Raw genomic sequence first — 112,470 nt, forward strand, 5'->3', positions numbered from 1 at the left:
TCGCGGCGGCGACGCGGCGGTGGCGACGGTTGACGGACGCTATCTGCAGCTGGCCTTGCAGGACGTCAGCGACCGCATCCTGGTGTTTCTGCAGGTGGGAGACCACTGGCTGGGGCCGCGCCGTTACGGCGAAGGGACGATGCCCGCGCGCGGGCAGGTGGAGGAAATCCGCCACTCCAGCCGCTATCCGTTCACCGTGCGCTCAAGCTATGACGTGCCGGTGTGGTACCGGCATCTTTGGTCGCATCATGCGCCGCTGACCGTGATCCTGCTGCTGTTGGGCCTGTCGGCCGGCGCGACGCTGTACTGGCTGCTGGGCCGCCCCGCCTCCTTCACCGACGAATTGCGGCGGGCGCTGGCCAACGACGAGTTCGAAGGCTATCTGCAGCCCATCGTGAAGCCCGGCCTGCCGGACTGGCGCGGCGCCGAGGTGCTGATGCGCTGGCGGCATCCGCGCGAGGGGCTGATCCGGCCCGACCTGTTCATCCCGCGCGCCGAAGAGAGCGGGCTGATCGTCGAGATGACGCGGCGGATGATGGACGCCGTGCTGGCCAAGCTGGCCAAGCTGCCGCTGGCGCCGGACTTCCACCTGGGCGTCAACATCAGCCGCGCCCATCTGCAGGAAGGCGGCCTGTACGATGACTGCCGTCGCTGGGCTGGCCTGCTGGCCGAAAGCGGCGCGGTGCTGACGCTGGAGCTGACCGAGCGCGAAATGGTGGCGATCACGCCCGAGGTGGAGGCGCTGTTCCGCCGCCTGGACGCGCTGGGCGTCCGGGTGGCGCTGGATGATTTCGGCACCGGCCACTCCAGCCTGGTGTATTTGCAGCAGCTGACGGTGGGCGGCTTGAAGATCGATCAGAGCTTCGTCGCCGGCATCGGCAGCGACGGCCTGTCCGGACATATCGTCGACAGCGTGGCCGAACTGGCGGCCAAGCTGGGCCTGGCGACGGTGGCCGAGGGGGTGGAGACCGCCGAGCAGTTCGACTACCTCAGCCGCCTGGGCGTGAACTGGCTGCAAGGCTTCTACATCGCCCGGCCGATGCCGCTGGACGAGTTTGTCCGCCGCGTTCGCCAGGGCGGCACCTGGCAGCGCTGAGCGGCGTTGCGGCCGGCATGCCGCATGGGTAGACTGGCCGACTCCGCGCCGGTTGTCGGCGCGCTTTTCCACGCAGAAGCCATGAACGCGAAAACCATAGGCATTGCCGGCGTCACCGTGCCCGGCGCCGTAGACTGCCTGTCCAAGATCCACCGCCTGTGCGCGGACCGCTTTCCCCATCACCATCATCCGCGCTTCGCGCTGGACCAGCCGGATTTCGGCGTGGTGCACCAGGCCCAGGATGACGACCGTTGGGATCTGGTCGCAGATTCCATCGTCGGCTCGCTCACGCGGCTGGCCGGCGCCGGCGCGGAACTGGCGGTGATCCCGGCCAACACCGTGCATTTGGCAGTGGACGACATCCGCGCCCGTTCGCCCATTCCATTGATCAGCATCCTCGACGTTGTGGCCGACGCCTGCGCGGCGCGGGGCCTGAAACGGGTGGCGATACTGGGCACCCGCTGGACCATGGCGCGCCGCCTGTACCAGGCGCCGCTGGCCGCGCGCGGCATCGAGGAGGTGATTCCCGACGAAGCCCAGCAGGCGGCGATCCAGCGCGCCATCTTCGAAGAGCTGGTGCCCACCGGCCGCGCCAGCGCAGCCACGCTGGCGGCGCTGCTGGAAGTGGTGGCTGCGATGAAGGCGCTGGGCTGCGACGGCGTGGCGCTTGCCTGCACCGAGCTGCCGCTGGTGTTGAACGACGCCAACTGCGGCGTGCCGGCGATCGACACCACCCTGGTCCTGGCCGAGGCCGCGTTGGCGGCCGCCTGCGCGTAGCGCCGCTTAGCTCGCGCCTGCCGCGCGGCGGTATTCGCCCGGCGGCAGGCCGGTCAGCCGCTTGAACGCGCGCTGGAAGGCGACGTCGCTGTCGTAGCCGACTCGCGCCGCCACTTCCGCCAGGGGAAGCCGGCTTTCCCGCAGCAGCGTCCGGGCGCGCTGAATGCGCCAGCCGGTCAGATGATTCAGCGGCGTATCGCCCACTCGGGCGCGGAAATGGCGGGCGAAGGCCGAGCGCGACATGCCGGCGCGCGCCGCCATGCTCTCCAGCGTCCACGGCGCGGCCAGGTCGGAGTGGACGGCCTGCAATAGCGGCGACAGCCGGCGGTCGGCCAGCGCCCCCAGCCAGCCGTCGCCTTGGCCGGAAAGGCAGTGGATGCGCAGCGCCTCGATCAGCAGCACGTCCACCAGTTTCTGCACCACCAGCCGCGAACCCAGCGCCGGGGCGGCGTTCTCGCGCGCGATCATCTCCAGCGCCGCCCGCAGCAGCCGCGCCCGCTCCGCGTCCAGCCGAAGGTGCAGCACCGGCGGCAGCAGGTCCATCAAGGGCGCGCCGGCGGCGGCGTTGAACACGAAGCGGCCGGAAACGATGCCGGTCTCCTCGCCGTCGCCGCCGAAGCGGATCACGCCGTCGCAGCGGCCGGCGAACACCGTCTCGCATGGCGGCGCCTCCCGGCCGGCCTCGTCCATCAGGCGGAAGCGCTGGCCGCCGCTGACGATGAACAGGTCGCCGGCCGCCAGCGGCAGCGGCTGATCCAGGCCCGCGCCGTCAAGCAGGCAGCGGCCGTGGGCGACGATGCCGAAGCGCGCCGACACCTGGTGGGCGAAGTCTATGCCCCACGGCGCGCGCGCTTCCAGCCGCGCGTACAGCGCGCTCTCCACCCGCATCGCGGCGAAGATGTCTTCCAGCAGGTCCATGGTGAAATCCGGTACGAAAGGTGAAAAAACGGGTACGGCCAATCATTCATCATCCCGGCGCGGCGCGGCAAGATGTCCCGGTGATTTTTATCCAAGGATATCCCGATGCAAGGCTACCGTTTTTCCCGTTTCGGCTCGCTGGACCACCTGGCGCGCCATGACGAGCCGATGCCGACGCCCGGCCGCGGCGAAGCGCTGGTGCGGGTGCGCGCCAGTTCGTTGAACTACCGCGACCTGGCGCTGTTGAGCGGCCAGTATCCGATGAGCTGGCGCGATGGGCTGGTTCCCCTGTCCGACGGCGCGGGCGAGATCGTCGCGCTGGGCGAGGGCTGCAACCGTTTCCAGCCGGGCGACCGGGTGTGCAACACCTTCTTCCCGCAATGGTTCGGCGGCCCCTTTCCGCCGGCGGAGGCGGCGCGCCAGTACGGCAGCAACCAGGATGGCTGGCTGTGCGAATACAAGGTGGTGAGCGAGGAGGCGCTGGTCCGCGTGCCGGATCACCTGGGCTGGGCCGAAGCGGCGACGCTGCCGTGCGCGGCGCTGACCGCCTGGACCGCGTTGACCGGCCCGCAACCGGTCAAGGCCGGCGACACGGTGCTGGTGCAGGGATCGGGCGGCGTGTCGCTGTTCGCCTTGCAGCTGGCCAAGGCGATGGGCGCGCGGGTGATCGCCACCACCTCCGGCGCGGACAAGGCGGCCAGGCTGAAGGCGCTGGGCGCGGACGAGGCGATCGATTACCTCGCCGAGCCGGAGTGGGGCGCGCGGGCGCGCGAGCTGAACGGCGGCTTGGGCGTGGACCTGGTGGTCGAGGTGGGCGGCAAGGGCACGCTGGAGCAGTCGCTGGCGGCGGTGGCGCCGGGCGGCGAGATCGCGGTGATCGGCTTTCTGGCCGACGGCGCGGCGGAGCTGGACTTCATGCGCTACTTCCTCAGCGGGGCCACGCTGCGCCGCATCGCGGTCGGCCACCGCGAGGGCATGGAAGCGATGCTGCGGGCCATCGCCCGGCATCAGTTGCGGCCGGTGGTGGACCGGGTGTTCCCGTTCGGCGACGCGCGCGCGGCCTGGGAGCATTTCCTCGCCCGCCGCCATTTCGGCAAGGTGGCCATCGTCCACTGAGGCCAGCGCGGCCGCAGTTGTGGCGGCCAGACGCCGCCGGCTTCGCAAACAGGCGGAAAGCCCGGGAAATTTGCGGTTCGCATTTGCTATCGGGGGGAAAAATATGTTACTAAAGTAACGTGATTTTCGATTCCGAATAGTTATGAGCCGCTCTCCACGACACGACAAAATCCTGCAGCTGGTTCGCGAAAACGGCTTCATGCCCATCGAAGAGCTGGCCCGCCTGCTTGATGTCACACCGCAGACGATACGGCGCGACATCAACCAGCTGTGCGAGGCCAATCTGCTTCGCCGCTACCACGGCGGCGCCGCACTCGGGAACAGCGTGGAGAACGAGGACTATTTTGCTCGTAAAGGAAAGTTTCAGAGCGAAAAGGCCCATATCGCCGACATGATCGCGCGCAGCATCCCCGATCACGCCTCGCTGTTCATGAGCATAGGCACCACCATCGAGGCGGTGGCGCAGGCGCTGACGGCCACCCACAAGGGGCTGCGCGTCATCACCAACAACATCCACGTCGCCTCCATCATGTCCACCAACCCGGACTTCACCGCGATGATCACCTCCGGCACCGTGCGCGCGTCGGACGGCGGCATCACCGGCGTGGCGACGCTGGACTTCATCAACCAGTTCAAGGTGGACTACGCGATCATCGGCGTGTCCGGCATCGAGACCGACGGCTCGCTGCTGGATTTCGACTACCGCGAGGTGCGCGTCGCCCAGGCGATGATGAACAATGCCCGCCACCGCTACCTGGCCGCCGACCACAGCAAGTTCGGCCGCAACGCGCTGGTGCGCATGGGCCACATCAGCGAGTTCCACACCGTGTTCACCGACGCCACGCCGCCGGAGCCGGTGGCCAAGCTGTTGGAAGAGCACAACGTCAGGCTGGTGTTGTCCGAGGCCTGACAGCCATGAAAAAAGGGCGCCGCGCGGCGCCCTTTTCCTTTGCCGGCGCGGCCGCGCCGGATGCTTTCCTTACATCCTGGCCAGCGCCTGCTTGGCCTTTTGCGCGGCGTCGGTCTTCGGGTACAGCTTGATCAGGCGGCGGTAGGTGTTCTTCGCCTGATCCACCTGGCCCAGGTCGCGCTGGCAGTTGCCGATATTGCGCAGCGCGTCCGGCGCGAAATGGTTGTTCGGGTATTGCTCGACGAAGCGGCGGTGGATGTCGATGGCGGCGTCGTACTGGCGCAGCGCGGTGTGGGCGACGCCCAGCCAGTAGTTGGCCTCGGCCGCTTGCGGCGCCTGCGGGTTCTGCTGGATGAACAGCGACAGCGCGTTGATCGCGTTGGGGAAGTCGCGCGCGCGCAGGAGATTCAGCGCCTTGTCGTAGTCGGGACTGGCCTGGCTGTCGCTGGCGGCGGCTTGCTGGGCGGCGGGCTGCGAGGCGTCGCGCTTGCCGGGCGCGCCTTCCAGATGCGACAGGCGGCCGTCCAGATCATTGTACAGATCGTTCTGGCGCTTTTGGGTGGTTTGCAGATTGTAGTTCAGCACTTCGACGTCGCCGCGCAGCTTGGCGACCTCGGCCTTCAGGGCGTCGACCTGGCTGACCATCTCCAGCAGCTTCTCATTGGACAGCTTGCTTTCCACCGCGCTGATGCGGGTGGACGCCTGCTGGTTCACCTGCGCCAGTTGGCGGCGGGTCTCCTCCAGGTCGCTGGTGCTGGCGCAGCCGTTCAGGATCAACAGCAGGGCGCTACTGATGGCGATGCGTTTCATGGGCGTTCCGATGGATGAAGATTGCCGGACATCATAACGGTTCGGCCGCCGTTTGGCAGCCGCCCGCGGATATCCGGCAGGGCGAGGACGGCGGGCGGCCGGGAAGCCGCCCGCGCCAGGCGCTTACTGGCCCTGGTAGACGATGTCGGCGCGGCGGTTTTCCGCGTAGTCGGCGTCGCTGTGGCCGGTGGCCTTGGGCTTTTCCTTGCCGAAGCTGACGGCTTCCAGCTGGCTTTCCTTCACGCCCAGCACTTCCATCGCGTGCTTGACGCTCTCGGCGCGGCGCTGGCCCAGGGCCAGGTTGTATTCGCGGCTGCCGCGGGCGTCGGTGTTGCCCTGGATGATCACTTTCTTGTCGTGACCCTTCAGGTAATCGGAGTGGTTGGCGACGGTGTTCTTGCCTTCGCCGTCGACGGCGGAGGAGTCGAAGGCGAAGTACACGCTGCGCTTGGCCAGCGGGCTGTTCGGATCATTCAGCGGATCGACCGCTACCTGGCTTTGTTCGCTGCCCGAGCTCACCGGGGCCTGGGTGGTCGGCGCTTGGGTGACCGGAGCGGCCGGGGTTTCGGCCGGCTTGGTGCTGGCGCAGGCGGCGAGCAAAGTGGCGACGGCGGTGGCGAGTGCGAGTTGCTTCAGGTTCATTGTTGGCTCCCATCAAGGATTATTGAACGGACCCCATGCCGGGTCCTGAACATCACCGTTGAGCACGGCCAGTTTCACCTTGCTGCTGCCGTCGGCGGTGGCCGCGTACAGCACGCTCTGTCCGCCGGCGTCGCTGGAATACAGCACCATGCGGCCATTGGGCGCGAAGCTGGGGCGCTCACTGTAACTACCGTCTGACAACTGCCGGCTGTCATTAGTTGCCAGATCTTGCGACATCACACGGAAATTGCCGGCTGAACGGCGAATATAGACCAGGGTCTTGCCGTCCGGCGACAATTTGGGCGAAACATTGTAATTGCCCTCCCAGGTGACGCGCTGCGCGTCGCCGCCGTTCACCGGCACTCGGTAGATCTGCGGGTTGCCGCTGCGGTCGGAGACGAAGTAGACCATGGAGCCGTCCGGGCTGAAGGCCGGCTCGGTGTCGATGCCGCCGTTGTACATCAGGCGGCGCGCGGAGCCGCCGGCGGCGTTGATGATGTAGATCTGCGAGTTGCCGCTGGTGGTCAGCACCACGGCCAGTTTGCTGCCGTCCGGGCTCCAGGCCGGGGCGGAGTTGCTGCCCTTGAAGTTGGCCACCGCGCGGCGCTGGCCGGTGGCCAGATCCTGCACCCATACCACCGGCTTCTGGCTGGCGAAGGAGACATAGGCGATGTAGCGGCCGTCCGGGCTCCAGCTGGGCGAGATGATGGGTTCGGTGGAGCGCAGGATGGTCTGGCTGCGCTGGCCGTCGACGTCGGAAATCTGCAGCGCGAAGTTGCGGCCGGATTTCAGCACGTAGGCGAGGCGGGTGTTGAAGAAGCCCTTCTGGCCGGTGATCGCCTCATAGATCATGTCGGCGATCGCGTGCGCCACCTGGCGGCTGCGGTCCGGCGTCACGGTGAATTCGCCGCCGGTCAGCTGCTTGCGCTGCGACGCGTCCATCAGCCGGAAGCTGATCTTGATCTGGCCGCCGCCGGCGTTTTCCACCTTGCCGATGGCCAGAGACTGCGCGCCGGCGGCCTGCCACAGCGGATAGCGGATGTCGGCAGGCTCGAACGGGACGTTGGCGACGGCCGACGGATCGATCAGGCGGAAGGCGCCGGACAGCGCCAGGTCGTTGCGGATCACCGGCGTCAGGTTGCCCTGGGTCGGTCCCTCGTCCTTGAACGGCAGCACGGAGATGGCGTGGCGGCTGGCGCCGCCGCCTACGATTTCGATGTTCAGTTCGGCGTGGACGCTGCCGGCGGCCAGCATCGCCGCCACCAGCATGCCCCGCAGCAGGGCTTTCAAACTCGGCATGGCTTCCTCAGGGCTTGGTCCCGCCCGCTCAGCGCGGACGGAAGGTCAGGGTAAACGTGCGGTAGCCGTCGTTGAAGTTGGCTCCCGCCGGCAGTTTGGGGAAGGTCTTGGCCTCCCACACCGCGCGTTGCACGGCATCATCATAGGCCGGAACGCCGCTGCTTTTCACCAGTTGCACCGCTTTGACCTCCAGCGTCGGCAGCAGCGTCACCCGCAGCACCGCGGCGGGGTTGCCGTTGATGCCGGGCGGAACCTGCACCAGCGGCGTCACCTTGGCCTTGACCAAGTCTATCCAGCCGGCGTTGACGCCGGAGCCGTTGACCGCGCCGCCGGCCACGCCGTGCTTGCTGCCGGCCTGGTCGGTGCGCGCGTTGGGCTTGCCGCTGGTGCGCGCGCTGTCCAGGCTGGAGAGCAGGTCGTCGGCCTCGTTGTTGTAGGCCTTGGCGGTCTTGTGGCCGGGCTTGGCCGCCGGCGGGGTCTGGGCCTTGGCCTCTTTCTTGTCCGGCGCTTTTTCCGCCGGCTTGGCCTTCTCGGACGGTTTCTTCTCCGGCTCGGCCGGTTTGGGCTCGTGCTTGGGTTTCTTCGGCTCGGGTTCGGCCGCCGGCTTGGGTTCCGGTTTCGGCGTCTCGTGCTTGGGCTTGGGCGCGTCCTTCTTGCCCAGGTTGACCTCGGCCGGCGGCGCTTCGACCACCGGTTTGGGTTCCGGCGCCGGTTGCGGCGCGGGGGCGACCGGCGTGGTCGCGGCCGGCGGAGGCGGCGGCGCGGTGGTCCACAGCTCCAGCGCCAGCGGCGCCGGGCTGGGCGGCGGCGTGGTCTGCAGGCCGCCCCACAGCAACAGGCCGATCACGCCGGCGTGGAACAGCGCCGAGGCGATGAAGGCCCAAGGGCGCGGAGAGGAGGGCGCTTGCGAGCTCATTGCTTGCTGATTTGCTTGACGGTCAGCGCCACGCGCTTGATGCCGGCCTGGTGCAGGCGGTCGGCGATCTTCACCACTTCGGCGTATTTGAGGTTGGCGTCGGCGGAGATGGCCACTGGGCGCTGTCCGGCGCCGGCCAGCGCCTGCAATTGGCTGGCCAGATCGTCCAGCGAGTCGACGCGGGTTTTCTGCTCGCCGTCCACCAGCTCGATCTTGCCGGCGGCGTCCACGGTGACCTCCAGCGGGCGGACATCGATGGCGGGCGCCTCGGAGACGCTGGGCACGTCGATCACGCCCGGCGTGAACATCGGGGCGGTGACCATGAAAATCACCAGCAGCACCAGCATCACGTCGATGTAGGGCACGACGTTCATCTGGTTCATCTGGCGGCGGGGGCGGCGGTTCAGCATGACGGTGACGGGGTAAGCTCGGTCAACAAACGGCCATCATAGCACCGGCGGGGGGGCCGGCGCTGTGGCCAAAACGTTACAGACCATTCGGCGATGGCGAAAGTTCATGCGCGCCGGCTAGCGGCGGGTGCACAGCGTCAGGCCGTCGCCTATCGGCAGCACGCACATGTGGACGCGCGGGTCGGCCTTCAGGCTGGCGTTGAACGCATGCACCAGGTGCACGCCGGCCGGGTCTTCCGGTTTCGGGTCCACCACGCGGCCGGACAGGAAGATGTTGTCGATGGCGATGACGCCGCCGGGGCGCACCAGCTCGAGGCAGGCTTCGTAGTAGTCGCGGTAGGACGGCTTGTCGGCGTCGATGAAGGCGAGATCGAAGCGGCCGGCCTGGCCGTCGTCCAGCAACTCGCGCAAGGTGCTCAGCGCCGGCTGCAGCCGCAGGTCGATGCGGTCGGCGACGCCGGCCTTGGCCCAGTATTCGCGGGCGATGGCGGTGAAGGTTTCGCTGACGTCGCAGGCCACCACCTGGCCGTCTGCCGGCATCGCCAGCGCCACGGTCAGCGCGCTGTAGCCGGTGAACACGCCGATTTCCAGGTAGCGGCGCGCGCCGATCAACCGCGCCAGCCAGCCCATGAACTGGCCCTGGTCCGGCGAGATCTGCATCTTGGCCAAGCGGTGGCCGGCGGTGAATTCGCGCAGTTCGCGCTGCGCCGGATGCTCGACGACGGCGATGTCGAACAGGTAGTCGGAGAGGGCGCTGCTGAGCGCCACCGTGTGGCGGGTCATATTCGGGCTTCCAAAATGACGAAACGCCCGCGAGGGGCGTCGGGAACGATCCAGGCGGCGCTTATTCCGGCTGGTAGACGTAGGCCTTCTGCGGCACGCTGGACTCCTTCCAGCGGCGCTGGTCGTCCAGGTTGAGCTCGCGGTCCCACAGCGTCAGGCGCAGTTCGCGGCGCTCGCTGTCCACTTCCGGGTTCTTGTCCAGGAAGCCGTTGATGAACTGGGTGAATTCGGACTGGTACATCGTACCCTCCATGGTGGCTGATCGGACAATTTTAATCGATTCGCGGCCATGCCGCCACGCCGGCTCAGTCGGTCCCGCCTTCGCCGTACAGCATGCACTCGATGCGCCGATCGGGGACCAGCCACATCAGCGCCACCGCCAGGTACAGCGCGCCGGCCAGCCAGGTCTGGTACCAGGCGAGGCCGATCGCCAGCAGGTAGCACAAGGGCGAGATCTTGCCCTTGATGTCGCCGCCCAGCGCCTCGGACAGCCGGGTGCGGTTGCCGGGCAGGCACAGCAGCGCCTGCTGCATGATCCACCAGGCGATCGCGCACATCAGCAGTACCGAGCCGTACAGCGCCACCGGCAGCGGCGCGTAGTGGTTCTCTCCCATCCAGCCGGTGACGAAGGGAATCAGCGACATCCAGAACAGCAGGTGCAGATTGGCCCACAGCACCCGGCCGTCGACGCGGCGGGCGGCGTGGTAGAAGTGGTGGTGGTTGTTCCAGTAGATGCCCACGTAGACGAAGCTGAGCAGGTAGCTGAGGAACACCGGCAGCAACGGCGCCAGCGATTGCCAGTCGGTGCCGTGCGGCACCTTCAGCTCCAGCACCATGATGGTGATGATGATGGCGATCACGCCGTCGCTGAACGCCTCCAGGCGGTTTTTTTCCATGCGGGTCTCGTGCGGATGGTCCTGACTGGAATGTAGAGCGGCGGGGCGCGTTCGGCAAAGCGCGACGGCATCAGCCCCGCCTGGCGGCGCGGCAGGGCAGGCGGACGCGGGCCTGGTAGCGGTCGCCGCGCCGCTCGGCGGCGAGCGAGGCCTCGGCGTCGTACAGCAGCGCCAGCCGCTCGCGCAGGTTCTCCAGCGCGATGCCGCTGCCGGCGGTCGGCGCGGCGTCGGCCGGCAGCGGATTGTCCAGCGCCAGCTCCAGCAGGCCGCCAGATACGCGGGCGGAGATGACGATCTCCACCTCGCCGGCCACGCGCTCGGCGCCGTGACAGACGGCGTTCTCGGCCAGCGGCTGCAGCAGCAGCGGCGGCAGCTCGGCGTCCGGCGGCGCGTCGATGCGCCAGCTGACCGTCAGCCGCGGCCCCAGCCGTTCGGACTCTATCGCCAGGTACATCTTGGCTAGCTCGATCTCGCGCGCCAGCGTGGACAGCCTCTCCGGCGCGGCCATCTGGGCGCGGAACAGCTCGGCCAGATTTTCCAGCACTGTTTCCGCCTGCTGCGGCCGCGAACGGATCAGCGCGATGGCGGCGTTCAGGCTGTTGAACAGGAAATGGGGGCGGATGCGCGCCTGCAGCGCGGTCAGCCGCGCCTCGGCCAGCGCCGGCGACAGCGCGCGCCGGCGCAGCGCCAGGTAGTGCAGCAGCAGCGGGGCCGCCGCCATCGCCAGCGCCGCGGCGGTCCAGGTCCGCGGCCAGTCGTCCTGCAGCCGCCATTGGCACAAGGCGAAACTGGCGCCGGCGATCAGCGCAACCCAGGCGGCTCCGCGCCGCCGCTGCGACAGCCAGGGGGCGGCCAGCGCCAGCAGCGCCAGCGACAGCAGGCTGCCCGGAATCAGCGCCAGCGCCGATTGCAGCCAGCGCCACAGCGGCTGCTCGGCCGTCAGCGCCAGCAGGCCGTCGGCGCACAGCAGCAGCGCAGGCAGCTGCAGGATGCGCAGCATCACGCCGGGTTGGCGGAAATCCGGCAGCGGCGTCGGAATCGGGCGGGACATGGCGGGTCTCCGGGGGCGATGCTGCGATGATAGCGCGCGGAGGGGGAGCGCGCTCTTGCTGATGCCCCAGGTCCGTGCGGCGGGCGTTCTGAGCGGAGGCGCTTCCGCGTCAGAGGAAGCCGCTGTCGGGAGCTTGTGCAGCCTGCAGCAAGGCGTCGATGACGATGCGCATCCGGGGAGGCATATAGTGGTTTCGCGGCCAGATGACGTGAATGGGCATGTGTTCGCCGGACAACTGGTGCAGCACCGGGATCAATTCCCCGGTTTGCAAATGTTTGCTCGCCAGCCACGTAGGGAGCTGTGCCAAGCCGAGACCGGCCAGCGCGGCGGCCAGAATGGCCTCTCCATCGCCCATTTCGTGGCGGACGGGTATCTGGCAAAGCTCGCCGCCGTCCTCCGCGCTCCTGAGGCGCCAAGCGTGGTTTGGTCCCCGGCGCCAGTCGACCAGGCAATCGTGCCGCTGCAGGTCTTCTTTGGCATGCGGCGTTCCTTTCCGTTCGATATAGGCCGGAGATCCGCAAATCAGCAGATGCTGCTCCCCCAGCCTGCGGGCGACCAGTTCCGCGTGGTCTTCGAGCCGGCCTATCCTCACCGCCAGGTCTATGCCATTGCCGATAAGGTCCACCATGCGTTCGCTGAACGTAATCGATAGATCCAGGCCCTGGTGCCGCGCGGCCAGTTCCAGCAGGACCGGCAGAACATGCCGTCGGCCGAAAGCCGCGGGTAGGTTGATATGGACGCGCCCAGCCGGCTCCGCCTGCCCGATGTTCAGGTAGCCCTCCGCATCCTCCAGAGCGGCGACCGCGCGCAGGCAACTGGTCAGATACACCTCTCCCTGGCTGGTCAAACTCACTCTGCGGGTGGTGCGATGCAGCAGTTTGCTCCCCAAGCGGGCTTCCAGCCGCATGATCTGCTTGCTCAGGGCGGAGCCGGTGACGCCCAGCGCATCAGCGGCGGCAGTGAAGCTGCCGGTCCGGGCGATGGCGATGAATTCCCGAATGCCAAGAAATTGATGCTTATCCATACCACATTACGTCTCTATGGGACTGAATGTTTCAATATTTTCCAACTTAATGAATCTGATGGAATCAATCAAGCTATGGGCACGGCGCAAGAGGCCGGCGGCAGGAGCGGGTTGCCGCGGCGTTTGCATGGGCTCATGTCCCAGAGCGCCGTCTTGGTTCATTTTTCAATCCTCGGAATTTGGAGAAGACATATGGGTACGATGAAATTTCTGCAGGGCAAAATTGCATTCGTGCAGGGCGGGTCGCGCGGCATTGGCGCTGCCATTGTCAGGCGGCTGGCAGATGAAGGGGCCGTGGTGAGCTTCAGCTACGCGTCGGCTGCGGCCAAAGCCGAAGCGCTGGTAGATGGAATCGCCGCGGCAGGGGGTATGGCATACGCCACTCGCGCCGACAGCGCCGACGCCGAGGCGCTACGGCAGGCGCTGCGGCATGCCGCGGGACGTTTTGGCGCGCTCGACATTCTGGTCAACAATGCAGGCATCCTGCCGTGGGGATTCATCGAGGAGCTTTCCCTGGAGACGTTCGACCGCGCCATGGCGGTCAATGTGCGCAGCGCTTTCATCGCCAGCCAGGAGGCTGCGCGCCACATGGGCGATGGCGGCAGGATCATCAACATCGGCAGCGTCAATGCGGATCGCATGCCGGTCGCCGGCGGCTCGGTTTATGCGATGAGCAAGGCTGCGCTGGTCGGTTTGACCAAAGGCATGGCCCGCGATCTGGGCCCGCGCGGCATCACTGTAAACAATGTGCAGCCTGGGCCGGTGGATACGGACATGAATCCGGCGGATGGCGAGTCGGCCGAGCAACTCACGGCGCTGATGGCATTGGACCGCTATGGCCGCGCGGATGAAATCGCGGGTTTGGTCGCCTATCTAGCCGGTCCGGAGGCGGGATACATCACCGGAGCCAGTCTGAGCATAGATGGCGGCTTCTCCGCCTGAGTCCGGATCGGGGGCTGGCATTTTCGGACAGCGCTGACTTCATGTTGGATCGGCTGGCAGACGGCATCGGCCAATGAGCCGATGCTGATCTGGCGCAAACTTGCTCGCGAACGGCGGTTTTCCCCGCTTTACAACCCTGCCGCGCCGGCGCTAGTGTCAGCCTTGAAGAATATCAGACAAATCTAATTTGCATCGCTGCCTGACGGCGAGCGATGGACCAGCTTGTCGAACGGTCGACGCACGGTTCCGCTGGATGGATTTATTGCGCCGCGCAATGCCTTCGGCATGTCCGATTTCCCGGTTGAATCAAGCCTGTCAGACGATATACGGTAGCCAATATATGCCTTGCATAATGCGGCGCAGCATGCATTTAATGATTTCCAAACGATCGTTCCCAACTGCCGCGCACGACCGTTCCCGTTTCTGATTCCACCATCCACTTGCAGGAGATATCCTATATGAATATCGTCATTCCGACCGAGCGGCTGGCCGGCGAGCACCGTGTGGCGGCGACGCCGGACACGGTGAAGAAGCTGGTCGGCGCCGGCCACGCCGTCGTCGTGGAACAGGGCGCCGGCCTGGCGGCCGCGCTGCCCGACGCCGTCTTTGTGGCCGCCGGGGCGACCATCGCCGAGCGGCGGCAGGAGATGCTGGCCGCGGCCGACATCGTGCTGGCGGTGCGCATGCCCGAGGCCGCCGACGTGGCCGCGCTGAAGCCCGGCGCGGTGCTGGTCGGCATGCTGGCGCCGTACCAGAACCCGCTGCTGCCGCAATTGGCGGCGCAGCGGGTGTCGGCTTTCGCGCTGGAGCTGCTGCCGCGCACCACCCGCGCCCAGAGCATGGACGTGCTGTCCAGCCAGAACAACATCGCCGGCTACAAGGCGGTGCTGCTGGCCGGCCAGTTCTACCCCCGCTTCATGCCGATGCTGATGACCGCCGCCGGCACGGTGAAGGCGGCCAAGACGCTGGTGCTGGGCGTCGGCGTCGCCGGCTTGCAGGCCATCGCCACCGCCAAGCGGCTGGGCGCGGTGGTGGAGGCCTACGACGTGCGCCCCGCCACCCGAGAGCAGGTGGAGTCGCTCGGCGCCAAGTTCGTCGAGGTGCCGATGACGGATGAGGAGAAAGCCGCCAGCGGCGGCGTCTACGCCCGCGAGATGTCGGCCGAATTCCTGGCGCGGCAGAACGCGCTGATCGCGCAGCGCGCCGCCGCCGCCGACATCGTCATCTCCACCGCGCTGATTCCCGGCAAGCCGGCGCCGCGCTTGCTGTCCGCCGACGCGGTGGCGGCGATGAAGCCGGGCTCGGTGATCGTCGACCTGGCCGCCGAGGCCGGCGGCAACTGCGAGCTGACCCATCCCGGCGAGGCCTGGCTGACCGGCAACGGCGTGCGGGTGGTGGGCCTGACCAATCTGCCCGCGATGCTGGCGGCCGACGCCTCCAGCCTGTACGCGCGCAATCTTCATACCTTCCTCGGCCTGCTGTTGGGAGAAGGCGGCCTGACGCTGGATCTCGACGACGAGCTGGTCGCCGCCACGCTGGTCACGCACCAGGGCGAGCAGCGCTTCGGCGCCGCCGCCCGTCCGGCCGAGGCCGCCAATCACGACAAGGAGCCGCACCATGGCTGATCCCTTCATCACCAGCTTCACCATCTTCGTGCTGGCGGTGTTCGTCGGCTACCACGTGGTGTGGAACGTCACCCCGGCGCTGCACACGCCGCTGATGGCGGTCACCAACGCCATTTCCGGCATCATCGTCGTCGGCGCCATGCTGCAGGCGGTCGATATCGACGGCCAGGAGATCACCGTCACCTCGGTGTTGGGCGCTGTCGCCATCTTCCTCGCCAGCATCAATATCTTCGGCGGTTTCCTTGTCACCCAGCGCATGCTGGACATGTTCAAGAAGAAAAACAGGGGATGACGATGCAGAATGTTTCGGCTGTTCTTTATCTGGTCGCCGCGGTGCTGTTCATCCTGGCGCTGAAGGGCTTGTCCAGCCCGGCTTCGGCGCGGCGCGGCAATCTGTACGGCATCGTCGGCATGGCGATCGCGGTGCTGACCACGCTGCTGATCATTGACAAGCCAGTGCTGGCGCTGATCGCCGGCGCCATCGCCGCCGGCGCGGTCGTCGGCGCCTGGAAGGCGCGCACGGTGGAGATGACCGGCATGCCGGAGCTGGTGGCGGCGATGCACTCGCTGGTGGGCCTGTCCGCGGTGTTGATCGCGGTGGCGGCCATCTTCCACGGCGGCGTCGAGCACACGCCGGTGCAGAAGGTGGAGCTGTTCATCGGCGCCTTCATCGGCGCGATCACCTTCACCGCCTCGGTGATCGCCTACGGCAAGCTGTCCGGCCGCTTCGGCGCCAAGGCGATCAGCTTCGCCGGCCAGCATCCGCTCAATCTGCTGCTGGCGCTGGCCATGGCCGGTTTCGGCGCGGCCTACTTCTTCACCGGCAGCCAGGCCGCTTTCCTCGCCATGGTGGCGGTGGCCCTGGCCCTGGGCGTGACGCTGATCATCCCGATCGGCGGCGCCGACATGCCGGTGGTGGTATCGATGCTGAACAGCTACTCGGGCTGGGCGGCGGCCGGCATCGGCTTCACGCTGAACAATCCGGTGCTGATCATCGCCGGCGCCTGCGTCGGCTCGTCCGGCGCCATCCTGTCCTACATCATGTGCAAGGCGATGAACCGCTCCATCGTCAGCGTGCTCTTGGGGGGCTTCGGCGCGGAGACCGTAGCCGGTCCGGCCGGCGACGCGGGGCCGGCCAAGTCCTACAAGGCCGGCAGCGCCGAGGACGCCGCCTTCCTGATGGCCAACGCCGACCAGGTGGTGATCGTGCCCGGCTACGGCCTGGCGGTGTCGCGCGCGCAGCACGCCTTGCAGGAATTCGCCGAACTGCTGCACGAGAAGGGCGTCGGCGTGCGCTACGCGATCCACCCGGTGGCGGGGCGGATGCCGGGCCACATGAACGTGCTGCTGGCCGAGGCCGAGGTGCCGTACGAACACGTGCTGGAAATGGAGGAAATCAACGCCGATTTCTCCACCACCGACGTGGTGCTGGTGATCGGCGCCAACGACGTGGTCAACCCGGCGGCGCAAAAGGACAAGCAAAGCCCCATCTATGGCATGCCCATCCTGGAGGCGCACAAGGCGCGCAACGTCATCGTGGTCAAGCGTTCCATGAACGCGGGATACGCGGGGCTGGACAACGAGCTGTTTTACATGGATAAAACCATGATGGTGTTCGGCGATGCCAAGAAAGTGGTGGAAGACCTGCTCAAGAACGCTGTGCACTGAGCGCTCGTCCGCCGTCCCGAACGCCCGCCTATGGCGGGCGTTTTGCCGTCCGCAGTCATGGAAAAGGAAACCCGCATGCCTTCTCTCGGCGCCCTGTTGATCAGCGGCAGCATGATGCTGCCGACTCAAGCCCTGCCCGACCTGCAACACACCGAATGGCGGCTCCAGTCGCCGGCCCAACCGGCGCCGCAGCCTACCCTGAGCATCTCCGACAGCCGCATCAGCGGCTTCGCCGGCTGCAACCGCTTCACGCTGGGCATAGACGAAGACGGCCGCCACCAGGTTTCCACCACCCGCATGGCGTGCGCGCCGGAGGCGATGGCGCGCGAGCAGGCCTTGCTGAAATTGCTGGGCGCGCCGTTCCGCCTGCTGCCGTCTGCCGATGGCCGCTATCTGACGCTGGCGGCCGGCAAGACCGTCTACCGCTTTGCGAAAGCGGACGCCGCCCAGGCGGCGGCCCCGGTTTCGCCGCAGGCGGCGTGGCGGCCGCAGGCTGGCGAGCAATACTGGTACGCGACGCGCGGCGACTGTCCGGACGGCGCCTGCCTGCGCTTGCGCGGCAATGAAGGCGAGCCGTGGCGCGATTACCACGGCGAGATCGCCGGCTTCACGCCCGAAGCCGGCCGCAGCTACTACCTGAAGCTGCAAGGCGAGCCGGAACGCGGCGGCGGCACCGCGCTGCAATTGGTGAAAGTGATCTATCAGGAGACAGTGACGCCGGTTGTCGATTGACGGAACCTGTGAGCTCCTCAGGCGTCATAGTCTGTTTCTTGTTCAGGATATCGCGATGTCTTACCGACTGACCCTGCTGGCGCTCGGCGCCGCCTTGCTGGCCGGCTGCGCCAGCCCCACCGCTCCGGCTCGCCAGGGCCCCGCGCCGGCGATGGAGCAACTGCAAGGCGAGTGGAAGCAGACCGGCGCCGGCGACAAGGGCATCCTGCTGCGCATCGACCAGCAGCGGCTGTTCGCCAAGGCCGGCTGCAACGGCATGTTCGGCCCGGCCGCGATCGACGGCGGCAAGCTGCGCGCCGAGCGCCTGGCGTCGACGCTGATGATGTGCCCGCCGGAGGCGATGCAGCGCGACGCCAAGCTGTCGCGCCAGCTGGAGGCCGGCATGGACGTCAGCCTGGACGGCGAGCGTCTGAAATTGTCCGACGGCAAGGACGCGCTGATCTTCGAACGCCAGCCGCAGGGCGAGATCAAGTTCATCTACGTCGCCGCCGAGCGCAAGGCCTGCACCGGCGTCGCGCCGATGCAGTGCCTGCAGGTGCGCGCGGACAAGTCCAAGCCCTGGGAGCTGCACTACGGCGAGATCGAGGGCTTCCAGCCCGAGCCGGGGGTGGCCTACCGGCTGCGGATCAAGGAAGTGAAGGTGGACAACCCGCCGGCCGACGCGTCTTCCATCCGCTGGATTCTGGATCTGGTGGTTGAGCAGGAAGTGGTGAAGAAGCCCTGATCGGCAACTCACGATCTTTCACATAGGTTTGGGATTGCACTCGCGAGAGACGGAGAACACCACGTATGCGATGTGCCCCCGGTCCCTCCAAGCCTGCCGCCGGGTGGCAGGCCCGAGGTCTTAAGCGGCTGCCTGTTCGAGCCCCCCGATGTTAGCGCGGGGCGAGTTCAGCCGCGCCTCGGGCCTGACGGGACCCGGCGGGTAGCCGAAGGCCAGGCTTGCAGGGTGGCTTTTAGGGGTGGAGGGGATATTTGGCCAAGCAAATATCCCCTCCCTGCTCGCCGGGCAGCCCCGGCTAAGAAAATCATCATCCGCGCAGCGGATGCAGAACCATGAAGATTGCGGGCAGACTCCGGCTCGGGCGCGGGATGACCGCTCTGCTACAATCGCGGCATTGAAATTGCAGGAGGCCGCCATGAGCCTGATTCCCGAAATCAAACCGCAGCAATCGCTGGAATTGCTCAAAGAGCTGCACATCCTCACCCGCGACGGCAAGATCAACCAGGACACCCGCCGCAAGCTGAAGCAGGTTTACCACCTGTACCAGTTCATCGAGCCCTTGATGGCCGACGTGCTGGAGAACAAGGGAACGATGACGCTGGCCGACCACGGCGCCGGCAAGTCCTACCTCGGCTTCATCCTGTACGACCTGTTCCTGAAGGACAAAGGCGCCGGGCACGTCTACGGCGTGGAGACGCGACAGGAGCTGGTGGACAAGTCGCGCGAGCTGGCCGACCGCCTGGGTTTCGATCGCATGGGCTTTCTCAACCTGACGGTGGAGCAGTCGATCACCTCGACCGAGCTGCCGGAACAGGTGGACGTCATCACCGCGCTGCACGCCTGCAACACCGCCACCGACGACGCGATCCGCTTCGCGCTGGCCAAGAACGCCCAGTACATCGTGCTGGTGCCGTGCTGCCAGGCCGAGGTGGCGTCGGTATTGCGGCAGAAGAAGAACGAGACCTTCGGCAAGACGCCGTTGTCCGAGCTGTGGCGCCATCCCATCCACACCCGAGAGTTCGGCAGCCAGCTGACCAATGTGCTGCGCTGCCTGCAGCTGGAGGCGCGCGGCTACCAGCTGACCGTCACCGAGCTGGTCGGCTGGGAGCACTCGATGAAGAACGAGCTGATCATCGCCAAGAAGACCGGCAAGGGCAAGAACAGCGCCCGCGAGCGCCAGCTGGCCATCCTGGACGAGCTGAACCTGATGGATCTGCGCGAGCGCTTCGCCTATTGATGGCAGAGCGATGCGGCGGGCCCTTCGTTCCGCCGCCCGTCTTTCCTCCTAGCGCGCCGCCGCCGGGACGAACTTGAACTCCTGCATCACCACTTCCACTTCCTTGCCGTCCGCCGGCGGCTTGCCCTGGAACAGCCACAGGTTCAGATGCACCGGCAGCGGCTGCTGCGGCACGCGCTGCGCCGCGTCGACCGGATTGAAGCGCCAGTGGGCGATGGGATAAAGGTCGCCGTCCTGGAAACCGTGCAGCGACTGGTAGTCGACCGCGGCCGCGCTCCAGTCGAAGCGGTGGGTGCTGTAATCGCCGCCCAGCGCGAAATCGAAGGCGTAGGAGGTGGGGGCCGGACCCGGCCGGGCCGGGTAGACGGTGTAGTTGCCCATCGGATTGGCCGGGCTGCCCCAGCGCGAGAACTCGATGTCGATCTCGTTGCTGCCGTCGGGGCCGACGTCCGGCGTCGGATAGTTGAACAGGCCCAGCACCACATTGGGGTCGAAACGGTCCGGGCGGCCGATCAGCTTGAACTGGTAGCGGCCGAAACCCAGCCGCTGCGGCAGATAGAGTTCGGCGGCGGACCATTGGCCGCCGCGCTTGGCGATTTTCAGGTGCAGCCGGCCCTGGGCGTCCAGCCAGGCGTTGTTTTCGTCCCAGACATTGGGGCCGGGGCCGCTGCTGCCCTGGCTGCGCACTTCCCAGTCGTAGCCTGAGAAGCGGATGGTCTTGGCGGCGGCGGACTGGGCGCAGGCCAGCGCGACCGATAGCGCGCAGCCGAGCGCGAACGCGATTTTCATGATGGCGGCTCCTGTGGGGAAAACCACCATGTTGCCACGGCCCGCGTCCGGCGCGTGGCCGCCTAGTCTATCGGGACAGTCCGGCAGAGAACTTTTCCCTACAAGCGGAAGCGCGCGGTGACGTTCTGCAGGTTATGCGATAGCGCGTTCAGTTCGCTGGAGGTGGTGGCCAGCTCTTCCACGGTGGCGCTGTTGGACTCGGCCATCTGCGACACCTGTTCCATGCTCTGCGCCAGGCTGAGGCTGGCGGTGCGCTGCTCGCTCAAGGCGCTGGTGATGTTGCCTATGGTGCCGACGATGTCGCGGGTGCTGCCCTCGATCTCCTCCATCGACTCGCTTGCCTCGCGCGCGGTGCCGGAGACGGCATCCACGCTGGACAGGCTCTGGTCCATGCTGCCCACCACCTTTTCCACGCCCTGCTGGATCGCGCGGATCATCTGGGTGATTTCCTGCGCCGAACTGGCGGTGCGCTCGGCGAGTTTCCTCACCTCGTCGGCCACCACGGCGAAGCCGCGGCCCATCTCGCCGGCGCGGGCCGCCTCGATCGCCGCGTTCAGCGCCAGCAGATTGGTCTGGTCGGCCACGTCGCGGATCACGGTGACGATGTTGCCGATGCGCTGCACCTCGCCGGTCAGCGTGCGCATCTCCTCCGAGGTGGCGGCCACCGCGGTGCTGACCGACTGGATCTTGCCGACCGAGGCCTGCACCGCGTGGCCGCCGCGGCCGGCCAGATCGCCGGCGTCGCGCGCCTGGCGCGAGGCCTGGTCGGAGTTGTCGGCGACGTGGTTGATGCTGACGGTCAGCTCCTCGATGGTGGCGGCGGCTTCGGCGGTGGCTTCGGACTGCCGCTGCGCGCCGGTGGCCACCTGCTGCGCCATGCTGGACAGCTGGTGCGCGGAATCGGACACCTGGTTGGCGTTGTCCTGAATGCTGGCCACCACCTCGCGCAGCCCCTGGCGCATGTTCTGCACGTTGCGGGCGATCTCCATCGCCTCGTCGCGGGATACCGGCAGCGCTTCGTCGGGTCCGGACAGATCGCCCTGTTCGATATTGCGCACTAGCGCCACCGATTTTCTCAGCGGCGTGGTCACCAGATTGGAGATGAACAGCGCCACCGCCACTGACAGCAGCAGCGCCACAGCGGCCGACCCTAGCAGGATGCCGATGGTTTGCTTGTATGCGCTTCTGCTGTCCTCCACGGCCTGTCGCACCTTGTCGTTCTGGTAGGCGGCCAGCTCGGTCAACGTTTTCATGAAGCCCTCGTTGGCGGGCACGAAGCGCTGCTTGAGAAAGGCCTGCGCCTCGGCGTCCTTGTTGGCGCGCACCAGCGCGTACAAAGGCGGGTACTGGGCGGACAGCGTTTCCCGCGCCTGCAGCGCCCGGGTCAGGATCCCGCGGCCCTTGGGCGAGACCAGGGTCCGGTCCAGTTCCTGAATGTAGCCGGTGTTTTGCGCGCGCAGCGCCTCGATTTTGGCAATGACGGATTCAACCTCTTGCGGGTTGCTGGCCATGATGGCGTCGCGGACCTTGCGCGCCACGTCGTAGGTGAGCAGCACGATCTTGTTCGCCAGCTCGGCTTTCGGATAGCGGTTCTCGGTGATGTCTTGGATCTGGCTTTCTATGGTGTTGAGCTTGGATATCGACGCCAGCACGATGACAACAAGGATCACGATCAGCAGGCCGTAGCCGGCCAGCAGCTTCTGTTTGACGGAGAGTTGCGACAGCATGGGTTTCTCCCATTGGGCGGCGCATGGAGGAGGGAAATGTCTGTAAATCAATTGTTTGCACGCGTCGCATGCATGAAAAATAGTCAGATTCGGAGGGATAAGCAAAATTCCCCCCCATCCGTTCGGCCGATTAGCGGATGGGCGAGGGCGGTTTCTCTTCCCTTCCCGGTGCGATTGCCTAAGCTCAAACCTGCGAAACCGGCAAGCGGGAGAGCGTCGATGCAGGTGGGTGAAATCTTTGAAAAGGCCTCGGGCAGGCTGCCGATGGTTCCCAAGGTGGTGCAGGAATTAGTGGCCAGCTTCCATCGTACCGACGTCAACATCACCGACATCACCGACAAGGTGATGCACGACCAGGTGCTGAGCGCCCGGGTGCTGAGGCTGGCCAATAGCGCGCGCTTCGGCAGCAGCCGCCGCGTCGGCTCGCTGGACGACGCGGTGATCCTGCTGGGCTTCGACAACCTCAGGGTGCTGGTGATCGCCTCCGGCGTCACCGGCGCTACGCTCGGCATCAGCGGCTTCGACATGAAGGCGTTCTGGCAGCGCAGCTTCGCGATGGCCAACACCGCCAAGCTGCTGGCCAGGCTGGCGGGGCTCGAGCCCCAACTGGGCTACACCTGCGGCCTGCTGGCCAATATCGGCGAACTGGTGCTGTACGTCGCGGTGCCGGAGCAGGCGCAGCAGATAGACCGCATCGTCGCCGGCGGCGCCGACCGCATCGCCACCGAGCGCATGTTGCTGGGCCTGGACCTGACCGAGCTGGGCGCCGAGCTGGCGCGGCGCTGGAACTTCCCCGACGAGATCCAGGGGGCGATCTACCGCCAGCACGACCTGCTGAATGAGGAGGCCTCGCCGTACGCGCAGCTGATCGGCCTGGCTACCTTCGTGGTGTCCGGCTTCCGCCATGGCATGAGCGGCGAGGACATGCTGTCCAGCCTGCCGGAGGGCGTGCTGGAGCGGCTGGCGCTGGACCGCGACCGCGTCGCCGGCTCGATCGAGCCGCTGCAGCAGTCCAGCACCCTGGTCGATGACCTGTTCTAGCGCCGGCCCGCCTCAGGCGGGCTGGCCGCTGCGCAGTTCGCGGCGCAGGATCTTGCCGACGTTGGACTTGGGCAGCTCGTCGCGGAACTCGACGTGGCGCGGCACCTTGTAGGCGGTCATATTGTCGCGGCAGTGGCGCAGCAGTTCCTCCGCCTGCAGCGACGGGTCCTTGCGCACCACCACGATCTTCACCGCCTCGCCGCTGCGCTCGTCCGGCACGCCGATGCAGGCCACCTCGCGCACGCCGGGATGCTGGGCCACCACGTCCTCCACTTCGTTCGGATACACGTTGAAGCCGGATACCAGCACCATGTCCTTCTTGCGGTCCACCAGCTTGAGCAGGCCGTCGGCGGTGCGGACGCCGATGTCGCCGGTGGCGAAGAAGCCGTCGGCGTGGAACACCTTGGCCGTCTCCTCCGGCCGCTGCCAGTAACCGGCCATCACCTGCGGCCCGCGCACGCAGACTTCGCCCGGCTCGCCGTCGGCGGCGGGCCGGCCGGCGTCGTCGCGCAGCTCCACCTCGGTGCCCGGCACCGGCATGCCGACGGTGCCGGTATAGCGTTCCACCGCCAGCGCGTTGACCGAGACCAGCGGCGAGGCCTCGGTCAGGCCGTAGCCTTCCAGCAGCACCAGGCCGGTTGTCCGCTGCCAGGCTTCGGCCACCGCCTGCTGCACCGCCGCGCCGCCGCCTATCGCCACCCGCCAGCGGCTGAAGTCCAGCTTGGCGAAGCCGGCGTGGTGCGTCAGCGCGTTGAACAGGGTGTTGACGCCGGTGAAGGCGTTGACCGGATGGCGGGCGAGCTCGGCCACCAGGCCGTCCAGATCGCGCGGATTGGTGATCAGCAGGCTATTGCCGCCCAGGCGGGCGATCAGCAGGCAGTTCACCGTCAGCGCGAACACGTGGTACAGCGGCAGCGGCGTCGCCACCACGGTCTGGCCTTCCAGCAGCGCGCCGCCCAGCACCAGCCGCGCCTGCTCGACGTTGGCCAGCAGGTTGCGGTGGCTGAGCATCGCGCCCTTGGCCAGGCCGGTGGTGCCGCCGGTGTATTGCAGGATGGCCAGCGCGTCCGGCGCCAGCCTGGCGTCGCGCCAGCGTCCGGCGTCGCCGCCGGCCAGCGCCCGACGGAAGGGAACGGCGCCCGGCAGATGGTAGGGCGGCACCAGTTTTTTCACGTAACGCACCGCCGCGTTGACCAGCCAGCGCTTGGGCGCGGGCAGCAGATCGCCGACCGCGGTGACGACCACATGCTGCAGCGAGGTGTCGGCGCGGGCTTCTTGCACTACCTGGGCGAAGTTTTCCAGCACCACGATGGCGCGGGCCTGGGAGTCGGCCAGCTGGTGGTGCAGCTCGCGCGCGGTGTACAGCGGATTGACGTTGACTGCCACCAGGCCGGCGCGCAGCACCGCGTACAAGGCCACCGGATATTGCAGCAGATTGGGCATCATCAGCGCCACCCGCTCGCCGGCGCGCAGCCCCAGCCCGCGGGTCAGATAATCGGCTAGCCGGGCGCTTTGCCGGTCCAGCTCGCGGTAGCTGAGGTCGCGGCCCATATTGTGGAAGGCGGTGTGGTCGGGGTAGCGGGCGACGGTCTGCGCCAGCATCTCTCCCAGCGAGGCGGCGGACAAGGCGTCGATCCGGTCGGGGGTGGCCGGGTGGCGGGCGAAATCCTGCATGTTTCCTCCTGTGCGCGCGGCGGAAGACGCGCCGCGGATGAGTCTTGTTATCGTGGGATGCGGGTGATGCGACATGCGGCAAGACGAGATTGCACCCGGGACGTTAATCCAATGTCATTGCAATTTCAATCGAACGTCCAGGCGGAACGTCCGCATGCGGGGGAGAAACCGTGAGAGTCCGCTCGTTGACGCGCGGATACAACAGGCGCGCGCGCCGGCCTTGAACAGGTTCTTGGGCGGACAAGCGCGAAAAAGCCGCCGGGCCTCGCGGCGCGGCGGCTTTCCATCAGGCGGGGAGAGCGCTCAGCTTTCCTCGTCCTCGCCGGCTTCTTCGACATGGTCGAGGCGGCCGGTGTAGCGCAGCTCCACGTCCTGGGTCAGCAGGTCCACCTTCACCACCGACAGCTGCACGCGGTCGCCGCGCGCCAGTTCCGGCAGGCCGGGTATGCGCAGCCTCAGCGGCAGGCCGTCGATGCGCACCAAGTCTTCCTTGATCACGGACGCGGTCGGCTCGGTGATGTTTTCCTGCAGCAGGTACTTCAGGCACCAGTAGTGTTCCATCTTGTCCTGGAACGACAGGTAGGCGCCGTAGGTGGCGTCGAAGTCGCGCAGGATGGCGAACAGCATCGCGTCGCCCTGGGCGAACTGCGGCTTCTCGCCGCGGATCATGGACGCCAGCTGGCGCTGGTTGATGAAGTCGCTGGCGCGGCGCAGCGGCGAGGTGCTCCACGCGTACTGGGCCACGCCCAGGCCCATGTGCGGTTCGGGGCGGGTGGTCATCCGCACCTTGCCCATGCTTTGCGCGCGGTACATTGCCGGGATGTCGGCCTCGGCCAGCATCCGGCCCCACTCGCTGTTGGCCAGGATCATCAGCTCGGACACCAGTTTGTCCATCGGCGCGCCGCGCTTGCGGATGGTGATGGACACCTGGCCGTCGACGACGTCGATGTTGTAGTCGTGCTGCGCCGGGCGGCTGGGGTCGTGCTTGCCGCGGCGCTTCTCCAGCGCCTCGGCGAACTGCCACAGCCACACCAGTTCGCGCTTGAACGGGTAGTCGACGCCGGGATCGTTGGCCAGCGTTTCCTCGTTGAACACCTGCTCCAGCTCGGCGTGGCGCAGGTTGGCGGCCACCGGCACCCGCTCGATACGGTTTTCGAAGGCCAACAGTTCGAACTCCGGCGTCACCTCGGCGTACAGCGAGAACGCCGGGCAGTCGCGCCCTTCCTGCAGTGTGAACGCCTGCACCACGTCGTCCGGCAGCATGGTGATCTTGTCGCCGGGGAAGTAGGCGGTGGACAGCCGCGACAGCACCATCTTCTCGATGTCGGAATCCAGCGCCACGCCCAGCGTCGGCGCGGCGATGTGGATGCCGACGCGCTTGTTGCCGTTGGGCAGGTCTTCCACCGACAGCGCGTCGTCGATCTCGGTGGTGTTGGCGTCGTCGATGGAGAAGGCGCGCACCGCGGCCACCGGCAGCTCCGGCGGCTCGGCCGGCGGCGCGTACTTGCCGAAGCCGGCGCCCTTGGGGAAGTACTCCATCAGGAAACCGGCCATCAGGTAGTCGGGCACCGACGGAATGCCGCCCACCTTGTGCGCCAGGCGCAGCGGCGGCAGGTTCTGTTCGCGGCTGGCCTGATCGAAGGCCTTGAATTCCAGCGTGTTCTTGTCGGGCTTCCACAGCAGTTGCATCAGCTGGGCGCGGATGGCTTCCGGCAGCGCGCCGGCCTTCAGCTCGCCCACCCAGCCGTCTATCTGCTCCTGCTCGCGCTTCTTGCGCTCGACGCCTGCCAGCGCGGCCTGCAGCGCGTCCTGCGGCGCTTTCTTGTAGCGGCCCTTGCCCTTCTTGTAGAAGTACATCGGCGCGCCGTGCAGCCGGCTGATCAGCGCGGCGGCCTCGATCGCGGAGGGCTCGCGGCCGAAATAGTCGGCGGCCAGATCCTGGTAGCCGAACTCGTCGTCGGGGCTGCATTCCCACAGGAAATCCAGGTCGATGTCAGTGGCCACGTTGTCGGCCGACGGCAGAAAATCCGCCAGCGAGGAGCTAAACTCCAGAAAGACGTTGGCGCTCTTGATCTTGGCGCGTTTGCCGTGCTGGGTGTCCACCTGCAGGCTGGCGTCGCTGCGCGACACGATGCTGCCGACTTTGAAACTGCCGCTCTCTTCGTAAAAAACGTTCATCAAAACTTGCCAGGCCGTTGAATTTAAGGGCGGATTATAGCAGTTCGCTCCGGCGGCAGAGCCACAAACTTCGCCGTCAGCCTGGCCGAATCCAACAGAAAACGGAACCATCGCCCGATGAAACAGGCTGCATCCATCCATCCGGGCCAGCGCATCCATCTGGCGCGGGAAATCGACCGCATCGGCTATATGCTGGTGTCGCGCTGGGAGCGGCCGCTGGCCGCGCATCTGCTGTCGCTGGTGACGCGGATGGAAAACCTGGTGCGCGCCATCAGCTTGCTCGAGCTGGCCAAGGAGGCGCGCGCGTTGGCCGCGCTGCTGGAACAGTGGCTGCAGCAGCCGGAGGCGGCGCCGTCGGAACGGGTGCGCTACGGCCAGCTGCGCCATCACCTGGGCGTGGTCTGCCAGCTCGGGCTGATGGAGCGCCAGCAGAACCTGGGCAGCCTGGACGGACTGCTGCAGCCGGGCGCGGAGGACGCCACGCTGTATATGTGGCTGCCGGCCGGCCTGGACGATGGCAGGCTGCAGCGCCAGCTGGCCTGCTTCGGCTTCGAGGTGACGGTGATGTCGCAGGCGGCCAAGCTGGCCAAGGCGCTGCAGCGGCAGGCGCCGGCCGCGGTGGTGGCGTTCGCCGACTTCACCGACAACGATCCCATCCGCCAGCTGGCGTCGGCGATCAGCAGCAGCTGCCCGCTGGTGATCACCTCGCCGCGGCGGGACTTCCCGGCCCGGTTGGAGGCGGTGCGGATGGGTGCCTGCGGGTTTCTCGACTGGCCGCTGCAGGTCAACCAGCTGGTGGATCTGCTCAGCTTCGGCGACATCGGCGAGCGGCGCGATCCGCTGCGGGTGCTGATCGTGGAGGACATGGCGTCGCTGGCGGGGCTGTACTCGCGCGTGCTGGCGGCGCACGGGGTGGAGGCCGCCAGCGAGACCAATCCGGAGCGGGTGCCGGAGCGTATCCAGCAGTTCAACCCGGACCTGATCCTGATGGACATGTACATGCCGCAGTGCAACGGCATCGAGCTGGCCAAGGTGATACGCCAGCAACGGCTGCTGGACGGCATTCCCATCGTCTTCCTGTCGGTGGAAAAGCGCCAGACGGTGCAGCTGGACGCGCTGACGCTGGGCATAGACGGCTTCCTGACCAAGCCGGTGGCGCCGGAAGAACTGGTGGTGACGGTGGTGAACCGCGCGCGCCGCTACCGCAAGCTGCGTTCCTACATCGTCAACGACAGCCTGACCGGCCTGCTCAACCATTCCCATCTGCACGGCCAGCTGGACAGCGCCATCGAGCGCGCCCGCCGCGCCGGGCAGCCGCTGTCGCTGGCGATGCTGGATCTCGACTATTTCAAGCAGGTGAACGACAACTATGGCCATCAGGTCGGCGACGAGGTGCTGCTCAACCTGGCGCGTTTCCTGAAGGAGAGGCTGCGGCGCACCGATCTGGTGGGCCGCTACGGCGGAGAAGAGTTCGCCATCGTGCTGGCGGGCACGCCGGCGGACAAGGCGTGCAGGATGCTGGAAACGCTGCGGCAGGATTTTTGCCGGCTGGAGCAGCAGGTGGGCGAGCGGACCTTCCGCCAGACTTTCAGCGTCGGCGTCAGCTCGCTGGCCAGCGCCGAAGACGCCACCAGCCTGGTGCAGCAGGCCGACGAAACGTTGTACCGCGCCAAGGCGGCCGGCCGCAACCGGGTGGAGTGCCACGGAAGCTAGAAAAACAAAACCCCCGCGAGGCGGGGGCGTGCAAGCGGCGGGCGGAGCCGCCGGCCCGTCCGGGGACGGGAGAACTTCGTTATTAGAAGTTGTACTTGGCGGAGTAGATCATCGCATTTTCGTTGCCGGCGACGCCCAGCTTGTTGATCGCGTAGCGGTACTGAACGCCGGCGGTGAAGGACTTGGTCGGATTCCACCACAGCGCCACGGCGCCGTTCTGGCCGGTGCGCTTGTTCACCACGCCACCCGGCTGGGCTACGCCGACGAAGTAGTCGGAGCGGCCGAATTCAGTTTCATGCCATTGGGTCATGGAGAACGGTTGGCCGAAGGCGTTGAAGTCGAAGCCTGCCACATAGCCAGTCATCCAGCCGTTGCGATGCGCGCCGACGCCATATTTCAGCTCTTGGTGGGCGCCCAGGAAGGGCTTGAACCACACGCGGCCGAAGGAGAGGTCGGTGCCCAGACCCAGTACGCGGTTCTGGTCGAAGAAATTGTGGCCGCGGGTGTCGTACACGTGGGTGTACAGCTTGACCGGCACGCCGCCGATGTCGGTAATGTTGAAGCGGGCTACAACTTTAGTGGTGTAACGACGATCGGCCGCCGGAATCTCGGTTTCGTTGCGGTTCCAGTTTTCCAGATCGAAGAAACCGTACAGGTCGCCCCAGGAACGGCCCATGCCGCCCTCAGCCTCCAGGTATTGGAAGTTACGCTTGGCGCCGAACGGAGCAGCCTGGGTTTTGTCCAGGGTGCTGTCGGACCAGTTCAGCTGGTTGAAGCTGACGTTACCGAAGGAGTAGTCACCGGCATGAGCCAGTGCGGAGGCGGCCAACAAGGACAGGGCCAGCAGCGACTTGCGAGTATTCATTGTTTCACCAGACTATTTTCGTGTAGTAAGCATCCGACAAGGTGTCGGCGAGCGCGCGCAGATTAGACTTAGAACCGGACGTATGCAAACAATTTGTCATCTGTCTGTCGCTTTTCTGCAAAGAAACGTTGAGCTGTTGTAACAAAATGACATAAGAGTTACATTCTGTTGCCATAATGCCACATGGAAATATCTCTACGTTGAGATAAGTATCTGAGCGCGCGCCGGTTTCTGGCTTGTTTCAGGTCAAACCATCGGGTCGGGCCAGCCGAAAATCCTCAGGTCCACCTTGCCGTTGGCATTGAATTCCACCCCTTCCTCCTCCAGCTGCAGCCGTTGCCAGTCGGCATGGTGGCTGCCCGGGCGCGACAGCCTGCCGCCGGCGCCCAGCACCCGGTACCAGGGCGCGGCGACGCCCTCGGGCAGGTTGCCGAGCAGATGGCCGACGTGCCGCGAGTGGCGCGGGTAGCCTGCCAGCTCGGCCAGCGTGCCGTAGGTGGTGACGCGGCCGGGCGGCACTTCGGCCAGCAGCGCCAGCACGCGGCGGGCGAATTCGGGCGGCATCAGCGGTAGCGCGGATTGGCGACGTAGGGATTGCCGCGCTTCTCCGCGCCTATGGTGGTGAACGGGCCGTGGCCGGGTATGACCACGGTGTCGTCGGGCAGGATGAACAGCTTTTGCTGGATCGCGTCTACCAGCTGCTGGTGGTTGCCCATCGGAAAGTCGGTGCGGCCGATCGAGCCCTGGAACAGCACGTCGCCGGCCACCAGCACCTTGGCCGCCGGGCTGTGGAACACCACGTGGCCGGGGGTGTGGCCCGGGCAGTGGATCACATTCAAGGTTTCCTCGCCGACGGTGACGGCGTCGCCCTCTTCCAGCCAGCGCTGCGGCGTCAGCGGCTCGCTGCGGGGGAAGCCGAACATCTGGCCCTGGGTGGGCAGCTGGTCCAGCCAGAAGCTTTCCGCGCGCTGCGGCCCTTCTATCTCCACGCCCAGCCGGTCGGCGAGAACGGCGGCGCCGCCGGCGTGGTCGATGTGGCCGTGGGTCAGCAGCAGCTTTTCCACCGTCAGGCCCTGGCTGTCCACCCAGGCCTGGATGCGGTCGATGTCGCCGCCTGCGTCGACGACGGCGGCCTTGCGGCTGGCGTCGCACCACAGCACGCTGCAGTTCTGGGCGAACGGGGTGACCGGGATCACGTGGTATTTCAGGGCCATGGCATTGCTCGCGGCGGAATCTCAATCCGCCATTTTGTCACGGCCGACGGCGCTTGGGGAGCGCCGGCTCACTGATACAGCGCGCTCTCGATGAAGTGGCGCGGCACTTTGGGTTTGGGCACCCGCGCGTCGAACCAGCCGCGCACGTCGCCGTCCAGGCCGATGCCGTGCATGAAGTTGTACAGCGCCTTGTTCAGCCCCTTGCCCATCAGCTCGTGGTCGGTGCCGGTGGGGTCGATGAAGCCGACGTCGTTCTTGGCGAAATCGCCTTTCGGCAGCGGCACCAGCTTGACGCCGTATTCTTCCGGGTTCTGTCCCACCGGCGAATGCACGGTGCAGGCGAAGCGGTGGAAGAAGCCGGACTGGATGCAGCCGTTGTCGAACAGCTGGCGCACGTATTCCAGCGCGTCCACCGTGTCCTGCACCGTCTGTGTCGGGAAGCCGTACATCAGGTAGGCGTGCACCAGCACGCCGGCTTCGGCGAAGCCGTGGGTGACGCGGGCCACCTGCTCCACCGACACGCCCTTCTTCATCAGCTTGAGCAAGCGGTCCGACGCCACTTCCAGGCCGCCGGAGATGGCGATGCAGCCGGATTCGGCCAGCAGCAGGGCCAACTCCGGCGTGAACGATTTCTCGAAGCGGATATTGCCCCACCAGGAGATGGACACCTTGCGCCGCAGCAGTTCCTCGGCCAGCGCTTTCAGCATCTTGGGCGGCGCGGCCTCGTCGACGAAGTGGAAGCCGGTCTGGCCGGTTTCGGCGATGATGGCCTCGATGCGGTCCACCAGCAGTTCGGCCGACGCGGTCTCGTAGCGCGAGATGTAATCCAGCGTCACGTCGCAGAAGCTGCATTTCTTCCAGTAACAGCCGTGGGCGATGGTCAGCTTGTTCCAGCGGCCATCGCTCCACAGCCGGTGCATCGGGTTCAGCATGTCCAGCAGCGACAGGTAGCGGTCTATCGGCAGGCCGTCCCAGGTGGGCGTGCCCACTTCGGAGAACGGCACATCGGCTTCCTGCATGTTCACATAGCGCACCGCGCCGTCCTGGCGCAGGAAGGTGCGCACCAGCCGGCTTGCGCCGCGTTTGCCCTCGATGTGTTCCATCAGCGCCAACAGCGGCCGCTCGCCGTCGTCCAGCGTCACGTAGTCGAAGTAATCGAACACCCGCGGCTCTGCCAGTTCGCGCAGCTCGGTGTTGGCGTAGCCGCCGCCGAGGCAGATCTTGATGTCCGGCCAATGGCGCTTGATGGTCTGGGCGATGCGGAAGGCCGCGTACACCGCGCCGGGGAACGGCACCGAGATCAGCACCAGTTGCGGCTGGTGCCGGTCGATCGCCTCGCGCGTCAGCGCGTCCAGCGTGTCGTCCACCCAGTTCGGCGCCGCCGCCAGCGCGCGCGCCAGCGGTTCGAAGCTGGGTTGCGACAAGGCCAGCGATTCGGCGTAGCGGACGAATTCGAAGCGCGGGTCCACCGCTTCGCGCAGCACGTCGGCGATGTCGTTCAGGTACAGCGTGGCCAGGTGGCGGGCGCGGTCCTGGGTGCCCAGCGCGCCGAAGGCCCAGGCCAGCGGATCGCCGCCGTCCGGATCGTCCGGGTCCACGTACACGTCCAACGAGGCGAAGCGCGGGCCTTCCGGCAAGTAGTTGCGGCCGGCGATGCGGTAGGACAGCGTGGCGTCGCGGCCTTGCAGGAAGCCTATCGCCGCGTCCACCGTCGCTGCGTAGCGGTCGTAGGAGATGTCGAACTGCATCATGCAGTCGCTGCGCTGGCGCATCGGGATGCGGTGCACGTGCTCGCGCAGCGTGGCCAGGCCGGCTTTGGAGAACAGCCGCAGCACCAGCGCCAGCGCCAGGTCTTCCTGGAACGCCGCCACGCCGCGCGAGCGCAGGAAGCCGGTGAGGTAGGCGGTGGATGGGTAGGGCGTGTTCAGCTGCGTCATCGGCGGGATGAGCGACAGCACGCGCAGGGAGCTGGCAGACATGCGAAAAATCCGGCGGGTGGTTCAAAAAGCATAGCCGGGTCAAGAGCCTGTTCATGATCTTTTTCCGGCGGCGTTCGCAAAAAGATCATGAACAGGCTCTTAAAGCCCGGCTGCGTGCGATTGTCCCACAGCGGACGGTGCGAGACTAGGCGGTCTTGGCGCTGAACTGCTCGAAGGCGGCCAAAGCGTGGGCGGAATACATCAGCGATGGGCCGCCGCCCATGTAGACGGCCATCGCCAGCGCTTCTTCCACTTCCGTCTTGCTGGCGCCCAGCTTGACCAATGCCTGGGCGTGGAAGCCCAGGCAGCCGTCGCAGCGCGCGGCCACGCCCAGCGCCAGCGCGATCAGCTCCTTGGTTTTCTTGTCCAGCGCGCCGTCGCGGGTGGCGGCGCGGGCCATGTCGTTGAAGCCCTGCATCACTTCGGGCACGTCGGCGCGCAGCGTGGCCAGGTGCTTGGAAATGGCGTGGGTCAATTCCGGGTAGTTGACTTCATTGCTCATGCTCAGGACTCCCTGTTGTGAAGATGGGCGGCGAACCGCTGTTAGTATATTGATTTATATAATATCAATTGATATATTGAAGTCAAGCCGTTACGCAAGAGAGTCCGTCGTGAATCAAGCTTCTCCCCATCTCGCCGACATGCGCGCCGCCGCCGGGCAGGCCTGCGGCCTGCTGCGCGCGCTGGCCAATGAAGACCGCCTGCTGCTGCTGTGCCAGCTCAGCCAGGGGGAGCGGTCGGTGAGCGAGCTGGAAGAGGCGGTTGGCATTCGCCAGCCGACCTTGTCGCAGCAGCTGGGCGTGCTGCGCAAGGAGGGCCTGGTGGCGACCCGCCGCGACGGCAAGCGCATCTATTACTCGGTGGCTGACGCCGACGCCTTGGCGGTGCTGGCCACGCTGTATCAACGTTTCTGTCCCGGGGAGGCATGACGATGATGGATTGGAGCCATTTCACGCCGGCGAGCGCCCTGGCCGGCGGCGCGCTGATCGGCCTCGCCGCCGCCTGGCTGATTTTGCTGAACGGCCGCGTGGCCGGCATCAGCGGCATCGTCGGCCATTTGCTGGCGCCGGGCGGCGACAAGGGCTGGCGGCTGGCCTTCGTCGCCGGCCTGGTGTTGTCGCCGTGGCTGTACCGGCTGTTCGCCGCGCCGCCGGCCATCCAGCTGGACGACAGGTGGTGGCTGTTGATTGCCGCCGGCTTGTTGGTCGGCTACGGCAGCCGGCTGGGCTCGGGCTGCACCAGCGGCCACGGCGTGTGCGGCTTGGCGCGGATGTCGCCGCGTTCGCTGGCGGCGACGCTGGCCTTCATGGCCGCCGGCTTCGCCGCGGTGTGGCTGACGCGGCACTGGGTCGGATAGGAGGACAAGATGAAGCTTGTCAGCGCATTTCTGGCCGGGCTGATGTTCGGCATCGGCCTGATCGTTGCCGGCATGGCCAACCCGGCCAAGGTGCTGGGTTTCCTGGATCTGGCGGGCCGCTGGGACCCGTCGCTGGCGCTGGTGATGGCAGGCGCCGTCGTTGTGGCGCTGCCGGCGTTCGCCCTGGCGAAGCGGCGCGATCGCGCGCTGCTGGGCGATGAAATGCAATTGCCGGCCGCGCGGAGCGTGGATCGTCGCCTGCTGCTGGGCAGCCTGGTCTTCGGCGCGGGCTGGGGGCTGGCCGGCGTCTGCCCGGGGCCGGCGCTGGTGCTGGCGGGCAGCGGCTTGCCTTCCGGCCTGTTGTTTTTGGCGGCGATGCTGGCTGGAATGCGGCTCCACCGCGCCCGCGCGGGGTGAATGCCGCCGTAGACGCGCAAGCAGGGGCGGCCGGAGCGATCTATATCTTCTTCATGTCATTGGAATGGAGATGGCCATGAAGCGATGGATACTCGCCGCGCTGCTTGGATGGGGATGGCTGGCGGGCGCGCCGGCGCGGGCCGAGCCGGCGCAACTGGCCCGGCAGCTGTGCGTCAGTTGCCACGGCGTGGATGGCAAAGGCCCGGGGGGCGCGCCGCGGCTGGCAGGCCAGCAGGCCGCCTATATCGTCCAGCAGCTGCAGGCGTTCCGCCTGCATCAGCGCGCCGATGGCGGCGCCCATCAGGCGGCGCTGGCCGTGCTGAAGGACGAGGCTGCGCTGCGGCAGTTGGCCGACTTTTTCGCCGCCCGTAAGCCGGCGCTCGGCGCGGCGCGAGGCGTCGACGCCGGGCTGGCGGCGGCGGGGCGCAAGCTGTACGCCGAGGGCAATCTGGCGGTAGGCACGCCGCCCTGTTTCAGCTGTCATGGCGAACGCGGCGAAGGCGGCTCGGCCGCGCCCAGGCTGGCCGGGCAGCTGCCGGACTACCTGGCCCGGCGCATGCGGGTGTCGGACGCGCCGCAGCCGGATTCGGCGATGGAGATGCAGGAAATCCTGAAGACGATGAGCGCCGACGACATCAAGGCGCTGCTGGCCTATTTGGCCACGCTGTAGCCGGACAAAAGAAAAGGCCACGCAAGGTGGCCTCAAGTTTCGGAGAAAAAAATCCTTCCGGCACGGCGGTCCGGATGGACACGGGCCGCGCACGGCCCGTCTTTTTCAGCCGGTGATTCTAACGTCGACGATGGCGCGAGGCAATCGTTTCAGTCGCCCAGCGCCGCCAGCAGCTCCGCTTGCTGTTCGGCGATCAGCGCGCTGGTCAGTTCGACCAAGTCGCCGTCCATCACCTGGTCCAGCTTGTACAGCGTCAGGTTGATGCGATGGTCGGTGATGCGGCCTTGCGGATAGTTGTAGGTGCGGATGCGCTCGGAGCGGTCGCCGGAGCCGATCAGGCTCTTGCGTTCGGCGGCTTCCTTCTGGTTCTTTTCGCGCAGCTGGATGTCGTAGATGCGCGCGGCCAGCACCTGCATCGCGCTGGCCTTGTTGGCGTGCTGCGAGCGGCCGTCCTGACACTCCGCCACAATCCCCGTCGGAATATGGGTGATGCGCACCGCCGAGTCGGTCTTGTTGATGTGCTGGCCGCCGGCGCCGCTGGCTCTAAAAGTATCGATGCGCAGGTCGGCCGGGTTCAGCACCACTTCGGCGATCTCATCCGCTTCGGCCATCACCGCCACCGTGCAGGCGCTGGTGTGGATGCGGCCCTGGGTTTCGGTGGCCGGCACGCGCTGCACGCGGTGGCCGCCGGATTCGAACTTCAGCCGCGAGTACGCGCCCTGGCCCACCAGGCGGACGATGGCTTCCTTGTAGCCGCCCAGATCGGATTCGCTGGAGGACACGATCTCCACCTGCCAGCGGTTGCGCTCGGCGTAGCGGGTGTACATGCGCAGCAGGTCGGCCGCGAACAGCGCCGCCTCGTCGCCGCCGGTGCCGGCGCGGATTTCCAGGAAGATGTTCTTGTCGTCGTTGGGATCCTTGGGCAGCAGCAGTTTCTGCAGCTCGACGTCCAGCGCTTCCAGCCTGTCCTTGCCCTCGGCGATTTCCGCCTGGGCGAATTCCTTCATTTCCGGATCGGCCAGCATGTCCTCGGCGGCGGCGATGTCGCCCTCGCACTGCCGGTAGGCGGCGAAGGTTTCCACCACCGGCGTCAGCTCGGCGTGTTCGCGGGTGAGTTTGCGGAAGGCCTCCATGTCCTGGGTGGCCGTTTCGCTGGCAAGCAGGTGGGTCACCTCTTCCAGACGGTCGGCCAGCTGGGCGAGCCTGGCCGCGATAGACGCTTTCATTACGACTCCGGATGTAAACGGTAAAGCCGCGCGATGGTCTGCACCTGCGCGTCATGCTCCGCGCCGCTGCCCGAGGACAGGGCCTGGGTCGGCGGGTGCATCAGTTTGTTGGTCAGCTGGACGGACAGGGCCTCCAGCACTTTTTCCGGCGCGTCGCCGCGCGCCAGTTGCTTCATCGCGCCTTCCAGCGCGTGGCGCCGGGCGCGGTCGGCCTCGTCGCGCAAGGCGCGGATCAGCGGCACGGTTTCTCGTTTCTTCAGCCAGTCGGTGAACTCCGCCACCCGCGTCTGGATGATGGTTTCGGCCTCTTCTGCGGCGCTCTGCCGCGCTTCCTTGCCCACTTCGACGATGCCGGCGATGTCATCGACGCTGTACAGGAACACGTCGTCCAGCTTGCCCACCTCCAGCTCGACGTCGCGCGGCACGGCGAGGTCCAGCATGAACATCGGCCGATGGCGGCGCGCCTTGATCGCCCGCTCCACCATGCCCTTGCCGATGATGGGCAACTGGCTGGCGGTGGAGGTGACCACCACGTCGTAGCGCGCCAGCGTTTCAGGCAGCTCGGCCAGCGTGACGGCGTTGCCGCCGAACTGCTCGGCCAGCCGTTGCCCGCGCTCCAGCGTGCGGTTGGCCACGGTGATACAGGACGGATTGCGCGCGGCGAAGTGGGTGGCCACCAGTTCGATCATCTCGCCGGCGCCGACGAACAGCACGTTCAGTTCGGCGATGGATGGAAAGATCTGCTCCGCCAGCTTCACCGCTGCCGCCGACATCGATACCGAGCTGGAACCGACCGCGGTGTTGGACCGCACTTCCTTGGCCACCGCGAAGGTGCGCTGGAATAGTCCGTTCAGCAGCGTGCCCAGCGTGCCGGCGTGTTCGGCGCTGCGCACCGCGTCCTTCAACTGGCCCAGGATCTGCGTCTCGCCCAACACCATCGAGTCCAGCCCCGACGCGACGCGGAAGGCGTGGCGCGCGGCCTGGGACGCCTCCAGCCGGTACAGATAGGGCTCCAGCTCGGTCCGGTTCAGGCCGTGGAACTGGCACAGCCAGTCCAGCGCGGCATGGGGGTCCGGGCTGCTGCAGTAGATCTCGGTGCGGTTGCAGGTGGAGACGATGGCCGCCTCCCGCGCCGCTTGCGAAGCCAGCAGACTTTCCAGCGCGCGCGGCAGGGTTTCGGCCGGGAAGGCCAGCTTTTCCCGTATCGACAGCGGTGCGGTGTGATGGTTGAGTCCGAAGGCAAGCAGATGCATGGGCGGAAACGCCGCGGGACGAAAACAGGACATTTTAGCCTAAGTCGCCGATGCCGTCCCGCGAGGCGTGACGCGTGCATGGGATTGGATGATCCGATGAGGCTGCCTGGCCGGAATGATTGGGCGGAGAATGGGGATCATGACAACTTGTTGTTTTGTTGACACAGTCTTCGCGCTGAATATCGAGTGGTGTTAATGGAAAAACACACTTTTCATCAATGGATTAACAAATGGTGACGCTGCTTCCCCATTCTTTCTGGTGAGAGGCGGGAAGGCAAACAATTTGCCGTTGACATGTTTTGATGCCATTTTCATTCCCTGCCGCAGTGTTGCAACCATGTGACAACGACGGCATAGATTTGCGCCCACGCAGCGCAGACACCGTGATGAACAAAGGGAAACGAGATGAGAGTCAAGACTCTTGCCCAGGCGATCGCCGCGATCGGCCTGCTGGGCAGCGGCTTCGCGCATGCCGCAGAAGACAGCCAACTGGAACGGGTGACGATTACCGGCTCCAACATCAAGCGGATCAACAAGGAAGGTCCTACTGCTGTTGAGACCATTAAGCGGGCCGATATCGAAAAAAGCGGCGCCAGTACGGTTGTCGAGTTGCTGGAGAAAGTTCCGTCGATTACTGGCGTGATGACCGGATCCAGCCAGACTTCTTTTGCAAAGGGCGCCGCTTCTGCCTCTTTGCGAGGCATGGGCGAGAAATACACGCTGGTCCTACTGAACGGCCGCCGCATCGCGAATTATGGTTTTGCCAACGGCGCCTCGAGCACGTTCGTCGATTTGAACAGTTTGCCGCTGCAAGCCATTGAGCGGGTTGAAATTCTGCGTGATGGCGCGTCCGCGATCTATGGTTCTGATGCCGTTGCCGGCGTGGTCAACTTCATCACCCGGAAGAATTACCAAGGTACCGACGTCAGTGTGCGTAATGCCGGCAATCAGGGCGGCGATGGGCAGGCTGTTTCAGGCAATATCACAACAGGCATCGGCGATCTGGACAAGGATGGCTATAACCTGTTGGTTACCGCCGATTTGTTCCACCGCGAGGCTAGCTTCAAGCGAAATCATGATCTGACCCAGACTGCTGATTATCGCCGGTTTGGTGGCACGCTTGGTTACCTGTCGACCCTGTATCCTGGCTCAGTACGCGATATCAAGGCCTCTGACTCTCAAGCTATTCCAGGTTGTCCGCCTAATCGCATCGGTTTGAACGTTTCGGGACTGACCCGTTGTTTGTACGATCCGGCCCAATATCAGGAGATTGAGCCGCGCACATCGCGCTTTGGCATCTCGACGGTGCTGACTAAAAAGCTATCCGCTGATTCCGAGCTTTTTGCGGAATTGGGATTCAACCATAACGAAACTATATATCATCAGGATTATCCATCCTTTGATAGTGCAACGGGCCGTTTGAACCCTAGTGCCGGGATGTATCCTGGCAAGTCGCCTGACCCCGCAGTGAGCGCCATCGGTGGCGGTGTCAATCCTGTGCAGGTGTACCGCGCGGTGTACGAAAATGGTCGGGTCCAGGATACGACTACCGGCGACAGCTACCGGGGTGTATTCGGCTGGCGTGGCATGTGGCGCGGCTGGGATGTGGAGAGCGCGCTCAGCGCCAGCGAAAGCAGCGTGAAGACGGAGCGTACTAATCAGCTGCTGAAGGACGCTACCGTCAATGCGCTGCAAAATGGCAATCGAGCATCGGGTACGGGCTATGATCCATTTGTCATGAGCAATCCGTTGTCGAATGTGTTGCCTTTGCTGGCGACCACCCATCGCAAGGCCACTTCCAAGTTGCAGGGCTTGGACTTCAAGATGGGCAACGGGGAAATGTTCGACTTGCCTGGCGGTAAGGCCGGCTTCGCTTGGGGCGCGCAGTATTCGCATGAGTCGATCAATGATCAACCCGATCCCCAGACCGTTGCGAACAACATCATCAATACAGGCGCCACCATGGCGAAGGGTAGCCGCAACGTGTATTCGCTGTATGGCGAATTCAGCTTGCCGCTGCGCAAGAATCTGGAAGTGCAGCTGGCGCTGCGTGGTGACCATTACAGCGATTTTGGCAATACGGTGAATCCGAAGGTGGCGTTCTCGTACAAGCCGTGGGATCAGCTGTTGTTGCGCGGTAGCGCCACGACCTCATTCAAAGCGCCGACTCTGCCGGAAGAGTATGCGTCCACTCAAGCCTACGATAATAGTCTGATTGATGTGAAGCGCTGCCGGATCATGGGGGGTAGCTATTGCAAGGTGACATCCGCGCGAGTAAATATCACTGGCGGTTCAAACCTGAAGCCAGAGAAAGCGACCAACCTGTCGTTTGGCTTTGTGCTGCAACCGACCAAAGAACTCTCCGCTAGCGTGGATTTCTACTCGGTTCGCTCAAGAGACACCATCGATACGATTCCGACCAGTTATATCATGGCCAATGAGGGGAATGGAGGTCCGGGCAAGGTTTACCGTGATCCGGCGCTGCCGGGCGATTTGGCCAAATACCCGGGTTTGCAGCCCGGCGATGGCACGGTCAATCTAATCGATGTGCCTTATGCCAATCTCGGTAGCACGATTACCACGGGCTATGATGTGGGCCTGCAATATGAATTGTCTTTAGGTGGATACGGCAAGTTGCGTTTCCGTGATGACTTGAACAACATCATGAGCCTCCGCAAGTCGTACACTCAAGATGGTGCCGCGCTGAATCAGTTGGATAATGTTTATCAGCCTAAATGGCGCAATGTGTTCTCCACGACTTACAGCTATGACCGTTATGATGTGATGTTGACGACCCGTAGCTATGCAGGCACACGCGACGTGCTGGATAGTTCGGACCAGGACACGTCGTCGCGTATTCCGTCTTATACGATGTGGGATCTTGCCATTACGGCCCGCCCGCTGAAGAACCTTGTGGTGAATGCCGGCGTTAATAATGTGTTTGGCAAGTCCGTGCCGTTCTCGGCTTCGTTGAACGACTTTGTCGGTAGCACTCAGGATCTGTATGGTCGTTCGTATTTCGTTAGCGCACGTTATACCTTTAAGTGAGTTAGCCTAGACTTGAGACAAAGCCGCCCAGCTGGGCGGCTTTTTATTTTCCCGTTCACTCCCGCCGCATGTCCACGTGCAGTATCCCGCCGTCGTCATATGGTTCCGACACCGGCAGGAAGCCGAATGACGCGTACAGCGCGCTGGCGTCCACCTGGGCCGACAGCATGACGGGCGCGTCCGGGAAGTGGCTCTGGCACTGCGCCACCGCCTGCTCCATCAGCGCCTTGCCCAGGCCCCGGCCGCGCGCTTCCGGCGCCACCACCACCCGGCCGATGGCCGCCGCGTCCGGGTATTTCTCGCCCGGGGCGATCAGGCGCGCGTAGGCGAGCAGCCGGCCGGCGTCGTCGCGGCCGGACAGGTGCAGGCAGCGGGTGTCCACGCCGTCCACGTCGCCGTAGATCGACTGCTGCTCCACCACGAACACCTGGTCGCGCAGTTGCAGCGCCTGGTACAGCGCGAGCGGCGTGAAGCCGTCGAAACCGTGGCAGTGCCACGCTATCTTGTTTGCCATAGTAGAATCCCCTCATTCCGGTAACGACCGCTCCGATGTTATGCCATCCGGCGCGGCCATGTGCCCTTATCCAGATCAAGACACCAACATCAAGAATATGAACGACCACGATCTCTTCGCCCAGCCGGACGCTGCCGGCGATAACCTGCCGCCGCCGCCCGCCGCGCCGGATGCCGTCGGCGGCGACTGGATTCCGCTCGACCTCTACGCCGAGCGCGCCTATCTGGAATACGCGATGAGCGTGGTCAAGGGCCGCGCGCTGCCGGAGGTGGCCGACGGCCAGAAGCCGGTGCAGCGCCGCATCTTGTACGCGATGCGCGACATGGGCCTGGCCCACGGCGCCAAGCCGGTGAAGTCGGCCCGCGTGGTCGGCGAAATCCTGGGTAAATACCACCCGCACGGCGACAGCTCGGCCTACGAGGCGCTGGTGCGGATGGCGCAGGACTTCACGCTGCGCTACCCGCTGATCGACGGCCAGGGCAACTTCGGCTCCCGCGACGGCGACGGCGCGGCGGCGATGCGTTACACCGAGGCGCGGCTGACGCCGATCGCCGAGCTCTTGCTGTCCGAGATCGACATGGGCACGGTGGACTTCATCCCCAATTACGACGGCGCCTTCGAAGAGCCGTCGCTGCTGCCGGCTAGGCTGCCGATGGTGCTGCTCAACGGCGCCTCCGGCATCGCCGTCGGCATGGCGACGGAAATTCCGCCGCACAATCTGACCGAGGTCGCCGCCGCCTGCGTGGCGCTGCTGGACGACCCGACGCTCGACACCGCCGCGCTGATGCGCTACGTGCCCGGCCCCGACTTCCCCGGCGGCGGCCAGATCATCACCCCGGCCGCCGACATCCTGTCCGCCTACGAAACCGGCAGGGGCAGCGTGCGGGTGCGCGCCAAGTGGGAGCTGGACAAGTTGGCGCGCGGCCAGTGGCGCGCCATCGTCACCGAGTTGCCGCCCGGCTCGTCGGCGCAGAAGGTGCTGGCGGAGATCGAGGAAGCGACCAACCCCAAGCTGAAGGCCGGCAAAAAGCAGCTGTCGCAGGATCAGCAGAACCTGAAGAAGCTGATGCTGGACCTGCTGGACCGCGTCCGCGACGAGTCCGATAGCCAAAGCCCGGTGCGGCTGGTGTTCGAGCCCAAGTCCAGCCGCCAGGACCCGGACGAATTCATGAACATCCTGTTGGCGCAGACCAGCCTGGAAGGCAACGCCTCGCTGAACCTGGTGATGATAGGCCTGGACGGCCGCCCGGGTCAGAAGGGCCTCAAGCCGATTCTCACCGAGTGGATAGACTTCCGCCGCGCCACGGTCACCCGCCGGCTGGCGCACCGCCTGGCCCAGGTGGACAAGCGCATCCACATCCTGGAAGGCCGGATGATCGCCTTCATCCACATCGATGAAGTGATCCGGGTGATCCGCGAGTCGGACGAGCCCAAGCCTGACCTGATCAAGGCCTTCGGCCTCACCGAAATCCAGGCCGAGGACATCCTGGAAATCCGCCTGCGCCAACTGGCGCGGCTGGAAGGCTTCAAGCTGGAAAAGGAGCTGTCCGATCTGCGTGAAGAGCGCGAGGGCCTGCGCCACATTCTGGACACCCCGGATGCGCTCACCCGCCTGATCCGCGACGAGATCCAGGCCGACGCCGCCAAGTACGGCGACAAGCGCCGCAGCGAGATCAAGGCCGCCGAGCGCGCGGTGCTGACCCAGACCACCGCCGACGAGCCGGTGACGCTGCTCCTGTCGCAAAAGGGCTGGATCCGCGCCCGCGTCGGCCACAACGTGGAGCTGGAAACGCTGAGCTTCAAGGATGGCGACGCGCTGGCAGCGGTGGTGGAGACGCGCACGGTGTGGAACGCCATCGTGCTCGACCACAACGGCCGCGCCTACACCATCGACCCGGCCACGGTGCCGACCGGCCGCGGCGACGGCGTGCCGGTGGCGTCCTTGGTGGACCTTCAGGACGGCGCCAAGCCGGCGCAGCTGATTTCCGGCCGCGACGAGGATAAGTTCGTGGTGGCCGGCAGCGGCGGCTACGGCTTCATCGCCAAGATCGGCGACATGGCCGGCCGGGTGAAGGCCGGCAAGGCCTTCATCACGCTGGACGCCGGCGAGACGGTGCTGGAGCCGGTGAAACTGCCTGCCGCGCCGCTGGAACAGTTGCAACTGGTGGCCGCCAGCGACAGCGACCGTCTGCTGGCTTTCCCGGCAGCCGAGCTGAAGGAGCTGGCCAAGGGCCGCGGCCTGATGCTGATGGCGCTGGACGACGGCGCGGCCTTGACCGCGATCGGCCTGGTAGCCGGCGACAAGGCGCTGCTGTCCACCACTTCCGTCCGCGGCAAGGTGGCGGACGAGAAGCTGGCGCTGGAGGAGTTCGTCGGCAAGCGCGCCAAGAAAGGCAAGCTGATGCCGAAGAAGTGGCGGGTGAGCAGGATTCGGGAGCTGCCGATGTGATGTTCAGGACAGCCCAGCCGCAAACGCTCAGTCCCCGCGCCGCCTTGTTGTTCGTCAACGGCTTCCGCGCGTTGCTGTTGCTGGTGCTGTTCACGCTGTCGCTGCTGCCCGGCGGCGACGGCCAGTCGCTGATCGAGGGCGGCCGGCAGTTCTATGCCTGGTCCGGCATCTACCTGTTGCTGATCGGCGTCTGGTATTCGCTGCGCGAGGGCAAGCTGGGCCACACGCTGCAGCTGACGCTGGCCATCGCCGCCGACATCGCGATGATGGTATGGCTGATGGCGATGAACGACGGCATACACGGCGGCTTTGGCCTGCTGCTGCTGCCCTACCTCGCCGCCGCCGGTCTGTTGTCCACCGGCCGCTACGCCTTGTTCTACGCCGCCATCGCCACGCTGGCGCTGTTCAGCTATTCCGGTTTTGAGCACTGGCTGGGCTTGGCCCGCCAGTTTGACCTGTCCTACAGCGCGCTGTTGGCTTCCGCCTGCTTCGTCACCGCCATCGCCACCTGGCGGCTGGGCCGGATGGCGCGGGCGTCGGAGGAACTGGCGGCGCAGCGCGGCGGCGAGATCGCCAACCTCAACCACCTGAACGAACTGATCCTGCAAAGCCAGCGCGACGCGGTGGTGGTGCTGGATGAGGACGGCCACCTGCGCCAGTTCAACTTGCAGGCCGAGCGCTATTTCAACCGCTTGCAGCGCGGCCAGCTGTTGCCCGAGCTGTTGCCGCTGGTAAGCCGCTGGCGCGACGACGGCTCGCCGGCGCTGCCCACCTTCGTCGAGCACAGCGCGCGCGGCCGACAGTTGGTGGGGCGGCTGGTGCCGGTGCCGGTGCCCGAAGGCCAGATGCGCGGCGTGGTGCTGTTCATGCGCGACATGGCCGACATGGCGGAGGAAGCCAAGCGGGTGAAGCTGGCGGCGCTGGGCCGCCTCACCGCCAACATCGCGCATGAGATCCGCAACCCGCTGTCCGCCATCAGTCATGCCGGCGACCTGCTGGCCGAGGATGAAACCGACCCGGCGCGGCAGCGCCTGCTGCGCATCGTCCAGGACAACGCGCGCCGCATCAACGGCATGGTGGAGGATGTGCTGACGCTGGGCCGGCGCGATCGAGTCCGCCGCGAACCGATAGAACTCGCGCCCTTCGTCGCCCAGCAGCTCGAGCATTTTTCGATGTCGCAGCCGGACGCCGCCGGCGCTGTGCGCTGCGAGCTGGCCGACGATTGCCGGCTGAGCTTCGACCGCGGCCACCTGGCCCAGATACTGGGCAACCTGCTGGCCAACGCCTGGCGCCACGGCAGCCGCCGGCCCGGCTCGGTGCGGCTGCAGGCCGGCATCGCCGAAAACCACCTGATCCTGCGCGTGATCGACGACGGCCCCGGCGTGGCCGAAGCCGACCAGGCGCGGCTGTTCGAACCCTTTTTCACCACGGAAAGCGCCGGCAGCGGCCTGGGGTTGTACATCGCTCGCGAGCTGGCCGAGGCCAACGGCGCGCGGCTGGACTACAGCCCGCCCGGCGGCGTTTTCCGGCTGATCTGTCACCTGGCCTATGACTAAGACACTGCGCGTATTGATCGTCGACGACGAGCCGGACATCCGGGAGCTGTTGGAGCTGACCTTGCTGAAAATGGGCCTCGCCCCGGCATGCGCCGGCAGCGTCGCCGAGGCGCGCGCCGCGCTGGACGCGGGAGGCTTCGATCTGGCGCTGACCGATATGCGGCTGCCTGACGGCGAGGGTCTGGAGGTGGTCAACCACATCGGCGAGTCCGGACTGGATGTGCCCATCGCCGTGATCACCGCCTACGGCAGCGCCGACAATGCGGTGCGGGCGATGAAGGCCGGCGCTTTCGACTATCTGCAGAAGCCGGTCAGCCTGGCCCAGCTGCGCAGCCTGGTGAAGACCGCGCTGAAGGTGGAAACGCCGGTCGCCAAGGCGGTCGCGCAGCAAAGGCTGCTCGGTGAGTCGCCGGCGATCCAGGACGTGCTGCGGCTGGCGGACAAGCTGTCGCGCAGCCAGGCCGCGGTGTACATCGGCGGCGAGTCCGGCACCGGCAAGGAACAGGCGGCGCGGCTGATCCACGAGCTGGGGGCGCGCGCCGACAAGCCTTTCGTCGCCGTCAACTGCGGCGCGATTCCGGAAACCCTGATGGAGAGTGAATTCTTCGGCTGCCGCAAGGGCGCGTTCACCGGCGCCGACGCCGACCGCGACGGCTTTTTCCAGCAGGCCCAGGGCGGCACGCTGTTCCTGGACGAAGTGGCCGAGCTGCCGCTGGCGATGCAGGTGAAGCTGCTGCGCGCGATCCAGGAAAAGACCGTGCGCAAGCTGGGCGCCAGCCAGGAAGAGGCCTTGGACGTCCGCATCATCTGCGCCACCCACCGTGATCTGGCGGCGCGGGTGGAGTCGGGGCAGTTCCGCCAGGACCTGTATTACCGCCTCAATGTGCTGCCGCTGAAGATGCCGCCATTGCGCGAGCTGCGCGACGACATCCCCCTGTTCGCCGAGAGGCTGCTGCAGCGCTTCGGCGGCGCGGCGGCGCCGCAGTTGTCCGCCGACGCGCGCCGCGCGCTGCTGGACTACGCTTATCCCGGCAACTTCCGCGAACTGGAAAACATACTGGAGCGGGCGGTGGCTTTGGCCGCCGGCCCTTCGCTGTCCCGCGCCGACCTGCAGCTGACCCCCTGCGCCGACTACGCGCCGGAGCTCGGCAGCGACGAGCCGCTGCAGGATTATCTGGATCGAGTCGAGCGAGAGGCCATCGTCAAGGCGCTGGAAGGCACCCGTTACAACCGTACCCAGGCCGCGAAAAAACTGGGCGTCACCTTCCGGTCGCTGAGGTATCGGATGGAGCGGCTGGGGGTGAAGTGAGGCGGGCAGCGCTTGAGTCCAGATGCACTTAGCTGGCCTCCCGCGCTGGCTCGGCCTGCCGCTGATGCTTCCGTTTGCGCATCCAGTAGTCCAGCACCAGTCGTTCCGGCAGGTTCAGCTTGAATGACGGACAGCCGGTTTCGCCGTTGTACCACAGCTTGGCGCAGCCGCCGCCGCAGACGGGGAACAACGGGCAACGCGGACAGGGTGAGATGCCGGTCCGGATATCGGTGTACCACTCCCTGGTGACCGCCTTGTCGTTGCGGACTTGGTCGATATTGCGGATGTGGCCGATCTTGTATTGGGGCGCATCGTATTTGGGCGTATACGGAAACTCGTAGCAGGGGTAGATATTGCCGTAGGCGTCGTAGACCTCGGCGTCGGGCATCACCACCATGCAGGGCGCGATGGAGCGGGCCGGCAGGATGCGGTCGAATTCAAAACCTCGCCGGATCGCATGCGCCGTCCAGTCTATTTCCCGCGCGGCGAAGTCCGCCGCCGCCAGGCTGTCGCGGTCGGCCTGGTTGCCGCCCCAATCCACCACCGGGCGAAAATCCAGCCCCACATTGCGCGCCGCCAGCCCCCGATCGGCCAGCAGGTCTATCAGATCGGCAACCTTGTCCTGGTTGTGGCGGTTGATATTGATGCGGATCGTGATGCCGCTGCGGTTGGCGCTGAATTCCGGCATGCCGGTCACGTCGACCAGATTTTGCAGGATGATGTCGAAACTGCCGCCGCCGGCCTTGACCGGCCGCATCAGGTCGTGGGTGTGGCCAATACCGTCCAGCGTGATCTGGAAGCTGTTGACGCGTTGTCGCTGCAGGCGCAGATACACGTCGGGTTTGAAGCTGAGCCCGTTGGTGACCATGGAGGCGAAGAAATGGACGCCGGCCGGCCCGCATTGTTCAATCAACTGGCCGCTGATGTCCTCTATCTGTTTCAGCGCCAGAATGGGTTCGCCGCCATACCAGTTGATCGCCAGCCTGGTGTAGGACTTGCGCCGCAGCGTGTCCATGATGCGGGCGACGATGCGGGCGGAGGTGTCGTCATCCAGATTCTTTTTGACGTGCTGCTGGCCGCAGTACCCGCAGCCCAGCTGGCAATTGGCGGTAGGCTGCAATGTCAGGCTGAGGGTATGGGTTTCGCGTATGCCGCGCTGGTTCTTTTCCAGCAGGTCCAGGAATTCGTCGCTAGTGGGCGGGACCAGCACCTCGTCGGCCCGCAATTGCAGCAGCGTCGCCTGATCGATGCGGTCGAACTCGCCGGCGAGCAGGCTGCGGTAGATCCTTTCCTTGACCAGCAGCGACTTGCCGGTCCGGCTGGCGAACAGCAGGCGGGAAGGATCGGGATGGTGGGCCGGACTGACGATGTCCGAGGCGATCAGGTATCGGGACAGAACGTATTCGCCATGCATGCTGGCTCTCCCAGGTCATCGGAACGGCAAGGCCATGCGGGCGACGCAGGCGGTCCGGCCACTGCCATGGCCTGGGGCGGGCCGCCTTTGTCGTTTCGGAGCGGCGGGCTGCAAGGGCGCATCGCGTGTATTCCCGCTTCGCGCGGCGCGCCGGATCCTGCCTGCCGCGATCAGCCGGCTGGGACTGCCTTAGCCGGAGAAGCCCTTGTCACATCTGACATAACCCGAGTCGCATTGCGTCGGATCCTCTTCCATTTCGCCGCCGGAAACGAATTCCAGGTCCTGGTCGGCGATTTCGTGCATGGTCGAGGACGATTCTTCGCCCAGCTCGTCCAGCATGGTTTGCAAGCTCTGATTCTTCATATGCGTCTCCTAAGTGGCTCAGGCTGCTAGTTTTGCGACATCAAGCCCGGATCGGTCGCATGGCAAAGGATGTGCCGGAATCGGCCCGCAATCAGCCCGGCGTGACGGCGATGCCGCGATAACGGTGCAGCAGGCCGAGCAGGTAGTGGACTTTCTTTTCGGCCAGCGGGTCGTCGACCATGGCGACGATGTCTCCGACGGCGAGTTTGCCGCCGCCGTTCAACCGGTCGACGATGCCCTCCAGCTCCGGGAAGCTGCCGAGCGAGATCTTGGTGCCGCGCACATAGAGTTCGAGGCGGCCGGCTTCCGGCGCCGGGCGGCACAGCATCCGGTACGGCGGCTCGATGGCGACGCGGCTGTCCGCATGCATCGCGGGCTTGTCCTCGCGCGGCACAGGGCTGTTGCGGTAGCCGCCATTGCTGAACAGCGAATAGCGCAGGTCGCGATAAACATCGCGCATCAGCGCGCGCAGATCGCCGTCGCTCGGCAACGCCAGCAGCGACAGCGCGGATTCGACGGCGCCGATATCGTCTATCGGCCGCCGGTCGGCCTTCAGCATGATCTCGGATGGCCGCAGATGGGCTTCCCGGACGCGGTGCAGCAGTTCACAGGCGAAGTCGTGGTCGGAGCGGTTGTAGAACCAGCAGGCGATGCCGATGGACAGCTGGTCCTGGGTACCCAGGTGGAACATGTTTTCCGGCATGAAGTAGAGCTGGCCCTCGCCGAAGGTGTGGCGGACGGCGCTGGGCAGGTGCGGCGCGATGTCCCGATTGTTGTGGCGTTTCTCGCCGGGCGCAGTGACATAGTCGTCGTCGCGCCAGGTGTACATGGTTTTAGGGCCTGGCCCGAGGTGGAAGTGGATCACGCTCTTGCCGGGAGAGTCTTTGTGTATGCCCAGCGGCGTCATGTCGTAATTGCCGATGAACACGGTGAACAGGATGCCTTCGGTCGGCATGCCTATCGTCTTCAACGCCGGCTCCAGAATGTGCGCGATCGCCTGGGACAGGCCGGGGCTGAACTTCTCGCCGCGGTTCAGGATGATGCCGAACTTGCGTTCGCCGAAGGCGCGGCCCACCCAATCTTCCACATTCTCGCGCGGCAGCGGATGCAGGGCGAAGTGCTCGTCGAGTTCATCGACCTTCAGGCCGTCCAGCCACAGGCGGTAGCCGTATTTCGCCTTGTGCACCTGGCCGAGCTCGGCAAGGATGTCCAGCACCTGGCGGCGCATGACGCGGGTCTGGCTGGCGTCCAGCGCGTCATCGAAGACGCAGGGCTGGCTCATCTGCTCGGTTCGGGCGAGGAAACCGGTCCACCAGTCGGCATCGAATTGTTGCCGCAAGCGGTCCGGAGTGAGGCTGTCGTCTATCGTTTCATTCTCGCGGGGGTGATACATGCTTGGCTCCCTGGCGCGGGTGGGGGAAGGCGGTCAGTCCGATGGCGGGTCCAGCCGGCGGATGCCGCGCCAGCGGAGCAGCTCGGCCAGGAGGTGCAGGCCTATCTTGTCTGGCCAGCGCGGGTCTAACAGGCCCAGCAGGTCTGCCACGACGCAGGCTTCGCCCTGATTCAGCCTGTCCAGCAATGAGATCAGGCCGGGATGGCGGTTCATTTCCAGCTTGTTGCCGCGCACGTAGACGGCCATCCGGCCTGGCATCGTATCCCGCGTCAGGATGCGGTACGGAGTTTCCGCCTGCACCCGGTCGGATCGGGTCAGCGGGGCTGCTGGCTCCAGAGGAAAGGGCGAATTGCGATAGCCGGCGTTGCTGGCCAGGCAATGGCGCCAGTCCAGATAGGCCTTGCGCAGCAGCTGTTCGTAATTCGATGCGCGGTACTCTTCCGGCAGGTGGCGCGCGGCGAGGACGGCGTCCAGACCGCCGGCCTGATCCGGCGGCGAGGGGTCATGGACGATGGCTTCGTCCGGCGGTCCGGCTATCTGCTTGAGCAGGAAGGCGTGCAGACTCTCGGCCAGGGCCTGGTTGGTATGGGTGTATTGCCAGACGGTGATGCCTATCGACAATTCGCTCTGCGCGCCGATGTGGAAAGTGCCTTCCGGCATGAAGAACAGGTCGCCGGTTTCGAAGTGGAAGGTCCTGGCGTGGGGGCGCAATGCGGAAAAGTCGCGTTTGTCCATGCCTGCTGCTTCGGTCAGCCCGCGGTACTGCTCCGGGTCCCACAGGTACATGGTTTTGGCGCCGGGGCCGACATGGAAATGGATGACGTTTTCGCCGCGCCGGTCCTGATGTATGCCGAGCGGGGTTTTGTCGTAATTGCCAATGAAGATGCTGAATTGGACGCCGTCCCGCGGCAGGCCGATTTTCTCGAACAGCGGCGCCAGCATCCGCGCGATGTCGCGCGATAGCTCGTGGTGGAATTTCTCTCCGGCGTTGAGAATGATGCCGAAGGGCGTGTCGGGAAATACCCGGCCGCTCCAGTCCTCCAGGCTTTCGCCCGGTTGTGGAGGATTGTCGTAGATGCGTTCCATTTCATCGCGGCCCAGCAGCCGGCCCGCCGCGTATATGCGGAGGCCATAACGATTGGTGCGCAGGTTCGCCAGGGTGGCGAGGATGTCCAGCACGGCCTGCCGAAATGCCACGACATGGCTCTGGCCGAGAGCGGCCTTGAACACGATGGGGCTGCTCAGTTGCCTGGACTCTTGTAGAAAGTCCTCCCACCATGCGTCGCTGAAGTTTGGAGCGTGTCTGTCCATCGCATGCATTCCTCGAATGGCGGTCGGCTGAGCAGGGGGCGGAGCGCCCGGCCCCGCGAGGGGGCGGGCATCGGAACGGTGTTCCTCAAGGCGGGCTCAATGATGGGTGAGCCGGCCTGGCATGGATCATTGCGCCTTGTGGACGTGATCGTGATCCTCGTGCTGTACCTCGCCGCCGGAAACAGCGGCTTCCTCCAGCGGGGACAGGACGGTGATGCCGAGGATGTCGGCGATTTCCTGGTCCTGATCCAGTTCGGTCTGCTCCACTTGCTTGTCGGTTTGCATGGTGCTTCTCCTTTGCGTGTGTGGGGGTCGACAGTGGTCGGCCCGAACGCGTCATCATATGGATCCCGCAGCCTGGCGATGGCCGATGGGAGAAGAGGTATGGATCATTCCATTGATGACAGTGAACTATTGGACGGCGCCGATGGGGGAACAACCCGGGCGATTACGGATGCGCGGCAACGGCGGAACCGGGACGGCTTGTCTGCATCGCGCAACAGATCAGTAATCCTTGCCCAGCATGGTTATTGCCGATGGAGGAGGCGGAACTTGTTCGAAATGACGGTTATCGGCCAGTCCTAATGGACAGTGTGGCGCGCATGTAGTCCGTAATGAGAATTTAAAGAAGAAGACCAAGTTGCCGCGGCGGCCGTCCAAACGTTATGGAGTTGGAGTGTCGGGTCGAGTTTCTTGTCGCTTAAAATGCCAATGGAATTGATGATAGAGTGTCTAATCTCCGCATGCCGCGGCGCGGCATGCCTACCAAAGGCGTCCTATCCGTGCCACTTTTTCGTTCCGCCGCTCTCAGCCACGCCTCAGACCGGCGCTATGGCCGCATCGTGCTGCTGCGTCCCGCCAGCTTCGCCTGGCTGACTGGCGTGTTCGCGTTGATCGCCATCGCCATCGTTCTGTTCTTTTCCCTGGCCAGTTATACCCGCAAGGCGCAGGTGCCGGGCGTGCTGCTGCCCAGTCTGGGCCTGATCCGGCTGCAGCCGGCGCAGTCCGGCGTGGTGGCCGAGGTGAAGGTGCGCGAGGGTCAGCAAGTGCGGGCCGGCGACGTGCTGTTCGTGCTCGGCAACGAGCGCGAGAGCGCCACCCGCGGCGACGCCGGGCGCGAGATCACCGCGCTGCTGCAATCGCGGCGCGACAGCCTGGCAGGCGACCAGGCGATGCTGCGCATGCAGGCCAGGCAAAAACAGGAGACGCTGCGGCGCAAGGCGGACGACCTGGCGCGCGAGCTGCAGCGGATGGACGAACAGATCGGCCTGCAGCGGCGGCGGGTGGCGCTGGCCGAGGAAACGCTGCAACGCAACCGCAAGCTGCTGGCGTCGCAATTCATTTCCGCCGCCGCGCTGCAGGACAAGCAGGCGGAAGTGATAGACCAGCAGACCAAGCTGGCCGACCTGCAGCGTGGCCGCGCCGCCTTGCAGAGCGACCACGACACGGCCTTGTCCGATCTGGGCGACCTGCAGCTGCAAGCCAAACGCGATGAGGCGGCGGCGCAGCGCGGCATGGCGGAGCTGGAGCAGGACCTGACCGAGAACGAAGCCAAGCGCAAGCTGCTGGTGCGCGCGCCGCAAGCCGGCATGGTCAGCGGCATCGCCGCCCAGGCTGGCCAGACCGTGGCGTTAGGACAGACGCTGGCGAATCTGTCGCCGGCCGGCTCGCCCTTGGAGGCGGAGCTGTACGCGCCGTCGCGCGCCGCCGGCTTCGTCAAGCCGGGCATGGCGGTGCTGATCCGCTACCAGGCTTATCCCTACCAGAAGTTCGGCCAGTTCAAGGGCACGGTGCGCGAGGTGTCGCGCAGCGCGCTGCGGCCGGAGGAGCTGTATCTGCCCGGCGGCCAGGGCGGTTCCGGCGAGCAGCTGTACCGGGTGCGGGTGAAGCTGGAGCGCCAGAGCGTCATCACCTACGGCCAGAACCAGTCCTTGAAGGCCGGCATGGCGCTGGACGCCAGCGTGCTGCTGGAGCGGCGCAAGCTGTACGAATGGGTGCTGGAGCCGCTCTACAGCATCAGCGGAAAGGTGTGAGATGAGCCATCAGCAACCGACCTTGCGATTCTGGGGCCGCCGCCGGCTGCCGCTGCTGCTGCAGACCGAGGCTGCCGAATGCGGCCTGGCCAGCCTGGCGATGGTGGCCGGCTATTGGGGCCACCGCATCGACCTGGCCAATATGCGCCGCCGTTTCTCGGTGTCGCTGAAGGGCAGCACGCTGAAGAGCCTGATCGCGATGGCCCAGGGGCTGGGCCTGGCGTCGCGGCCGCTGAAGCTGGACCTGCAGCACCTGCCGCAGTTGAAGCTGCCCTGCGTGCTGCATTGGGACATGAACCATTTCGTGGTGTTGAAACAGGTGGCGGCGCGACACATCGTCATTCACGATCCGGGAGTGGGCGAGCGCAAGCTGAGCCTGGATGAGGCGTCCAAGCATTTCACCGGGGTGGCGCTGGAGCTGACGCCGGACACCTCGTTCCGCAAGACCGAGGAGAAGCTGCAGTTCAGCCTGCTGTCGCTGATGGGCCGGGTGGACGGCCTGGGCGGCGGCTTGCTCCAGTTGCTGCTGCTGGGCCTGGCGCTGCAGGTATGCGCGCTGGCCGCGCCGTTCTATCTGCAGTGGGTGGTGGACGAGGCGCTGGTGGCGGCCGACCGCGACCTGATCACCGTGCTGGGCATCGGTTTTCTGCTGCTGGTGCTGTTGCAGACGCTGATAGGCGCGGTGCGTTCCTGGGCAACCACGGCGCTGGCCACCAGCCTCAATTTCCAGTGGCTGGGCAACGCCTTCGCCCACCTGATGCGCCTGCCGCTGCCGTGGTTCGAGAAGCGCCACCTGGGCGACATCACCTCGCGTTTCGGCTCGATCCAGACCATACAGAAAAGCCTGACCACCCAGTTTGTGGAGGGGGTGATAGACGGCCTGCTGGTGATCGCCACGCTGATCGTGATGCTGTTGTACAGCGCGCCGCTGGCCATGGTGAGCCTGATCGCGGTGGCGCTGTACGCGCTGCTGCGCTGGAGCATCTTCCGCGCGCTGCGCGAAGCGACGGCCGAGCAGATCATCCACGCGTCGCGGCAGAATACCCATTTCATCGAGTCGGCGCGCGGCGCGCAGAGCGTGAGGCTGTTCGGCCGCCAGGAGGAGCGGCGCATCGGCTGGATGAACGCGTTGGCCGAGCAGTTCAACGCCGACCTGCGCATCGCCCGGCTCAGCCTGTCGTTCCAGACCGCCAACGCGCTGCTGTTCAACGCCGAGCGGGTGGTGGTGGTGTGGCTGGCGGCGCTGGCGGTGATGGATGGCCGCTTCTCGGTGGGCATGCTGTTCGCCTTCCTCAGCTACAAGGACCAGTTCAGCCAGCGCATCGCCGCGCTGATCGACAAGCTGTTCGAGCTGCGCATGCTGCGGCTGCACGGCGAGCGCGTCGCCGACATCCTGCTGACCGAGCCGGAGCCGGAGCTGAACGACGTCGAGATCGATCCGGCCCATGTCCAGGCGGCGATCGAACTGCGCAATGTTTCCTTCCGTTATTCCGACAGCGAGCCCTATGTGCTGCGCGAACTGAGCCTGGCGATTCCGGCCGGCCAGTGCCTGGCCGTCACCGGCGCCTCCGGCTGCGGCAAGACCACGCTGCTGAAGCTGGTCCTCGGTCTGATGGAGCCGACCGAGGGCGAGGTGCTGGTGGGCGGCGTGCCGCTCAGGCAGCTGGGCCTGGGCAATTATCGCCAGATGCTGGGCACGGTGATGCAGGACGATCTGCTGTTCTCCGGCTCCATCGCCGACAACATCTGTTTTTTCGATCCGCAGCCGGACCAAGAGCGCATCCGCCGTTGCGCCGGTTTCGCCGCCATCCACGACGAAATCATGGCGATGCCGATGAACTACAACACCCTGGTCGGCGACATCGGCTCCGGCCTGTCCGGCGGCCAGAAGCAGCGTGTGCTGCTGGCGCGGGCGCTGTACAAGCAGCCGCGGCTCTTGGTGCTGGACGAAGCCACCAGCCACCTGGACGTATGGAACGAGCAGCTGGTCAACGCCGCGGTGCGGGATATCGACATGACGCGCATCCTGGTCGCCCACCGGCCGGAAACCATCGCCATGGCGGAGCGGGTGGTGGTGCTGGAGCAAGGGCGCATCGTGCAGGACTCCCCGGCGGCGGCCGCGGCGGAACAGCGGAGGGCGAGGGCCGGCGGCGGTCCCGGTCGGGCCGGCGATCATGTAGAATGACCGCGTCCGGCGGCACCCGAACGCTCCGCCGCGCATCCCCATATTCCGCGGCGCGGCCCGCGCCGCCAGACAAGGAAAACCTCATGTCCCGCAATCTGGAACTGTTCGAACGTGGCAAGCAAGTGATCCCAGGCGGCGTCAATTCGCCGGTGCGCGCCTTTGGCCAAGTCGGCGGCACGCCGCGCTTCGTCGCCCGCGCCGAGGGCGCCTATTTCTGGGACGCCGACGGCAAACAGTATCTGGATTACGTTGGTTCCTGGGGCCCGGCCATCGTCGGCCATGCTCATCCCGAGGTGGTGAAGGCGGTGCAGGATGCCGCCGTCGGCGGCCTGTCCTTCGGCGCGCCGACCGAGGGCGAGGTGGTGATCGCCGAGGAGATCTGCAAGCTGCTGCCGTCCGTCGAGCAGGTGCGGCTGGTATCGTCCGGCACCGAGGCGACCATGACCGCGATTCGCCTGGCGCGCGGCTTCACCGGCCGCGACCTGATCGTCAAGTTCGAGGGCTGCTACCACGGCCATTCCGACAGCCTGCTGGTCAAGGCCGGCTCCGGCCTGCTCACTTTCGGCAACCCGTCCTCCGGCGGCGTACCGGCCGACTTCACCAAGCACACGCTGGTGCTGCAATACAACGATGTCGAGCAGCTGGCGCGCACCTTCGCCGAGATCGGCGACAAGATCGCCTGCGTGATCCTGGAGCCTATCGCCGGCAATATGAATCTGATCCAGCCGTCGGCCGAGTTCGTGCAGGCGCTGCGCAGCCTGACCGAGCAACACGGCGCGGTGCTGATCTACGACGAAGTGATGACCGGCTTCCGCGTGGCCAAGGGCTGCGCCCAGGGCCTGCACGGCGTCACGCCGGACCTGACCACGCTGGGCAAGGTGGTGGGCGGCGGTATGCCGCTGGCGGCCTTTGGCGGCCGCGCCGACATCATGGGCAAGATCGCGCCGCTGGGCACCGTCTACCAGGCCGGCACCCTGTCCGGCAATCCGCTGTCCGTCGCCGCCGGCCTCGCGACGCTGAAACTGATCCAGCAGCCCGGCTTCTACGAAACGCTGGGACAGCGCACCGCGCGCCTGGCCCAAGGCCTGGCCGAAGAAGCGCGGCAAGCCGGCGTCACGCTGTCCACCGACAGCGTCGGCGGCATGTTCGGCTTCTACTTCAGCGACAAGGCGCCCAAGTCCTATGCCGAAGCCACCGGTTGCGACATCGAGCGCTTCAAGCGCTTCTTCCACGCGATGCTGGACGAGGGCATCTACTTCGCGCCGTCCGCCTACGAGGCCGGCTTCGTTTCTGCCGCGCACAGCGACGGCATGATCGAACAAACTCTCGCGGCCGCCGGCAGGGCTTTCGCGCGCATTTGAACGATTCGCGCGGGTGAGGAACCAGGGAGCTTCGGCTCCCTTTTTTCATGGCGCTGGAAAAAACGAGGCGAGTTGGTAATATTGCCCCGAATGAAAAAAAGATTCGGACCCGATGGGTCCGCGGGACATTGCGGCAGTGAAGGGGATGTGGATGGAAAGGAAGACCAGGCTGCGCCTGGCCGCCGGCGGCGTCGCGCTGGCGGCCGCGATCCTGGCCGGAGGCTTGCTGCTGCGAGGCGGCGATCAGGTCAAAGTGGAGAGATTGGCGCTGGCCGACGCATCCGCGCGGAGGCTGGCGGCGGCCATCATGAATCGCGCTTACGGCAGCGAGCAGCGCGATCCGCAGCGGGACTGCTGGCATTATCTGCGCGAGGACGGCGGCGATTACTGCCTGCGGCCAGTAGCACTGGACCGCGTCGTGTCCGGCGGCGAACGCCGGCTGTATCTGTTCGCCAGCGGCAGCAAAGACGCCGCGCGCGACGAAGACCTGAGCGGTCTGGCCGGCGCCTTCGTCGCCGACGCCGATACCCTGGCGCCTATCGCCGGCAGCCGCGAGCTGGATTTTCTCAATCGCCGCGCCGCCGGTCCCGAGCAGGCGCAGCTGCTGCGTTTGTCCCGCGATGGCTATATGGGCTGGTTCGCTGCCGGACGCGACGCATCCGAGGATTTCCCGCAGTTTTACGCGCCCAAGGACGACAAGGTGGTGGCAATCGGCGGCGACGTGTTCGGCCGCGACGCCGATACCGTCGCCGGGCTGAAGTTCGCCTACCAGCTCGACAGCGCCCGGGGCGAGGCCGCGGCCTATCCCCTGTCGGCGATTGTCCGCGACGGCAAAGGCAAGCAGCTGGCCAGCTTCGATTTCCGCTTCGACCGCCGTCGTTGGGAATATGTTTGCGCCGATGTCGACTGCCGGGTGCGCGCCGGCCTGCCGACGCGGCCGGAGCGCGAGGCGCAGGTCCAGGGGCCGGACATGCCGGCGGCCGATGCCAACGAGGCCTTGTTCGGCAAGGGGCGCAAGCTGTCGGATGTCGATCTGCAAGATGTATTGGCGCAGCTGGACATGCGCTATGTCTCGCAGGACGGCGAAGCGGGATTCGTCGGCCCGAACGGTTGCGACGATCCTTACCCATTGAATGGCCATTTCGAACGCGACGGCGGACAAGAGCAGTTATGGGTGCGCGGCGGCAATGGCTGCACCTCGGGCGCGGCCGGCGCTTCCGTCTGGGTCTTCGTCCGCGACGGCGGGGGCCGCCTGCGCGCCAATCTGGGCATGCCGGCTGCCGAGGTGCGCCGCACCCGGGATGTGTCGGCGGGCGTGCATGATCTGCGCGTGGGCTCGGCGGGCTTTTGCGACCGCTTGTGGCGCTGGAACGGCAAGGCCTTCATCCATCTGCTGAACATCCCCACCCAGGCCGGCGGCTGCGACGGCGGCAGCGCGTAGCTCACAGGAACGGCGGCCGAGGCCGCCGTTTTCGCATGTGGGCGATAATCGCGCATTCTCTTTTTCCTCGACAAGCTCAGTCGCCATTTTCATTTCATTGGCATTGCTGGGCGGACACGTTTTCCATTCATCCTGATAGAATGACAAGTCAAATTTATTGATGCTTATTTCTTCAATTGGCATTGAATCATTCGGATTGAGACGATATGGAAAATAAGAAAAAACTCGCGTTGCTGGCTGGCGTGGTCCTGCTGCTGGCCGCTGGTTTCGGCGGCTGGAAGTACTGGAAGTCGCACCAGGCGGTGCAGATGGAACGGCTGGCGCTGGATGGCGAGCCCGGCAAGCAACTGGCCAGTGACATCATGGACAAGATGTACGGCAAGGACGCGTACGACGGCAAGGAGAAATGCTGGAACATCGACCACAAGATCGATGGGGATGCATTCACCTACTGCATGCGTCCGGTGACGCTGGACAGGGTGCAGGCAGATGGCGAGGAACGGCTCTATCTGTTTGCCGGGGGCAGCCATCCGGATGGCACGCATGCGGATACCGAAGGATTGGCCGGCGCCTTCATTACTCAGGCGAAAACCGGGCAACTGATTGCTGGAGACCGCGAATTGCCGTTTGTCAGCGGCTCGGGCTCGGCTCCCGATGCCGATGCGGTCAAACTTCTGGCGCTGTCCAAAACCGGTTATATGGCATGGATGGCCGAGGGATACGACGAACAGATGGGTGCCAGCTCCAGCTTCCCGCAGATGTTCGCGCCCAAGGGCAAGAAGATCGTCGATATCGCCGGCGATGTTTTTGGCAAGGAAGAAGGCATGGCGGAGCAGCTGAAATTCGAATACCTGTCGGACGCCGCCCAGGCTGACGCCAAGGTGTTTCCGCTGTTGCTGAAGGTCAGCGACGACAAGCACAAACAGGTGGCCAGCTTCAGGTTTCGCTTCGACAGCCAGAAATGGAAATACGTCTGCGCCGACGTGGCCTGCAGCAAGAAGGAGGGCATTCCCGAGGCCCAGCCCATGAGCCAGCAGGATGACGAGGGCGGCAGCACGGATCAGCCGCCGGCCAATGCCAACGCGGCTTTGTTCAGCGACGGCACCGAGCTGTCCGCCGCCGATCTGAAGGACGTCCTGGCCGCGGTTAATGCCGCTTTCGTGGTGAAGGACCAGCAAACTTGGGGCTTTGTGACGCCCGAATGCGCGAAGCCCTTCCCGCTGTCGGCCGAGGTGGTCAAGGGGTATGAGGACAATCGCAACATGTTATGGCTGCAAGGCGGAAACAGCTGCACCTCCGGCAATACCGAGCACAGCATCTGGCTGTTCATCCGCGGCGAGGACGGCCACCTTCGCGCCAATCTGGGCCTGCCGGCCAAACAAGCCACCGTCACCGACGACGCGACAGACGGCTACCACGACATCCGCCTGTCCGGAAACGGTTTCTGCGAGGCGGTGTGGCGCTGGAACGGCAGCCAGTACGCCCATCTGAAGAACATCGCCACCCAGCCGGGCGGCTGCGGCGGCGAATAAGACTGGGAGGCCGGCGGAGTTTGGTCCTCCGGCCTTTCTTGTCCGGGCTTCTTGCCTGGGCTACTCAAGGATATTCCGTGAAATTAAACAAGAAACACTGGATCGCGCTGGTGGCGGCGGCCATCGCGCTGCTGGGCCTGATCGGCGCGGCTTACTGGGTGATGACGCGAGGCGAGGGCCGCGTCGAGCGGCTGGATCTGGCCAAGGAGCAGAACAGCCAACTGGCGGATGCCTTGCTCGATAAGATGTACGGGCATGGCAGCTACGATCCCAAGCAGCGTTGCTGGAAGGTGACCAGCGATTACATGTATTTCTGCATGAAGCCGGTGAGCCTGGACCGGGTGGAAACCGTGGAAGGCAGCAAGCTGTATCTGCTGGCGGGCGGCGATGGCTCCAGCGAATCCGAGGACGGCGTCGCAGGCGGCGCGGACCCGCGGCTGGGAGCCTTCATTTTCGATGGCAAAACTCATGAGGCGCAGGCTTCCGGCCTGATCCTTCCCTTCCGCAACCATAACTTTCTCGCGCCGGCCGATTCTCGCCTGATCCGCCTGAATGCCAAGGGCGACATGGCTTGGCTGGTCGAGGGGAGTGACAAAGGGAAGGGATTTCCGCAGTTGCTCGCCGCTCATGGCAAGGATGTAGTCAGCATTGCTGGCCAAATATTCGGCGCGCTGCCCGACGACGGCGACGCGCGCTTCGATTACCGGGCAGATTCGCAGACCGATCCGCGTGGCTTCCACCCGCTGACGCTAAAGATCACTGGGGGTAAGAGAGCGGGCTCATTCCACTTCCGGTTTGACGAAAAGGAATGGTCGTATCAATGCGAGGGGCAGGCGTGTTCCGACCGCTACACCGAATGGTCGGAAGACAGCAGCGATGAGCCGGATGACGAAGGAGACGATCAGAGCGCCTCGTCCAGCCAGCCCCCCGCCGACGCCAACGCCGCCTTGTTCGACGACGGCAACGCTTTGTCCGACGCCGATCTGAAGGAAGTGCTGGCTGCCTTGGGCGTGAGCTATGTGATCAAGGACCAGGACACCTGGGGCTTCGTCACCGACAAGTGCCACACGCCGTTCCGCCTGAGCGGCTGGTATACCAAGAGCCACAAGGAAGACCATAACGAAATCTGGATACGGGGCGGGGACAGTTGCACCTCCGGCAGCGTAGGCCAGAGCATCTGGGCTTTCGACCGTGATGATGACGGGCACTTGCGCGCCAGCTTCGGCGTGCCGGCGACCAAGTTCGTCGTGGTGACTGATGGTCCGGACAGCGACTCGGACAATCCGTACCATGATATCCGCCTGTCCGGCAACGGCTTCTGCGAGTCGGTCTGGCGTTGGGACGGCAAGCAGTACCAGCGCTTGCGCAACGAGGCGATCCAGCCCGGCGGTTGCGATCATGAACCGGCGGCGCAGCAGTAAGCGCCTCTGGATGCGATAGGAAACGGCGGCTTAGGCCGCCGTTGTCTTTTACGGCTTTGCAGCGCGGGCCGAATCCGGCAACATCGGCCCCACCTTCCGTTTCTCGATGCGCAATGACCGAACCGCAACCCTCTTCCCGCCTGATCTGGCGCTTGCGCCTGGCCGACTCCGGCGCCCAGCTGCAGCCCTTGCTGCAAACCGCCGGCCCCGATGGCTGGAGCCGCGGCCGCGCCTGTTCGCTGTCCGGCCTGCTGCAAGACCAGGCTGAGGCGGTGCGGCCGCACGACCTGCCGCTGTTGCGCCAGCTGCTGGCCCTGCTGGAGAGGCACGACGGCGACGCCGGCCTGATCGACGCCGCGCCGTTGCTGCCGGCCTTGATCGATCATCCGCTGCTGTTCGACGCCGACGCGCCGGCGCGTCGCATCCGCGTCGAGGCCGGCCAAGCGGCGCTGCAGATGAAGCGGGTCGGCGCGGAGTTGCGGCTGAAGCTGCTGCCGGAAGGCCTGGCCGGTTGCGGCGGCGCTTTGTGGCAACGGCCGCAGCCGGAGCGGCTGCTGGTCTACCAGCTGACCGATGAGCTGAAGGCGCTGGCCGATCTGGTCGGCCACGGCCTGGCCGTGCCCTGGCAGGCGCGGCAGCGGGTGCTGGAGGCGATACGCGATGTCGCGCCCGGCCTGCCGCTGGTGGACGCTAGTCCGGCGTTCGATCCGGAACTGCCCAGCGAAGCGGCAGATCCGGCCTTGTACGCCCTGCTGACCCGCCAGCCGGAAGGCCTGCGGCTGCAGTTGAAGGTCAAGCCGCATCCGGCCGCCGCCTGGAGCGCGCCGGGCCGCGGCGCGGCCGGCCTGGTGCTGGATATCGACGGCGAGTACCGCCAATTCGTCCGCGACCTGGCCGATGAGGCTGCCCGCCTGCGCGCGCTGCGCGAGGCCTGCCCGGCGATAGGACGCGGCCAGCGCGACGGCGACGGCTGGCTGTTTTCCGATCAGCATTCGGCCTTGTCCTTGCTGGCGCAGTTGCAGGCGGCCGGCGAGGCGCGTGTCGCCTGCCTGTGGCCGCATGGCGACAAGATCCGCCTGGCCGCCGCCGACGGCATGCCGCAGCTCAAACTCAAGGTGAAGAAGCGCGGCGGCTGGCTGCAGGCCGACGGCGAGCTGGAGCTGGACGACGGCCGCATCCTGACCTTGCGCCATCTGCTGGCGGCGTTGGCCAGCCAGAAGGGCAAGTATCTGCAACTGTCCGACGGCGACTGGCTGATGCTGTCCGGCAGCCTGGGCGAGCGGCTGGGCGAACTGGCCCGCATGATCGACCATGCCGGCCCGGACGGGCTGGCGATCAGCCCGCTGGCCGGTCCGCGCCTGCAGGCGCTGGGCGAGGACGCCGGGCGGTTCGACGGCGACGACGGCTGGCAGCGGCAGGCGGCGCGCTGGCGCGAGGCGGCTGTTTTCGATCCCCAGGTCCCGGCGACGCTGAACGCCACGCTGCGGCCTTACCAGCTGCAAGGCTTTGCCTGGATGGCGCGGCTGGCGCACTGGGGCATGGGGGCGTGCCTCGCCGACGACATGGGCCTGGGCAAGACGGTGCAGACGCTGTCCTTGTTGCTGACCCGCGCCCACCTGGGGCCGCAGTTGGCGGTGGCGCCGACTTCGGTGGCGCTGAATTGGCTGGCCGAGGCCGCCCGCTTCGCGCCCAGCCTGCGCTTGCGCGCCTACCATCAGCAGCGCCGGCTGGACGATGTCGGCCCCGGCGATCTGGTGGTGGTCAGCTACGGCCTGCTGCAGCGCGAGGCCGAGGCGTTTTGCGACGTGCATTGGGCGTCGGTGGTGCTGGACGAGGCCCAGGCGATCAAGAACCCGCAGAGCCAGCGCGCCCAGGTGGCGCAAAGCCTGCGCGCCGATTTCCGCCTGGCGGCCAGCGGCACGCCGGTGGAAAACCATCTGGGCGAGCTGTGGAGCCTGTTCCGCTTCATCGCGCCTGGGCTGCTCGGCAATCTGGCGCAGTTCGAGCAGCGCTACGCCCAGCCGATCGCCGACGGTGACGAAACCGCGCGCGCGCAGCTGAAAGCGTTGATCCAGCCCTATCTGCTTCGTCGCACCAAGCGCGAGGTGCTGACCGAATTGCCGCCCAAGACCGAGACCACGCGCTTGATAGAATTGTCCGAGCAGGAGCGCCACGTTTACGAAGCGATGCGGCAGGAGGCCCTGGCCCGCGTGGCGGAGGCCGATCCCGCCGCCGGCGGCCAGAGCATGCAGGCGCTGGCCGAGCTGACCCGGTTGCGCCGCTTTTGCTGCCATCCCAAGCTCACGCAGCCCGACAGCGCGCTGCCGGCCAGCAAGCTGGCGGCTTTCGCCGAGATTTGCGAGGAGCTGCTGGACAACGGCCACAAGGCGCTGGTGTTCAGCCAGTTTGTCGACCACCTGGCGCTGGCGGCCGAGCACCTGAAGCAGCAAGGCGTCCGCTTCCATTATCTGGACGGCAGCACGCCGACCAAGCAGCGCAAGGCCAGCATGGACGCTTTCCAGGCCGGCGATGGCGACATGTTCCTGATCAGCCTGAAGGCTGGCGGCACCGGCCTCAACCTCACCGCCGCCGATTACGTGATCCATCTGGACCCGTGGTGGAACCCGGCGGTGGAGGACCAGGCGTCCGACCGCGCCTACCGCATGGGCCAGCAGCGGCCGGTGACGGTGTACCGGCTGGTGGCTGCCGGCACCATCGAAGAAAAGATTGTCGAGCTGCACCGCGACAAGCGCGCGCTGGCCGATAGCCTGCTGGCCGGCGGCGACGCCAGCGGCAGGCTGGACGGCGAGGCGTTGCTGGCCTTGCTGCGCGGCGATGTCCGGTAATGGGACAATTGCCTGTTTACAATTGAATTGGCATGATGGCAGCCATCTTCATGACACCAAGGTTGCATCATGTCGCGTTACTCCCTGTTGGCCGGCGCTGTGCTGCTGGCCGCTTCCTGGCCCGCGCTGGCGGATCCCTCCATCGGCAATAACGGCTCGCAAACCATAGGCATGGGGGCCTTGTCCATCCTGGCCGCGCCGGTGGTGAGCGTGGGCGGCGCGTCGCAGGGGCATGGCGAATCGGCATTGGGCCCGGTGCTGGCGGTGACCGGCAGCGCCTATGTGATCGCCGGCATCGTTCAGGGCGCAGGCGACGTGGCGGAACTGACGCTGGACTCGGTGCAGGGCGGCGCCAAGCTGCTGGTCAAGGCCTCCGGCTCCGCGGTGAAGGCGTCCGGCGCGGCGGTCGGCGCTGCGGTGCAGGTGACCGCCACCGCCAGCGGCACGCTGCTGGTGGCCTCGGGCAAGGTGCTGGCCTTCATCCCCAACAAGGTGGGCGAGGCGCTGCTGGAGCATTCGAGGATTCCGGGATGAAGCCGGCGCGCTTGCTTGCCGCGCTCGCGCTGACGCTGCCGGCATTGGCCGTCGCCGGCCAGAGCTGCGAGGAAAAGCCGCTGACGCCGGAGACTTTCCGCATGGCGATGCAGACCGCGCAGAAAGTGCAGCAGCGGCTGGACCAGCTGGGCAGCGACGTGGTGGTGCTGGGCCGGATGGGCCAGGACCTCAGCCAGTACAATCTGCGCTACACCCATGCCGGCATTGTCTACCGCACCGAGCCGGACCGCCGCTGGCGGGTGGCGCATCTGCTGAACGATTGCGGCACCGACCGCTCCGAGCTGTGGTACGAAGGCCTGGGCAATTTCTTCCTCGACGACATGTTCCGTTTCGACTCGGTGGCGCTGGTGCCGCCGCCCCAGGTGGCGTCGCGGCTGCTGGCGCGGCTGAACCAGCCGGCCAAGCTGCGCGAGCTGCACACCGCGAAGTACAACCTGCTGGCCTACCCGTTCTCCACCCGTTACGAGAATTCCAATGTCTGGGTGCTGGAGCAACTGGTGGCGGCGGAAAGCCACGAGACGGCGATACGCAGCCGCGAGCAGGCGCAGATGTGGCTGAAACTGAACGGTTACCAGCCCACCGAGCTGAAGCTGGGGCCGATGACCCGGCTGGGCGGCCGCATGTTCAAGGCCAACGTCGCCTTCGACGACCACCCCAACGAACTGCGTTTCGCCGATCGCATCCAGACGGTGTCGGTCGATTCCATCATCCAGTTCCTCGACGCGCGCGAGGAAGGCTGGAAGGTGGAAGAGATCGCCGGGGCGCAAGCGCGCCGCTACTGAGCTCTGCGATTTCGCCAAGCGGCCCTGAGGGGCCGCTTTCGCGTCCGGCGCGCCCGATTGCGCTGAGAGGGCCGGCTAGGCCTTGCACGCGGCGGCCGCTGAGACCGGCCGCCTCTCGTCGCGCCGTTCCCGCGCCGCCAGCCAGGCGCCCAGGCTGACGCTGACGAGGCCTGCCGCCAGGCTGGCGGTCAGCGGCTCGCCCAGCAGGGGCGCGGCCAGCAGGCCGGCCAGAATCGGAATCAGCGCGAACAGCACGCCCATCTTCACCGCGCCCAGCACGGCCGCCGCCCGCAGGTAGAACAGCATCGCCAGGATCGCCGCGCCCACGCCCTGGTACAGCGCCTGGAAGGCCAGCATGCCCCAGGAGGCTTCCGCCAGATGCTTGGGCAGCCACAGCAGATAGACGGGCAGATAGAGCAGCGCGGCCATGATGGTGATCGCGCGCGTCAGCGGCCAGGCCGCGAAGCCCCAGCGCCGGGCCAGCACGCCGAACACCGCCCAGCTGACCGAAGCGGCGAGCAACATCAGATCGCCTATCCAGGCCTGGCCGGCATCGTGTCCGCCCAACTGCGGCAGCGCGCTCAGCAGCAGGCCCAGCGCGATCAGCGCATAGCCGGGCAGCTTGTGTTTTTGCGGCGCCTCCCCCAGCAGCGGCCAGGCGGCCAGCGCCACCAGGAAGGGCTGCAGCCCCGGCAGAAGCAGGCCGCCGTGCGCCGCCGGCGCGAATTTGAACGCGCAATAGGCGAAGATGCTGACGCCGAGGCCGCCGAGCAAGGTCAGCAGCCACAGCCGGGCGTCGCGCAGCGCGCCGCGCGGCAGGCCGCCGCAGGCCAGCAGGATCAGCGCGGCGGTGCCGACGCGCAGCGCCAGAATGTCGGTGCCGGCCAGCGCGCTCTTGCCGGCCAGCCGCGACACGATGTTGAAGCCGGTCCAGATGGCGACGGCGCCGGCCGCCGCCAGATAGCCCTGCCTGATGCTTGGTGAGGTCATGGTGATTCTCCAGATGGGTTTCCCGCATCCTAGACCGCTTCATTATTCTTAAAAAATGAATTATTGTGATTGAAATAATCTCTGGAAAAGAATGATGGAACTGGACGAGCTGAGAATCTTCCAGGCGGTGCTGCAGGAGGACGGCATCACCCGCGCCGCGCAGCGGCTGCACCGGGTGCAGTCCAACGTCACCACCCGGCTGCGCCAACTGGAGGACAAGCTGGGCGTGGCGCTGTTTCTGCGCGAGGGCAAGCGGCTGGTGCCCACCGCCGCCGCCTGGCGGCTCAACGATTACGCCCAGCGGCTGCTGGACCTGGCCGAGGAGGCCAGGCTGGCGATGGCGGACGCCGCGCCCAGCGGACGGCTGCGGCTGGGCGCGATGGAGAGCACGGCAGCGGCCAGGCTGGCGCCGGTGCTGGCCGATTACCACGCGCGCTATCCGGCGGTGCATCTGGAGTTGCAGACCGGGGAGTCGCGGACCCTGACCATCGGGGTGCTGGACGGGCGGCTGGACGCGGCGCTGGTCAGCGGGCCGCTGGACGACGACAGGCTGGAGCAGATCGTGGTGGCGGTGGAGGATATCGTGCTGGTGGCCGCCGCCGCGCGGGGCGCGCCGTCGCTGGAAGAACTGGCCGACTCCACGCTGCTGACCTTCGGCAGCGGCTGCTCGTACCGCCAGCGGCTGGAGGCTTGGCTGCGGCGCCAGGGCGTGCAGCCGCGGCGCATCGTCGAGTTGGGCTCCTACCATGCGATGCTCAGCTGCGTGGCTTGCGGCATGGGCCTGGCCTTGCTGCCCCAGGCTTTGCTGGACAGCATGCCGCAGATGGCGGCCCAGGTGTCGACGCACGCGCTGCCGGACGACCTGTCCCGCGCGCCGACCCTGCTGATCCGCCGCCGGCAGGCGCGCCAGCCGGCCTTGCACGCGCTGGAAACGATGCTGCTGGAGTGCGCATGGAAAGGGGGAGGCAGCTTGGGAGCTTACGCAAATAATTGATTTAAAATATTTCACAAATGGAAAATAAATTGTAGAACTAGTTCGATGTGAAAATATTTATCCAATTTTCATATTTGTCCCGTATGATGCGCCGCGCTGGCATTTCGCCAGCCATCAAAACAAAAGCAATCATCCGGGAGAGAACATGAAGAAGGCACTCGCACTGCTGTTGTCCGCCGCTTTCGCCGCCAGCAGCGCCCAGGCGCTGGCCTGGGGCCAGGAAGGCCACCGCATCACCGGCTATATCGCCCAGCAACTGCTGAGCGCCAAGGCCAAGGCCGAAGTGGCCAAGCTGGTTCCCAACGCCGATTTCGCCCAGCTGGCGCTGTACATGGACCAGCACAAGCAGGATCTGAAGCAGACCCTGCCGGGCTCCGACCAGTGGCATTACAACGACGAGCCGGTGTGCAGCGGCGTGACCGAGGACGAGTGCCCGGACGGCAACTGCGCGTCCAACCAGATCGACCATTACCGCAAGGTGCTGGCCGACCGCGCCGCCAGCAAGGCCGACCGCGCGCAGGCGCTGACCTTCCTGATCCACATGGTGGGCGACATCCACCAGCCGCTGCACGCGGCCGACAACCTGGACCGCGGCGGCAACGACTTCAAGGTGCAGCTGCCGGGCAGCAAGAAGGTCAGCAATCTGCACTCGGTGTGGGACACCGCGCTGGTGCAGCAGGAACTGAACGGCGCCAACGAGAAGGCCTGGGCCGCCAGCGATCTGCAGCGGTACCAGCGCAACGTCGCCGGCTGGCAGGGCGGCGGCGTGATGGACTGGGTGCATGAGTCCAACCAGTACGCGCGCGCCGACGTCTACGGCCCGCTGGCCGGCTTCAGCTGCGGCGCGTCGCCGTCCACGCCGGTCTATCTGGACAACACCTATCTGCGCGCCGGCGGCTTGCTGGTGGACCAACAGCTGGCCAAGGCCGGCGCCCGCATCGCGGCGGTGATCAACCAGGCGCTGAACTGAGCGCCGGGGCTCCCCGCCCGTGAGGGCGGGGATTGATCGCGCGCATTTCCGGCGCGGCCGCGTTCGACTAAGATGGACGGCCAAGGAGGAAACATGTCGCTGAACCTTGCCGATATCCGTCTGGAATACTCGAAGAAAGAATTGTCGCCGGAAGACTGCCTGCCCGACGCGGCGGCGCAGTTCGAAGTCTGGCTGAATGAGGCGATCGCCGCGCAGGTGCCGGAGCCGACGGCGATGAACCTCGCCGCGGTCGGCGCCGATGGCCGGCCGTCGTCCCGCATCGTCTTGCTGAAGGGCGTGGAGGATGGCCGGCTGCTGTTCTACACCAACTACCACAGCCGCAAGGGGCTGGCGCTGGATGCCAATCCCTACGTCGCCTTGAATTTCTTCTGGCCGGAGCTGGAGCGCCAGGTGAGGGTGGAGGGCAAGGCCGCGCGCGTGGCGCCGGAGGTGTCCGACGCCTACTTTGCCAGCCGGCCGTATACCAGCCGCCTGGGGGCATGGGCCAGCGAGCAGAGCAGCGAGATCGCGTCCAAGGCCGTGTTGGTGACGCGCGCCGCGATGTTCGGCGCCCGGCACCCGATCAATGTGCCGCGCCCGCCGCATTGGGGCGGCTACGCGGTGGCGCCGGAGCGGGTCGAGTTCTGGCAGGGCCGCCCCAGCCGCCTGCACGACCGGGTGCTGTACACATTGCAGCCTGACGGCATCTGGCGCCGCTCCCGCCTCGCGCCCTGACTTCCGGACCGTGTTCGCGATCCGCTTCTCTCCCCTGCCATTGAAAAGGCCCGGTCAACCGGGCCTTTGCCATTTCTCGGCCTCGCCGGCTCTCGCCATCGCGTGGTGCATGGCTTTTCTGCAAGTGTCATATTTCTGCAAATAGGACCGGTACAGAAAAACCAATGTGTAAATATTTGTTGTTTTTCAGTTTGAATCAGAACTCCAAGATCATCACGTAATGCATTGATTGGCAATTGATTCAGCGCAGCCTTTTTTTGCAAGGATCGCGACAACTGCTCAAAAGTACAGATGAATCTCAGCAAGAAAAATCCAATACATAATTTATGCATTTGGGATTTAACGGGCCGGGATAATCCGGGTTAAGTCCGGAGGCGTGGCAGACGCTTCCAGCTCGTCCCAAGGCTAGTCGCAGGCCTGTCCGGCAGCAGTACCGGGCGGCGGCCGGCGGCGGCAGACGATGCGCACGGCCCGCACAGAATGGCGCCGGCGGCCACCATCGTCCGTCGCGGCCATCCGCCTTCTCCGACGGCGTTTCCGCCGCGGAGCGACCCACCCGACCCGGCCAGATCGCGGCTCCCGGTACCGCCGGCCATGAGCTGGCGGTGTTGCGCGGGACGCATCCCGTCCCGCTCCGTCTACATTTGGAGTTCCGTGATGAGAAAACAGCAACTGATGCTGCGTGGTTTGGTCCTGTCCGCTTTGGCTGTCTTCAGCGCCTCGGCGATAGCTGCCGAGCGTATCGACCTGGAAAAGCTGGGCAAGGCCCAGGCCAGCAGCGCTACGGCGTTCGCCGGCGTCAACCAGTCGGATCTGAAGCCGCTGCGCAGCACCCAATTCGCCTCCGGCAAGGTGGTGACCCGCTACCAGCAGTACTACCAGGGCGTCCCGGTCTGGGGCGAAGCCGTGGTGGAAGAGAAGCCGGCCGCCGCGCTGAAGGCGGTGCAAGGCAAGCTGTCCGGCAGCTACATCGCCGGCATCCAGTCGGATCTGGCTTCGGCCAAGCCGACGCTGAGCGGCGCGCAGGTGCTGAGCCAGGCCAAGTCGCTGAAGGCCAACGGCAACCCCACCTACAACGACAAGGCCGAGCTGGTGGTGCGCCTGAACGAGCGCAACGTCGCCCAGCTGGTTTACCTGGTGTCCTTCGTGGTCGACGGCAAGGAGCCTAGCCGCCCGCATCTGATCATCGACGCCAACAATGGCCAGGTGCTCAAGCAATGGGAAGGTCTGAACCATGCCGAGGCGAATGGCCCCGGCGGCAACGCCAAGACCGGCAAATACCTGTATGGCACCGACTACGGTCCGCTGGTGGTCACCAGCGACTGCAAGATGGACAGCGGCAACGTCGCCACCGTCAACCTCAACGGCGGCACCAGCGGCACCACCCCGTACAAGTTCGCTTGCCCGACCAATACCTACAAGGCCATCAACGGCGCCTACTCGCCGCTGAACGACGCGCACTATTTCGGCAACGTGGTGTTCAACCTGTACAAGGACTGGTTCAACCTGAAGCCGATCACCCAGAAGCTGCTGATGAAGGTGCACTACAGCCGCAACTACGAGAACGCGTTCTGGGACGGCACCGCGATGACCTTCGGCGATGGCGCCAGCACCTTCTATCCGCTGGTGTCGCTGGACGTGTCCGCGCATGAGGTCAGCCACGGCTTCACCGAGCAGAACTCGGGCCTGGTCTATAGCGGCCAGTCCGGCGGCATCAACGAGGCGTTCTCCGACATGGCCGGTGAAGCCGCCGAGTATTACATGAAGGGCAAGAACGACTTCCTGGTCGGCGCGGAAATCTTCAAGAAAACCGGCGCGCTGCGCTACTTCGCCGATCCGACCAAGGACGGCCAGTCGATCGGCAACGCCAAGGACTACTACAACGGTCTGGACGTGCACTACTCCAGCGGCGTGTACAACAAGGCGTTCTACCTGATCGCCACCAGCCCGAACTGGAACACCCGCAAGGCTTTTGAAGTGTTCGTCGACGCCAACCGCCTGTACTGGACCGCCAACGCCACCTACAACAGCGCCGCTTGCGGCGTGGTCAAGGCGGCCGATGCCCGCGGCTACAACAGCGCCGACGTCACCAAGGCCTTCACCGCAGTCGGCGTGACTTGCCAATAAACCATCGTCGCCAACGCGGCCCCGTCCGGGGCCGCATCTGACTGCCCGGCCGGCGCCGTGAGGCGCCGGCCTTCGCTCGGGAGTCCCTCATATGTTGAAACTGCGTCAAAGCGCCTTGCTGGTCCTGTTGGGCCTGGCCGGCGCCGCCCAGGCCCAGCCGGTCTGGATTTCGGTAGGCGATCAGGGCTACCAGTTGCTGCGCAAGCTGGATGCCGGCGCCAAGAGCCGGGAAAGCCGCCAGCTGGCGGCGGATGGCCGTCTCGCCAAGGGCGCCGCCGCCGGCGAAACCGTGCATCTGGTTCAGGTGGACGAGGCCTTGCTGCCCAAACTGTCCGACTCCATCCATGAAAACCTGCGCCATTGCGGCGGCTTCATCGTCCATCGCGACCTGCAGGAAGCCCAGGCCGCGCTGAAAGGCTCGACCGCGCCGCTTGCCGGCCTGGTCGCGCCCAGCTACGCGATAGACAACCAGGCCGCCGTCAACCAGCTGCTGCCGCAGCTGCAGGACAGCAACATCCTCGGCACCATCCAGTCGCTGTCCAGCTACCAGAACCGTTTCTACACCACTAGCCACGGCGTCAACGCGTCCAACTGGATCGCCGCCCAGTGGAAGCAGCTGGCCGGCAGCCGCGGCGATGTCATCGTCGAGCAGTTCGCCCACGCCAGCTGGCCGCAGAAATCGGTGATCCTGACCATCAAGGGCACCGACAACTCGGCCGAGACCATCGTGCTGGGCGGCCATCTGGACTCCACCGTCGGCAGCGGCACCGGCGAGAGCAGCCGCGCGCCGGGCGCCGACGACGACGCTTCCGGCGTGGCCAGCCTGACCGAGGTGATCCGCGTGCTGCTGGCCGGCAACTACCAGCCGCGCCGCACCATCAAGTTCATGGCGTACGCGGCGGAAGAAGTGGGCCTGCGCGGCTCGGCCGACATCGCCAAGCGCTTCAAGCAGCAGCAGGCCAAGGTGGTCGGCGCGCTGCAGCTGGACATGACCAACTACCAGGGCGACGCGCAGGACATCTTCCTGTTCACCGACTACACCAACGCCGCGCAGAACACTTTCCTGGCCAATCTGGCCAAGACGTATCTGCCCAGCCTGAAGGTTGGCTACAGCCAGTGCGGCTACGCTTGCTCCGACCACGCTTCGTGGAACGCGCAGGGCTATGCGGCGTCGTTCCCGTTCGAGTCCAGCTTCAACAACTCCAATCCCTACATCCATAGCCGCAACGACACGCTGGCGAGTTCCGGCAACCAGGCCAAGCATGCGTTGAAATTCTCGCAGCTGGCGCTGGCCTACGCGGTTGAGCTGGGCAGCGACAGCCCGGCGGCCAAGCTGCGCTGAGTCTGTTTTCGCCGCGGCGGCGCTCCTGCCGCGGCGGTTGCCGCGACGCGGAGCCGGCTTTGCCGGCCCCGCGTTCTTTTTGTCGGCAACCACCCGCCGGTTAGAGGCGGGCCTCCAGACGAATAGCAAGGAAACTCGATACCGTGCCCGGCGGGCGCTCAGCCGGTGTTGCGCAGGCCGGCCGAGGTGCCGTTGATGGTCAGGTGGATCGCGTACAGCGTCTCCTCGTCCTCCGGCTCGGCGCGCAGCCTGGCCAGCAAGTCGGCCTGCAGCAGGCCCAGCGCGTCGAGGAAGGGCAACCGCGTTTCCAGGCTGCGGCGCAGCGTCGGGTTGCTTTCCAGCAGCTCGGCCTGTCCGGTGATGGCGAAGAAGGCGTCGTGGGTCTTGCGCCATTCGGCCTCGATCGCGCCGAACAGCCGCGCCGCCAGCTCGCGGTCGTCCACCAGCTCGGAGAAGCGGCGGGCGATGCCCAGGTCGGCCTTGGCCAGCACCTGCTCCATATTGGACAGCACCACCTGGAAGAACGGCGAGTGGCGGTACAGATGCTGCAGCTTGGCCAGGCCGGCGTCGCCGTGCATCTGCACGTAGGCGGCCACCGCCGAGCCGACGCCGAACCAGCCCGGCAGCATCAGCCGCGACTGCGACCACGAGAACACCCACGGTATCGCCCGCAGGTCGCCGATGGACGACAGGCTCTTGCGCGAGGCCGGCCGGCTGCCGATGTTGAGCCGGGCGATCGCGGTCACCGGCGTCGCCTCCAGGAAGTACTGCATGAAGCCCGGCGTTTCCACCAGCGCGCGGTAGGCGGAGAAGGCGCTGGCCGACAGCTCGTCGAACAGCGCGGTGTCCACCTCGCCGCCCGGGATGTTGCCCAGGCTGGCCTCCAGCGTCGCCGCCACCAGCGCTTCCAGATTGCGGCCGGCGATGGCCGGATCGGAATACTTGGCGGTGATCACCTCGCCCTGCTCGGTGATGCGGATGCGGCCGGCGACGCTGCCTGCCGGCTGGGCGACGATGGCCTCGTACGACGGGCCGCCGCCGCGGCCGACTGAGCCGCCGCGGCCGTGGAACAGCTGCAGCCGCGCTCCGGCGTCGGCGAACACCCGCACCAGCCGCGTCTCCGCCTGCCATAGCTGCCATTGGCTGGTCAGGTAGCCGCCGTCCTTGTTGCTGTCGGAATAGCCGAGCATCACTTCCTGCACCCGCTCGCGGCTGTCCAAGAGCTGCTTGTACCACGGCAGCGCGAACAGCGCGCGCATCACCGTTTCGCTGTTTTCCAGGTCGGCGATGGTTTCGAACAGCGGCACCAGGTTGACGCTGGCGCGCGGCTGGCCGTCCTCCAGCCGGATCAGGCCGGCTTCCTTGCACAGCAGGGCCAGCGCCAGGATGTCGCTGACGCTGGCGCAGTTGGAGATGATGCACTGGCCGATGGCCTCGACGCCGAACTCGCGCTGGATCGCCGCCGCCTCGCGGAAGATGGCCAGCTCTTTTTCCGCCTGCTCGCCGTAGCGCAGGTAGGGCGAGAACAGCAGCCGCGGCGTCGCCAGCTCGCGGGTCAGCACCCGCACCCGCGCCGCCTCGTCCAGCGCGCGGTATTCCTCCAGGCCGGCGGCGCTGAACAGCTCGGCCACCACGCCTTCGTGCACCGCCGCGTGCTGGCGCAGGTCCAGCGGCATCAGGAAGAAGCCGAACACGTCGACGCTGCGGATCAGCCGCGACAGCCGGCCGTCGGCCAGCAGCGCGCTGCCGTGCGCGCGCAGCGAGGCGGACAGGCTGGCCAAGTCCTGGATCAGCTCGCGGTGGTCGCGGTAGGGCGCGCGCTCGTCCCAGCGGCAGGCCAGCTCGACGCCGCGCAGCCGGGCCGTGGCGCGCAGCTTGCCCTGCATCGTCGCCAGCGCGCGGCGGTACGGCTCCTCGCCGCGGCTGACCGCCTGGTCCGGCGACTGCTCGGCCAGCGCCAGCACCTCGGCGCCGGCTTCCACCAGCCGCGACGACAGCGACAGCTCGCGGTACAGGCTCTTCAGCTCCTGCAGGTAATGTTCGAACGCCTGCTGCGCCTGGCGCGTCACCGCGTGGCGCAGCAGGCCGGCGTCGACATTGGGGTTGCCGTCGCGGTCGCCGCCTATCCAGCTGCCGACGCGGATGAAGGACGGCAGCCGCGCCTCCTCGCCCCACAGCTGGCCGATTTCGCGCTCCAGCCGGCGGTACAGCGCCGGCAGCGCCTCGAAGAAGGCCAGCGGGTGGTAGGCGACGCCGTTGGTGATCTCGTCGCGCACCGTCATCTTGAAGTGGCGGATCTCGGAGGTCTGCCACAGGGCCAGGATGGCCCGCTTCAGCTTGGCCTCCAGCTCCTCGCGCTCTTCCGGCGTCAGGTCCGGCGCGTTCAGCTGCGATAGGAAGCGGCGCACCGCGCGGTGGCCGTCCAGCACGCTCTGGCGCTGCACCTCGGTCGGGTGGGCGGTGAGAATGGCGCCCACTCTGGCATGGCTGAGCAACTGGTGCAGCGCGTGGAAGCTGACGCCGTCCTGGCGCAGCCGCTGCAGCGCGCGCGGCAGGCTGCCCTGCTGCGGCGCGGAGCCGGCCAACTGGTGGGCGCGGCGGCGGCGGTTGTGGTGCAGGTCTTCGGCGATGTTGAACAGCTGCGCGTACAGGCCGCAGGCGCGCAGCAGCGAGGCGGCCGCCTCCGGCGCCAATTGCGGCAGCGGATGGCTGCGCTCGTCGCCGCGCCGCAGCGCGATCGCCTGCACCGCGCCGGACACCACCGCGCCCTCCTGTTCGCCCACCACTTCCGACAGCAGCCGGTCCAGACAGGCCAGGTCGGCCCGCAGAGGCAGGTCCTTGTCGTGATCGCTCATATTCTTGTTCCCGTGTTCGACTCGTCAGGCATGGCCACGGCCTCCATGGCCATGCCTCACCAGCCGCGGGCAAACATTCATCATAAGCAGCTTCCGCGCCGTAGTGGACACGCTACGGCATTTTTCCGCGTCTTGCCTTGATCTTGCTGCGTCGCAGCAACAACCGGGCCAAGCCCATGACGGCAGCGTGGTAGAATCCGGAGCTGATTACACCCTCTCTATTGGGATCCGGTTTCATGGACAAGATCGTCATCGCCAGCCGCGAAAGCCGGCTGGCCATGTGGCAGGCCGAGCACATCCAGGCCCGGCTGCAAGCGCTGTACCCGCACCTGGCAGTGGAAATCCTGGGCATGACCACCCAGGGCGACCAGATTCTGGACAAGACGCTGTCCAAGATCGGCGGCAAGGGGCTGTTCGTCAAGGAGCTGGAGCAGGCGCTGCTGGACGGCCGCGCCGACCTGGCCGTGCATTCGCTGAAGGACGTGCCGATGACGCTGCCGGACGGTTTCGCGCTGGCCGCGGTGTGCGAGCGCGAAGACCCGCGCGACGCCTTCGTCTCCAACCGCTACCACAGCCTGGCCGAGCTGCCGGCCGGCAGCGTGGTGGGCACCTCCAGCCTGCGCCGAGAGGCCCAGCTGCGCGCCCGCTTCCCGCAACTGGTGGTGAAACCCTTGCGCGGCAATGTGCAGACCCGGCTGAGGAAGCTGGACGACGGCGAGTTCGACGCCATCATCCTGGCCGCCGCCGGCCTGAAGCGCCTGGGCCTGGCCGAGCGCATCAAGGGCGAGCTCGCGCCGTCGGAAAGCCTGCCGGCGGCGGGGCAAGGCGCGCTGGGCATCGAGATCCGCGAAGGCCGCGCCGACCTGCTGGCGCTGCTGGCGCCGCTGAACCACCCGGACACCCGCGCCTGTACCGCCGCCGAGCGCGCGCTGGCCAAGGAGCTGGGCGGCAGCTGCCAGGTGCCGCTGGGCGCGTTCGCCACCCTGGCCGACGGCGCGCTGACCCTGGGCGGACTGGTCGCCCATCCGGATGGCTCGGTGGTGCTGACCGCCAGCGCCAGCGCGCCGGCAGACTATGCCGAGGCGCTGGGCCGCGCGGTGGCGAAGAAGCTGATCGACGCCGGCGCCCGTCCGCTGATAGACGCGGTGCTGGCCGAGCCGCGCTGAGCCGGCGATGACACGCGTACTCGCCGCTCGTCCGCTGGCGCAGTGCGCCGGCCTGCTCGGGAAACTGCGCGCCGAGGGCTGGCAGGCGGAGCATCTGCCGCTGATGGAGATCGAGCCGCTGCCCGCCGCGCTGGCCGCGCTGCCGCGACAGGCGGCGCAGGCCGACGCGCTGTTCTGGGTCAGCCCCAGCGCGATAGACGCGGGATGGCCGGTATTGGCGGGCCTGGATCTGTCCGGCAAGCGCCTGGCCTGCGTCGGCGCGGCCAGCGCGAAGCGGCTGGCCGATGTGTCCGGACAGCCGGTGCTGCATCCGGCCGCGGGCAGCGACAGCGAAACGCTGCTGGCTCTGCCGGAGCTGGCCGATGTGTCCGGCCAGCGCTGGCTGATCGTCCGCGGCGAGGGCGGCCGCGCGCTGCTGGCGGATACGCTGGCCGCGCGGGGCGCTCGGGTGGAGGTCGCCGAGGTCTACCGCCGCGTCGACGGCGCGCCGGACTGGGCCGCGTTCGACGCCGCTCCGCCCGATGCCGTCATCATCACTTCCGGCGAAATGGTAGAGCAATTGTTCCGACTGGCTGGCCCGCGCCGGATGGGAACGCTACAATGCCTGCTGTACTGCGTGCCGCATCCGCGTATCGCCGAGCGCCTGGACGCTTTCGGCGCGACACGCATCGTGACAACCCGAGCCGACGATGCCGCACTGGTCGCCGGCCTCAAAGAATGGTTCCGTCGTCACCCATGAGCGAATCCCAGATCAACGAAGCCATCCCGGCCCAGGCCGGCCCGTCCCGCAAGCGCCCCGGCCTCGCCGTGTGGCTGGCCGTCGCCGCCCTGGGCGTAGCCGGCTGGCAGTTCTACACCACCCAGCAGCAGCTGGATTCGATGCGCCAGGAACTGGCGCGCCGTCTGGCCGAAGGCAGCGGTGCCGGCAAGGAGCAGCGCGCGATCGCCGAGCAGGCGATGCTGGCCGCCCGCGCCACCGACGGCAAGCTGGCGCTGGTGGAGGCGCGCGTCAACGAGGCGGCCGGCCAATACGCGACGCTGAACGGCATGTACCAGGAGCTGACCAAGAACCGCACCGACTGGCTGCTGTCCGAAATCGAGCACACGCTCGCCATCGCCAGCCAGCAGCTGCAGCTGGCCGGCAACGTCAGCGCCGCCGTCTCCGCGCTGGAGATGGTGGACGCGCGGCTGGCCAAGTTCGACCGTCCGCAGCTGATCGGGGTGAAGAAGGCCGTGGCCACCGATCTGGAAAAACTGAAGGCGCTGCCCTACCTCGACACCGTCGGCCTGACCGTCAAGATCGACCGGCTGATGCTGAGCGTGGATTCGCTGCCGCTGGTGGTGGATTCGCACCGCCTGGGCGGCGCGCAGCCGGGCAAGCCGGCGCAGCCGGCGGCGGACGCCCCGTGGTGGGAGCGGCTGTCCGCCGAGATCAGCGGCAGCCTGGGCGAGCTGATCCACATCCGCCGCATGGACAAGCCGGAGGCGCTGCTGCTGTCGCCGGAGCAGGCCTTCTTCCTGCGCGAGAACCTGAAGATGCGCCTGCTGGACGCGCGCCTGGCGCTGATGCAGCGGGACGGCAAGACCTACGCCGCCGACATCGCCGCCGCGCGCAGCTACGTGCAGCGTTATTTCGACCGCGACGCCGCCGCCTCCGCGCAGTGGCTGGCGACGCTGGGCGAGCTGGAAGGCGCGCCCCTGGACATCAGCCTGCCTGACATGAGCGCCAGCCTGAAGGCCGTGCGCGACGCCCAAGGCAACAGCGGGGAGTAAACGGTGAGATTCGCATTGTGGATAACCGGCCTGTTCGCATTGGCCGTGCTGGTGGGGCTGGCCTCCACCCTGAATACCGGCTACGCCATCCTGTTCCTGCCGCCTTACCGGATGGAAGTGTCGTTCAATCTGATGATCGTGCTGGTGGTGGTGCTGATCGTCGTCACCCACATCGCGCTGCGGCTGATCGCGCTGGCCGCGGACCTGCCGCGCCAGGTGCAGCGCTTCCAGCGGCAGAAGAAACTGAAAGCCGCCCGCCACGCGCTGCGCGAAGCCGGCATCGCCTTCTTCGAGGGCCGTTTCCAGAAGGCCGAGCGCGAGGCGTCCAAATCGCTGTCCGACGAATACTCGGCCGAGAACCGCGCGCTGGCGCTGCTGATCGCCGCCCGCGCGGCCGGCTCCGCCGGCGACGGCGGCAAGCGCGACGAATACTTGAACCAGCTGGAGCAGCTGCCGGCGCGGCTGCAGCTGGCGCGCCACATGCTAGACGCCGAGCTGAGGCTGGAGGACAAGGACGCGCTGGGCGCGCTGGCCGCCATTGAGCGCGCGCGCGCGCTGTCGCCCAACCTGACCAACGCGCTGCGGCTGGAGCTGAAGGTGCGCCTGCTGCAGAAGCAGCCGGAAACCATCCTGCTGCTGACCGAAAAACTGCTGAAGGCCGACGCGCTGGAGCCCGAGCAGGCGCGCCGCTACCGGCTGGCCGCCTACCAGCAGCAGCTGTCCGGGCTGTTGTCCGAGCGCGAAGTGCGCGACTGGCTGCGCCGCATCCCCGACGCCGAGCGCGGCAATCCGCAGCTGCTGCAGCAAGTGGTGTCGCACCTGATCCGCTTGCAGGAATACGACTACGCCGCCACGCTGCTGGCCGGCGCGCTGTCCAGCGACGAAATGGAGCTGCCGGAGCTGGCGCGCGAACTGGGCCAGCTGGCCGCCCACCTCAGCGTGGAAAAGCGGCTGGCGCTGCTGAAGGACGCCGAGAACTGGCTGAAGCTGCGCCCGCGCGACCACTGGCTGCTGCTGGCCCTGGGCCGTCTGGCGCAGGCGCAGCAGCTGTGGGGCAAGGCGCAGAGCTATCTGGAAGCCAGCGTGTCGATCCAGCCCACGCTGTGCGCGCACGCCGAGCTGGCGCGGCTGTTCGAGGCCACCGGCAAGGAAGAGGCTTCGCAGCTGCATTACCAGAAGAGCCTGGAGCTGGCGCTGAGCCAGGGTTGCTGAGCGCAGCCGGCCAAGCTCGCCGTCCGCGATGCTGCCCGCCGTTTCGGCCGGCGGCATTTTTCTTGCCCGCGCGCCTGGGGCAGGCAAAAAAAATCGGACCCCGAGGGGCCCGTGCATGCCAACGTGGACTGGCAGACAATCAATCGATACGAGAGCGCGGGCGGTATCCTGTCTGACAATAAGGATGCCGAACGACGAAAGCTGTGCCAGAATCAACCATTATGCATGGCTGACCTCAGACCTATGCATGGCGCTTGCTTCCGCCGCGACGATGCCGGCCGCGACAATGTTCACCAGCATACGTGGAGGCGGCGGTTTGCACAAAGCAGTTAATCTCATGAAAACTATGAAGAAAAGGCATGTAACAGCATGAAGCTGCCTCCGCTGAATGCCCTGCGCGTGTTCGTCGTCGCCGCCGAGCACCTGTCGTTCACCCGCGCCGCCGCCGCGCTCAGCCTTACTCAGGGAGCGATCAGCCGCCACGTCCAGACCTTGGAAGAGTATTACGGCGCCACGCTTTTCACCCGCCAGGCGCGCGGTCTGGCGCTGACCGCCGAGGGCGAGGCGCTGGTGAAGCCGGCGCGCGAGGCGTTCCAGCTGCTGAACGAAGCCAGCGAGGCGCTGCGCCTGCGCCAGAGCGATCTGCGGGTGCGGATGCCGCCGACGCCGGCGATGCGCTGGGTGCTGCCCAATCTGGCCGACTTCCAGGCGCGGCATCCGGAGTACACGCTGCACTTGCTGACCCAGTTGATACACAACAAGCCGTTCAACCGCGCCGAATACGACCTGGCCGTGGTGGGCCTGTCCAGCCCGGAGGCGGCGGCCGATCTCCGGCTGGAGTGCATCTGCCGCGAAAAGCTGATCCCGGTGTGCTCGCCCAGCCTGCTGGCCGGCAAGCACCCCCTGCACGTGCCGGACGACCTGAGGCACCACACGCTGCTGCACCCGTGGCGCGACCAGAACACCTGGAAGCGCTGGCTGACGCTGGCCGGCGTGTCCGGCGTCAATCCGGAGAGCGGCGTCACCTTCGACGCGCTGGAATACGCGCTGCACGCCGCGGTGGCCGGAATGGGCGTGACGCTGGCCCAGGCGTCGATGGTCACCCAGGATCTGGACAGCGGCCGGCTGGTGATCCCGTTCGACACCGTGCTGGAAACCGAATGGGCCTACTACTTGGTCTATCCGCACGAGCTGGCCGAGCTGCCCAAGGTGCGCGCCTTCCGCGACTGGCTGGTGCACACCGTCGCCAACAGCGAGGAAGCCAGCTGGCTGGCGCGCCAGGGCTACTGAGCGCCGCCGGCGTCCGCCGGCGCGTCCCGGCGGCGGCTGCCGTTTCTTTTCCCGCCAACATTTGTTAACTGCTGGGGCGTGGCGCGCCGGTCCGGCGTTCCGCATAATGATTGACATAGCAACTATTGCCTTATCAATCATGAACGCTCCTTCCTCCCCAGCCGGCCTGGCCGCCGGTCTGGACTTCCGCCAGCGGCTGATGGCGATGCTGGGCCTGTGCTGCGTGCTGATCATGGTGGCGCTGGACCAGACCGTGGTCGGCACCGCGATGCCCACCGTGGTGGCCGATCTGCATGGTTTCGCGCTGTACGCCTGGGTGGGCACCTCCTATCTGCTGACCTCGGTGATCACCGTCCCCGTCTTCGGCAAGCTGGGCGACGACCACGGCCGCAAACCCTTCGTGCTGACCGCCATCGTATTGTTCACCGCCGCCTCCATGCTGTGCGGCCTGGCTCAGGACATGCTGCAGCTGGTGCTGGCGCGCGCCTTGCAGGGCGTCGGCGGCGGCATGCTGGTGGCCACCACTTTCGCCTGCGTGCCGGATCTGTTTCCCCACACCCGCGAGCGGCTGCGCTGGCAGGTGATGCTGTCGGCGTCCTTTGGCCTGGCCAACGCCATCGGGCCGTCGCTGGGCGGTTTTCTCACCGAGTACCTGGGCTGGCGCTGGGTGTTCTTCGTCAATCTGCCGGTCGGCGTGGCCAGCCTGTGGCTGGTCTGGCGCTTCCTGCCGGTGATCCGCCACGACGAGCGGCCGCCGTCGCGGCTGGACTGGCAGGGCGCGGTGCTGATCGCGCTGTTCCTAGGCTCGCTGCAGCTGACGGTGGAGTGGCTGCCGCAGCACAAGCCGCCGCTGCTGCTGGCCGCGCTGGCCGGATTGGGCCTGGCCGCGCTGGCGGCGCTGCTCTGGTGGGAAAAGCGCAGCCCCAATCCGCTGCTGCCGCCCAGCATGCTGTCGCACAAGGGCCTGGCGCCGCTGTTCGGGCTGTCCTTGCTGATGGGCTTCGGCATGTTCGCGGTAATGTATTACGCGCCCTTGATGTTCCAGGCCGGCTTCGGCTTGTCGCCCAACCAGGCCGGCCTGCTGGTGACGCCGCTGGTGGTGTTCATCACCATAGGCAGCATGCTCAACGGCCGCATCGTGCAACGGCTGAAGCATCCGACGCGGCTGCTGGGCCTGGGCCTGCTGATGTTCGCGGCCACCGCGGCGCTGTTGGCGCGCACTACGCCGTCCACGCCGCACGCGCTGATTTTCGCCAATATGATGATGGGCGGACTGGGCCTGGGCCTGCTGATGCCCAACTTGACCATCTTTGTCCAGCAACTGGCGCCGCGCCAGCAACTGGGCGTGTCCACCGCGATGCTGCAGTCGACGCGGATGGTGGGCGGCATGCTGGGCACGGCGGTGATGGGGGCGGTGGTCAGCCACCGTTTCCGGGAGAGCGTGGAGGCGATGCTGACCGCGCGCCACGGCGAGAGCTGGCGGTCCTGGCTGGCGGATCCGCAGACGCTGCTGAACGCCGACAGCCTGGCGCAGTTCCGCCATGCGGCGGTCGGCGCCGACGGCTTGCTGGCCGCCAGCCGCGAATTGCTGGTGGACGCCATCCATTGCAGCCAGTGGCTGGTGGCGCTGGGGTTGCTGCTGGGCCTGTGGCTGGTGCGCAAGGTGCCGGCAGTGAGGCTGGACAGCGCGGTCCCGGAACAGGAGCTGCGGCATGAATGAGCATCCCCCCAATCTGCTGCAGCAACTGGGCCGCAGCAGCCGCGCGATGTACAGCGCCTTCGAGGGCCGGGTCGGCGAGGCGCTGCCGCGCTGGCGCATCCTGAAGGCGCTGGAGGATCTGGGCACCGCCAGCCAGAAGCGGCTGGCCTGCCATCTGCAGATGGACCCCGGCGCGCTGACGCGGCAGTTGAAGCCGATGGAGGCCGGGAAGCTGGTGCGGCGGGACACCGATCCGGCCGACAACCGCCAGACGCTGGTGACGCTGGACGAGGCCGGCGCGGCGCTGTTGCGCGCGGCGGCGCCGCAGCGGCAGGCGTTTTTCGATCAGGCCTTGAACGGCATCGACGCCTCGGAGCTGGCGGCGACGCTGCGGGTGTTGCGGCTGCTGGAGGAGCGTTTCCGCGGCATGGCCGCCGACGCGCGCTAGCGGCTGGCTGTCGCCTCGTCGCGTCCGGCGATCACCAGCCGGTTGCGGCCTTGCTGCTTGGCGCGGTAGAGCTCGCGGTCGGCGGCCTCGATCAGCTGGCGGCTGTCCGCCACCTCGTGCGGATGCACGGTGGCGCCGCCTATGCTGATGGTGACGATGCTGGCCACCGCCGAGCTGGCGTGCGGCAGCTGCAGCTCGCGAACCGCCTCCAGCACCGCCTCGCCGACGACGGCCACGCCCTCGGCGCCGGTGTCCGGCAGCAGGCAGATGATCTCCTCGCCGCCGTAGCGCGCCACCAGATCCTGCGGCCGCCGCACGCTGCCGCGTATCGCCTGCGCCACCTCGCGCAGGCAGTAGTCGCCGCTGACGTGGCCGTAGTGGTCGTTGTAGAGCTTGAAGTAGTCGATGTCTATCATCAGCATGCCCAGCGGCGCGCCCAGCCGCCGCGCCCGCCGCCATTCGCCGTCCAGGCTTTCCTCGAAGCAGCGGCGGTTGGCGATGCCGGTCACCGAGTCCACCCGCGACAGCGCCAGCACCTCGGCGTGCGATTGTTCCAGCGCCAGCGTGCGGATGCGCACTTGCTGTTCCAGCTGCTCCTGCTGCCTTCCCAGTTCTTGCTTGATCAGGCGCTGCTCGCTCATCAGCGCGGCGACGCACAGCGCCACCACGGTCAGGATGCCGATATAGGTCTGCAGGATGATCAGCGTGCTGTAGGCGGAAAAGCCCAGATAGGGGCCGCCGCCGTGGCGGGTGCCCCATAGCGCCAGCAGGGTGATCAGCAGCAGCGCCAGCGCCACCTCCCGCGGGCTGAAGCGGAACGCCGCCCACGCCACCAGCGGCAGCACCAGCATGTCCAGCGGATAAGTGGTGTCCATGGTGGGATGCCACCAGATGAAGATGCTGGCGGTCAGCAGCGCCACCGTGCCGAAGTAGGCCAGCATCTCGTACCAGGCTTCGCGGCCCAGCCTGGGCCAGCCGTGGTAGTAGAGATTGAGCAGCAGGCTGCCGAACAGCAGCGTGCCGCTGGCATTGCACAGCCACCACAGGCAGCCTTGCGCCAGCAGCATTTTTTGCGGCACCAGTTGGCCCAGATAGGCGAAGGCGATGGCGATCAGCGTGCCCAGCAGCGCGGACGCCGCCACGATCAGGCAGAACAGCAGGCAGTGGCCGAAGCTGCCCAGCGGATTGCCGGCGCCGAGATGGCGGCGCACCAGCCAGGCGCCGGCCAGCGTCTGCGCCAGCACGCCGGCGGCGATGCCCAGCGCCGGCAGCAGCCAGTTCAGGCCGGGGGCCTGGCCCGACCAGCGCCATCCTTCCACCAGCAGCGCGCCCAGCAGCACGCCCGGCCAGGCCCGCCGGCCTCGCAGCAGCAGGGCGGCCAGCGCCAGCGCTGGCTGCGGCCACAGCACCGTGTCCATTCCCAGCTCCAGCATCAGAAAGCGGTCGCCCAGCCAGGCCGCCGCGCAATACAGCAGCGCCACCAGGGCATTGGGCAGCCAGTCCGGGACCGCCGGAGGGCGCGTGAGAGTGCCGCGCATAGATTCCCTTCTACCGATGGCTGCGGCGCGACGTGGCCGCCGCAGCGTGCTTTTCTTAAGTTTTATCGTAGTTTGCGAATGGCTGCGGCGCAGCAGAGAGGCGGGGGAAGGGCATAAAAAAACGGCCGCAGCGGGGCTGAGGCCGTTTGGCGTGGCGGATGGGCGGTTACATCTTCACGCCCAGTTCGCGCAGGCGCTCGTCCAGGTAGGCGCCGGCGGTGTAGCGGTCGGACAGGATTACGTCCGGGCGCGGATGCAGGAACAGCGGCAGCGAGATGCGGCTTTTCTTCGCGCCCTCGCCGCTGGGGTTGACCACGCGGTGCTGGGTGGACGGGTAGTAGCCGGCCGACGCTTCCTGCAGCATGTCGCCGATATTGACCACCAGGGTGCCGAAGTCGCAGGGCACGTCCAGCCACTCGCCGTCCTTGCCTTGCACTTGCAGGCCCGGCTCGTTGGCGGCGGGCAGGATGGTCAGCAGGTTGATGTCGCCGTGGGCGGCGGCGCGCAGCGAGCCGGCGGGCTCGTCGCCGGTCAGCGGCGGGTAGCGCAGCACGCGCAGCAGCGTCTGCTGGCTGTCCTGGATCATGTGGGACAGCGGCTCGCGGTAGTTGGCGGCGATGTCGGCCGGGGTGTATTGCTGCACCCAGGACAGCAGTTCCCGCGCCAGCTGGTTGGCGATGCCGTAGTAGCGGTCGGCGTCGGCCTTGAGCTGGGACGGCGCGCGGCCCCACGGGTAGATGTGGAAGTATTCCTTGATGTCCTTGAGCGTGGCGCCCTTGGCGGTTTCCGACACTTCCGGGGAGAACCAGCCATCCTGCTTTTCCGCCGAGAAGGCGTAGTCGAATTTCTCTTCGCTGTTGAAAAAGCCCAGCCAGTCGGCGTAGATCTTTTCAACCAAGTCTTGCGGGATGGGGTGGTTGGTCAGCACGCCGAAGCCGGTTTCGTGCAGGGAACGGGTGAACTGCTCCGCGGCGTCCGGGGCGCGGTAGTCGACAACTCTGACGTTCATGGGGTGGTTTTCCTGATGAACCCGGCGCCGCCATGCAATATCGGGGCGGTCGCCGGCCGCGCGCATTGTAGCGGCTAAGCTACACAGCGCCAAGCCGTTGGCATCGGTACTGTTGGAAAACTACCAAAACAGCCGCAGCCTTGCCGCGCAAGGCCGCAAGCGAGATGCCGGGGGCCGGCTTCAGGAAGCGCCGGCAGGACAGACGGGTTGTCGGGCGGCGCCGGGGCGCAGGCCCCGGTGTACTTTAATTACAGAAAAGCGGCGCCTACACCCGTTGGTCCATGTCCAGCGCCGGGGTGCCCGGACAGGCCTGGGCCACGATGCGGGCCGGCACGCCGGCCACGGTGGCGTGGGGCGGCACGTCTTCCAGCACCACGCTGCCGGCGCCCACTTTCGCGCATTCGCCGACGCGGATATTGCCCAGCACCGCGGCGCCCGCGCCCAGCATCACGCCATCGCCTATCTTGGGATGGCGGTCGCCGCGCTCCTTGCCGGAGCCGCCCAGCGTCACGCCGTGCAGGATGGACACGTTATTGCCGATCACGGCGGTTTCGCCGACCACCAGGCCGGTGCCGTGGTCCAGCATCACGCCCTGGCCGACGCGCGCGGCGGGGTGGATGTCGGCGCCGGTCACCTCGGAGATGCGGTTCTGCAGGAACAGCGCCAGCGTGGTCCGGCCCTGCTGCCACAGCCAGTGGGTGACGCGCTGGCTCTGGATCGCGTGGAAGCCCTTGAAGTACAGCAGCGGGGTGGAATAGCGGTCGCAGGCGGGGTCGCGCTCGAAACAGGCGCGGATGTCGGCGCGCAGCGCGGCGCTGATCGCCGGATCGGCCTGGAAGGCCTCGCGGAACAGCTCCTGCAGCGCGCGCGGATCCATCACCGGGCTGGCGAGCTTGGTGGACAGGTGGAAGGCCAATACGTCTTCCAGCGTGGCGTGGCGCAGAACGGTCATGTGCAGGAAACTGGCCAGCAGCGGCTCGTCGTTGACCGCCGCCAGCGTTTCGTTGCGGATGGCCGACCACAGCGGATCAACCAGGGTGGAACTCATCGAGGACTCCGGATAATGACATCTAGTCGAAATATTGTAGCCTGCCACGGTCCGCGCCGTCAGCCCAAGGCGGCGCGATGTCAGGATTCGCGCCGCGCAGCGACCAACCGGCATGGACGGGGAGAGGGCCTATGAGATCGGGAATCATGCTGGCGCTGCTGCTGGCGGCGTTGAGCGCGGGCGCGGCGGAGCCGGAGGTGCCGGGCTGGCGGGAATACCAGGCCGGGCATCTGGCCGCGGCCCGCATCGCCTTCTGGCAGGCGGCGCAGAACGGCGACCGGGTGGCGGCCTTCGATCTGGCGATGATGGACTGGAAGGGCGAGGCCGGCGCGGTGGACAAGACGCGGGCGGTGTACTGGCTGAAGCGCTCGGCGGAGCTGGGGCTGGACCGGGCGCAGCACGCGCTGGGACTGTTGGCCGAGCGGGGCGACGGCGTGCCTAAATCGCTGCCCGAGGCGACGCGCTGGTTCCAGCTCTCCGCCCGCCAGGGCTATCTGCCGGCCCAGATCGACCTCGCCACCCAGTACTTCCTCGGCCGCGGCGCGCCGCAGGACGACCGCCTGGCCGCCTACTGGTACGAGGAGGCGGCCAAGCAGGGCGATGCCGGCGCGCAGTATCTGATCGCCAGCATGTACGAGCATGGCCAGGGCGTGAAGCGGGACATCCCGGCGGCGATACGCTGGTATGCGCGCGCCGGCGCGCAGGGCGATATCGGCGCGCGGGTCAAGGCGCTGGATCTGGCGAAGCGCGAGAGCGCCCGCCGCGCTCAGAGCGCGTCCAGCGGCAGCTTCAAATAGCGGACCCCGTTGTCGTCGGCCGGCGGCGGCATGCCGGCGCGGATGTTGACTTGCACCGCCGGCAGCAGCAATTGCGGCATCGCCAGCGTCTTGTCGCGCGCGGCGCGCATCTGGACGAAGGCGGCTTCGTCGACGCCGTCGCGGGCGTGCAGATTGGCGGCGCGCTGCTCCGCCACGGTCGCGCTCCAGGCAGGCTCGCGCCCGGCCGGGGGGTAGTCGTGGCACATCAGCAGCCGGGTGTCGGCCGGCAGCGCCAGCAGCTTGCGGATGGAGCGGTACAGCTCGGCCGGATCGCCGCCGGGAAAGTCGCAGCGCGCGGTGCCCACGTCCGGCATGAACAGCGTGTCGCCGACGAAGACCGCGTCCCCGATCTGATAGCCGACGTCGGCCGGGGTGTGGCCGGGCAGCGCGATCACTCGCGCCTCCAGCTCGCCGATGCGGAAGGTCTCGCCATCCTGGAACAAGTGGTCGAACTGCGAGCCGTCGCAGCGGAAGGCCGGCTCCAGGTTGAACACGCGGCGGAAGATGGCCTGCACCTCGACGATGCGCGCGCCGATGGCGACGCGGCCGCCGGCCTGTTGCTTCAGATAGGGCGCCGCCGACAGATGATCGGCGTGGGCGTGGGTTTCCAGTATCCACTGCAGCGTCAGCCGCTGCTCGGCCAGGAAGGCCAGCAGCCGGTCGGCCGACGCGCGCGAAGTGCGGCCGGAGCGGAAGTCGAAGTCCAGCACCGGATCGACCGCGGCGGCGCATCCGCCCGGGCGGTCGTAGACGATGTGGCTGATGGTGCCGGTGGCGGCGTCGAAAAAGCTGGCGATCTGGGCGGTCATTCTGTCCTCCGGGCATGGCGCGCGCGGCGGCTGAAATAATATACTGTTATAAGCATATTTCTTTTAGAAATTTCATCATGACGATTTTACTGTCCAGGCGGACATGGCGCTGACTTTGTTGCTGGGCGCGCTGGTGGGCGCGGTGCTGGGCCTGACCGGCGCCGGCGGCGGCATTCTGGCGGTGCCGGCGCTGATGGCGTCCCAAGGCTGGAGTGTGCCGCAGGCGGCGCCGGTGGCGCTACTGGCCGTGGCGGCCGGCGCGGCTTTCGGCGCCTGGGAGGGATGGCGGCGGGGCGAGGTGCGCTACCGCGCGGCCGCGTTGATGGCGCTGTGCGGCCTGCCGGGATCGGCGCTGGGAACGCGGGCGGCGCATCTGTTGCCGGCCGCCTGGCTGGCGGCGAGTTTCGCGCTGGTGTTGCTGATCGTCGCTGGGCGCGCCTGGTCCGGCGCGCGGGACGGCCAAGCGGAGAGGGATGGACGCGGCGCCTTGTGCCGGGTGCAGCCGGAAACCGGCCGCCTGGCCTGGCATCCGGCCAGCATCGCCGCGCTGGCCGGCGTCGGCGCGTTCACCGGCTTTCTCACCGGCCTGCTGGGCGTGGGCGGCGGTTTCGTCATTGTGCCGGCGTTGCGCCGGCTCAGCGACCTGGGCATGCACGCCATCGTCGCCACTTCGCTGCTGGTGATCGCGCTGGTCGGCGGCGGCAGCGCGCTGTCCGCCTACTGGCACGGCGCGCGGCCGCCGGCGCTGCCCACGCTGGCCTTCGCCGCCGCCGCGCTCGCCGGCATGATGGCCGGGCGCTGGCTGATACGGCGGCTGGCGCAGCGGCAGGTGTCGCGCGGCTTCGCGTTCGTGGCCGCCGGCGTGGCGGTGGCCATGCTGTGCCATGCCGCCGGCTGAGGGCTCAGCCAGCGAAGCTGAACGCTTCTCCGCTGCCGGCGCGGATGGCCTCGGCCAGCGTCGCGTAGAACTCCGCGCCGTCGCGGCTGGCGATCCAGTCCTCGCCGCGGCGCGAGAAGTGGTAGCCGCCGCTCTTGGCGGCGATCCACATTTCCTGGTTGACGGCGTGGCGGTTGACGATCACCTTGTCGCCGCTGTCGAACTCGATCTCCAGCACATTGCCCTGGCGCAGCGTGTCGGCGTCCAGCCCGTGTTGGTCTATCGCCTGTTCGATGCGATCGAAGATGTCGTCGCTCAGTTGCAGGAATTCGCTTTCGGTCATGATGTTTCCCTGATGGCGCCGGCGGCGGCAACACCGCCCGGCAAGGTTTTGCTAGTATGTCGATTTTGCCATATCGGATTGCCATCAGTATGCGTACCCTGCTCGCTTGCGCAAGTTTGACCCTGATCCTGGCCGCTTGCGGCTACAAAGGCCCGCTGGTGCTGCCGCAGCAGCCCAAGAAGGCGCCGTCCGCCGCCCACGCCGTCAAACCGGACGCCTCCGCGCCCAAGGCGGACGCTTCCGCTTCCCGTTGAGCGCGGCGACATAAGGATATTTCCAAGCAATCGCTTGTCTGAACGGGGCTTGGCCTAGAATGGGCCGTCGTTTCCCGGGAATAGGAGCCGCCATGCCCCACTACGCGCGTCATCTGGAACACCATACCATCGTCAATCCGTTTCCCGGCATCGCCAAGCTGGAGGCGGCGCTGGGCCGCAAGGTGGTCAGCCGGCTGGGCGCCAACGAGAGCATGGTGAAGCCGGCCTCGCCGCTGCTGGAGCCGTGGGGCGAGGCGCTGGCCGAATTGGCCCGGCTGTACCCGGACCCGTACGCGCTGGCGCTGCGCGAGCGGGTGGCGCAGCGGCTGGGGCTGGAAAACAGCCAGGTGCTGTTCGATTGTGGCGCCGACAGCCTGATCCTGCTGGCGCTGCGGCTGCGCTGCAACGCCGGCGACGCGGTGGTGTGCAGCGCCGGCACCTACCCGGCCTTCCGTTATTTCGCCGAGGGCGTCGGCGCCCGCATCCTGGAAGTGCCGTACCAGGCGCAGGGCGTGGGCCTGCGGCCCGATCTCGCCCGCCTGTGCGAGGTGGCGCAGGCCGAGCGCGCGGTGGTGGTCTACCTGGCCAATCCAGACAATCCCACTGGCCATTATTGGTCGGCGGCCGACATCCAGGCGCTGCGCCAGCAGCTGCCGTCGCAGACGCTGCTGATCCTGGACGAGGCCTATATCGATTTTTGTACCCTGCCGGAGGACGCCCCGCCCTCCGGCGTGCTGGCCAATACGCTGCGGCTGCGCACGCTGTCCAAGGCCTACGCGCTGGCTGGCCTGCGCGTCGGTTTCGCGCTGGCGCCGGCCGACGTCATCGCCAAGGCGGACCAGATCCGGCCGCAGTACGCGCTGTCTGGCATCGCCCAGCACGCGGCGGCGACGGTGCTGGACGCGCCGGATTACGCCTGTCAGCTGGTGCAGGCCACGGTATTGCTGCGCGACAAGCTGGCCGACGCGCTGCGCGAGCGCGACCTGACCGTGCTGCCCTCGCACACCAATTTCGTCAGCGTCGTCTATCCCAACGCCGCGCAGTCCGAGGCCATCCAGCGCCAGCTGCTGGCCGAGGGCATCGCGGTGCACCGGCCGCCGCACCCGGCGCTGCGCCATCTGCTGCGCGTCACCGCCCAGCCGCAGGCCTTGTCCAGCAAGGTGCTGGAGGGCATGGCCGGTCGCTGACGGGCATAGTTACATTGACAGGCGCAAACGCCAATGACATAAGCGGTGGGTTGGTAAAACCCATCGCTTATTTTTTTGCGGTCCGGCGAGCCGCCCCCACGTTCCGCCAAGAGAACCATGACACATCATCGCACCCGCCTGATCGCCAGCCTGTGCCTGCTGGCCAACTGCCATGCCGCCGCCATGCCGGTGCGCGCCGACGGCGACACCCGACTGACGCTGCGCGGCATCGTCACCGGGCCGATCTCCAGCGGCAGCAAGGCCGAGGGCACGCTGTTCCGCGCTCATTACCTGAGGCTGCGCCGCCCGCTGCGGCTGGACGACGGCGCCGCCTGCGGCGGGCAGACGATGGCCCGGCTGGCCTTGAACCAGGAAGGGATGGCGCGCTACCAGGGGAGGACCGTCACCGTAGAGGCCAGGGTGTTCTGCCAGGAAAGCCGTACCGGCACCTATCATCTGGCGGACATCGAGATCCGCTGAGCCGGGCCGACGACGGAGCCGGCCGCTCAGGACTGGCGCAGCCGCGCGTCAAGCGGCGCGGCGATGGCTTCGAGAATCCGGCAGCGGCCGGCAGCGGGGTGCAGCGGGTTGAGCAACAGGTTCCAGCCGTCCACCGCCAGCGCGCTCGGCACCCGCAGCAGCGCGCTGGGCGCCTGCGCCAGCCAGGCGTCGCCCAGGCGGCGGGTGTCTTCCTGGCGGGCGCGCCAGCCGGCGGGCAGCGCGGCGGGATCCAGGTCCAGCATGCCGTCGTCCGGCAACTCCACCTTCAACAACTGGAAGCTGGCCGGCAGGCGGCGCAGCTCGCTGTGCACCAGCATTTCCAGCATCGCGCTGGCGGCGTGGTCCGCCAGGTAGACCACGGGCCGGCCGGCGTGGTGCCAGCGGCCGTCGGCGCGCAGCCCGCCCAGGCCGTTCAGATCGGCGTAATTGCTGATCCGCCAGGCGATCACGCCACGTAGCCTTCGTCGATCTGGACCAGCAGGTTTTCCACCAGCCGCGCGCCCTGCTCGGTCTGCGCCATTTCCAGCGGGCTGGCGTCGTCGAAGCGGCGCAGCGGCTGCCGCAGCCAACCGGTGGCTTCCTCCCCCAGCACCTGCTGCGCCAGCACCAGCAGGCTGGCCACCCGCACGCCACGCTCGGACTCGTCGCGGCTCAGCTTTTCGTGCTTTTTGATGCGGTGGGACAGCGTGCGCGCCGGAATCACGAACTCCAGCTCCTTGCGGGTGAGTCCTTCGCCGGCCAGATGGTCGATCAGGCCGGTGTCGGCGCCGTTGGCGACATAGCGCGCCACTTCCAGGTCGGAGCGCACTCTTTGGCCGATGATGCGCGACAGGCGGGCGAAACGCAGCGTCGGCGCGCGCGGCTGCTCCGGCAGCGAGCCGGCATCGGGTTTGAACGGGGCTTGGGACATGATGGCCTCCATTGGCATTTGCCTGGTTAGTATTGGCATTTTGCCTGACGGTGGCAAGCGGGTTGAGTTGGGACCGTGTTTTTACGCACCTGGCGAGACAGCCGGCGGGCCGGGGCGTATCATCGCCCCCCTTGCGCGGCATCGGTAATCATCCCTTTGTGCTAGAACGTTTCCTGCGTTACCTTCTGGGCTGGGGAAGCGGGCGCCTGGGGCGACTATCGATTCTCATTCCGCGATGAATACGCAGATAATCGGACGGACCGCCATCGGGCGCGCGGTCCATCCGGCAAGAGGTGAACCATGATTGCAACCATCAAGGGCAAGATACTGGCCGGCTCCGGCCTGTTGATCCTGATCGGCTTTACCGTGCTGGCGGGGGCCAATATCTACAACAGCTACCGCAACGCGGAAAGCGCGGTGCTGGAGCATGCGCGCCTGCTGGCGGACAGCGAGGCCGGCCGCGTGCAGCGCATGCTGGGCAAGACTTATGATTCCGCGCAGGCGATGGCCGAGGCCGCGGCCGGCGTGAAGGCGGCGCTGCCGTCCAACGGCCGCTCGCTGCTGTCCGAAGTGGTGAAGCGCCAGCTGCCCAACAACCCGGACGCGGTCGGCTACTGGGTGGACTGGGAGCCCAACGCCTTCGACGGTCGCGACGCCGAGCTGGCCGGCAAGCCGGAAAACGACCATACCGGCCGTTATGGCGTGTACTGGTTCCGCAAGGCAGGCAAGGTGGATGTGGTGTGGGGCAGCGACGGCGTCGACGAAAGCGCTTACTACACCGAGCCGCGCAAGACCGGCAAGCCGATGCTGACCGAACCCTATGTCGACCCCGACGTGAAAATCCTGATGGGCACCATTTCCTTCCCGCTCAATATCGGCGGCAAGGTGCTGGGCGTGGCCGGCTGCGACATCGCGCTGGGCCATCTGCAGGAAATGGCGGCCAAGGTGCGTCCCTACGACGCCGGCTTCATGAGCCTGTACTCCAACGGCGGCGTGCAGCTGGCCGGCCGCCAGCCTGCGCTGAACGGCAAGGCCGCGCCGGACCTGCCGGCCGAGGCCAAGGCGGCGATCAAGGACGGCCGCCCGGCCGAGTACCGCAGCGACGACGGCTTCCGCCACTTCATCATGCCCATCGTGGTCGGCGAGGCCGGCACGCCGTGGGCGGTGCGCATCTCCATTCCCGAGGACGAGGCCTTCGCCCCGGTGCGCGCGGCCAGCTGGCAGTCCGCCTTCATCAGCCTGGGCATCCTGGCGCTGATCCTGCTGCTGTTGGGCGCCACGCTGAACCAGCTGCTGCGTCCGCTGGGCCGGCTGCAGGGCGCGATGACCGAGCTGGCCTCCGGCAGCGGCGACCTCACCCGCGAGCTGTCCATCGCCAGCCGCGACGAGATCGGCCAGGCCGCCGGCGCTTTCAACACCTTCACCGGCTCGCTGCGCCGAATGATGCTGGACGTGCGCCGCCATGCCGGCGACATGCTGGGCTCGGTGCGCCAGCTGTCCGGCGACGTGAACCAGATCCGCGACAGCTCCGCCCGCCAGTCGCAGGCGGCCAACGCCACCGCCGCCAGCGTCGAGCAGCTGTCGGTCAGCGTCACCCACATCGCCGAATCGGCGCGGGTGGCCGAGCAGCGCGCCCGCGAGGCGGACACCTTGTCCAATCAGGCCGCCGCCAATGTGGACGCCACCGCGGCGGAGATCGGCCGCATCGCCGGCACCGTGCGCCAGTTGGCCGAGGTGCTGGGCGGCATGCAGCAGCGCTCCGACCGCATTTCCGGCATCGTGTCGGTGATCCGCGACATCGCCGATCAGACCAATCTCTTGGCCTTGAACGCGGCGATCGAGGCCGCCCGCGCCGGCGAGCAGGGCCGCGGCTTCGCGGTGGTGGCGGATGAAGTGCGCAAGCTGGCCGAACGCACCGCCAAGGCCACGCTGGAAATCTCCGACGTGATCCAGACCATGCAGAAAGACACCACCCACGCGTCCGACAGCATGAACGGCGCGCTGGAGCAGGTGGAGCAAGGCGTGAGGCTGGCCGGCGAATCGTCGCAATCGATCCAGCAGATCAGCGGCCAGGCGCAGCAGGTGGTGCGCGCGGTGGGCGACATCGCCGTCTCCACCGCCGAGCAGTCCAGCGCCAGCCAGGAAATCGCCCGCCACATCGAAAACATCCACGGCATGCTGCTGCAGACCGACGATTCCATCCACCAGGCGCAACAGGCTACGGTGGCGCTGGCGCGGCTGGGCGAGGAGCTGGAAAGCCTGATCGGGCAGTTCAAGCTGTAAACCGCGGGCAGCGATGCGCGATCGCAGGCGAGGCGGGATACCGCCTCGCCTGTTTGTTTATGGCCGCTTGGCGGTTAGCGGCATAGGCCCGCCCGGCCCGGCGCGACCACCACCACCGAGTAATCGACGTCTTGCAGGCTTTCCACATGCACCACCAGGCTGCCGCCTTTGCGGCGGTATTCCGGCCAGCGCATGTCGTCGCCTGGGCGGGCGGCCAGCGTATCGGCGCAGGCGTAGCGGTCCAGCTCCGGCAGCAGTTCGCGGCGTAGCCGCTCTAGCGGCCATGCTTGGTACCGGGAGGCCGGCTGGTCATCATTGAATGTGAAATAGAGGTGGTAGCCGTCTGCCATGATCAGGTCGTGGTAGGTCAGCGGCGCATCCGCTGCGCCAGGATGGAGGTAGTCCAGAAAGTCGGAGGCTTGGACGATGTCTTTGGCGGCCAGGCATGAGCCGGCGAGTGTCAGCAAGCCGGCGGCGAGCAGCGCGCGAAACGAGGCAGATTTACGCATGGTTTGGTTTTCTTCTGGCGTGCAGATTGGCTAAAGCGTGGCTGCGATGGATTGCGGGCCGTGGTTTTCTTCATGGCGGGGACTGCGGTTCCGTGATGGTTTGCCGCAAGCTAGCGATGAATCGCGCCAGCGCCGGATTGCCTGTCTCCCGTTGCCAGACGAAGCATAGCGGCAGCGGCACTGACAGATTCTGCAGCCAGTAAAACTGAACCTGCGCCGGCGGGCGCGCCAGATTGGCGGCATTGACGATGGCCGCGCCGACACCGGCGCAGACCAGCGACAGCATCGCCGCCTCGGTGGGTTGTTCCTGCACCACGTCCAGCCGGATGCCGGCCTGCTGGCAGGCGCTGAACAGGCGGTCGTGGTATTCGGGGTAGACCGCGCGGGGGAAGGAGACGAAGGGCCGTCCGGCCAGCGCGCGCAGGTCGAACGGTTGCGCCTCATCGTGCGCAATCCGCCAGGCGCGAGGCAGCGCCAGCACCACGTCCTGTGTCAGCAGCGGCAGCGCGTTGAAGCCGTCTGGCAGCGGGCCCAACTGGTAGACGAAGCCGCCGTCGAGCGCATCCTGATCGATGGCGGCGAACTGTTCCGGGCTGTTCAGCGTGGACAGCGACAGGCTCACGTCCGGCGTTTCCGCCTGAAAACGGTGCAACGCCTGCGGTACCACGCCATCCCAACCGGTGTTTTCCACATAGCCCAGCCGCAGTTGCCCGGCTGCGCCGTCGGCGACCCGGCGCGCGCTTGCCCCGGCAGCATCGAGCGCGGTCAGTATCCGGCGGATGTCGCGCAGATAGCTGTCGCCCGCCGGCGTCAGCCGCAGCCCGCGCGGCGAGCGCGTGAACAGCGCGAAGCCCAGCTCTTCCTCCAAGTCCTGGATCTGACGGGTGATGGCCGGCTGGGTGATGTGCAGCCGCTCGGACGCGGCGCGCATGCTGGCGTGCTCGGCCACCGCCGCGAAATAACGTAGATGCCGCAGCTCCATGATGATCTTTCCAATGCCAGCGATGCCTGAAATTTATCACAAATTCATAAATCGGCATTGGAAAGCATGAGTACTTTCCGGGATAGTAGAACGCTACCCGGCGCCGCCCAGGCGGCGCATTGACGATCAAGAGAGCCACGATGAACGCCCAAACCTACCGCATCGGCAATGCGCGCGTAACGCGCGTGACGGACACCCTGCTCACCGGCATCACCCCGGCCTACCTGTACGCGGACTGGCGCGATGGCGTGCTGGCCGAGCAGCCGCAGCTGCGCGCGCTGTTCGACGATAGCGGCGAGCACATCATCCTCAGCGTGCATACCTGGGTGGTGGAGCTGGGCGGCAAGGTGTTCCTGATCGACACTGGCCTGGGCAATGACAAGGAACGGCCGTTCAACGCGCTGTTCCACCGGCTGCGCACGCCGTTTCTGGAGCGTCTGGCAATGTTGAACATCCAGCCGGAAGACGTGGACCACGTACTGCTGACCCATCTGCATGCCGATCATGTCGGCTGGAACACAAGGCTGGTGGACGGCCGCTGGGTGCCTACTTTCCCCAATGCCCGCTACGCGATGCCGCAGGGCGAGTTGGACTTCTTTGCTACGTCGGAGGCCGACAAGCGCCGCATGGTGTTTGACGACAGCGTGGCCCCGGTGCTGGCCAGCGGCCAGGGGATTGGCATCCATGCGGGAGGGGGCCGTTACGAAGAGGCCTTCCATTTCCACCCCACGCCCGGGCATTGCGCCGGACACATGTCCATCACGCTGCATTCCTCGGGTGAAACCGCCATCTTTACCGGAGACGCGATGCATTCGCCGGTGCAGGTCTACCACCCGGAATGGAACTCAGCCTTCTGCCGGGAGCAAGACGGCGCGCGCGCTTCCCGCCGTTGGCTGCTGGAATACGCCAGCGAGCATAAAGCCACCGTGTTCACCGCCCACTTTGGCGCGTCGTCGGCTGGTGTGGTGAGCCGGGGGGGGATGGTTATGGGTGGCGGTTTCTGTGAAGTCAGTTGGAGCCGCATCGCCAAGTATCATATAGTCAGCCATACGACATTCAACTACTTTCAATAACTATTTTGGTTTTAGGTATAAGCTAAGTGCTCTTGGAGAGTACTTTGGTTTGGATGGAGAAAGATTTTCCCAGTTCCTATTGGCATTGCAGATTAGTATTGCCAAATGAGTTTGAGCAGAGTTCTCCTGTGTTTTTGTTTAGTTTTATCTCTTCGATAGTTGAGTTAGCTTTGACTTGAATGGTGTACTTGATAATTGAAAATTCTGTGCTTTCCTGCACGGTCGGAGTGGTTTTTAATTTACACCATGGAGAGTCTAGTAGAATACCATCATCAGTATCAGAGGTTGGTGTAGAGAAATTAACTACTCGACATTGCCCATGAAGCTGCAAAAAAACTAACGCCCCCTTTTTTTGATTTGCACTCCAGCTTGCGATCGAGAAGATTTTAGCCTTGGCATAGGCCCCTTTAGGGTCGATATATTTCTTTTTGTACGTAGATTCATTTTTCTTCAGATTGCTAGGCGTTTCAACTGTAATTGAAGCTGCTCTAGGGGTGGATGAAAGTAAAGTTAGGGCTATAGGTATCAATATTTGAATTTTGTATTTCAATTTTTACTTCCCTATTCAGGTTTTTCTAAGCTTGCAATGACAAGGCCTTTTGGAGTTGAGACTTCAATTTCATCCTTGTCGCATATCAAGTCTGAAAGAATGTTGTATATGTATTTAAAGTAGGCTTGACGGTCAAAATACCCATTCCATCCGCCATTGACTAAGATATTTACCGCATGCACTACAGAGGGTGAATTACCGTCGTCACATCTTCTGTTTATATTAATTAAGTGGCCAAATGGTTTTGATGTCCAATAATGTCCACCACTATCACAAGCATAAAATGGATCAGTTGCAATTATGTCTGGGTCATATCTGGGGTGCCATGTTGTGTATTTGATTGATCCTGCCTTGTCTGGTCCGGATAGGGCATGTGTAGAGTTGGCGATGATTCTTGTGGCCGTACCTGGCATTCTTTCTATATATGCGCCATTGTGATTTGGAATTAGTTTGTATTTCCCATAAGCGCTATAATTTCCTACCCAAGTTAGCTGCATAATGCCTCGGCCATAAAAGCATGTGTAGTACTTGGTCATCGGGTTGGCAGCATTGTACTTTCCGAAGCCCCATTCCATCATTGCCGGATATTTTGGCAGATCACGCCATTGTGCCGTTTCTGTCATGCATTGAGCTAAAAAATGCGAAACACGGAGAGGGCTGTTAACTAGATACTTCCTAATGCATAAATTCAGTTGCTTATGATAGGGGGAGAAATTTCTCTCGGCATTTTTCTTGCCGACTTTAAAGGTATTTCCCTTGAGAGGCTTATATCTATCTCCGGATTTTTGATAAAAAGGATATCTAGGGTATGTCAGCGCAAGTTCGGAAGCGCTTAGCCACATGCATTTTCTAAAATGCTCAAACCACAGTCTAGGATGAAAGTGCCAGTGGTTGCTATTTATTTCTAGCCCAGCCTCCTCCCAGAAGGACAAAGTTTCCACGTATGCTTTGAAATCAGCATACAGCTCCTCCGTCATGGGATCATTCAATACGTCGCTTTTTTTCTTCAACCAATCATATCGCGTATCAATCTGTCCCTTTTCCCATTCTGTTGGAAACTTGCAGATTGCACGTGAAAACCGGGATTGTATCCTTGCATCTCCAAGCGCTGCTGAGAGCGCATCCGCAGTCAATTTCTTTCCTGAGTTACCTACAATCCACTTTTCAAGCGCTGGGGAGTTGCACTGGCTGTCTGGTGTTGGATCGTCGTCAATCAAGCTCCAGCCTGACCAGTGAGGAAAGTCGGCATCGCTGAACTTCTTGATCTCCGCCGCATTCAGATCAACCCAACCTTGTCCGCCTGGGTAGTTGACTTTGTGCCAGTGCGGAGCGGCTCCCGCTGCGATGGGGGTTTCGTTCTCAGTATTGATAACCCGGCCAAAGCGGAGCAGTTCATAAGCGGCACTCGGCGCGATATGGAAGGCGTCGCCTAGGGCTGCGGCTTTGCTGTAGAGGTTGTATTCGTACTTGTCATCGCTATCAGCCAGCGGCTGATCTAACTCGATGTATAAGCCTTCTTGTTGAGGGTCTTCCTGGCGGGTGGTCAGCAAGCACTTTCCGCGCTCGAATCGCATCGTCACGAACAAAGGCACCGTGGAGGTATGAACAGGCGCCCCGTTGCCGGTGGGCGCTTGCGGCGAGGCAATTGATGCGTAGAACGGTGTGCCGGGCGGCAGGTAGAAATGCATGTCGCCGTAGATGATCTTGTCCCGGCCATCCGTGCTGATGTCCAGCTTGCCCGAGCTTCTGCCGACGATCTTTTTCAGGTTGGCGTCGTCGCAAATGATTTCCAGATGAATGGCGTTCTTGCCATTGCAGCTGCCTACGCTGCCCAAGCTGTCCTTCCGGTTTACCGGCTGCTTGTTTTTGACGAAGACTTCCTTCAGATGCATGTAGATGGAGTAGTACTCGATCTGGCCATCCGGCCCCTCGCCTATTTCCGTGTTGTGCTTGAGCACCACGCAGCCGTTGTCGGTCTCGCCCTGATAAGCCAGGGGCTTTTTGTCGGCATCGGGCGAGGGCGTCCGCTTGTATACAACCACGCCGTCGGCGATGGCGCGCACCGGTTCGCCGTGCGCGCCGGTGTCCGTATGTTCGATGTGCTGGCCGCCATGCCAAGCCATGCGGCTGGCGATGGGAAAGCCTCCACGTGAGGAGAATGGCATCAGGCTGGCAAGCCATTGCTCATCGCTGGCGTTGCCCTGGGGCGTTTTGAGAATGGGAGGGCTGATAATCATGCTGGTATCCGCTTATTCCGAGAACGGATGGGTATTGGGAGGGGTGTACTTGTCTTTGGGGAGCGTTGGCAGCGGAGGGTTCATGCTGGCCGGTCCGCTCAGATTGTGGCTGGCGCCCTTGACACTGACGGTGCCGGGGCAATGCACCTCGATATTGCCACCGGCGATGCGGATATAGCCGCCGCCGGCTGTGACCAGAATTTCTTGCTTGGCGTTGACGACAACCTTTTCCTTGCATGAAGTAATCGTCACATCCTGATCAGCCGTGATTTCCATCATGTCGCTTTGCGCCTGTACCTGCACCTTGCCCTTGGCGGCGATCAGCTTCAGCGCCACCTTGTCCTTCACCCCCGCCACGAACAGGCTGATGCTCTTGCCGACATTGTGAATCCAGCGGCGGCCGGTGGTGTGGTTGGCGTCGCGCTGGGCAACTAGGATGAGATTGGCTCCGGCTGCCAGCGTCTGGCTCAGTTCGGTTGCGCTTACGATGCCGGCCGGAGCGGACAGGATCAGTAGCGGCTGCTGGCCGGCTTGATCCTTGGCGGTCTTGCCGTCCTTGTCGGTGTTGGTGCCCGCCTCCCAGGCGGCCAAGGCATCCAGCTGGTGCTGCGCGTGGCCGGCGGCTTTCTTGCCGGTTTTGGCGTTGTCGTCGCCAATGCCGTCCGGGCCGGTTTCCATGGTGTCGGCCAGTTGGCTGGTAGCGGTTTCGGCTAGCGCTTGGCTGAGCGCGACAGCGGATTGCAGCTGGCTTTGCGCATGTTCGCGCGCCAGTTGCTTGCCAGAAGCGCCGTTCTGCGCCTCGGTGGACAGCAGCAGGCCGTGGGCGGCGCGGATGGCGCCGTGATTGTCGGTGCGCAGCTCGAAGCCGTCGCCGCGCGGCTGGGCTTTGCCGTTGCTGCGCGGATGGGCGAGGTAGCCCTGGTTGAGCTGGGTCTTGCCCGGTTCGCTCGACAGCTTGGCGCGCACTTCGCCGGGGGTGTCGTCGAACAGCAGCTCGTTGTAGCCGCCGCCCTGATGTTCCTTGCTCTTGATGCCGGACAGGGTCTTGTTGGCGGGCAGGCTGCCGGCGCCGCTGAAGTCGGGCGTCGGGTGGCTGCCGTTGTACAGCACGCCGGTGATCACCGGGCGGTCGATGTCGCCTTCGATGAAGTCGACCAGCACTTCCTGGCCGATGCGCGGGATGAACTGATGGCCCCAGCCGGCGCCGGCTGACGGCATCGCCACACGGACCCAGCATGACGACTTGTCATCCATCGCCGCGCCGATGGTCGGGTGTTCGTCCGGCCGCTGCCAGTGGAACTGCACCTTGATCCGGCCTTGTTCATCGGTGTGGACTTCTTCGCCGGCGGGGCCGACCACGGTGGCGGTCTGCACGCCGCGAGATTTCGGCTTGGCATGCTCGGTATCGGCAAACGCCGGCGTCAGCGGGATGCCGCGGCGCTGGGTCTGGATTGAGGTGGAGAACGGGGCGGTTTTTTGGTCTGTGCCGACATGCTGCGCCAAGTCGGTCGGCAGGTTGTTGCGGACCTGGAAGCTTTGGCCGGTGACAACGAATTCTCGGCTTTCCGCCGCATCGCCGTCATGCGCGGGATGGTCATCCAGACGGAACCATTCGCCCGGCAACAGCCCGCGCACCGATCCGCTGCCGCTGAACGACTTGGCTTGCCGGTCGTTGGCCTGCTGCCGCAGCTCGGCGTAATGGCCCAGTTGCTCCTCATCGCCGGCATAGTACAAGCCCGGCGCGTCGTATTGCGTCAGGCTGCTTTGCAGGGCTTGGCCGGTCTGGCCTTGGTCGATGCGGCTATCATCCTGGATCTGCTGGGTGTAGACCGGTTTGTAATCGTAGCTGGCCAAGGCGGTGCCGCCGGGCACGATCTGGCGCGCGGCTTCCCAACCGGTGAGGCCATCTTCTTCCTCAGTGGCGTCGCTGCGATGGAAGCGCACCCGTTCCAGCTTGGAGCCCGGCAGGCTGTGGACATCGTCAAAGATGGCCAGTTCCACCTGTGGGCTATTTCCTCGCGACGCTTCGCTACCTCGCTCGGTCACTTCATCCAGATGAACGAATCGCCAGGCGTAGCCTTCCTCATGCAACAGCCTGACGATGAAATCGAAATCGCTCTCGCGATACTGCAGCGTATAACTGCGCGGCGGGGCTGGTTTGATCTGGATGTCCAGCGTCTGCGCCCGGGCGAAGGCGGGGTTGGCGGTCTGATGCTCAGCCAGGATTTGCTTGACGATGTCCGGCACCGACAGGTCCTGGAACACGCGGGAGGTCTTACGGTGGCGCAGCAGCGCGAACGGCGGCTCGATGGTCAGCTCGTACTTGGCGAAACCGCCGTCAGACCCTGCCAGCCTGGCTTGGCTGACCACGCCGCAGCGGATGGTTTCGTCTCCGTCCGCATCCGCAATGCCGATTCGGGCCGGCTGGCCCAGCAGCGTCTTGAGTTCGATATTGCCGTCCGGCGACAGGCAGGTGAGCGTGTAGCGGTAGGCGCGGGAGACGCCTTCCTCGCCGTCCAGGCTTAGCGGCAGCAGCTGCTCGGCGGCTATCTGGCCGGTGCCAAGCTGCAGCGTCAATAACCGGTTATCTTGGCCAAAGGCGGAAGCAAAGCTGGACAACAGTGCGTTCAGATCCATCGGCATTCCAGACGAAAATACCCTCTGGCGAAGGTATGTCATTGAGCGGGAAGAAGATTAGGATTCTATTGATCTTATGAAGGCTGTCACAAGCTAGCTTTGATAGGAAATTGGCGGATTTGTACCAAAAGACAGGGAACGCTGTTTAATCGGTGGCGTGAAAGTTCTCATTGGCACCAGGCAGGGCCAGCGCTATTTGTTTGAACACTCCAAGATTTGGCAGCCGTTCTGTCGTGTAGGCACAGGATATCTTTTTGCCGAGTAAGCCGTACGCGGAAGGGAAAATACAAAGCACAATTAGTATGCAGTTGGAGTGCTTGATTAGTGGGGAATGTCGGCAGCAAGTTGCGCAGAAGTATCTGCATACCTGCCTTTTAGGTCAGGTTTGTAGACTTGGGTAAGGCCGTTGGATTGTTAACGGTTATCGCAAAATAATACAATCAAATCTTATTTTATCCCTTTGAAATTCAAGCCTGTTCGGCTTTTATCTCCCTCCCGGATTGCCATGGACCTTAACAGCCTCCTTTCCTCCTTCGCCTCCGCCTTCAATCAAGACCAGCGCCTGCTCACCCTGGAGCTGGGCAGCGGGCAGGTCGCCGCCGAGCAGCTGCTGCCGCAAAGCCTGGATGGCGAAGAGGGCGTGTCCAAGGCCTATCGTTATCAACTCACCTGCCTCTCCCCCGACGGCGCCATCGAACTCAAGACCCTGCTCGGCCAGTCCGCCCGCATCGGCATCGCCGACGCCCAAGGCCAGGAAACTGTCCGCTGCGGCGTGGTCAGCCAGGCCCGGCTGATGGGTTCCGACGGCGGCTTCGCCCAGTACGGCCTGACCATCGAGCCGCCAATCGCGCTGCTGCGCCACCGCCGCACCTCGCGGGTGTTCCAGGACTTGAGCGTGCCGGACATCGTCCAGCAGATCGTCCACGAGCACCAGGCGGCCAACCCGGTGTTCGCCCGCGCGCAGGCCATCGAGTTCAAGGTCGGCCCGGCGCAGCCGCGGAGCTACTGCCTGCAGTACCGCGAGGACGATTTCAGCTTCATCGTCCGCCTGCTGCATGAAGAGGGCTACGCCTGGCGCTTCGAGCATGTGGACGGCGACAGCCCGCAGGTCAAGCTGGCGGTGTTCGACGACGCCTACAGCCTGCCGCCGGCCGAGATCGAGCGCGTGCGCTTCCACCGCAGCGACGCCACCGAAGAGGAAGACGGCCTCACCGACTGGAACGCCAGCCGCCAGATCGTGCCCGGCAACGTGGCGCTGGCCACCTTCGACTACCAGCCGGTGTCCACCCAGCACACCGGCGACAGCAGCCAGATCGACCAGGGCCAGGGCGGCCAGGCGCTGCAATCCAGCCTGCAGGACTACGACCCGCAGGGCCTGTATTACGCCGGCGACGCCGACCAGCTGTCGCACTACGCCCGGCTGCGGCAACAGGCGCACGACCTGCAAGCCAAGCAATTCGAAGGCGGCGGCTCCATCCGCGGCCTGACCGCCGGCCAATGGTTCCGCCTGGACGACCACCCGGCGCACGAGGCCGACAGCCACGAGCAGCGCGAATTCGTCGTCACCGGCCAAAGCTTTCAGGTGCGCAACAACCTGCCGACCGACCTGAAAGCCATCCTGCCGGCGGGCGACCAGGCCGACGCGCCGTTCACCACCCGGATCCAGGCCCAGCGCCGCGGCATCCCGCTGACCCCGGCCTACGCCGGCACCGCCTCCGCCAAACCCACCTCGCTCGGCGTGCAGACCGCCACCGTGGTCGGCCCCGCCGGCGAGGAAGTCCACACCGACGCCCAGGGCCGGATCAAGGTGCAGTTCCACTGGCAGCGGCCGGAAGAGCATCCCACTATCGGCGCCGGCCTCGACGACAAATCCTCCTGCTGGCTGCGCGTCGCCATGCCCAGCGCCGGCGCTGGCTGGGGCCACCAGTTCATCCCGCGCATCGGCCAGGAAGTGCTGGTCGACTTCATCGAAGGCGACATCGACCGCCCGGTGATCACCGGCGTGTTGTACAACGGCAGCCACCCGACGCCAGACTTCAGCGGCGCCGGCTCGCTCCCCGCCAACAAGACCCTGTCCGGCATCAAATCCAAAGAACACCAGGGCGGCGGCTACAGCGAGCTGCTGTTCGACGACACCCCTGGCGAAGTGCGCGCCAAGCTGTCGAGCGAACCGGGCAAGACCCAGCTCAACCAGGGCTACCTCGCCCACCCGCGCAGCAACGGCAAAGCCCAACCGCGCGGCGACGGCTTCGAACTCAGAACCGACCACCACGGCGCCATCCGCGCGGCCCACGGCCTGCTGCTGTCCACCGAGGCGCAGAACGGCGCCGGCGGCAAACAACTGGCGCGCGAGCACGCCCAGAGCCAGCTCGACGCCGCGCTGAGCCTCTCCCAGGCGCTGGCCGAGACCGCCACCGGCCAACTGGCCGACACCATGGAAACCGGGCCCGACGAAATCGGCCCGGACAACGCCAAGGCCGGCAAGAAAAGCGACGGCCACCTGCAGCACCACGCCGACGCGCTGAAAGCCTGGGAAGCGGGAACCAACACCGACAAGGACGGCAAAACCGCGAAAGAGCAAGCCGGACAGCAGCCGCTGCTGATCCTGTCCGCACCCGCAGGCATCGCCTCCCTGACCGAGCAAAGCCAAACCCTCAGCGCTGGCCAGAACCTGAACCTGGTCGCCCAGCGCGACGCCAACCACACGACGGGCCGGCGCTGGATTCACAACGTCGGCCAGCACATCAGCCTGTTCGTGGCGGGGGTGAAGGACAAGGTGGCGCTGAAGCTGATCGCGGCGAAGGGGAAGGTGCAGGTACAGGCGCAAAGCGACGCGATGGAGCTGACGGCGGATAAGGATGTGACCATTACCTCGGCCAAGCAGAAGATCCACCTCAACGGCAAACAGGAAATCCTGCTCACCAGCGGCGGTGCCTATGTGCGGATCAAGGACGGCAAGATCGAGCTGCATGCGCCGGGCACGATCAGTTTCAAGGGAGCTAGCCATGATTGGAGCGGGGGGACAAGCCTTGGACAGACATATAACGCTATGCCACAAACCAAGTTTGATGATCGTTTTCAGCTAGTAGATCAGCACACAGGTAAACCTCTGGCTAATCATAAGTATGAAATTCATCGAGGGTTTGGTGGAGTTGAGCGAGGGGTTACTGATGCTAGTGGCTTTACTCACCAAGTAAAGAATCCTGATGCAGCGGAAAATATTGAAATTCATATAAAAAATTCTTGAATGGTTGAGATATGGGAAAGAACATAGAAAATTTAAAGGTGGAGCAGAGGAGTTTAACCCCCTCTTTCAATGGAGAAGTAAAGAAAATTGAAGTGAAAAAGCCGCCTAAAGTTTTTGTGTTTTTTATTGGTGGTGCAGGTGATCGACGCAGCTTTATGGGAAGCGGGCCGAATTATAATGTCCAGGCGGTAACTGATAATTTTTCTAGTGTATTCTCCAAAGAAATAGCGGGTGGAGTGGCTGAGTTTTCATATAATGGTTATTATGAAGTTCATGGTAAAGAAGAAATAAATGCATTGATAGATAAAGTTAAATTAAAAAAATCCACTAAAGTTTATATTGTTGGTCATAGTCTTGGGGGGTGGAATGGTGCGCATTTATCTCAGAAATTATCAGAAAGAGGCTTTTCTATTGAGATGTTAATTACGCTTGATCCTGTAGGTGAGAATCCTGTCTTGAAAGGAGTTGCAGATATATATGCAATGCCTCCCGAGCCTGTTGCCAAATATTGGTTAAATATTCATTACGAGCAGAGTAATGTAAAGGGTATATACAAAGGGGCAACGAGTGGAAGCTGGGTGGGGTTTAAAAACTCCGTAACTGATGTGACTTCTAATATTGTTGCAGAAACAGGGCGGCGTTGGATGATTGGCCCTGATAAACAGATTACTCCGGCAGATGTTGTTCTAAAGGGGGCTGGTGGAGCTGTTGCTGGTCGAATCTGGGATCCTAAGCGCATGCCTGACTTGAGTTGTATCGTTGATATTGCGCATGTGGATACGTTGCCGGCAATGAAAGTGGTGCTATCAAATGGCAAAACTGGATGGCAGATGTTTGAAAGCTCTGTGAGGGAGAGTTTAGGTGAGTAAGTACTGGGGGATATTTGGACTAATTGTCATCGTAGGGCTGGGGGGAGGGTACGTATGGTATAGCCCATCGGCACCAATGATTTCATATAAGCAGATGAAGAACGGGGCTGGGTATCAGGTCAAATTGTATTTTGATAGTCAAGAAGAATTGGTTGCTCATAGCTATTTAAAGTGTGAGATTGCAAAAGGCGATGCTGGGCGTGAGTCCTTATCGAGTAATGAAATTGGAATGATAGCCTCGTCTATTAAAAAAGGCGCAGGACTTAATTCATATGTTGCAGATGTGAGTTTTGATGCAAACGGTGGGGCTTTTTCGGAGGTTGTAACAAGAAAGAACTTGATAAAACAGTTGGGCGGTATGGATACGTTTCCATGCAGGTTAGTCGAGGTATCATATTTTGGGAAAAATCCAGAGAGTAAACCAATGCAGATTCCTGTTAAAGACCTTCTACTGGCTATCCAGTTTTGACATATTAATCTCTGCGATTCAGAAATCACCTGTGATTCATAAAGCCCACCCCGCCATCCGGCCGGGTGGGCTTTTTGCTACACCCGACCTATCAGCTGATGGCGGGCTAGCAGCAGTTCTTGATGCAGCGGGGTGAGTAGGCTGAACAGCTGGCGGCCGGGGAGTGGCGTGCCGTCTGCCAGGCGCAGCAGATCCAGCAGCGATTGCATGCCTTCGCTGGCGCGGGCCAGAGTTTGGTTGCTGGTGCTGAGGGTTTGCTCGATGTCCTGGTTGAGTTCCACCAGCCTTTCCACCAGCAGGCGCAGAGCGGTGGGGCTGTGGTGGGTAAGCGGGTTTTGCAGTTTGGTGACGATCTGGTTCAGCTCTACCAGCGCGGCTACGGTGGTGGGAAGGTGGTTGGGTTTGTTCGTGTCGGCGTCTTGATTGAATGTGGGCGGCACTAGCGGGGTGATGTTGGACATGCGTTTTCCTCCATGACTGGATAGCGGAAACCGCCGGGCCTGCGTGTGCGGGCCCGGCTGGCTTGTGCGTTTACAGCGCGCGGGTGAGCAAGTGGAGCGGCTGGTCCATGCGCTTATCCAGCGGCGCCAGCAGCTCCTTCAGCCGGCTGGATGGCAGGCGCACGTCGTCGCCCAGGCATGAGAGCAGGTCCATCATGGATTCCAGGCCCAGCTGGGCATGGGCCAGGTGGGGGATGGATTCCCTTACCGCGTCCTCCATCTCCCGGCACAGGTGGGCCAGCTGCGCCACGGGTTGGCGCAGGCTGGCTAGATCGGGGTCGGCCAATTGCGCCTGCAGCTGGGCAAAGATGTGGTTCAGCTTGGCCAGCGGCGCGGCCGGGTTGGATGGTCGCAGGTGGCGGAGTGGGCCGTGGCCATGCGCCTGGGGGCGGATGTGCACGGCAAACGGCGCAAATTCAGTGGGGTGGGACATGCGTATCCTCCAGCGAGAAAGTCCGCTCGCCCGGGCGCGAGCCAGCGCCTATCCCAGCTGAGCAGCCGGGGACAGGCCAACGCGCGCGGGCGAGCGGCAAGTCAGTGCGTCCCGTGCTGGGGCGGAGAAAGCGGCGAGGGCGGAGCGGTGCCTGATGCGCAGGCGGCGAGGGGCGCGATGGGTGGGTGCGCCCCCAAGGTGCCGCCACGCCGCTGCCCACCCCAACACGGGGTTCTCAGCGGCCGCCGTGCCCGGATGGGCCGCGGCGGCAGCGGCTTACAGCACGCCGGTGAGCCGGCTGAGCGACGCTTCCATCCGTTTGTCCAGCGGCGCCAACAACTGCTGGAGGCGGCTGGACGGCAGGCGCACATCGTCGCCCAGCGCGGACAGCAGGCCCAACAGCGCCTGCAAGCCCAGCTGGCCGTGGGCCAAGTGGCAGATGGTTTCCACCACTGCGTCCTCAATGTCGCGGCACAGATGCGCCAGCTGCGCCGCCGGCACGCGGGCGCAGGTCTGCGGCTTACGGGCTAGCTGGTCTTGCAAGGCGGCAAAGGCATCATGCAGCCGATACATGGCCAGCAGGCTGGGCTGAGACAAAGAGGCAGACACCCCGGAACGGGGCAAAGGGCTGGGGGATACGGCAGAGTGAGACGCACTGCGGGAAATGCTAGTCATAGCAAGATCCTCACGGAGATGAGTGCTCAATCCTGCTTTCCCGACGCCAATCGGGGGTGGCAGGCGCATGGCGGGATTGGCGTTACCGGCATCTCCTCCGGCGTGTCTCGCGACACTCCCACCACGGCCCGCCATAAATTGCGCGTAGCAATGGTGATCGAACTGGCGCGGCGAACGCGGCAGTTCGATGGAAGATGTAACAGGACGCCAATCCCGGTGCCGCTATTGAACGGCACGGGATCAATTATCTAGCTGAAAGGCTTGCTAGGCAAGCGAAGATGTGCGTATCGCAGGGCAGTTTTATGCTATAGGCATGGTGAGGGGGTTGATTTAAAAGGCAAAAAAGAAGGCAAACAGATGGCTTGCCTTCTTTTCAGAAGTCGCGATTAAACAGTCGCCTTGTACAGTGGCGCAAGCAGATGTTTGGCGAGGTGGGCGGCGACAGGCGCGGCGACGGCATCGCCCATCGCCATATAACCGTCGTTGTAGCTGCCTGGCAGCTGGAAGGTGTCTGGCGCGCCCATCAAACGAGCGGTTTCTCTGACGGTCAGCAAGCGGGTAGACAGCCTCCCATCCCGCTTCAGCACCAAAAATTGTCTACTGCTGCCGCCTTTGGGGGTGCGCAGGCATCCGGCGACGCCGTCGAATCGCAGTTCCAGAGTCTGGCCTCTGGCTCTTGTGCGCTTATAGCCTGGAGCGGCGAAGGTTTCAAAGCTGTCCAGTAGGCGGCGATGATTTTCAGGAATCAACGCGATATTGCGTGCGGCGACTTCCGGAGGATCGCAAGGAGCATCCCACTCGATGATGTCGGCAAGGTCCTGTTTGCGGTGGGCGGGCTCGGGCAATTTCCACCAAACCCAATCTTCCAAGCCTTCCGCGACTTTGATGATGGCCTGGGAGTGCGCCCAGGTTGGGCCTTCGGCCATCAGTTCGGGGGGAACTGCGTGGTCTTTGTGCAAGGCAACCACAAAAATTCTGGGGCGAGACTGCGGCACCCAGCGCGCGGCATCCAGCATCAACGCGCCGACCCTATAACCCCGCTCGCGCAAGCTGGCGTGCAGCGTGCGGTAGTAATCGCCGCCATTAGCAGATACCAAACCCACCACGTTTTCCGCTACTAACAAAGGTATTGTCTGCTTTGACTCGTCTAAGATGCGCAGCCATTCCCAAACCAAGCCGCTGCGCTCGGCGTGAATGCCGCCGTTCAACCCAGCCAAAGACAAGTCCTGGCAAGGGAAGCTGGCCCAGGAAAGATCGGCATGCGGCAACAACCCACCGTATACCTCAGTGATTGAACGTAGTTCGAACTTGCCAGGCGCGTGGTTGGCCGCATACACCTTGGCCTTCTTGGCGCTGATGTCGTTGGCCCAGGCGGTGTCGAAGTAGGGGGCGAGGGCGTGGGAGACTAGGCCGCTGCCGGCGAAAAACTCCAGAAAAGCGGGTTTGCGCTTTCGCTTGTGCTGCTGGTTGGACGGGCTGGCGTAAGAGGGCGCGGCATAAGCTTCGCATTGCGGCTCTTTCACGCAATTGCTGCTGTATTCCATAATTTTCCCCCTTAAAAATCAATTCGATGCGCAAACCCCGCCATGCTTTTCGCGGCGGACGCGTATAGTATCACATATCTCAAATCCCGCCGCTCAAGCCCTTGAACCGGAAATGAGGCAACCCTATGGACACCCTGTCGCCGGAGGCGCGTAGCCTCGTGATGGGACGCATCAAGTCTAAGCATACCAAACCGGAAATGACAGTCAGGAAGATCGCTTACGCGTTAGGCTATCGCTATCGCCTGCATGGAAAAGAGCTGCCAGGCAAGCCGGATTTAGTGTTCAAAGGACGGCGCCAAGCGGTGTTCGTCCATGGCTGTTTTTGGCACGGCCACGATTGCGGGCGATGCCGGATGCCGAAGTCAAATCAAGCATACTGGCAAGCCAAAATCCAAGCCAATATGTCTAGGGATGTCGCTACACGGGCACGGCTGGAAGGGATGGGTTGGCGCATCTTGGAGATTTGGGAATGCCAAACCCGAGACGCGTTTTTGATACAGAGCATGCTCAAGAATTTTCTTGGTTAACAGGTGTGGGCGGATGGCATAAGATGGCGTGATTCATTCTCGTCAATTTTATTGTCATAGAGGTATGGTTTTGAGCGATATCACCAACCTGAGCGAAGGACTCGCGCGCGCCGATTTACCATTCGAAACCCAAGAGTTGAGAGATAGGCTGGAAGCCTTTCTCAACCGTGAGGTCATCGATCCCATCACAGACAAACCTATCCGGCTTGGCAACTATGTCTGGGGCGTTTACTCGTTTTACGACTACGACGGCGAGCCCATCTACGTCGGCCAAACCAAAGAATCTCTGCGAACCCGCATCCGACGCCACTTAACCAATCAGCGCACTGACGCGGTGGCGATGAACGTGTTGGACCCGTTCGAGGTCCACACCATTGTGGTTTATCCGTTGCCAGAATTGCAGAAGGTCTCCAAGAAAGACGCTGAAGCTAGAAAACGGCTTGACGCCCTTGAGCACGCCATTTACTCGCAAGCTATCGAGCGATCAAAATTCAAAGCCATTCTCAATGAAAAAGCGCCGCCCACGCCGCAAGTCGATGTCTCTATCCCAGTCTCGCACGCTGGAGTAGTAGTGTCTGATGAAGTGCTGCGAATCCGCTCTCATCCCGACATCCGCATCGCCAGACGCACGCAAACCATCTCTCGGTTGGCTCAAGTCATCAGTGAACGCAAAGTGCAAAAGGGTTTGCGCGGCGTTTTGTTGACGCAGGCCAAGCGATTGCAATGGTTGTCGGAGCAACGGTTGGCAAGAGCGTTGGATGATAGCGATGAAGAGGATGAGTAGTTTTTGAGGCTTACGAGGTATCTAGGAAAGTGGGGGGTGATTCACCCTTTGTAGGATCCCATCTTCAACTAGATGAGTCCCACGGAAAATCAGCGGGATTATAGATGAAAGTGGGACGGAGGCGGTATGGGCGTCCCATCTTCCTGGATTATCCTCTCTCAGGACTTCAGCCGCCGCTGCACCGTGTCCCGCCACTTGATCGGATCTCCCACTTGGTATCTTTCTATAAAAAGCTCAAGCACATGGTGCGAGTTTACCCACTGGCGACAAGCGTTGATGCTACTGCCGTGGAGTAGAAGTGCCTCGAACCTCAGCCGCTTGGAAGGCGGCTAGTTAGATCAGCTACCTCGGTGTTCTGGAGGTGCCGGACGACATCCATTGTGTGCACTTTAGAACTGTGTCTGGCTTGGGGGAGCGAATGTAATCACTTCATGTCAGTCTGTATGTTGCCAACGTGCCTAGTACGAGAGGATATAACAACAGCGATATCTTAGTGCGTACATCAAATTTATGGAGTCTAGGCTCATTTGCTAGTATGTAACGGATTGCGTGGAGATAATTGAACACCAAGTTTTCTGTTTGCTTGCATGGCAGCTGCAATGCAAATACAGCTCATCATGTAAATTTGAATAAGGCAGGCTAGCAAGAAAGACATAGCTGTACTGATAGCCATTGTTGAAAATTCAGGATGTGCTTTTCTTAGATTTAGCCCCACTATTAATAACAATACCATTGTGATTGGAAAGGCGAGCTTTAGGATTGAGTCATTGAATTTGTTAAGTAAGAGTTTTTCTTGTATGGAGAAATGCTCAATCACTCTTCCTCCTGATATTGTGCCAGATTCTTTAAAGTCCTTTATGAAAAAATCTTGTATTTCTGATATCTTTGGTAATGTCAGAAAGCCATGTGCAATGGCAAATACTGTCCAGGCGGCAGTATAGGCAACTAATATAAAATTAAAGTTTTCCGAATCGTATTTTTTAAAAAAAGCGGGGAAAATGAATAAGAATGCACTGAGAATAGTGCACGCAAAAAAAGCATTAAATATACCCAGAGAATAAACG

The 112,470-nt window shown here is 65.2% G+C and carries 101 protein-coding genes (2 of these 101 cut by a window edge); 54 read left to right on the top strand and 47 right to left on the bottom strand.

Annotation, left to right across the window (positions count from 1 at the left end):
- Positions 1–1,096, top strand: the 3' portion of a protein-coding gene (locus BKX93_RS14850) for an EAL domain-containing protein (protein ID WP_046158651.1). 446 nt of this gene lie to the left of the window's left edge; 1,096 of the gene's 1,542 nt are visible here — the last part of the coding sequence; its start codon lies off the left edge, out of view; it ends in the stop codon at positions 1,094–1,096.
- An 81-nt stretch (positions 1,097–1,177) separates the two neighbouring features.
- The gene (locus tag BKX93_RS14855; protein WP_052717495.1) at positions 1,178–1,873 is read left to right on the top strand and encodes an aspartate/glutamate racemase family protein; all 696 of its coding nucleotides are present in this window, start codon (positions 1,178–1,180) and stop codon (positions 1,871–1,873) included.
- A gap of 6 nt (positions 1,874–1,879) precedes the next feature.
- Here BKX93_RS14855 and BKX93_RS14860 read toward each other — a convergent pair whose 3' ends face one another.
- Entirely contained in the window at positions 1,880–2,791 is a 912-nt protein-coding gene (locus BKX93_RS14860; RefSeq protein WP_046167588.1) for an AraC family transcriptional regulator, read from the bottom strand.
- 105 nt (positions 2,792–2,896) lie between these two features.
- Between BKX93_RS14860 and BKX93_RS14865 the strand changes: the two genes are divergently transcribed.
- Positions 2,897–3,907, top strand: coding sequence for a zinc-dependent alcohol dehydrogenase family protein (locus BKX93_RS14865; RefSeq protein WP_082107157.1), 1,011 nt, complete (start codon positions 2,897–2,899; stop codon positions 3,905–3,907).
- A 142-nt stretch (positions 3,908–4,049) separates the two neighbouring features.
- Positions 4,050–4,817 (top strand): DeoR/GlpR family DNA-binding transcription regulator, encoded by a 768-nt coding sequence (locus tag BKX93_RS14870; RefSeq protein WP_021478820.1) that lies wholly within the window; start codon positions 4,050–4,052, stop codon positions 4,815–4,817.
- A 69-nt stretch (positions 4,818–4,886) separates the two neighbouring features.
- On the opposite strand, the gene ybgF is transcribed toward BKX93_RS14870, so the two are convergent.
- From ybgF to BKX93_RS14920, 10 genes are all read right to left on the bottom strand, one after another.
- A complete protein-coding gene (gene ybgF / locus BKX93_RS14875) occupies positions 4,887–5,627 on the bottom strand; it encodes a tol-pal system protein YbgF (RefSeq protein ID WP_070980420.1) in 741 nt (246 codons plus the stop codon).
- Between the two features lie 123 nt (positions 5,628–5,750).
- Positions 5,751–6,269, bottom strand: coding sequence for an OmpA family protein (locus tag BKX93_RS14880; protein ID WP_046167585.1), 519 nt, complete (start codon positions 6,267–6,269; stop codon positions 5,751–5,753).
- A 12-nt stretch (positions 6,270–6,281) separates the two neighbouring features.
- Positions 6,282–7,568, bottom strand: coding sequence for a Tol-Pal system beta propeller repeat protein TolB (gene tolB, locus BKX93_RS14885; protein ID WP_070980422.1), 1,287 nt, complete (start codon positions 7,566–7,568; stop codon positions 6,282–6,284).
- A 28-nt stretch (positions 7,569–7,596) separates the two neighbouring features.
- Positions 7,597–8,484 (bottom strand): TonB family protein, encoded by an 888-nt coding sequence (locus BKX93_RS14890; protein WP_070980423.1) that lies wholly within the window; start codon positions 8,482–8,484, stop codon positions 7,597–7,599.
- Positions 8,481–8,894, bottom strand: a complete 414-nt coding sequence (locus tag BKX93_RS14895; protein WP_021478825.1) for a biopolymer transporter ExbD — start codon at positions 8,892–8,894, stop codon at positions 8,481–8,483. Before BKX93_RS14895 ends, BKX93_RS14890 begins: the two co-directional genes overlap by 4 nt.
- A gap of 117 nt (positions 8,895–9,011) precedes the next feature.
- Entirely contained in the window at positions 9,012–9,677 is a 666-nt protein-coding gene (locus tag BKX93_RS14900) for a class I SAM-dependent methyltransferase (RefSeq protein WP_070980425.1), read from the bottom strand.
- 61 nt (positions 9,678–9,738) lie between these two features.
- Positions 9,739–9,918 carry a DUF3460 family protein gene (locus tag BKX93_RS14905; protein ID WP_046155298.1) on the bottom strand — a complete coding sequence of 60 codons (180 nt, stop codon included), beginning with the start codon at positions 9,916–9,918 and terminating at the stop codon, positions 9,739–9,741.
- Between the two features lie 64 nt (positions 9,919–9,982).
- Positions 9,983–10,573 (bottom strand): TMEM175 family protein, encoded by a 591-nt coding sequence (locus BKX93_RS14910; protein WP_046155297.1) that lies wholly within the window; start codon positions 10,571–10,573, stop codon positions 9,983–9,985.
- Positions 10,574–10,643: 70 nt separating this feature from the next.
- Entirely contained in the window at positions 10,644–11,624 is a 981-nt protein-coding gene (locus tag BKX93_RS14915; RefSeq protein WP_046155296.1) for a sensor histidine kinase, read from the bottom strand.
- Positions 11,625–11,733: 109 nt separating this feature from the next.
- A complete protein-coding gene (locus BKX93_RS14920; RefSeq protein WP_070980427.1) occupies positions 11,734–12,648 on the bottom strand; it encodes a LysR family transcriptional regulator in 915 nt (304 codons plus the stop codon).
- A 192-nt stretch (positions 12,649–12,840) separates the two neighbouring features.
- On the opposite strand from BKX93_RS14920, the gene BKX93_RS14925 reads away from it, so the two are divergent.
- The 7 genes from BKX93_RS14925 (at position 12,841) to BKX93_RS14955 (ending at position 19,576) form a co-directional block, all read left to right on the top strand.
- Positions 12,841–13,590 carry a 3-oxoacyl-ACP reductase family protein gene (locus BKX93_RS14925; RefSeq protein WP_046167580.1) on the top strand — a complete coding sequence of 250 codons (750 nt, stop codon included), beginning with the start codon at positions 12,841–12,843 and terminating at the stop codon, positions 13,588–13,590.
- Positions 13,591–14,048: 458 nt separating this feature from the next.
- Complete coding sequence (locus tag BKX93_RS14930; protein ID WP_070980429.1) at positions 14,049–15,215, top strand: Re/Si-specific NAD(P)(+) transhydrogenase subunit alpha; 1,167 nt, start codon at positions 14,049–14,051, stop codon at positions 15,213–15,215.
- Positions 15,208–15,507, top strand: coding sequence for a proton-translocating transhydrogenase family protein (locus BKX93_RS14935; RefSeq protein WP_046155292.1), 300 nt, complete (start codon positions 15,208–15,210; stop codon positions 15,505–15,507). The genes BKX93_RS14930 and BKX93_RS14935 overlap by 8 nt, the downstream gene beginning before the upstream one ends.
- 2 nt (positions 15,508–15,509) lie before the next feature.
- Positions 15,510–16,883: an NAD(P)(+) transhydrogenase (Re/Si-specific) subunit beta gene (locus BKX93_RS14940; RefSeq protein ID WP_046155326.1), complete on the top strand. Its 1,374-nt coding sequence runs from the start codon at positions 15,510–15,512 to the stop codon at positions 16,881–16,883.
- 75 nt (positions 16,884–16,958) lie between these two features.
- Positions 16,959–17,615 carry an META domain-containing protein gene (locus BKX93_RS14945; RefSeq protein WP_070980430.1) on the top strand — a complete coding sequence of 219 codons (657 nt, stop codon included), beginning with the start codon at positions 16,959–16,961 and terminating at the stop codon, positions 17,613–17,615.
- Between the two features lie 55 nt (positions 17,616–17,670).
- Positions 17,671–18,339 (top strand): META and DUF4377 domain-containing protein, encoded by a 669-nt coding sequence (locus BKX93_RS14950; protein WP_070980432.1) that lies wholly within the window; start codon positions 17,671–17,673, stop codon positions 18,337–18,339.
- Between the two features lie 415 nt (positions 18,340–18,754).
- Complete coding sequence (locus BKX93_RS14955) at positions 18,755–19,576, top strand: class I SAM-dependent methyltransferase (protein WP_046167577.1); 822 nt, start codon at positions 18,755–18,757, stop codon at positions 19,574–19,576.
- A 48-nt stretch (positions 19,577–19,624) separates the two neighbouring features.
- Here BKX93_RS14955 and BKX93_RS14960 read toward each other — a convergent pair whose 3' ends face one another.
- Together BKX93_RS14960 and BKX93_RS14965 are read right to left on the bottom strand one after the other, a co-directional pair.
- Positions 19,625–20,365 (bottom strand): glycoside hydrolase family 16 protein, encoded by a 741-nt coding sequence (locus tag BKX93_RS14960; protein ID WP_070980434.1) that lies wholly within the window; start codon positions 20,363–20,365, stop codon positions 19,625–19,627.
- Between the two features lie 98 nt (positions 20,366–20,463).
- The gene (locus BKX93_RS14965) at positions 20,464–22,092 is read right to left on the bottom strand and encodes a methyl-accepting chemotaxis protein (RefSeq protein WP_052717493.1); all 1,629 of its coding nucleotides are present in this window, start codon (positions 22,090–22,092) and stop codon (positions 20,464–20,466) included.
- A gap of 219 nt (positions 22,093–22,311) precedes the next feature.
- Between BKX93_RS14965 and BKX93_RS14970 the strand changes: the two genes are divergently transcribed.
- Complete coding sequence (locus tag BKX93_RS14970) at positions 22,312–23,133, top strand: HDOD domain-containing protein (RefSeq protein WP_046155288.1); 822 nt, start codon at positions 22,312–22,314, stop codon at positions 23,131–23,133.
- Between the two features lie 12 nt (positions 23,134–23,145).
- Here the strand turns inward: BKX93_RS14970 and BKX93_RS14975 are convergent, their stop codons facing one another.
- Both BKX93_RS14975 and BKX93_RS14980 read right to left on the bottom strand, forming a co-directional pair.
- Positions 23,146–24,807 (bottom strand): AMP-binding protein, encoded by a 1,662-nt coding sequence (locus BKX93_RS14975; protein ID WP_046155287.1) that lies wholly within the window; start codon positions 24,805–24,807, stop codon positions 23,146–23,148.
- A gap of 303 nt (positions 24,808–25,110) precedes the next feature.
- Positions 25,111–26,985 (bottom strand): ribonuclease catalytic domain-containing protein, encoded by a 1,875-nt coding sequence (locus BKX93_RS14980; protein ID WP_046167574.1) that lies wholly within the window; start codon positions 26,983–26,985, stop codon positions 25,111–25,113.
- Positions 26,986–27,102: 117 nt separating this feature from the next.
- On the opposite strand from BKX93_RS14980, the gene BKX93_RS14985 reads away from it, so the two are divergent.
- Complete coding sequence (locus BKX93_RS14985; RefSeq protein ID WP_244887183.1) at positions 27,103–28,698, top strand: GGDEF domain-containing protein; 1,596 nt, start codon at positions 27,103–27,105, stop codon at positions 28,696–28,698.
- A gap of 82 nt (positions 28,699–28,780) precedes the next feature.
- Here the strand turns inward: BKX93_RS14985 and BKX93_RS14990 are convergent, their stop codons facing one another.
- From BKX93_RS14990 to BKX93_RS15010, 5 genes are all read right to left on the bottom strand, one after another.
- The gene (locus BKX93_RS14990) at positions 28,781–29,563 is read right to left on the bottom strand and encodes an outer membrane protein OmpK (RefSeq protein WP_070980435.1); all 783 of its coding nucleotides are present in this window, start codon (positions 29,561–29,563) and stop codon (positions 28,781–28,783) included.
- 246 nt (positions 29,564–29,809) lie between these two features.
- Positions 29,810–30,127: an MGMT family protein gene (locus BKX93_RS14995; protein WP_046155284.1), complete on the bottom strand. Its 318-nt coding sequence runs from the start codon at positions 30,125–30,127 to the stop codon at positions 29,810–29,812.
- Positions 30,127–30,777, bottom strand: a complete 651-nt coding sequence (locus tag BKX93_RS15000) for an MBL fold metallo-hydrolase (RefSeq protein ID WP_046155283.1) — start codon at positions 30,775–30,777, stop codon at positions 30,127–30,129. Before BKX93_RS15000 ends, BKX93_RS14995 begins: the two co-directional genes overlap by 1 nt.
- A gap of 68 nt (positions 30,778–30,845) precedes the next feature.
- The gene (locus BKX93_RS15005; RefSeq protein ID WP_046155282.1) at positions 30,846–32,756 is read right to left on the bottom strand and encodes a B12-binding domain-containing radical SAM protein; all 1,911 of its coding nucleotides are present in this window, start codon (positions 32,754–32,756) and stop codon (positions 30,846–30,848) included.
- Positions 32,757–32,901: 145 nt separating this feature from the next.
- Complete coding sequence (locus tag BKX93_RS15010; protein ID WP_011133640.1) at positions 32,902–33,258, bottom strand: carboxymuconolactone decarboxylase family protein; 357 nt, start codon at positions 33,256–33,258, stop codon at positions 32,902–32,904.
- A 109-nt stretch (positions 33,259–33,367) separates the two neighbouring features.
- Between BKX93_RS15010 and BKX93_RS15015 the strand changes: the two genes are divergently transcribed.
- The 4 genes from BKX93_RS15015 (at position 33,368) to BKX93_RS15030 (ending at position 35,200) form a co-directional block, all read left to right on the top strand.
- Positions 33,368–33,685, top strand: coding sequence for an ArsR/SmtB family transcription factor (locus BKX93_RS15015; RefSeq protein ID WP_244887184.1), 318 nt, complete (start codon positions 33,368–33,370; stop codon positions 33,683–33,685).
- A gap of 2 nt (positions 33,686–33,687) precedes the next feature.
- On the top strand, positions 33,688–34,113 hold the full coding sequence (locus BKX93_RS15020) for a YeeE/YedE family protein (protein ID WP_200896602.1): 426 nt from the start codon (positions 33,688–33,690) through the stop codon (positions 34,111–34,113).
- 9 nt (positions 34,114–34,122) lie between these two features.
- Positions 34,123–34,530, top strand: a complete 408-nt coding sequence (locus BKX93_RS15025) for a DUF6691 family protein (RefSeq protein ID WP_046167563.1) — start codon at positions 34,123–34,125, stop codon at positions 34,528–34,530.
- Between the two features lie 76 nt (positions 34,531–34,606).
- A complete protein-coding gene (locus tag BKX93_RS15030) occupies positions 34,607–35,200 on the top strand; it encodes a c-type cytochrome (RefSeq protein WP_186009427.1) in 594 nt (197 codons plus the stop codon).
- A 149-nt stretch (positions 35,201–35,349) separates the two neighbouring features.
- Here BKX93_RS15030 and prfA read toward each other — a convergent pair whose 3' ends face one another.
- Positions 35,350–36,426 (bottom strand): peptide chain release factor 1, encoded by a 1,077-nt coding sequence (gene prfA / locus BKX93_RS15035; RefSeq protein ID WP_046155278.1) that lies wholly within the window; start codon positions 36,424–36,426, stop codon positions 35,350–35,352.
- Positions 36,426–37,679: a glutamyl-tRNA reductase gene (gene hemA / locus BKX93_RS15040; RefSeq protein ID WP_021478851.1), complete on the bottom strand. Its 1,254-nt coding sequence runs from the start codon at positions 37,677–37,679 to the stop codon at positions 36,426–36,428. Before hemA ends, prfA begins: the two co-directional genes overlap by 1 nt.
- A gap of 405 nt (positions 37,680–38,084) precedes the next feature.
- On the opposite strand from hemA, the gene BKX93_RS15045 reads away from it, so the two are divergent.
- Complete coding sequence (locus tag BKX93_RS15045; protein WP_070980437.1) at positions 38,085–40,727, top strand: TonB-dependent receptor plug domain-containing protein; 2,643 nt, start codon at positions 38,085–38,087, stop codon at positions 40,725–40,727.
- A gap of 55 nt (positions 40,728–40,782) precedes the next feature.
- On the opposite strand, the gene BKX93_RS15050 is transcribed toward BKX93_RS15045, so the two are convergent.
- Positions 40,783–41,241 carry a GNAT family N-acetyltransferase gene (locus BKX93_RS15050; RefSeq protein ID WP_046167560.1) on the bottom strand — a complete coding sequence of 153 codons (459 nt, stop codon included), beginning with the start codon at positions 41,239–41,241 and terminating at the stop codon, positions 40,783–40,785.
- A 97-nt stretch (positions 41,242–41,338) separates the two neighbouring features.
- Here BKX93_RS15050 and parC point away from each other — a divergent pair, with 97 nt between their 5' ends.
- Genes parC through BKX93_RS15065 form a run of 3 tightly spaced genes read left to right on the top strand, consistent with a single transcriptional unit; the run spans position 41,339 to position 46,555 of the window.
- Positions 41,339–43,690, top strand: coding sequence for a DNA topoisomerase IV subunit A (gene parC / locus BKX93_RS15055; protein WP_046155321.1), 2,352 nt, complete (start codon positions 41,339–41,341; stop codon positions 43,688–43,690).
- Positions 43,690–45,246 carry a two-component system sensor histidine kinase NtrB gene (locus BKX93_RS15060; RefSeq protein ID WP_046155275.1) on the top strand — a complete coding sequence of 519 codons (1,557 nt, stop codon included), beginning with the start codon at positions 43,690–43,692 and terminating at the stop codon, positions 45,244–45,246. Before parC ends, BKX93_RS15060 begins: the two co-directional genes overlap by 1 nt.
- A complete protein-coding gene (locus BKX93_RS15065) occupies positions 45,239–46,555 on the top strand; it encodes a sigma-54-dependent transcriptional regulator (protein ID WP_046167559.1) in 1,317 nt (438 codons plus the stop codon). The genes BKX93_RS15060 and BKX93_RS15065 overlap by 8 nt, the downstream gene beginning before the upstream one ends.
- A gap of 28 nt (positions 46,556–46,583) precedes the next feature.
- Here the strand turns inward: BKX93_RS15065 and BKX93_RS15070 are convergent, their stop codons facing one another.
- From BKX93_RS15070 to BKX93_RS25395, 5 genes are all read right to left on the bottom strand, one after another.
- A complete protein-coding gene (locus BKX93_RS15070; RefSeq protein WP_070980438.1) occupies positions 46,584–47,969 on the bottom strand; it encodes a radical SAM/SPASM domain-containing protein in 1,386 nt (461 codons plus the stop codon).
- 189 nt (positions 47,970–48,158) lie between these two features.
- On the bottom strand, positions 48,159–48,332 hold the full coding sequence (locus BKX93_RS25390; protein WP_021478861.1) for a hypothetical protein: 174 nt from the start codon (positions 48,330–48,332) through the stop codon (positions 48,159–48,161).
- 91 nt (positions 48,333–48,423) lie between these two features.
- Positions 48,424–49,725: a hypothetical protein gene (locus tag BKX93_RS15075; protein ID WP_070980439.1), complete on the bottom strand. Its 1,302-nt coding sequence runs from the start codon at positions 49,723–49,725 to the stop codon at positions 48,424–48,426.
- A gap of 33 nt (positions 49,726–49,758) precedes the next feature.
- Complete coding sequence (locus tag BKX93_RS15080; RefSeq protein ID WP_046167555.1) at positions 49,759–51,036, bottom strand: hypothetical protein; 1,278 nt, start codon at positions 51,034–51,036, stop codon at positions 49,759–49,761.
- A 126-nt stretch (positions 51,037–51,162) separates the two neighbouring features.
- Positions 51,163–51,321, bottom strand: a complete 159-nt coding sequence (locus BKX93_RS25395) for a hypothetical protein (protein WP_021478864.1) — start codon at positions 51,319–51,321, stop codon at positions 51,163–51,165.
- A gap of 497 nt (positions 51,322–51,818) precedes the next feature.
- On the opposite strand from BKX93_RS25395, the gene BKX93_RS15085 reads away from it, so the two are divergent.
- The 9 genes from BKX93_RS15085 (at position 51,819) to BKX93_RS15125 (ending at position 65,192) form a co-directional block, all read left to right on the top strand.
- Entirely contained in the window at positions 51,819–53,069 is a 1,251-nt protein-coding gene (locus tag BKX93_RS15085; RefSeq protein WP_052729044.1) for an HlyD family secretion protein, read from the top strand.
- A gap of 1 nt (position 53,070) precedes the next feature.
- Complete coding sequence (locus tag BKX93_RS15090; RefSeq protein ID WP_046155269.1) at positions 53,071–55,254, top strand: peptidase domain-containing ABC transporter; 2,184 nt, start codon at positions 53,071–53,073, stop codon at positions 55,252–55,254.
- A gap of 83 nt (positions 55,255–55,337) precedes the next feature.
- Positions 55,338–56,615 carry a glutamate-1-semialdehyde 2,1-aminomutase gene (hemL, locus tag BKX93_RS15095; RefSeq protein ID WP_070980441.1) on the top strand — a complete coding sequence of 426 codons (1,278 nt, stop codon included), beginning with the start codon at positions 55,338–55,340 and terminating at the stop codon, positions 56,613–56,615.
- Between the two features lie 151 nt (positions 56,616–56,766).
- Positions 56,767–58,056: a hypothetical protein gene (locus BKX93_RS15100; RefSeq protein ID WP_145929325.1), complete on the top strand. Its 1,290-nt coding sequence runs from the start codon at positions 56,767–56,769 to the stop codon at positions 58,054–58,056.
- Positions 58,057–58,262: 206 nt separating this feature from the next.
- Complete coding sequence (locus BKX93_RS15105) at positions 58,263–59,588, top strand: hypothetical protein (protein WP_070980444.1); 1,326 nt, start codon at positions 58,263–58,265, stop codon at positions 59,586–59,588.
- A 77-nt stretch (positions 59,589–59,665) separates the two neighbouring features.
- On the top strand, positions 59,666–61,009 hold the full coding sequence (locus tag BKX93_RS15110) for a hypothetical protein (protein ID WP_070980445.1): 1,344 nt from the start codon (positions 59,666–59,668) through the stop codon (positions 61,007–61,009).
- Between the two features lie 113 nt (positions 61,010–61,122).
- Positions 61,123–63,855: a DEAD/DEAH box helicase gene (locus BKX93_RS15115; protein ID WP_070980447.1), complete on the top strand. Its 2,733-nt coding sequence runs from the start codon at positions 61,123–61,125 to the stop codon at positions 63,853–63,855.
- 69 nt (positions 63,856–63,924) lie between these two features.
- Complete coding sequence (locus BKX93_RS15120; RefSeq protein ID WP_046155264.1) at positions 63,925–64,389, top strand: hypothetical protein; 465 nt, start codon at positions 63,925–63,927, stop codon at positions 64,387–64,389.
- On the top strand, positions 64,386–65,192 hold the full coding sequence (locus tag BKX93_RS15125; protein WP_070980449.1) for a DUF2145 domain-containing protein: 807 nt from the start codon (positions 64,386–64,388) through the stop codon (positions 65,190–65,192). Before BKX93_RS15120 ends, BKX93_RS15125 begins: the two co-directional genes overlap by 4 nt.
- A gap of 75 nt (positions 65,193–65,267) precedes the next feature.
- Here BKX93_RS15125 and BKX93_RS15130 read toward each other — a convergent pair whose 3' ends face one another.
- The gene (locus tag BKX93_RS15130) at positions 65,268–66,182 is read right to left on the bottom strand and encodes a DMT family transporter (RefSeq protein WP_070980451.1); all 915 of its coding nucleotides are present in this window, start codon (positions 66,180–66,182) and stop codon (positions 65,268–65,270) included.
- Positions 66,183–66,273: 91 nt separating this feature from the next.
- Between BKX93_RS15130 and BKX93_RS15135 the strand changes: the two genes are divergently transcribed.
- The 5 genes from BKX93_RS15135 to BKX93_RS15155 all read left to right on the top strand — a co-directional run bounded on the left by BKX93_RS15135 (position 66,274) and on the right by BKX93_RS15155 (position 72,350).
- Positions 66,274–67,176, top strand: a complete 903-nt coding sequence (locus tag BKX93_RS15135; RefSeq protein ID WP_244887185.1) for a LysR family transcriptional regulator — start codon at positions 66,274–66,276, stop codon at positions 67,174–67,176.
- 145 nt (positions 67,177–67,321) lie between these two features.
- The gene (locus tag BKX93_RS15140; RefSeq protein ID WP_052717488.1) at positions 67,322–68,146 is read left to right on the top strand and encodes a S1/P1 nuclease; all 825 of its coding nucleotides are present in this window, start codon (positions 67,322–67,324) and stop codon (positions 68,144–68,146) included.
- 93 nt (positions 68,147–68,239) lie between these two features.
- Positions 68,240–68,881, top strand: a complete 642-nt coding sequence (gene pdxH / locus BKX93_RS15145; protein ID WP_070980454.1) for a pyridoxamine 5'-phosphate oxidase — start codon at positions 68,240–68,242, stop codon at positions 68,879–68,881.
- A gap of 657 nt (positions 68,882–69,538) precedes the next feature.
- Positions 69,539–71,008, top strand: a complete 1,470-nt coding sequence (locus BKX93_RS15150) for a M4 family metallopeptidase (RefSeq protein WP_070980456.1) — start codon at positions 69,539–69,541, stop codon at positions 71,006–71,008.
- A 91-nt stretch (positions 71,009–71,099) separates the two neighbouring features.
- Positions 71,100–72,350 (top strand): M28 family metallopeptidase, encoded by a 1,251-nt coding sequence (locus BKX93_RS15155; RefSeq protein WP_070980457.1) that lies wholly within the window; start codon positions 71,100–71,102, stop codon positions 72,348–72,350.
- A gap of 158 nt (positions 72,351–72,508) precedes the next feature.
- On the opposite strand, the gene ppc is transcribed toward BKX93_RS15155, so the two are convergent.
- Positions 72,509–75,205 (bottom strand): phosphoenolpyruvate carboxylase, encoded by a 2,697-nt coding sequence (gene ppc, locus BKX93_RS15160; protein WP_070980459.1) that lies wholly within the window; start codon positions 75,203–75,205, stop codon positions 72,509–72,511.
- A 236-nt stretch (positions 75,206–75,441) separates the two neighbouring features.
- Between ppc and hemC the strand changes: the two genes are divergently transcribed.
- The 7 genes from hemC to BKX93_RS15195 all read left to right on the top strand — a co-directional run bounded on the left by hemC (position 75,442) and on the right by BKX93_RS15195 (position 82,793).
- On the top strand, positions 75,442–76,371 hold the full coding sequence (hemC, locus tag BKX93_RS15165; RefSeq protein WP_070980461.1) for a hydroxymethylbilane synthase: 930 nt from the start codon (positions 75,442–75,444) through the stop codon (positions 76,369–76,371).
- Positions 76,372–76,378: 7 nt separating this feature from the next.
- Positions 76,379–77,110, top strand: coding sequence for a uroporphyrinogen-III synthase (locus tag BKX93_RS15170; protein WP_070980463.1), 732 nt, complete (start codon positions 76,379–76,381; stop codon positions 77,108–77,110).
- Positions 77,107–78,144, top strand: coding sequence for a uroporphyrinogen-III C-methyltransferase (locus BKX93_RS15175; RefSeq protein ID WP_186009428.1), 1,038 nt, complete (start codon positions 77,107–77,109; stop codon positions 78,142–78,144). Before BKX93_RS15170 ends, BKX93_RS15175 begins: the two co-directional genes overlap by 4 nt.
- Positions 78,145–78,147: 3 nt before the next feature.
- The gene (locus tag BKX93_RS15180; RefSeq protein WP_070980465.1) at positions 78,148–79,356 is read left to right on the top strand and encodes a heme biosynthesis protein HemY; all 1,209 of its coding nucleotides are present in this window, start codon (positions 78,148–78,150) and stop codon (positions 79,354–79,356) included.
- 369 nt (positions 79,357–79,725) lie between these two features.
- On the top strand, positions 79,726–80,646 hold the full coding sequence (gene gcvA, locus BKX93_RS15185; protein ID WP_021478883.1) for a transcriptional regulator GcvA: 921 nt from the start codon (positions 79,726–79,728) through the stop codon (positions 80,644–80,646).
- A gap of 139 nt (positions 80,647–80,785) precedes the next feature.
- Positions 80,786–82,366, top strand: a complete 1,581-nt coding sequence (locus BKX93_RS15190; protein ID WP_070980466.1) for an MDR family MFS transporter — start codon at positions 80,786–80,788, stop codon at positions 82,364–82,366.
- Positions 82,359–82,793, top strand: coding sequence for a MarR family winged helix-turn-helix transcriptional regulator (locus tag BKX93_RS15195; protein ID WP_070980468.1), 435 nt, complete (start codon positions 82,359–82,361; stop codon positions 82,791–82,793). Before BKX93_RS15190 ends, BKX93_RS15195 begins: the two co-directional genes overlap by 8 nt.
- Here BKX93_RS15195 and BKX93_RS15200 read toward each other — a convergent pair.
- The 3 genes from BKX93_RS15200 to cysE all read right to left on the bottom strand — a co-directional run bounded on the left by BKX93_RS15200 (position 82,790) and on the right by cysE (position 86,388).
- Positions 82,790–84,331, bottom strand: a complete 1,542-nt coding sequence (locus tag BKX93_RS15200; RefSeq protein ID WP_046155252.1) for a sensor domain-containing diguanylate cyclase — start codon at positions 84,329–84,331, stop codon at positions 82,790–82,792. The two genes, BKX93_RS15195 and BKX93_RS15200, sit on opposite strands and share 4 nt — an antisense overlap.
- A 166-nt stretch (positions 84,332–84,497) precedes the next feature.
- The gene (locus tag BKX93_RS15205) at positions 84,498–85,340 is read right to left on the bottom strand and encodes an isopenicillin N synthase family dioxygenase (protein ID WP_046167540.1); all 843 of its coding nucleotides are present in this window, start codon (positions 85,338–85,340) and stop codon (positions 84,498–84,500) included.
- A gap of 265 nt (positions 85,341–85,605) precedes the next feature.
- The gene (cysE, locus tag BKX93_RS15210; protein WP_070980470.1) at positions 85,606–86,388 is read right to left on the bottom strand and encodes a serine O-acetyltransferase; all 783 of its coding nucleotides are present in this window, start codon (positions 86,386–86,388) and stop codon (positions 85,606–85,608) included.
- Positions 86,389–86,519: 131 nt separating this feature from the next.
- Between cysE and BKX93_RS15215 the strand changes: the two genes are divergently transcribed.
- Entirely contained in the window at positions 86,520–87,185 is a 666-nt protein-coding gene (locus BKX93_RS15215; protein ID WP_046155250.1) for a tetratricopeptide repeat protein, read from the top strand.
- Here BKX93_RS15215 and BKX93_RS15220 read toward each other — a convergent pair.
- Positions 87,155–88,015: an MBL fold metallo-hydrolase gene (locus BKX93_RS15220; RefSeq protein WP_046155249.1), complete on the bottom strand. Its 861-nt coding sequence runs from the start codon at positions 88,013–88,015 to the stop codon at positions 87,155–87,157. The genes BKX93_RS15215 and BKX93_RS15220 overlap by 31 nt on opposite strands.
- Positions 88,016–88,118: 103 nt before the next feature.
- On the opposite strand from BKX93_RS15220, the gene BKX93_RS15225 reads away from it, so the two are divergent.
- Positions 88,119–88,913, top strand: a complete 795-nt coding sequence (locus BKX93_RS15225) for a sulfite exporter TauE/SafE family protein (protein WP_070980472.1) — start codon at positions 88,119–88,121, stop codon at positions 88,911–88,913.
- 4 nt (positions 88,914–88,917) lie between these two features.
- On the opposite strand, the gene cyaY is transcribed toward BKX93_RS15225, so the two are convergent.
- On the bottom strand, positions 88,918–89,238 hold the full coding sequence (cyaY, locus tag BKX93_RS15230; RefSeq protein WP_046155247.1) for an iron donor protein CyaY: 321 nt from the start codon (positions 89,236–89,238) through the stop codon (positions 88,918–88,920).
- Positions 89,239–89,324: 86 nt separating this feature from the next.
- On the opposite strand from cyaY, the gene lptM reads away from it, so the two are divergent.
- From lptM to BKX93_RS15240, 3 genes are all read left to right on the top strand, one after another.
- On the top strand, positions 89,325–89,489 hold the full coding sequence (gene lptM / locus BKX93_RS24775; protein WP_160298899.1) for an LPS translocon maturation chaperone LptM: 165 nt from the start codon (positions 89,325–89,327) through the stop codon (positions 89,487–89,489).
- 92 nt (positions 89,490–89,581) lie between these two features.
- A complete protein-coding gene (locus tag BKX93_RS15235) occupies positions 89,582–90,676 on the top strand; it encodes a pyridoxal phosphate-dependent aminotransferase (RefSeq protein WP_046155246.1) in 1,095 nt (364 codons plus the stop codon).
- A 117-nt stretch (positions 90,677–90,793) separates the two neighbouring features.
- On the top strand, positions 90,794–91,156 hold the full coding sequence (locus BKX93_RS15240) for a hypothetical protein (RefSeq protein WP_046167539.1): 363 nt from the start codon (positions 90,794–90,796) through the stop codon (positions 91,154–91,156).
- 26 nt (positions 91,157–91,182) lie between these two features.
- Here BKX93_RS15240 and BKX93_RS15245 read toward each other — a convergent pair whose 3' ends face one another.
- Together BKX93_RS15245 and BKX93_RS15250 are read right to left on the bottom strand one after the other, a co-directional pair.
- The gene (locus tag BKX93_RS15245; RefSeq protein ID WP_046167538.1) at positions 91,183–91,626 is read right to left on the bottom strand and encodes an RES family NAD+ phosphorylase; all 444 of its coding nucleotides are present in this window, start codon (positions 91,624–91,626) and stop codon (positions 91,183–91,185) included.
- Complete coding sequence (locus BKX93_RS15250) at positions 91,623–92,087, bottom strand: antitoxin Xre/MbcA/ParS toxin-binding domain-containing protein (RefSeq protein WP_186009429.1); 465 nt, start codon at positions 92,085–92,087, stop codon at positions 91,623–91,625. Before BKX93_RS15250 ends, BKX93_RS15245 begins: the two co-directional genes overlap by 4 nt.
- Positions 92,088–92,387: 300 nt before the next feature.
- Between BKX93_RS15250 and BKX93_RS15255 the strand changes: the two genes are divergently transcribed.
- Positions 92,388–94,370, top strand: coding sequence for a methyl-accepting chemotaxis protein (locus BKX93_RS15255; RefSeq protein WP_070980473.1), 1,983 nt, complete (start codon positions 92,388–92,390; stop codon positions 94,368–94,370).
- Positions 94,371–94,444: 74 nt separating this feature from the next.
- Here the strand turns inward: BKX93_RS15255 and BKX93_RS15260 are convergent, their stop codons facing one another.
- On the bottom strand, positions 94,445–94,879 hold the full coding sequence (locus BKX93_RS15260) for a hypothetical protein (RefSeq protein ID WP_070980475.1): 435 nt from the start codon (positions 94,877–94,879) through the stop codon (positions 94,445–94,447).
- Positions 94,880–94,949: 70 nt separating this feature from the next.
- Positions 94,950–95,861, bottom strand: a complete 912-nt coding sequence (locus tag BKX93_RS15265) for a LysR family transcriptional regulator (RefSeq protein ID WP_070980477.1) — start codon at positions 95,859–95,861, stop codon at positions 94,950–94,952.
- A gap of 140 nt (positions 95,862–96,001) precedes the next feature.
- On the opposite strand from BKX93_RS15265, the gene BKX93_RS15270 reads away from it, so the two are divergent.
- Positions 96,002–96,934 (top strand): MBL fold metallo-hydrolase, encoded by a 933-nt coding sequence (locus tag BKX93_RS15270; protein WP_083340571.1) that lies wholly within the window; start codon positions 96,002–96,004, stop codon positions 96,932–96,934.
- A gap of 76 nt (positions 96,935–97,010) precedes the next feature.
- Here the strand turns inward: BKX93_RS15270 and BKX93_RS24780 are convergent, their stop codons facing one another.
- From BKX93_RS24780 to BKX93_RS15280, 3 genes are read right to left on the bottom strand one after another with little or no spacing between them, the layout of a single operon-like run.
- On the bottom strand, positions 97,011–97,484 hold the full coding sequence (locus tag BKX93_RS24780; RefSeq protein ID WP_145929326.1) for a hypothetical protein: 474 nt from the start codon (positions 97,482–97,484) through the stop codon (positions 97,011–97,013).
- An 11-nt stretch (positions 97,485–97,495) separates the two neighbouring features.
- Entirely contained in the window at positions 97,496–99,721 is a 2,226-nt protein-coding gene (locus BKX93_RS24085; RefSeq protein ID WP_083340572.1) for a M23 family metallopeptidase, read from the bottom strand.
- Positions 99,722–99,733: 12 nt separating this feature from the next.
- Positions 99,734–102,358 (bottom strand): type VI secretion system Vgr family protein, encoded by a 2,625-nt coding sequence (locus BKX93_RS15280; RefSeq protein ID WP_070980481.1) that lies wholly within the window; start codon positions 102,356–102,358, stop codon positions 99,734–99,736.
- Positions 102,359–102,863: 505 nt separating this feature from the next.
- Here BKX93_RS15280 and BKX93_RS15285 point away from each other — a divergent pair.
- The 3 genes from BKX93_RS15285 to BKX93_RS24790 are packed head-to-tail and all read left to right on the top strand — an operon-like array spanning position 102,864 to position 106,943.
- Positions 102,864–105,605, top strand: a complete 2,742-nt coding sequence (locus tag BKX93_RS15285) for a type VI secretion system Vgr family protein (RefSeq protein WP_083340573.1) — start codon at positions 102,864–102,866, stop codon at positions 105,603–105,605.
- An 11-nt stretch (positions 105,606–105,616) separates the two neighbouring features.
- A complete protein-coding gene (locus BKX93_RS24785; RefSeq protein WP_144408898.1) occupies positions 105,617–106,474 on the top strand; it encodes a type 1 periplasmic-binding domain-containing protein in 858 nt (285 codons plus the stop codon).
- A complete protein-coding gene (locus BKX93_RS24790; RefSeq protein ID WP_144408899.1) occupies positions 106,467–106,943 on the top strand; it encodes a hypothetical protein in 477 nt (158 codons plus the stop codon). The genes BKX93_RS24785 and BKX93_RS24790 overlap by 8 nt, the downstream gene beginning before the upstream one ends.
- 77 nt (positions 106,944–107,020) lie before the next feature.
- Here the strand turns inward: BKX93_RS24790 and BKX93_RS15290 are convergent, their stop codons facing one another.
- From BKX93_RS15290 to BKX93_RS15305, 4 genes are all read right to left on the bottom strand, one after another.
- Positions 107,021–107,404: a DUF1484 family protein gene (locus BKX93_RS15290; protein ID WP_046168508.1), complete on the bottom strand. Its 384-nt coding sequence runs from the start codon at positions 107,402–107,404 to the stop codon at positions 107,021–107,023.
- Positions 107,405–107,474: 70 nt separating this feature from the next.
- A complete protein-coding gene (locus BKX93_RS15295) occupies positions 107,475–107,876 on the bottom strand; it encodes a DUF1484 family protein (RefSeq protein WP_070980482.1) in 402 nt (133 codons plus the stop codon).
- Positions 107,877–108,152: 276 nt separating this feature from the next.
- Entirely contained in the window at positions 108,153–108,473 is a 321-nt protein-coding gene (locus tag BKX93_RS15300) for a DUF1484 family protein (protein ID WP_244887186.1), read from the bottom strand.
- Between the two features lie 464 nt (positions 108,474–108,937).
- Positions 108,938–110,095 carry a DNA cytosine methyltransferase gene (locus tag BKX93_RS15305; RefSeq protein WP_083340575.1) on the bottom strand — a complete coding sequence of 386 codons (1,158 nt, stop codon included), beginning with the start codon at positions 110,093–110,095 and terminating at the stop codon, positions 108,938–108,940.
- A gap of 125 nt (positions 110,096–110,220) precedes the next feature.
- Between BKX93_RS15305 and BKX93_RS15310 the strand changes: the two genes are divergently transcribed.
- Together BKX93_RS15310 and BKX93_RS15315 are read left to right on the top strand one after the other, a co-directional pair.
- Complete coding sequence (locus BKX93_RS15310; RefSeq protein WP_070980486.1) at positions 110,221–110,622, top strand: very short patch repair endonuclease; 402 nt, start codon at positions 110,221–110,223, stop codon at positions 110,620–110,622.
- Positions 110,623–110,692: 70 nt separating this feature from the next.
- Positions 110,693–111,406, top strand: a complete 714-nt coding sequence (locus BKX93_RS15315; RefSeq protein WP_222103260.1) for a GIY-YIG nuclease family protein — start codon at positions 110,693–110,695, stop codon at positions 111,404–111,406.
- A 523-nt stretch (positions 111,407–111,929) separates the two neighbouring features.
- Here BKX93_RS15315 and BKX93_RS24795 read toward each other — a convergent pair.
- Positions 111,930–112,470, bottom strand: the 3' portion of a protein-coding gene (locus BKX93_RS24795) for a hypothetical protein (protein ID WP_145929327.1). 197 nt of this gene lie beyond the right edge of the window; 541 of the gene's 738 nt are visible here — the last part of the coding sequence; its start codon lies beyond the right edge, outside the window; its stop codon occupies positions 111,930–111,932.

Origin of the sequence: Chromobacterium vaccinii (assembly GCF_001855275.1) — a bacterium.
Taxonomy (GTDB): domain Bacteria; phylum Pseudomonadota; class Gammaproteobacteria; order Burkholderiales; family Chromobacteriaceae; genus Chromobacterium; species Chromobacterium vaccinii.

Bases quoted from the DNA above. Each gene is read 5' to 3' on its own strand.
- BKX93_RS14855 (WP_052717495.1), top strand. From the start codon at position 1,178: ATGAACGCGAAAACCATAGGCATTGCCGGCGTCACCGTGCCCGGCGCC.
- BKX93_RS14860 (WP_046167588.1), bottom strand. From the start codon at position 2,791: ATGGACCTGCTGGAAGACATCTTCGCCGCGATGCGGGTGGAGAGCGCG.
- BKX93_RS14865 (WP_082107157.1), top strand. From the start codon at position 2,897: ATGCAAGGCTACCGTTTTTCCCGTTTCGGCTCGCTGGACCACCTGGCG.
- BKX93_RS14870 (WP_021478820.1), top strand. From the start codon at position 4,050: ATGAGCCGCTCTCCACGACACGACAAAATCCTGCAGCTGGTTCGCGAA.
- ybgF (WP_070980420.1), bottom strand. From the start codon at position 5,627: ATGAAACGCATCGCCATCAGTAGCGCCCTGCTGTTGATCCTGAACGGC.
- BKX93_RS14880 (WP_046167585.1), bottom strand. From the start codon at position 6,269: ATGAACCTGAAGCAACTCGCACTCGCCACCGCCGTCGCCACTTTGCTC.
- tolB (WP_070980422.1), bottom strand. From the start codon at position 7,568: ATGCCGAGTTTGAAAGCCCTGCTGCGGGGCATGCTGGTGGCGGCGATG.
- BKX93_RS14890 (WP_070980423.1), bottom strand. From the start codon at position 8,484: ATGAGCTCGCAAGCGCCCTCCTCTCCGCGCCCTTGGGCCTTCATCGCC.
- BKX93_RS14895 (WP_021478825.1), bottom strand. From the start codon at position 8,894: ATGCTGAACCGCCGCCCCCGCCGCCAGATGAACCAGATGAACGTCGTG.
- BKX93_RS14900 (WP_070980425.1), bottom strand. From the start codon at position 9,677: ATGACCCGCCACACGGTGGCGCTCAGCAGCGCCCTCTCCGACTACCTG.
- BKX93_RS14905 (WP_046155298.1), bottom strand. From the start codon at position 9,918: ATGTACCAGTCCGAATTCACCCAGTTCATCAACGGCTTCCTGGACAAG.
- BKX93_RS14910 (WP_046155297.1), bottom strand. From the start codon at position 10,573: ATGGAAAAAAACCGCCTGGAGGCGTTCAGCGACGGCGTGATCGCCATC.
- BKX93_RS14915 (WP_046155296.1), bottom strand. From the start codon at position 11,624: ATGTCCCGCCCGATTCCGACGCCGCTGCCGGATTTCCGCCAACCCGGC.
- BKX93_RS14920 (WP_070980427.1), bottom strand. From the start codon at position 12,648: ATGGATAAGCATCAATTTCTTGGCATTCGGGAATTCATCGCCATCGCC.
- BKX93_RS14925 (WP_046167580.1), top strand. From the start codon at position 12,841: ATGGGTACGATGAAATTTCTGCAGGGCAAAATTGCATTCGTGCAGGGC.
- BKX93_RS14930 (WP_070980429.1), top strand. From the start codon at position 14,049: ATGAATATCGTCATTCCGACCGAGCGGCTGGCCGGCGAGCACCGTGTG.
- BKX93_RS14935 (WP_046155292.1), top strand. From the start codon at position 15,208: ATGGCTGATCCCTTCATCACCAGCTTCACCATCTTCGTGCTGGCGGTG.
- BKX93_RS14940 (WP_046155326.1), top strand. From the start codon at position 15,510: ATGCAGAATGTTTCGGCTGTTCTTTATCTGGTCGCCGCGGTGCTGTTC.
- BKX93_RS14945 (WP_070980430.1), top strand. From the start codon at position 16,959: ATGCCTTCTCTCGGCGCCCTGTTGATCAGCGGCAGCATGATGCTGCCG.
- BKX93_RS14950 (WP_070980432.1), top strand. From the start codon at position 17,671: ATGTCTTACCGACTGACCCTGCTGGCGCTCGGCGCCGCCTTGCTGGCC.
- BKX93_RS14955 (WP_046167577.1), top strand. From the start codon at position 18,755: ATGAGCCTGATTCCCGAAATCAAACCGCAGCAATCGCTGGAATTGCTC.
- BKX93_RS14960 (WP_070980434.1), bottom strand. From the start codon at position 20,365: ATGAAAATCGCGTTCGCGCTCGGCTGCGCGCTATCGGTCGCGCTGGCC.
- BKX93_RS14965 (WP_052717493.1), bottom strand. From the start codon at position 22,092: ATGCTGTCGCAACTCTCCGTCAAACAGAAGCTGCTGGCCGGCTACGGC.
- BKX93_RS14970 (WP_046155288.1), top strand. From the start codon at position 22,312: ATGCAGGTGGGTGAAATCTTTGAAAAGGCCTCGGGCAGGCTGCCGATG.
- BKX93_RS14975 (WP_046155287.1), bottom strand. From the start codon at position 24,807: ATGCAGGATTTCGCCCGCCACCCGGCCACCCCCGACCGGATCGACGCC.
- BKX93_RS14980 (WP_046167574.1), bottom strand. From the start codon at position 26,985: ATGAACGTTTTTTACGAAGAGAGCGGCAGTTTCAAAGTCGGCAGCATC.
- BKX93_RS14985 (WP_244887183.1), top strand. From the start codon at position 27,103: ATGAAACAGGCTGCATCCATCCATCCGGGCCAGCGCATCCATCTGGCG.
- BKX93_RS14990 (WP_070980435.1), bottom strand. From the start codon at position 29,563: ATGAATACTCGCAAGTCGCTGCTGGCCCTGTCCTTGTTGGCCGCCTCC.
- BKX93_RS14995 (WP_046155284.1), bottom strand. From the start codon at position 30,127: ATGCCGCCCGAATTCGCCCGCCGCGTGCTGGCGCTGCTGGCCGAAGTG.
- BKX93_RS15000 (WP_046155283.1), bottom strand. From the start codon at position 30,777: ATGGCCCTGAAATACCACGTGATCCCGGTCACCCCGTTCGCCCAGAAC.
- BKX93_RS15005 (WP_046155282.1), bottom strand. From the start codon at position 32,756: ATGTCTGCCAGCTCCCTGCGCGTGCTGTCGCTCATCCCGCCGATGACG.
- BKX93_RS15010 (WP_011133640.1), bottom strand. From the start codon at position 33,258: ATGAGCAATGAAGTCAACTACCCGGAATTGACCCACGCCATTTCCAAG.
- BKX93_RS15020 (WP_200896602.1), top strand. From the start codon at position 33,688: ATGATGGATTGGAGCCATTTCACGCCGGCGAGCGCCCTGGCCGGCGGC.
- BKX93_RS15025 (WP_046167563.1), top strand. From the start codon at position 34,123: ATGAAGCTTGTCAGCGCATTTCTGGCCGGGCTGATGTTCGGCATCGGC.
- BKX93_RS15030 (WP_186009427.1), top strand. From the start codon at position 34,607: ATGAAGCGATGGATACTCGCCGCGCTGCTTGGATGGGGATGGCTGGCG.
- prfA (WP_046155278.1), bottom strand. From the start codon at position 36,426: ATGAAAGCGTCTATCGCGGCCAGGCTCGCCCAGCTGGCCGACCGTCTG.
- hemA (WP_021478851.1), bottom strand. From the start codon at position 37,679: ATGCATCTGCTTGCCTTCGGACTCAACCATCACACCGCACCGCTGTCG.
- BKX93_RS15045 (WP_070980437.1), top strand. From the start codon at position 38,085: ATGAGAGTCAAGACTCTTGCCCAGGCGATCGCCGCGATCGGCCTGCTG.
- BKX93_RS15050 (WP_046167560.1), bottom strand. From the start codon at position 41,241: ATGGCAAACAAGATAGCGTGGCACTGCCACGGTTTCGACGGCTTCACG.
- parC (WP_046155321.1), top strand. From the start codon at position 41,339: ATGAACGACCACGATCTCTTCGCCCAGCCGGACGCTGCCGGCGATAAC.
- BKX93_RS15060 (WP_046155275.1), top strand. From the start codon at position 43,690: ATGTTCAGGACAGCCCAGCCGCAAACGCTCAGTCCCCGCGCCGCCTTG.
- BKX93_RS15065 (WP_046167559.1), top strand. From the start codon at position 45,239: ATGACTAAGACACTGCGCGTATTGATCGTCGACGACGAGCCGGACATC.
- BKX93_RS15070 (WP_070980438.1), bottom strand. From the start codon at position 47,969: ATGCATGGCGAATACGTTCTGTCCCGATACCTGATCGCCTCGGACATC.
- BKX93_RS25390 (WP_021478861.1), bottom strand. From the start codon at position 48,332: ATGAAGAATCAGAGCTTGCAAACCATGCTGGACGAGCTGGGCGAAGAA.
- BKX93_RS15075 (WP_070980439.1), bottom strand. From the start codon at position 49,725: ATGTATCACCCCCGCGAGAATGAAACGATAGACGACAGCCTCACTCCG.
- BKX93_RS15080 (WP_046167555.1), bottom strand. From the start codon at position 51,036: ATGGACAGACACGCTCCAAACTTCAGCGACGCATGGTGGGAGGACTTT.
- BKX93_RS25395 (WP_021478864.1), bottom strand. From the start codon at position 51,321: ATGCAAACCGACAAGCAAGTGGAGCAGACCGAACTGGATCAGGACCAG.
- BKX93_RS15090 (WP_046155269.1), top strand. From the start codon at position 53,071: ATGAGCCATCAGCAACCGACCTTGCGATTCTGGGGCCGCCGCCGGCTG.
- hemL (WP_070980441.1), top strand. From the start codon at position 55,338: ATGTCCCGCAATCTGGAACTGTTCGAACGTGGCAAGCAAGTGATCCCA.
- BKX93_RS15100 (WP_145929325.1), top strand. From the start codon at position 56,767: ATGGAAAGGAAGACCAGGCTGCGCCTGGCCGCCGGCGGCGTCGCGCTG.
- BKX93_RS15105 (WP_070980444.1), top strand. From the start codon at position 58,263: ATGGAAAATAAGAAAAAACTCGCGTTGCTGGCTGGCGTGGTCCTGCTG.
- BKX93_RS15115 (WP_070980447.1), top strand. From the start codon at position 61,123: ATGACCGAACCGCAACCCTCTTCCCGCCTGATCTGGCGCTTGCGCCTG.
- BKX93_RS15120 (WP_046155264.1), top strand. From the start codon at position 63,925: ATGTCGCGTTACTCCCTGTTGGCCGGCGCTGTGCTGCTGGCCGCTTCC.
- BKX93_RS15125 (WP_070980449.1), top strand. From the start codon at position 64,386: ATGAAGCCGGCGCGCTTGCTTGCCGCGCTCGCGCTGACGCTGCCGGCA.
- BKX93_RS15130 (WP_070980451.1), bottom strand. From the start codon at position 66,182: ATGACCTCACCAAGCATCAGGCAGGGCTATCTGGCGGCGGCCGGCGCC.
- BKX93_RS15135 (WP_244887185.1), top strand. From the start codon at position 66,274: ATGATGGAACTGGACGAGCTGAGAATCTTCCAGGCGGTGCTGCAGGAG.
- BKX93_RS15140 (WP_052717488.1), top strand. From the start codon at position 67,322: ATGAAGAAGGCACTCGCACTGCTGTTGTCCGCCGCTTTCGCCGCCAGC.
- pdxH (WP_070980454.1), top strand. From the start codon at position 68,240: ATGTCGCTGAACCTTGCCGATATCCGTCTGGAATACTCGAAGAAAGAA.
- BKX93_RS15150 (WP_070980456.1), top strand. From the start codon at position 69,539: ATGAGAAAACAGCAACTGATGCTGCGTGGTTTGGTCCTGTCCGCTTTG.
- BKX93_RS15155 (WP_070980457.1), top strand. From the start codon at position 71,100: ATGTTGAAACTGCGTCAAAGCGCCTTGCTGGTCCTGTTGGGCCTGGCC.
- ppc (WP_070980459.1), bottom strand. From the start codon at position 75,205: ATGAGCGATCACGACAAGGACCTGCCTCTGCGGGCCGACCTGGCCTGT.
- hemC (WP_070980461.1), top strand. From the start codon at position 75,442: ATGGACAAGATCGTCATCGCCAGCCGCGAAAGCCGGCTGGCCATGTGG.
- BKX93_RS15170 (WP_070980463.1), top strand. From the start codon at position 76,379: ATGACACGCGTACTCGCCGCTCGTCCGCTGGCGCAGTGCGCCGGCCTG.
- BKX93_RS15175 (WP_186009428.1), top strand. From the start codon at position 77,107: ATGAGCGAATCCCAGATCAACGAAGCCATCCCGGCCCAGGCCGGCCCG.
- gcvA (WP_021478883.1), top strand. From the start codon at position 79,726: ATGAAGCTGCCTCCGCTGAATGCCCTGCGCGTGTTCGTCGTCGCCGCC.
- BKX93_RS15190 (WP_070980466.1), top strand. From the start codon at position 80,786: ATGAACGCTCCTTCCTCCCCAGCCGGCCTGGCCGCCGGTCTGGACTTC.
- BKX93_RS15195 (WP_070980468.1), top strand. From the start codon at position 82,359: ATGAATGAGCATCCCCCCAATCTGCTGCAGCAACTGGGCCGCAGCAGC.
- BKX93_RS15200 (WP_046155252.1), bottom strand. From the start codon at position 84,331: ATGCGCGGCACTCTCACGCGCCCTCCGGCGGTCCCGGACTGGCTGCCC.
- BKX93_RS15205 (WP_046167540.1), bottom strand. From the start codon at position 85,340: ATGAACGTCAGAGTTGTCGACTACCGCGCCCCGGACGCCGCGGAGCAG.
- cysE (WP_070980470.1), bottom strand. From the start codon at position 86,388: ATGAGTTCCACCCTGGTTGATCCGCTGTGGTCGGCCATCCGCAACGAA.
- BKX93_RS15215 (WP_046155250.1), top strand. From the start codon at position 86,520: ATGAGATCGGGAATCATGCTGGCGCTGCTGCTGGCGGCGTTGAGCGCG.
- BKX93_RS15220 (WP_046155249.1), bottom strand. From the start codon at position 88,015: ATGACCGCCCAGATCGCCAGCTTTTTCGACGCCGCCACCGGCACCATC.
- BKX93_RS15225 (WP_070980472.1), top strand. From the start codon at position 88,119: ATGGCGCTGACTTTGTTGCTGGGCGCGCTGGTGGGCGCGGTGCTGGGC.
- lptM (WP_160298899.1), top strand. From the start codon at position 89,325: ATGCGTACCCTGCTCGCTTGCGCAAGTTTGACCCTGATCCTGGCCGCT.
- BKX93_RS15235 (WP_046155246.1), top strand. From the start codon at position 89,582: ATGCCCCACTACGCGCGTCATCTGGAACACCATACCATCGTCAATCCG.
- BKX93_RS15240 (WP_046167539.1), top strand. From the start codon at position 90,794: ATGACACATCATCGCACCCGCCTGATCGCCAGCCTGTGCCTGCTGGCC.
- BKX93_RS15250 (WP_186009429.1), bottom strand. From the start codon at position 92,087: ATGTCCCAAGCCCCGTTCAAACCCGATGCCGGCTCGCTGCCGGAGCAG.
- BKX93_RS15255 (WP_070980473.1), top strand. From the start codon at position 92,388: ATGATTGCAACCATCAAGGGCAAGATACTGGCCGGCTCCGGCCTGTTG.
- BKX93_RS15260 (WP_070980475.1), bottom strand. From the start codon at position 94,879: ATGCGTAAATCTGCCTCGTTTCGCGCGCTGCTCGCCGCCGGCTTGCTG.
- BKX93_RS15265 (WP_070980477.1), bottom strand. From the start codon at position 95,861: ATGGAGCTGCGGCATCTACGTTATTTCGCGGCGGTGGCCGAGCACGCC.
- BKX93_RS15270 (WP_083340571.1), top strand. From the start codon at position 96,002: ATGAACGCCCAAACCTACCGCATCGGCAATGCGCGCGTAACGCGCGTG.
- BKX93_RS24085 (WP_083340572.1), bottom strand. From the start codon at position 99,721: ATGATTATCAGCCCTCCCATTCTCAAAACGCCCCAGGGCAACGCCAGC.
- BKX93_RS15280 (WP_070980481.1), bottom strand. From the start codon at position 102,358: ATGGATCTGAACGCACTGTTGTCCAGCTTTGCTTCCGCCTTTGGCCAA.
- BKX93_RS15285 (WP_083340573.1), top strand. From the start codon at position 102,864: ATGGACCTTAACAGCCTCCTTTCCTCCTTCGCCTCCGCCTTCAATCAA.
- BKX93_RS24785 (WP_144408898.1), top strand. From the start codon at position 105,617: ATGGGAAAGAACATAGAAAATTTAAAGGTGGAGCAGAGGAGTTTAACC.
- BKX93_RS15290 (WP_046168508.1), bottom strand. From the start codon at position 107,404: ATGTCCAACATCACCCCGCTAGTGCCGCCCACATTCAATCAAGACGCC.
- BKX93_RS15295 (WP_070980482.1), bottom strand. From the start codon at position 107,876: ATGTCCCACCCCACTGAATTTGCGCCGTTTGCCGTGCACATCCGCCCC.
- BKX93_RS15305 (WP_083340575.1), bottom strand. From the start codon at position 110,095: ATGGAATACAGCAGCAATTGCGTGAAAGAGCCGCAATGCGAAGCTTAT.
- BKX93_RS15310 (WP_070980486.1), top strand. From the start codon at position 110,221: ATGGACACCCTGTCGCCGGAGGCGCGTAGCCTCGTGATGGGACGCATC.